A 114,632-nucleotide genomic window follows, 5' to 3' on the forward strand; every position below is an offset into this window, starting at 1 on the left:
ATGACATGGCCGACCGACGGCGACAGGATGCGGATCACGGCGTCCGCATCCTTGTTCGCGAGCATGCCGAGGATCAGCGTCACCGGCCGTCCCTTGACGAGCGTCCTCAGCGCGCGCGCGACCGGTTGCGCGGCGTTGGGGTTATGTGCGCCGTCGAGCCACAGCTCGCTGCCCTCGGGCAATCGCGCGAGCAGCGGGCCATCCGACAATCGCTGCATCCGCGCGGGCCAGTGCGCCCAGTCGGCCGCGGCGCGCATCGCCGCTTCGGGAATGTGCAGTGCGCCTTGGTGACGGAGCATCGCGATCGCGAGCGCTAGGTTGCGAGACTGGTGTGCGCCAACGAGACGGGGGCGGTTGGTTACAACCGAAAAGCCGTTGTCTTCGTAGCGGACGGTCGAGCGTGCGGTCTCGCTCGTCCAGGCTGTGCCGCGGGCGAACACCGGCGCGCCGGCGGCATCGGCGACCGCGGCGATCTTTGCACGGAGGGCCTTGGGATAGTCCATCGTGACGAGCGGCACGCCGGGCTTGGCGATGCCTGCCTTTTCGCCGGCGATCTCCAGCAGCGTGTCGCCGAGGAACGACTGGTGATCGATGCCGAGCGCGGCGATGCCGGTGACGACCGGGTTCGGGATGACGTTGGTCGCATCCAGCCTGCCACCGAGTCCGACCTCTACGATCGTCGCTGCGGCCGGCGTGCGCGCGAAGGCAAGGAAGGCGGCTGCGGTGGTGACTTCGAAGAAGCTGGCTTGGAGATCGGAGGCTTGGTCGAGCACTTCCGACAGCAAGGCGGCAAGCAGGTCGTCTTCGATCAGCTTGCCCGCGAGGCGGATGCGTTCGTTGAAGCGAACGAGGTGCGGCGAGGAATAGACATGGACGCTGTGCCCGGCAGCCTCGATCGCGGCGCGGAGGAACGCGCAGGTCGAACCCTTGCCGTTGGTGCCAGCGACGTGGAGCACCGGGGGGAGGTTGAGGTGGGGGTCGCCGAGGCGGCTCAGGAGCGCGGTGATACGCTCCAGCCCGAGAATATCCGCGCCGGGCGACAATGCGGTCAATCGGTCGAGCTGCGCCTGAACTACGGGCGAGGAAGAAACGGCGTGGTCGGGCATTCTTCTAGACTCCCTCTCCCCTCCGGGGAGAGGGCTGGGGTGAGGGGCAGTTCCGGGCGCAGCGTTGCTTGCCGCCCCTCACCCCGACCCTCTCCCCGAAGGGGAGAGGGAGTAGGTTCGTTACGCGGCCGCGCGCGCGCTGAGATACCCGATCACCGTGCCGAGCTGCTCGCGCAGGTCCTTGCGGTGGACCACCATGTCGATCAGCCCATGTTCGAGATAATATTCGCTTGTCTGGAAATCCTCGGGCAGCTTCTCGCGGATCGTGCTCTCGATCACCCGCCGTCCAGTGAACGCCAGCGTCGCCTTGGGCTCCGCGATCTGCACGTCGCCGAGCATCGCATAGGCCGCCATAACGCCACCCGAGGTCGGGTCGGTCAGCACGACGATGTACGGCAGCCCGGCATCATGCAGCATCTGGATCGCGACCGTGCTGCGCGGCATCTGCATGAGGCTGAGGATGCCCTCCTGCATGCGCGCGCCACCACTCGCGGTGAAGATCACGTAGGGCACCCGGTCCTCGATCGCCGCCTCGACGCCGCGCACGAACGCCTCGCCGACCGCCAGGCCCATCGAGCCGCCCATGAAGCCGAAATCCTGCACGCCGACGATGACGCGGTGGCCGTCGATCGCGCCGCGTGCGTTGATCAGCGCGTCCTGCTCACTGTTGTCGGTCCGCGCGGCCTTGAGGCGATCGGTGTAGCGCTTCTGGTCGCGGAATTTCAGCGGGTCTTCGGGCACTTTGGGTGCGGGGAGTTCGCTGCAGCTGCCCTCGTCGAACAGCTGGGCGAAGCGGATTTTCGGCCCGATGCGATCGTGATGATCGCATTTCGGGCAGACGTACAGATTGTCCTCGAGCTCCTTGGTGAAGACCATCTGCCCGCAGCCCTTGCACTTGTGCCAGAGATTCTCGGGCGTCTCGCGCTTCGCAACGAAGGGCAGGACGTTGCGGACGCTGTTGAGCCAGCTCATGCGGGGACCTTTCGGGCCGAGGCGACGGCATCGGCGAGAGACTTGATATAGGCGCGGACCGGCTCCGCCGCAGCGGCACCGTGCTGCGCGACCAGCTCGACGATCGCCGAGCCGACGACGACGCCGTCTGCGACGCGCGCGACATTGGCCGCCTGTTCCGGGGTGCGGATGCCGAAGCCGACCGCGATCGGGATGTCGGTCTGTGCCTTCAGGCGAGCGACGGCATCCTCGATCGAGGATTGCTGCGCCTGCTGGAGCCCAGTGATGCCGGCGACCGAGACGTAATACAGGAACCCGCTCGCACCATCGAGCACGGTCGGCAGGCGGGCGGCGTCGGTGGTCGGCGTGGCGAGGCGGATCAGGTCAATCCCGGCGGCACGCAACTGAGGGCCGAGCGCGTCGTCTTCCTCGGGCGGGACGTCGACGCAGATCACGCCGTCGACGCCGGCGTTGGCGGCGGCCTGCGCGAACCAGTCCGCACCGCGCCGGAGCATCGGGTTGCCATAGCCCATCAGGACCAGCGGCACGTCCGGGTGGCGCGCGCGGAACGCGGTGGCGGTGGCGAGGATGTCCGCGGTGCGCGTACCCTGCGCGAGGCTGCGGATGTTGGCGGCCTGGATCGCGGGGCCGTCGGCCATTGGATCGGTAAACGGCATGCCGAGCTCGATCGCGTCCGCGCCGCCGGCGACGAGCGCGTCGAGAATTGGGCCGGTAGCCTCAGTGGTCGGATCACCCGCAGTGACGAAGGCAACGAGCGCAGCGCGACCGGCGGCGGCGGTGCGCGCGAAGGTGGCGGCGAGGCGGCTCACTGCTCCCCTCCCGCTTGCGGGAGGGGTCGGGGGAGGGGCTGACATAGCCCCGAGTTCAAGGTCCGAGGAGCGAACAGGCCCTCCCCCGACCCCTCCCGCAAGCGGGAGGGGAGCAGAAGTGCGATCATATCGCCACCCCGAGTGCTTCGGCCACCGTAAAGATGTCCTTGTCGCCACGGCCGCAAAGGTTGGCCAGGACGATCTGGTCCTGCCGCATCTCGCGTGCCTTCTTCGTCACCGTGGCGATCGCGTGGCTTGGCTCCAAGGCGGGGATGATGCCTTCGGTCCGGCACAGCAGCTGGAACGCGTCGAGCGCCTCGGTATCGGTCGCGCTGTCATACTGGACGCGGCCAATGTCGCGCAGCCAGGCGTGCTCGGGGCCGATTCCGGGATAGTCGAGCCCGGCCGAGATCGAGTGTGCCTCGGTGATCTGGCCGTCCTCGTCCTGCAACAGGTACGTCTTGTTGCCGTGGAGCACGCCGGGGAACCCGCCCGCGAGGCTCGCCGCATGCTGCTTGTCGAGACCATGGCCCGCTGCCTCGACGCCGAGCATCTGCACGTCGGCATCGTCGAGGAACGGATGGAACAGCCCGATCGCGTTCGAGCCGCCACCGATCGCCGCGACCAGCAGGTCGGGCAGGCGACCGACCCGCTCCAGCATCTGGGCGCGTGCCTCGGTGCCGATCACGCTCTGGAAATCACGGACCATCTCCGGATACGGATGCGGGCCGGCGGCGGTGCCGATGATGTAGAAGGTGTCGTGGACGTTCGCGACCCAGTCGCGCATGCCCTCGTTCATCGCGTCCTTCAGCGTGTGTGCGCCGCTGGTCACGGGGCGGACTTCGGCGCCGAGCAGTTTCATGCGGAACACGTTGGGCGCCTGACGCTCGACGTCCTTCGCGCCCATGTAGATCACGCAGGGCAGGCCGAAGCGCGCGCAGACGGTGGCAGTGGCGACGCCGTGCTGGCCAGCACCAGTCTCGGCGATGATCCGCGTCTTGCCCATCCGCATCGCGAGCAGGATCTGGCCGATGCAGTTGTTGATCTTGTGCGCGCCGGTGTGGTTCAGCTCGTCGCGTTTGAACCAGACCTGCGCACCCATGCCCTCGGGGGCGGACTCGCGGAGCGCTTCGGTAAGGCGCTCGGCGTAGTAGAGCGGGCTCGGGCGGCCGACATAATGTTCGAGCAGATCGTCGAACTGCGCCTTGAAGGCGGGGTCGGCCTTGGCGGCGCGGTACGCCTCGTCGAGTTCGAGGACGAGCGGCATCAGCGTTTCGGCGACATAGCGACCGCCGAAGTCGCCGAAATGGCCGCGCTCGTCGGGCTGGGCGCGGTAGGAGTTGGGGGCGAGGGTGGGAGCGTTCATGCGGAGCGCTTTAGCACCTCGGTACGGTGCGCCAAGCCCTTGTATCCCCGTGAAGACGGGGATCCAGTCTGGGCACCCGCCTTCGCGGGTGAACAACTCAGGCGGCGACCGCCCTGAGGAACGCCGCAATCTTTGCTTCGTCCTTGGTGCCCGGTTCGTTTTCCACGCCTGAGGACACGTCGACCAGTTCCGCCCCTGTCCGACGAATGGCCTCTGCCACGTTTGCAGGATCGAGCCCGCCCGATAGCGCCCAGGGCAGCGGATGCCGGAACCCGTCGAGCAAGTCCCAGTCAAACCGCAAGCCCATCCCGCCGGGCAGCGCCGCCGAGTCCGGCGTCTTCGCATCGTACAGGATGCGGTTGGCGATTCCGACGAACCCGTGTGCCGCATCGAGATCGCCACGCGTACGAACCGCGACCGCGACCCAGGTCTCGATCCCGAACTTCGCGCGGATCGCGGCGACGCGTGGCGGAGACACCTTGTGAAGTTGCAGCACGTCGAGCGCCGCCGAGATGACCGCCTGTTCGAGCATGTCGTCCTCGGGATCGACGAACACGCCGACCTTCGCCACATGCCGCGGTACGTGGGCGGCGAGTTCGGCGGCCTTGGCGAACGTCACGTGGCGCGGCGAGGCGGGGAAGAACACGAACCCGACATGGCTCGCCCCGTGCTTGATCGCGGCGTCGAGCGTGGCGGGGGTGGAGAGGCCGCAGATCTTGGCGGTGGTCATTCGGGTTCCTTGGGGGAGCAACACGCCCCGTCATCCTGACGAAAATCAGGGTGACGGAGCAGGCTTATAGCGTCGCGCCGATCGCGCGGGCTGCGATGTCTGGGTCTTCGGCCTGTGTGATCGGGCGACCGACCACCAGGATCGAGGCGCCGGCGTCCATCGCCTGGCGCGGGGTGACGACGCGCTTCTGGTCGCCGACCTGGCCATCGGGCAGGCGCACGCCGGGCACCACAAAGAACCCCTTGGGCCAGATCGCCTTGGCCGCCGCAACCTCCGCGCCGGAACACACGATCCCGTCGACCCCCGCCCCGCAGGCGAGTTCGGTGAGCCGCGAAACCTGGTCGTGCGCGTTGCCGATGACGCCGGTCGCGGCGAGATCGGTCGCGTCGAGGCTGGTCAGCATCGTCACCGCGATTACCTTGGTGCCGAGCGGGGCGGCGGCCTTGGCGTCTTCCAGCATCGCCCGCCCGCCGCTCGCATGCACGGTCAGGATCGCGGGCTTCAGTGCGCCCAATGCCTGCACCGCCTTGGCCACCGTGTTCGGAATGTCGTGCAGCTTCAGGTCGAGGAAGATCGGCAGGCCGAGCTCCGCCATCGCATGCACGCCGGACTGGCCGTGCGCGCAGAAGAATTCGAGCCCCAGCTTGATCCCGCCGACATGGTGGCGGACGCGCGTCGCCATGGCCTTCGCGCGGGCGAGGTCGGGCGTATCGAGTGCGACGTAGATACGGTTGCTCACAGGAGCGACCCCGGCGGCGTAGCGGTCGGCACAACAGTCGGTGCGATCGTTGCGGGAGTCTCGGCAGGCACGAACGCCACCGGTTCCGGCCGCGGCGTGCGCAGGTCCAGCAACTCGCGCTCGCAGGTCGACAGCCGCTGTCGCAGCCGCCACCGGATCGCATGATTGTAGAGCATCGTCGGCACGAACCCGATCAGGAACGTCACGAACAGCAGCAGCGGCAGGTTCACGTCCGCGATCAGCCCGCCCCAGAGCTGGATCTGGACGGCGTTCCAGTTGCTGATGGTGAAGACCGCGGCGATGAACGCCAGCAGGCACCAGAACAGGATTTTCAGGAACTGCATGCGGCGACCCTTTATCATACCCCCATCGCGTCGGAACGCGGTTGGAAACGCAGAGCTACCGCCACATCCGCCTTTTGGCCAGTCTTCTACCTAGCGAGAGGGGCTTTAGCCGATCTCAGTCCGTAGCTGCGCGATCAGCGGCAGGATCGCGGTGAGCCGTGGTTCCTCCTCGTCGAGGATCGCAAGGAACGCGGCGCGCTTGATTGCCGCCACCCGGCCGGGCTTCATCCGGACCGTCGACGGCAGTGTCGAAACGGTGATGTCGATCATCCGCTCCGACCCGTGCAGCCGCCCCCAGAGATAGTCGTTCTCGCGGTAGGCGCGGCTGAAGAACGCGCCGAACGTGCCGAACTGGATCCCCTTCAAGGTAGCCTCAGCGCCGCCGGAGCGGATCGAGGTCGCATCGTCGGGCGCGATCCGGTCGACCTTGATCGGATCAAACTCGTCGAGCCCTTCGCCCTGCAACAGCGGCAAGGTCGCGGTGTCGAAATACGGGAAGCCGAGATACGCCAGCAACAGCGTCCGCCGTGTCGGCTTGGCGAGCGCAGCAAACGCCTCCGCCAGTCGCTGGTCGGTCTCCGCATCGAGGCGCTCGAGGTCGAACGTCCGGCCGAGCGTTTCCAGCACCGCGCCCGCATCGCCGCGCATCGCCCGCACCGCATCGTGCAGGCCGGCGTGCATTTCGGCGCGCAACCGGTCGAGATACGGCGACAGCGATTCGTAGATGGCGTCGCGCATCGGTCCCAGTTCCGGCTCGTCGGCGGCGGTCTCAACTTCCGACAGGCGCCGTGCCATCAGCCGCAGCCGGCGGATGCGGAAGCCGATGTCGAAGGTCCGCAGGAACGCGATCGATGCGGCGCTGGCCCCACCCGCATGGCCCGATCCGAGCAGGTCCGCGCCCGACGCGGCGACATGCGCAACGATCGCCGCCCGGATCTGTGCCAGTCGTCGAGGGCGGTGGTGCTCCCCGGCATCGAACAACAGCAACGCCAGCGTCTCGATCACCGCGCTGCGTTTCAGATGGCCGTACGCGACGAAGCCATAGCCCGAGCTCGCCGCCGCCGCCTTCTGCGCGCGCCGCCGCCACGCGATCAGCCGCGGTGCGGTCGGCCGGTCGAGGAACAATGTGTGGCCGAACAGCGATTCGACGTCGGCCTCCACCTCCGGACGGATCGCGGTGAGAATGCCGCGCATCCGGTCGATCCGCGCGGAGCGTTCGGCGATCGCCTCCAGATTGTCGCGGATCGGTTGCTGGCGGGGAATGTCGCTGATCGCGCCGATGATCGTCTGGAAGAAACCGGGCGTGCCACCACCGCGGTTGAGCCGCAGCTTGATGTCGGGGGAGGGGTCTATGTAAATGAAGCGCCGGTCGATCTGGCGCCGCGCCGGCCGTTCCTTGAGCGCATCGAGCGCGGGCCGGAACGGCGCGTTGGCGAGCACCGACCCGTCGATCAGCACGGCGCTTTCGGCGGCGTTGGCGGCGGTATGGCGGGGGAGGACGCGCGCAAGGAACGCCGGACGTTCCGGCCAGACGATCGCGCGATCCTTAAGAACACCGTCCAGTTCTGCGACCGTGAACGGCGGAAAGGCCCCTGGAAAGCTCGACGTCGCGCGGGCCGCGAACGCCAGTTCCGCGGGCGGCGCGAGCGTGTCGCACGCACCGCCATTGTCGGTGAAATCGACCACTAGGCGATGCTCGGTCTCGACCACTTCCGCCGGTGAATTGAGCTGCAACCGTTCCGGGTGCCCGGAGAAGTCGGTGACCGTCACGAACAGGTCGAGCGGCTGGCCCGGCGGCAACAGGCGCGGCCCGCGCTCGCTCGCCGCCATCGCGTCGAACGCATCGAGCAGCAGGTTGGTGAAGGTCTTCCCCCCGAACGGCGGCTCGAACCAGCGCGAGCGGATGAAATGCGACAGCTTGGTGCGCACCTCCTCACGCGTGGGATCGTCTAGCGCGTCGACCTTGTCGGTGCTGCGACCCGCGGCCATCCAGGCGAGCGGCATGGCCCAGGCCTTAGAGAACCGCGATTTCGGTGCCGCCTCGGTATCGATCAGCGCTTCGACGTCGGCCGACGTCATCCAGAGGTCGGTCAGCGGGGCGAGGCTTTGCCCGGTCGCGATCGCCTGCGCGAGGAAGATGCCGTTGATCCCGCCCGCGCTGGCGCCCGCGATGATGTCGGCGAGGACGCGGACGCGGATCGCGCCATGCGCCTCGATCTCCTGGAGCAGCGCGTGATAGACGCCTTCGCTGCCGCCCTTCGGCGTGTCGCCGTCGTGGAAGGCGCGGCTGGCGCAGACTAGGCGCCAGATCTCCTTGGTGATGCCGTGCATGTAGACCGCAAGGCTGATCCCGCCATAGCAGACGAGCGCCAGTCGCAGTTCCTTCTCGCGCATTCTACATCCTCATGCCGACGGTATCGCTCGGGGTTTTATCCGGTGGCGCCGGTTCGGTTCGTCGGTTTCGTTGGCTCCAGGATAGCCCAGATCGGCAGGTGATCCGAGGCTTTCCGCGCCGCCGGGCTGGCATGGACGCCACACTCGACCACGTTCAAGTCCGACGACACCATGATCCGGTCGAGCCGAGCGACCGCGCGCCGCGAATGGAAACTTGCCCCGGTCTCCGCGAATGCATAGTCGCGGCCGAAATCGCGCAGGCAGCCGGCGCCAGCGCTCCATTCGTTGAGATCGCCCATCATCACCGTCGGATGCGCCTGCGCGCAGGTATCGACATGGTTCATGATCGCGGCGGCCTGCTTGCGCCGCCACAGCCCCGACAGGTCGAGATGCATCCCCAGCACACGCAACATGCCGCCCGCGAACTGGACGTCGGCCATCACCGCCCCGCGCGGCTCGAGCGAGGGGAGGTGGAGCGGCTCGCTGTCGACCACCCGCGCCGACTTGCGCACCAGGATGACATTGCCGTGCCAGCCCATGCTGAGCGCGCGCAGGCCGAAATCGACCGGCTTCCAGTCGCTATGCTCCTCCAGCAGGTGATGCGGCAGCACGCAGGCCTTGGCCCCGAAACGCCGGTCCGCTTCCTGGAGCGCGATCACGTCGGCATCGATCTCGCGCAGCACCTCGACCACGCGTTCGGGATTGCGCCGACGGTCGAGCCCGATGCCCTTGTGGATATTGTAGCTGGCGACCTTGATCATGCGTGGGCCCTATAACGCGACGGGCGCGATCCGGGTTGCAGAATGACGGTGCGTGACATGCAAAAGGCACGGGCTGCCGTTCTGGTGGAAGAATTACGTCGCCGCTCCTCCGTCGTGGAGCGGAGATCTACACCCGCGCGTTGTAGGTCCAGATTGTGGGGGAATTGCTGATGCGTCTAGGTTTGATCGGTGCATCGCTGCTGGCGATGACGTGTGCACTCTCGGCGTGCGAGGTGAAGACGACGACCGCCTCGAACACGCAGCAGCCCGCGGCGGCGGCGGCTCCCGCGGCTGCGCCGACCGGGTGGACCACCACCACCGCCGGGCAGTTGCGTAGGGCGATCGCGGCGCGGGGCGCTCATGGCCTCGACCGGATGAGCTTCGATGCGAGCGCGCAGCCCGGTGCCGGCGACGACGCGTTGACCAAGGCTGCGTTGGCATACGGCAAGGCGCTGTCGCAGGGCGCGACCGATCCGACCAAGTTGTTCGACGCCTACACCGTGCCGCGCCCGCAGGTCGATCTCGGCCGTGGCCTCGCCGCGGCGCTTCAGGCCGGCGACGTCGGCAAGTGGCTCGCCGGGCTGGCGCCGCAGGACGAGAATTACGCGCGCCTATCGAAGGCCTATCTCGCGACGCCGAAATGGGAGCAGACGCCAACGTCCGCGATCCCCGACACGGGCAAGCCGATCAAGCCGGGCGAAGCCGATCCGCGCGTCCCTGCGATCGCGCACCAGCTCGTCGCGTTCGATTATCTCGACAAGGCAGCCGCGCAGGGCGATCGCCTGACCCCTGCGATGATCCTCGCGATCAAGAAGATGCAGGCGGATTACGGCATCAAGCCGGACGGCATGATCGGCAGCGCGGCGCTCGGCATCCTCAATTTGTCCGATGCGGACCGGGCACGCGCGATCGCGGTCAACATGGAGCGGCTCCGCTGGCTCGATCGCAACGCGCCGACGACGCGGATCGACGTCAATCTCGCGGCGGCACGGCTGAGCTACTGGCGCGATGGCAAGCTGGTCGACAGCCGCAAGGTCGTGGTCGGCGAACCCGACAAGGAAACGCCGCAGCTCGGGTCGCCGATCTTCCGCCTCGTCGCCAATCCGACCTGGACGGTGCCGCGCTCGGTCGAGAAGAAGGAGATGGCGGGCAAGGGCGCCGGGTATCTGCGCGCGAACAACCTCGCGTGGAAGAATGGCTGGCTGGTCCAGCAATCGGGGCCGAAGAATTCGCTCGGCTTGGTCAAGTTCGACATGTCCAACGAGCACGCGATCTACCTGCACGACACGCCAGCGAAACAGCTGTTCGCGGAGATCCAGCGCCAGCGCAGCCATGGCTGTGTCCGCGTCGAGGATGCGCTCGGGTTCGCCGAGCTGCTCGCAAAGGACGAGGGCGTGACCGATCAGTGGCATGCCGCTCGCGCGACCGGCAAGGAGACGTTCGTCAAACTGCCCAACGAGATACCGGTGCGTTTGTTGTACCAGACCGTGCTGTTCGACGATGCCAGCGAGCCCGTCATCCGCGCCGATCCCTATGGCTGGAACGACCGCGTTGCCGTCGCGCTGGGGCTGGGAACGAGTGCGAGCTACAAGCCGGCGGCGCGTGACGCGGATGTCGGGCCGTAACGACTATTCTAAGTCGCTATGTATCGTCATCCCCGCGCAGGCGGGGACCCATATTGGCTGACATTCGAGATCATTTGGAAGGCTAGCCAGTATGGTTTCCCGCTTACGCGGGAATGACTGTTGTGTGGCCGGTTATCCCTGAAGCGTCGTCGTCGACGGATAGTGCCTGTCGAGATGACGCTTGATGATCCGCAGGTTGCGGGTGTTCGAGCGGAAGAAGAAATCGGGGATCGCGCCGACGAACGGGATCATACCGAACGCCCAGTCGAGCCCGACATTGCCGAACATCCGCGCCATCTGGATCTTCGACATGCCGATGTTGCGCGCTTCCCATGCCATCCACGCGCCGACCGCCGCTGCGATCGTGCTGCCGGCGAACGGGATGAGGTCGAGCACGACGTCCATGCCGACCTTGCGGTTGGTGCCGGGGATGACGAACAACCCCTCCATCACGCGCTCCATCGCCTCGACGCGGCGGCGCACCGACAGCGCGTCCTTCCCGAGCGGCAGCGTCTGGAAGATCTCGCCGGGGGCGATGCGGGTGGTGCGCGGGTTCATGGACCCTAGTTGGTATCGGCGCGCAACCGGTTCAACGGGTGCCACGCGCGGGTGTTCGCCTGCCACTGGCTGAGGCGTGGGGAGACCAGCGACCAGCGCAACGGCCGCGCCAGCGGGATGAACGCCACGTCTTCGTTCATCGCGGCATCGGCGGCGGCGATCCTCGCGCCGCGTTCGGCGAGCGTCGGCGCCTCGCGTGCCGCTTCCAGTGCCGTCCGTGCCGCATCGCCGCACGCGACGCAGGCCGCCGCCAGATACCAGCGCGCGCTGTCATAGGGCGCGACCGCATCGACCAGCTTCAGCTCGGCCGCGTCGTCGATCCCGACTCGCCGGGGGACGATCCCGATCGCCATCAGCGATGCCGCGACCTGCGCATACAGCAACGTTGCCCCCGGCCCGGTAGGCAGCGCGACCCGCAGTTCGATCGGACCCGGAATCTGCTGTTTCCAGCCTGCAACCCGCTGGCGCGCGGCGGCGCGACGTTCGTCCTGCGTCAACAGCGTCCATGCCGGCACCTGCGGCAGCGAAGCGGAGTCGAGGATATTGGGCAGGATACGGTCCGCCGGGTCCCAGTTCGGCGCGACCGCCCCCGTCACCGCCGACCGGTCGATCGCCTGCGACACGGCGGCGCGGTTGGCGGCATCGGCCAGGAACCCGTCGCGCCGGACGATCGCCAGGCCGAACAGTCCGACAGCCGGATCGACGCGGATGTTCGCCGGCGCGATACTGGTTACCGCCAGCAACGGCCAGTCGACGAAGCTGCCCCCACTGACCAGATCGGAGTCGCGATTGGCGAACCGCGCGATCGCGCGCGCCGCACGCTCGCCGATCAGCCGGACATCCTCCTGTGGCTTTGCCTCGCGCTGGTCGTCGGGATCGGCCTGACCCGGATCGAACGCAGGCCGTAGCAGCGGCGCACGACCGCGATGTGCCACGCGGAACGGTCCGGTTCCACCGGTCGGACGCAGCCGCAGCAACGCGAGTTCGGGTTGCGCGAACAGCTTCAGCAGGTCGGGGCGCGGCCGCGACAGCCGCACCTCGATCACCTGCGGCGTCATCACGACGATCTCGTCGATCGCGGTCAGGAACGGTGCAAGCGGATTGCGTACGCCCGCCGCTGCCCGTGCGGTATCGGGGCCGCCAATCTGTCGCCTTAGCATCGTCACCACCTGTTCGGCGGTCACCGGCGTACCATCCCCCCAGTCGCCCTCGCGCAGGCGGAAGATGTAGCTCATCCCGCCGTCGATCACGATCCAGCGCTCGGCGATCCCTGGCTCGATCTGTCCCGCGGCATCGAACCGCACCAGCCCCTGCGCGGTCGAGTCCATCAGCAGGCGGGCAGGGGTGTCGAGCGCGACGCGGCTCGCATCGGCGACATGCGGGACCCCGCCGATCGCACTGACGACCACCGCGCCGGTATCCGGCCGCCGATCGCACGCGGCCAGCCCCGCGCACGCGGCGATCAGGCCAACGGTCAACGGCATCCGAGAGCGGAAAGCACGCATCAGCAAGACGAGAGAGTTGGTGCGGACGGCGGGACTCGAACCCGCACTCCTAGGGAGGGAGATTTTAAGTCTCCTGCGTCTACCGGTTTCGCCACGTCCGCACACGGTCCCAACAAGACGAGGTCGCGCGCAGGGTCAACCCATCTTGCTTGGTCGCCGGCATATTCCTGCGGTTTGACACGCAGGCCAGCGTCGACTGGTAGCGTTCACACGTTGAGACGTGCGCGCATTTCCTTGCCCGGCTTGAAATAGGGCACGCGCTTGGCCTCGACCTCGACGACTTCGCCGGTACGCGGGTTGCGGCCGGTCCGCGCATCGCGCGCACGCGTAGAGAATGCACCGAAACCGCGCAGTTCGACTCGACCATCGGCGGCCAGTCGCTTGGATATCTCATCGAAGAAGGTGCTGACGATCAGCTCCACTTCGTTAGGCTGTAGGTCCGGATGCGCCTCGGCGATCTTAAGGACCAGTTCAGATCGGATCATTCGAGCCCCCGCCCATCTAAAAAAACGCGTACAGATTGATACAGGTCAACCTGCGAGGCATTAGCACTTATTACCGAACAGTCAAAAACCAAAGTGGATCTGACAATAAAAAGCCCGACATGTTCGAGACATGCCGGGCGTTTTCATCGATAAGCCGTTAGGCTTTTCTTAACACTTACTTCTTCTCAGCGTCCGTGCGGGCCTTGAGGGCCTCGCCCAGGATGTTGCCGAGGGTCGCGCCGGAGTCCGACGAACCGTACTGAGCGACAGCCTGCTTCTCTTCCGAGATCTGCATAGCCTTGATCGAGAAGGTCGGCTTCTTCGAACGATCGAAGCCGGTGACCATCGCGTCGAACTTCTGGCCGACCTGGAAACGCTCCGGACGCTGCTCGTCGCGATCGCGACCCAGATCCGTGCGCTTGATGAAGCCGGTCGCGCCATCGTCGCCCTGCTGCACTTCGAGGCCCGCGTCGCGGACTTCGAGAACGGTCACGGTGACGATCGCGTTCTTGTTCAGCTTGTCGCCTGCCGCTGCGATGCCGCCGGCCGATGGCCCGCCACGCTCGAGCTGCTTCATGCCGAGCGAGATACGCTCCTTCTCGGCGTCGATGTCGAGCACGACGGCCTCGACGGTCTCACCCTTGCGATGCAGGTTGAGCGCGTCCTCGCCCGAAACACCCCATGCGATGTCGGACATGTGGACCATGCCGTCGACGTCGTTGTCGAGGCCGATGAACAGACCGAACTCGGTCGCGTTCTTGACTTCGCCTTCGACGGTCGAACCGATCGGATGAGCGGCAGCGAACGCCTCCCAAGGATTGGCCTGAGCCTGCTTGAGGCCAAGCGAGATGCGACGCTTCTCGGAATCGACTTCGAGGACCATGACGTCGACTTCCTGCGAGGTCGACACGATCTTGCCCGGATGGACGTTCTTCTTGGTCCAGGACATTTCCGACACGTGGACGAGGCCTTCGATGCCCGCTTCCAGCTCGACGAACGCACCATATTCGGTGATGTTCGTGACGCGGCCGGTGAGCTTCGCACCGACCGGATACTTGACCATCGCGCCATCCCAGGGATCGCTCTCCAGCTGCTTCATGCCGAGGCTGATGCGCTGGGTGTCCTTGTTGATGCGGATGATCTGCACCTTGACGGTGTCGCCGATGTTCAGGACCTCGCTCGGGTGACCGACGCGCTTGTAGCTGAGATCGGTGACGTGCAGCAGGCCATCGATGCCGCCGAGATCAACGAACGCACCGTAATCGGTGATGTTCTTGACGACGCCGTCGATGATCTGGCCCTCGGCCAGGCTGAGGATCAGGCCCGAACGCTGCTCTGCGCGCGTCTCTTCGAGAACGGCGCGACGCGATACGACGATGTTGCCGCGCTTGCGGTCCATCTTCAGGATCTGGAACGGCTGGGGGATATCCATCAGCGGGGTGACATCGCGCACGGGGCGGATATCGACCTGCGAACCGGGCAGGAACGCGACGGCGCCGTTCAGGTCGACGGTGAAGCCACCCTTCACGCGGCCGAAGATGACGCCTTCGACGCGGGTCGTCTTGGAGAATTCGGTTTCCAGCTTGTCCCATGCGGCTTCGCGACGGGCGCGATCGCGGCTGAGCATCGCTTCGCCGTGGACGTTCTCGACGCGGTCGACATAGACTTCGACTTCGTCGCCGACCTTGAGGTCAGCCTTCTGGCCCGGCGCTGCGAATTCGCGAAGCGGCACGCGGCCTTCCGACTTCAGACCGACGTCGATGACGGCCATGTCGTTCTCGATGCCGGTCACGGTGCCATGCACCACGCGGCCCTCGAAGCTGTCGGCGTCGCCGAGCGTTTCGTTCAGCATCGCCGCGAAATCGTCGCGGGTCGGCATTACCTGGGTTGCCATAGAATTCAGTAATCCTAGTCTGTTTCCGGCCAAGCGGTTGGGTCCGCTGGTCTTGGCCTTCGTTGCCGCGACGACCGAACGCCGGCGCAGCATCCGGACGGCACGAGGCTGCGGAGGACGTAGACGCTGAATGCGAAAACGGCGCGTGAGACTCGTGGGTCTCCGCGCCTTCCTCCACGAGCATCGCTCGCCGGACGGTGCCGTATAGCCGAAACCGGGTCTCGGAGCAAGTTCGTCGACGGTTCGTTAGGGCCGCTTCACCACAGGAGCGAAGATTTGAACGAACGCGGCATTCTCGTGCTGGGCTGGGTCGCCACCGTGACGGCGATCGTGATGTACCTCTCGTACATCGACCAGATCATGCTGAACCTTTCAGGTCAGAAAGGATCGGTGGTCCAGCCGTTCGCGACGATGGTGAATTGCGCGCTGTGGGTCGGGTACGGGTTTCTGAAGGACAAGCGGGACTGGCCGATCGTCGTGGCGAACTTTCCGGGGGTGGTGTTCGGGGCGGTGGCGCTGGTTACTGCGCTGTAAGGCGCGCGCGCCGGCAGCAGCGCTTTAGGCTGCAAGCGGGTAACTGGCGGAAGCTCCTACCTCCTTGTTCTCCCGCGAAGGCGGGAGCCCAGTCTGGGTCCCCGCCTTCGCGGGGAAACAATATTGGGTTGCGGTAGCTCCCCCCAACAGAGCAACCACCCCGGCGGAGGCCGGGGCCCAATTGGGGGACGGCACTAACTGAGGATCACGCTTCGTTACCGCGGACGTTCCAATTGGGCCCCGGCCTTCGCCGGGGTGGTAGAGAGAGAGGGGCTTAAACCGAAGCCGCCTTCTTCGCCCGCTGCGCCTCCACCAACGCAACAGCCCTCTGCACCGAAGCCTCGATCGACAGAAAACTAGTATCCAGCAAAGCAGCATCCGCCGCCATCACCAGCGGCGCAGTAGAACGCCCGCTATCCCGAGCATCCCGAGCCCGGATATCCGCCAACACCCGATCCTTGCTCGCAGTCCCCCCCCGAGCCTGCAACTCGGCATGCCGACGCTGCGCCCGAATATTCGGCGTCGCCTTCACGAACAGCTTCGCATCCGCATCCGGCGCGATCACCGTGCCGATATCGCGCCCATCCAAAATCGCGCCGCCCTCCTGCGCCGCGAACCGCTTCTGCCGATGCAGCAACGCCGCGCGGACCAGCGGATGCGCCGACACGACCGACGCCAGCGCGCCGATATCGTCATCACGCAACGCCGGATCGCTCAGCAGCGCATCGCTGAAATCGCACGCCGCGACCGCGTCGGCTTCGGTCTCCGGATCGAGCCCCATCCGCGCCACGCTCAGCGCCACGGCCCGGTACAACAGCCCGGTATCGAGATACGGCAGCTTGTAATGCTTGGCCAAGGCACGCGCGATCGTGCCCTTGCCCGATGCCGCCGGACCGTCGACTGCGATGATCATCTTAATTCCCCCGGCCGGTCAGCGCGTCGAGCGACCGGAAGAACACGGGATAGCTCGTCGCCACCGGCGATACATCGTCAATCGTGACGGGCTCGCGGCTCCCAAGTCCAGCCACGACCATGCTCATTGCGATGCGGTGGTCGAGTTTCGAGGCCACCCGAGCGCCACCACGAATCGCCGCGCCGCCCGACCCGGTGATCGCCATGCCGTCTTCATACTCTTCGCAAACCACGCCGCAGGCTTCGAGCGCGATCCGCATCGTCGTGATCCGGTCCGATTCCTTCACCCGCAACTCGTGTGCGCCGCGCGCGATCGTCGTGCCGCTCGCGAACGCCGCGGCCACGAACAGCACCGGATACTCATCGATCATGCTCGGCGCGAGATCGGCCGGCACCTCGATCGCGGTCAACGGCGCGTGGCGAACGCGCAGGTCCGCGACGGGCTCGCCACCGACGATGCGCGGGTCGAGTTCGGTGATATCCGCGCCCATCATCCGCAAAGCCATGACGATCCCGATCCGCGTCGGGTTCAGTCCGACGTTACGCACGACGATATCCGACCCCGGCACGATCGACGCCGCGACCAACCAGAACGCCGACGACGAAGGATCGCCCGGCACGACGATGTCCTGGGGCTTCAGGTCCGCTTCGCCGGTAATCGAGATGATGCGGCCCTGGTTCGTCTCCTCGACGGTCAGCTTCGCGCCGAACCCCGTCAGCATCCGCTCGCTATGATCGCGCGTCGCGACCGGCTCGATGACCCGCGTGATCCCCGGCGTGTTGAGCCCCGCCAGCAAAATCGCCGACTTCACCTGCGCCGAAGCGACCGGCAGCGTATATTCGATCGGCACCGCCGGGCACATCCCGCGAACCATCAACGGCAGCCGCCCGCCAGGCGAAGAGGTAATGTCCGCCCCCATCTGCGACAGCGGCTCGATCACGCGCCCCATCGGCCGCCCCGACAGCGACGCGTCGCCGGTAAAGGTACAGGTGATCGGATGGCTCGACACCAGGCCCATCAGCAACCGCGTCGACGTCCCCGAATTGCCCATCTCCAGCGCAGTCTCGGGCTGGAGCAACCCGCCCACGCCAACACCGTCGACCGTCCAGATGCCGTCCTCGCCACGCTCGATCGTCGCGCCCATCGCGCGCATCGCCGCCGCGGTCGCGAGCACGTCCTCGCCCTCCAGCAGCCCCTCGATCCGGCTGGTGCCGACCGCCAGGCTCGCGAACATCAATGCGCGGTGGCTGATCGACTTGTCGCCGGGGACCGCGATCGAACCGGTCAAGGGACCGCGCGCGACGACGTCCATCGAAGTGGGGAGGGGGTGTGCCATGGGGCCGGGCTTTTGACAGTGGCCTTGCGCTATGGCAAGGCGCGCCCACTTTGCGAGGGTATCCCCCCGCAATCCATTCATCCGAAAGGTTCTATCGGCATGATCAAGCCGGAATGGGGCACGAAGCGTTCGTGCCCGAAATGCGCGACGCGTTTCTACGACCTCGAAAAAGCCGACCCCGTGACCTGCATCGAATGCGGGTATGCGTGGGAGCCCGAGCCCATCCTGAAGTCGAAGCAGCCGCTGCCGTTCGAGGTCGCCAAGCCCGACACCAAGAAGCCCGACGCGGATCTCGAGGGTGACGAGGAAGAGGATATCGCCTCGATCACCGGCGAGGACGAAGAGCCGTCGGCGGACGACGAAGTCGATCTCGGCGGCGACGACGACCTCGGCGTCGAGACGCCGCAGGACGAGCACGAGCGTTAAGTAGAATAAATTTGGCAGGCGGCATTTACGCCGCTTGCCAATCCGGGCGGGTCCGGTTAGTGACCCGCCTCCCAACGGGAATGGGGCCGTAGCTCAGCTGGGAGAGCGTTCGCATGGCATGCGAAAGGTCAGGGGTTCGATCCCCCTCGGCTCCACCATTTCCGTTGATGACCGGTCCGCCGGGACAGCTTTTTACATAGCGTCAGTCGAGATCGTCGGCACCGGCTCTCACCGCGTGCAGATCCCTGAACGTCTCCTCGATCGCCGCGACCATGACGCTTCCCTCGATGCGCGAGGCGGAATCGCTCGCCACCAGCACACCTAAGCGCCGCGTCGGATCGAAGCCCGTCAACCGAATCATCGCGATCCCCTCGCTGGCAAAGCTCGACGGCATGACCGTCATCCCGAGCCCCGCACGGACATAGGTCAGCGCGCGGTCGTCGCTGACGGTGCGGGCGGCCATGAACGGTCGCACGCCGCGCGCGGTGAAGAAGCGGCTCGTCTCGGCCAGCGCTTCGCAGTGGCGGCGGACGATCATCGTTTCCTCCGCGACGTCGGCAACCGCGAGCGTGGCGCGTCCGGCCAGCCGGTGGTCGTTCGCGACCGCGACCGCAAATCCTTCCTCGAACAGCACGCGGCCGCGCGGATCGTCGCCGATCGCGCCGAGCATCGCGTCGATCCGCCCGCGATCGAGCAGCGCAACGAGTTCGCTGCTCCGTCCTTCGACGACTTCTAGGCGTTCGGTGGTGGACGCGCGTCGCGCCCGGCCTAGCGCCGCAGCGATCCAGGATGGCGGCAACGTCGTCGCGATCCCGAGGCGGACGAGCTTGGTCGGAGCCGTGTCCTGCAAATCCCGCTCGGCAGCCGCGAACTCGGCTTCGATCCGGCGCGCATGCACCGCGAACCGCGTACCCGAGGGCGTGAGTTCGATCCGCCGGTTGGTCCGCAGGAACAATGTCTGTCCGAGCGACGCCTCCAGCTTGGCGATCCCGACCGAAAGCGTCGGTTGCGAGATCCGGCACTGCGCGGCGGCGCGCGTGAAATTGCCCTGGTCCACGACCGCCAGGAAATAGCGCACCACATAGCGTTCGATCATAGCGGTACGACCATAGACACGATCTATCGCATGTGTTCGGTCGTATCAATTTCTCTCGAGGGGCGCGACCGAGTATCATGCCGGCAACACAAGGTCTGGAGAGGCTGCATGATACCCGATTTCGATTTCGCGCTCGGCGAATCCGCGGACATGATCCGCGAGAGCACGCACCGCTTCGCCACCGACAAGATCGCGCCGCTCGCTGCAAAGATCGACGCCGACGACTGGTTCCCGCGCGAGCTGTGGCCGGCGATGGGCGAACTCGGATTGCACGGCATCACCGTCGAGGAAGAGTTTGGCGGCCTCGGCCTCGGCTATCTCGAACACGTCGTCGCGGTCGAGGAAGTCTCTCGCGCCTCCGCCTCGATCGGGCTCAGCTACGGCGCGCATTCGAACCTGTGCGTCAACCAGATCCGCCGCTGGGGCAATCCCGAGCAGAAGGCGAAGTATCTGCCGAAGCTCGTGTCCGGCGAGCATGTCGGCAGCCTCGCCATGTCCGAGGCGGGCGCCGGCTCCGACGTCGTCTCGATGAAGCTCAAGGCGGTAAAGACAGACACCGGCTACGTCCTCAACGGCACGAAGTTCTGGATCACCAACGCTGCCTATGCCGACACGCTGGTCGTCTACGCGAAGACCGGCGAGGGTTCGCGCGGGATCACCGCGTTCCTGATCGAGAAGGACATGCCGGGTTTCGCGATCGGCCAGAAGATCGACAAGATGGGTATGCGCGGTTCGCCCACGGCGGAACTCGTCTTCACCGATTGCGAAGTGCCGTTCGAAAACGTCATGGGCCCGGAGAATGGCGGCGTCGGCGTGCTGATGTCGGGTCTCGACTACGAGCGCGCCGTGCTGGCCGGGATCCAGCTCGGCATCATGCAGGCGTGCCTCGACGTCGTGATCCCCTACGTGCGCGAGCGGAAGCAGTTCGGCACGCCGATCGGTCATTTCCAGCTGATCCAGGCGAAGGTCGCCGACATGTACGTCGCACTGAGTTCGGCGCGCGCGTACGTCTATGCGGTGGCGAAGTCGTGCGATGCGGGCAAGACCACGCGGTTCGACGCGGCGGGCGCGATCCTGCTGGCGAGCGAGAGCGCGGTGAAGGTGTCGCTCGAATCGATCCAGGCGCTGGGTGGGGCAGGGTATACCAAGGACTGGCCGGTGGAGCGGTTCATGCGGGACGCGAAGTTGCTCGACATCGGCGCTGGGACGAACGAGATTCGGCGGATGCTGATCGGCCGCGAGTTGATAGGTGCCGCCCCCAAGGTGGCACAGTGAGGGGCCTACTGCTCCCCTCCCGCTTGCGGGAGGGGTCGGAGGGGCTGCCACGAGTGTCCTCCTTCGCCGCATTCCCTCCCCTAGCCCCTCCCGCAAGCGGGAGGGGAATCAAGTGACCGCTCCCGTCCTGACCTCCACGCTGTCCCCCGACAGCGAAACCTTCCGCGCCAACGCCGTCCACAACCGCGCCCTCACCGAAACCCTTCGCGAGGACGTCGCCCGCACCGCACTTGGCGGCAACGTCAAGTCCCGCGAGCGCCACACCGCGCGCGGCAAGCTCCTCCCACGCGACCGCGTCGAACGTCTGCTCGACCCCGGCTCGCCCTTCCTCGAAATCGGCCAGCTCGTCGCCAACGGTCTCTACGACGACGAAGTCCCCAGCGCCGGCCTGATCATCGGGATCGGTCGCGTCTCCGGTCGCCAGTGCATGATCGTCTGCAACGACGCGACCGTGAAGGGCGGCACCTACTACCCGCTCACCGTCAAGAAGCACCTCCGCGCGCAGGAGATCGCGCAGGAAAACCGGCTCCCCTGCATCTACCTCGTCGACAGCGGCGGCGCCAACCTGCCGCACCAGGCGGAAGTCTTCCCCGACCGCGATCATTTCGGCCGGATCTTCTTCAACCAGGCCAACATGTCCGCGCTCGGCATCCCGCAGATCGCCTGCGTCATGGGAAGCTGCACCGCGGGTGGCGCGTACGTCCCCGCAATGTCCGACGAGACGATCATCGTTCGCGGGCAGGGGACGATCTTCCTCGCCGGCCCGCCTCTGGTGAAGGCGGCGACCGGCGAAGTCATCTCGGCCGAGGAACTGGGCGGCGCCGACACGCATGGCCGCCGCTCGGGCGTGGTCGATCACGTCGCCGAGAACGACGAGCACGCGCTGACGATCGTCCGCGACATCGTCTCGACGCTGCAACCGCAGGCTCAGACCGCGGTGAACCTCCAGCAGCCCAAGCCGCCGAAGTTCGACTCCGAAGAGCTGTACGGCATCGTCCCGAGCGACGTCCGCGCGCCCTACGACGTCCACGAGGTCATCGCGCGCCTCGTCGACGGCAGCGAGTTCCACGAGTTCAAGGCGCTCTACGGCACCTCGCTCGTCTGCGGGTTCGCGCACATTTGGGGCATCCCGGTCGCGATCCTCGCCAACAACGGCGTGCTGTTCAGCGAGAGCGCACAGAAGGGCGCCCACTTCATCGAACTCGCCTGCCAGCGTAGAATCCCGCTGCTGTTCCTCCAGAACATCTCCGGCTTCATGGTCGGCGGCAAGTACGAGGCGGAAGGCATTGCTAAACATGGCGCAAAGCTAGTCACGGCCGTCGCCACCGCGACCGTCCCGAAGATCACGGTATTGATCGGCGGCAGCTTCGGCGCGGGGAATTACGGCATGTGCGGCCGCGCCTATTCCCCCCGCTTCCTGTTTACCTGGCCCAACAGCCGGATCAGCGTGATGGGCGGCGAGCAGGCCGCCTCCGTCCTCGCCACCGTCCACCGCGACGCGGACAGCTGGACGCCCGAACAGGCCGAAGCCTTCAAGGCACCCGTCCGCCAGAAATACGAGGATGAGGGCAACCCCTGGTACGCCACCGCGCGCCTCTGGGACGACGGCATCATCGATCCCGCCCAAACGCGCGACGTGCTGGGCCTGGCCTTCGCCACGACGCTCAACGCCCCCATCCCCGAACGCCCCGCGTTCGGCGTGTTCAGGATGTAACCCGATGATCCTGCTGTCACTTCTTCTCGCCGCTGGTCAGGTCACTCCGGTCCAGCCGATCGTCAAGGGCACCGGCCTGCCACCCGCGGCCATGACCGAAGAGGCCGGCGTCATGGTCCCGATCGACGCGCTCTTCGCCGCGCTCGCCGCGCGCGACGGCAAGGCGATCCTCGCGCAGGTCCGCGCCGACGGCGGCGCTACCGTCGCCGAGGAAAAGCCAGACGGCACGCGCTCGGTCCGCCGCACCAGCTGGCCCGACTTCGCAGCCGCGCTGAAGCCCGGCCCCGAACGCTACGTCGAACGCCTCACCGATCCCGCGGTCGACATCGACGGCGACATCGCGATGGTCTGGTCGCCCTACGTCTTCACGATCGACGGCAAGGTCGCGCACTGCGGCACCGACCATTTCGACATGGTCCGCGAAGCCGGTCGCTGGAAGATCGCCAACCTCACCTGGTCGAAGCGTACCACCGGATGTGCGAACTGAGATGCTCTGTCCTACACCGCCCGCATCGGCCTATGCCGGGATCGCCATGCTGAAACAGCCGATCCCGTCCGTCGATATCCAAGCCCGCGACACCCTTTCCAACACGAAGTATACATCGCGTGGGCGTCTACACTTCCTATACTTCACTCGGCCGAACTAATGATCGAATCGCTCCTGATCGCCAACCGCGGCGAGATCGCCTGCCGCATCATCCGCACCGCAAGGGCGCTCGGCATCCGCACGATCGCGGTCTATTCGGACGCCGACGCGAACGCGCTCCACGTTCGCCAGGCCGACGAAGCCGTCCACATCGGCGCCTCCCCAGCGCGCGAAAGCTACCTGTTCGGCGACCGCATCATCGCCGCCGCGAAGCAGACCGGCGCCGAGGCGATCCACCCCGGTTACGGCTTCCTGTCCGAGAATGCCGACTTCGCGCAAAGCGTGCTCGACGCCGGGCTGATCTGGGTCGGCCCAAACCCCGACAGCATCCGCGCGATGGGCCTGAAAGACGCCGCGAAACAGCGCATGATCGCCGCCGGCGTGCCCGTCACCCCCGGCTATCTCGGCGCGGACCAGTCCCCCGACCGTCTGAAGACGGAGGCAGACGCGATCGGCTACCCCGTCCTCATCAAGGCGGTCGCCGGCGGCGGCGGCAAGGGCATGCGCCGTGTCGATACGGCCACCGAGTTCGCCGACGCACTCGTCTCGTGCCAGCGCGAGGCTGCATCGTCGTTCGGCAACACCGACGTGCTGATCGAGAAATACATTCTCTCGCCGCGCCATATCGAGGTGCAGGTGTTCGGCGACAGCCACGGCAACGTCGTCCATCTGTTCGAACGCGACTGCTCGCTCCAGCGCCGCCACCAGAAGGTGATCGAGGAAGCCCCCGCACCCGGCATGGACGCCGCCACTCGCGAAGCGATTTGCGCCGCCGCGGTCAAGGCTGCCAAGGCGGTCCACTATGTCGGCGCCGGCACGATCGAGTTCATCGCCGACGCCAGCGAAGGCCTCCGCGCCGACCGCATCTGGTTCATGGAAATGAACACGCGGCTGCAGGTCGAGCACCCGGTGACCGAAGAGATCACCGGCCAGGACCTCGTCGAATGGCAACTCCGCGTCGCGTCGGGCGAGCCTTTGCCCAAGCGTCAGGACGAACTGGCGATCGACGGCTGGGCAATGGAGGCGCGGTTATATGCCGAGGACCCCGCTACCGGGTTTTTGCCGAGTGTCGGGCCGCTCCATCATCTCCGCTTACCCGATGACATCCGCATCGAGACTGGAGTCGAGCAGGGTGGAGAAGTAAGTCCGTTTTATGATCCGATGATGGCAAAACTAGTCGTTCACGAGCGAACGCGTGAAGCGGCCATCGAGGAACTTTGGGAGGCGACGACAGACGTTGAGGTCTGGCCTGTGAGGACCAATTCAGGATTCCTCGCGCGTCTGTGCCTGGAGGACGACTTCCGCAGCGGCCAGGTCGATACGGGACTTATTGCTCGCCGCATCGACGATATCGCACAGGCGCGGAGTCTTGAAGATTACCAACTGCGCGAAGTCGCGTCGGCGTTAACGGTCCTCGATCCGATGCAACCGTGGGGAGCAGGAACGGGGTTCCGCGTTAACGGATCCTCAGTGAGATCGGCACGGTTACTCGATGATCGGGGTAATGTGCACGTCGTAGACGACTTTGAAGTGACCGAAAGAGCCGCGCAGGAGGAGGCGACGTATTTCTACCTCGGCGACGCTTATGGTTTCTCGTTGGATCGACCCCGTGGGGCTGGCGCGGGGCTGGCAGCCGACGGTGCGATCCTGTCGCCGATGCCGGGCCGCATCATCGCGGTCGACGTGGCGGCGGGTGATACCGTGGCCAAGGGCCAGAAGCTCGTCACGCTCGAGGCGATGAAGATGGAGCATTCGCTGACCGCGCCGTTCGACGGCATCGTCGCGGACCTGAACGCAATCGAGGGCGGGCAGGTGACCGAGGGCACCATGCTCGTCCGCATCGAGAAGGATAGCTAATGGCCGGCCGCTATTTCGACGACTGGAGCATCGGCGACCGGATCGAGCACGAGATCCGCCGCACGGTGACCGAGACGGACAACCTGTTGTTTTCGACGATGACTCACAACCCGCAACCGCTTCACCTCGACATCGAGGCGGCAAAGGCTAGCGAGTTTGGACGGATCCTCGTCAACGGCACCTTCACCTTCGCGCTCATGGTCGGGCTGTCGGTCGGCGAGACGACCCTCGGCACGCTCGTTGCCAATCTTGGCTACGACAAGCTGGTACACCCGAAGCCGGTCTTCATCGGCGACACGATGCGCTGCGAAACCGAAGTTACCGAGCTGAAGCCCAGCAAGTCGCGCCCGAACGCGGGCATCGTCACCTTCACGCATCGGCTGATCAACCAGCGCGACGAGATCGTCTGCCAATGCCTGCGCACCGCCCTGATCGAGCGGCGCGCAAGTCCTCCTCAGTGATTGTCGCGCGGTAGGCCCATCGTCTGCGCGATCCGCTGGTACTTCTCGGCGCCTTCGAGGATCGCACCGGTCTCCATCTGGCCGACGGTGGCGCGCTGGATTTCCTGCCACGGGGTCTGCGAACGCGGGAAGGCATAGCCACCCGCTTCGGTCAGCGCACGACGACGTTCGGCAAGCTCCTCGTCGGAGATCAGCACGTTGGCGCTGCCCTTGGCGAGATCGATGCGGACACGGTCGCCGGTCCGGATCAGCGCAAGCCCACCCATCGCCGCCGCCTCAGGCGAGGCGTTGAGGATTGAGGGTGAGCCCGACGTCCCCGACTGCCGCCCGTCACCAATGCAAGGGAGGGCGTGAACGCCCTCACGAATCAGATACGCCGGCGGCCGCATGTTCACGACCTCGGCCGCACCCGGATAACCGATCGGCCCCGCGCCACGCATGAACAGCAACGTGTCGGTGGTGATCCCGAGCGACGGATCGTCGATCCGGTGGTGATAATCCTCGGGACCGTCGAACACGACCGCGGGGCCTTCGAACGCCTCGAGATCGTCCGGGTTGCTCAAATACCGCTCGCGGAACTCGGGCGAGATCACGCTGGTCTTCATGATCGCCGAGTCGAACAAATTGCCGCGCAGCACGATGAAGCCGGCATCCTCGAGCAGCGGCGTCGCGAACGGGCGGATGACGCGCTCGTCCTCGATCGTCGCGGTCCGGCAATTGTCGCCGATCGACTTGCCGTTCGCGGTCATCGCGTCTTCGTGGATCAGCCCCTGCTTCATCAGCTCGGCGACCACCGCGGGGACGCCGCCGGCATGGTAATAGTCCTCGCCGAGATACTCGCCGGCGGGCTGGAGATTGACCATCAGCGGCACCTTGTGGCCGTGCGTCTGCCAGTCGTCGATCGGCAGGTCGACACCGATATGGCGCGCGATTGCTGCCAAGTGGATCGGTGCGTTGGTCGAGCCGCCGATCGCCGAATTGACGACGATCGCGTTGTGGAAGGCCTCCTTGGTCAGGATGTCGGAGGGCTTCAGGTCCTCGGCGACCATGTCGACGATGCGCTTGCCGGTGCGATAGGCGACCTCCTGACGGTCACGGTACGGCGCAGGGATCGCGGCCGAGCCGGGCAGCTGCATGCCGAGCGCCTCGGCGAGCGAATTCATCGTCGTCGCGGTGCCCATCGTGTTGCAATAGCCGGTCGACGGTGCCGACGACGCGACGAGCTTGATGAAGCCCTCGTCGTCGATCGCGCCGGTCGCGAGCAGTTCGCGCGCCTTCCACACGATCGTCCCCGAGCCGGTCCGCTCGCCCTTGTGCCAGCCGTTGAGCATCGGCCCGACTGACAACGCGATCGCCGGGATGTTGACAGTCGCCGCGGCCATCAGGCACGCGGGCGTCGTCTTATCGCAACCGATCGTCAGCACGACGCCATCGAGCGGATAGCCGTAGAGCACCTCGACCAGCGCGAGATAGGCGAGGTTGCGATCGAGCCCCGCAGTCGGGCGCTTGCCGGTTTCCTGGATCGGATGGACCGGGAATTCGAGCGCGATGCCGCCGGCTTCACGAATGCCTTCGCGGAGGCGCTCAGCCAGCACGAGGTGGTGGCGGTTGCAGGGCGAGAGGTCGCTACCGGTCTGCGCGATGCCGATGATCGGCTTGCCCGAGCGCAGTTCCTCGAGGGACAGCCCGAAGTTCAGATAGCGCTCCAGATAGAGCGCGGTCATGTCGATGTTCTCGGGGTTATCGAACCACGCGCGCGAGCGGAGCTTAGGGATGTCGGTCATGAGGAGCTTTCTGGAGATCGAATATCAGCGGGCGACGGAAAGGCGGTAGATCATCGCGTGGTGATACGGCTTGCCCGGATCGACGCGTGCGGAGACGAAGTTCGGCTTGTTCGGCGCATCGGGAAATTTCTGCGGCTCCAGCGCGATGCCGTCGCCCATCCGGTACAGATGGCCCTTCTTGCCGATGAACGTGCCGTCGAGGAAATTGCCGGTATAGAACTGCACGCCGGGCTCGGTCGTCAGGACTTCGAGCACGCGGCCCGAGACAGGATCCTCCAGCCGCGCGGCCAGTTCGGGCTTGGCGGTCAGCCCCTTGTCGAGTGCGAAATTATGGTCGTAGCCATGGCCGTAGCGAATCTGCTGGTCGCGACCATCGCGGATGCCCTCGCCGACGATGCGGCCGTTGCGGAAATCGAACACCGTGCCGGCGACGGGCTGCAGCGTACCGGTCGGGATCAGCTTGTCGTCGACCGGCGTGATCGCCTTCGCGGGGATCGTCAGCCGGTGGCCGTACGCGCCCATCGCCGAGCCTTCACCGCCGAGATCGAAGATGCCGTGATTGGTCATGTTCACGATCGTCGGCTTGTCGGTCTTCGCGTCATACGCGATGCCGAGATTGCCGGCTTCGTCGAGCGTATAGGTGACGGTGACGTCCAGGTTGCCGGGATAGCCGGAATCGCCGTCCGGGCTGCGGTAGGCCAGCACGAGCGTCGCGGTCGGGCCGTTCGTCGCCGAGACGATCTTCCAGGCGACCTTGTCGAAGCCCTTGCCGCCGCCGTGCAGCGAATTGACCTTGTCGTTGAGCGGCAACTGATACGCCTTGCCGTCCAGCGTGAAGCGGCCACCGGCGATCCGATTGGCGAAACGGCCAACCGTCACGCCGAAGAAATTGGGATGATCGACATAGGAGGCGAGATCGTCATAGCCGAGCATGACGTCGGCGATCTTTCCGTTGCGGTCCGGGCCCATCAGCGATTGCAGCGTGGCGCCGTACGACAGGATGCGCGCGGAGATGCCGTGTGCGTTGCTGAGCGTCACGGCCTCGATCGCGGTACCGTCCTTGAGCGTACCGGCGGGCGTGCGCTTCGCCTCTGCCGCGTCGGCTGCGTGCGCGGAAAGCGCTGCCAGCAAGGTTGCCACGATGATCCCCGACTTTGTGATTGCGCGCATTCCGGTTCCCGTCCTTATTCGTCCGACGCCGTTGACGCGCCTTGTGTGGCTATATAGTCGGACAATATATTTCTGGGCAAGCCTTGCGGGAAAAGACTGTTGCAGTCACCGACCGGGCACGGAGGATGAAACGACTATGGCGATGCCGATACAGACGCAAAAGCCCGTTGACGCTGGAGTGGTGCATGCCGCGGGAGGCGCGCCGAGCTATCGATCCGCGCTCACGTTGCTCGCCAGCCTGTTCTTCATGTGGGGCTTCATCACGGTCATCAACAACACCCTGCTGCCGCACCTGCGCAGCGTGTTCGACCTGAGCTATACGCAGACGACGCTGATCGAGAGCGTCTGGTTCATCGCCTATTTCTTCGCCTCCATCCCGTCGGCCAAGCTGATCGAGCGGGTGGGGTATCAGCGTGCGATGGTGGTCGGGCTTGGCCTGATGGCGGTCGGGGCATTGATGATGGTGCCCGCCGCCCGGCTGCCTTCCTACGGCGTGACGCTGGTGGCGCTGTTCGTGATCGCCAGCGGGATCACGCTGCTGCAGGTCGCGGCGAATCCCTACGTCGCCGTCGTCGGTCCGCCCGAGACCGCGTCGTCGCGGCTGAACCTTGTGCAGGCGTTCAACTCGGCCGGTGCGACGCTCGCGCCACTGTTCGGCGGCTATCTGATCCTCGGGCGTTCGACCTCGGGCACCGCCGCCGCCGGTTCGACCGCCGTGCTGACGCAGGCCGAGCGTATCGCCGACGCGCAGTCGGTGGTGCTGCCTTATCTGATCGTCGCCGCCGTGCTGGTCGTGCTGGCGGTCGTGATCGCGCGTTTCCCGCTGCCGGCGATGGGATCGGCGACGCAGCGTTCGGCGAAGGCGGACCGGAAGGGGCAATCGCTTTGGTCGCATCGCAACCTCGTATTCGGCATTCCCGCGATCTTCATTTATCTGATAGCCGAGATCGGCGTCGCCAACCTGTTCATCAACTTCGTCAGCCAACCGAACATCGGCAACCTGACGCACGAGCAGGCGTCGCATTACCTGTTCATCCTGTGGGGTGGCATGATGATCGGTCGACTGATCGGCAGCGTCGTGATGCGGACGATCCCCGCCGAGCGCGTGCTGGCGTTCGCGAGCGTCGGCGCCTGCGTCGTCATGCTGATCGCGACCTTCACCACAGGGCACGTCGCGATGTGGGCGCTAATCTCGGTCGGGCTGTTCCACTCGATCATGTTCCCGACGATCTTCACGCTCGGCATCAAGGGGCTTGGGCCGCTCACCGAGGAAGGGTCGGGCCTGCTCATCATGGCGATCGCAGGCGGCGCACTGGTCATTGTCCAGGGATGGCTCGCAGATACCTACGGTCTCCAGAACTCGTTCCTGCTGACCGCGGCGTGCGAACTCTACGTGTTGTTTTACGCGGTGTGGGGATCGCGGACTACCAAAGCGTTGCCGGAACAGACAGCGGTTTGATCGTTATAATCGAGAAGTCGCCGTGGTCTGACAATTGGTTGCGATCAGTTGATGGCAATCGTTCCACAATTAGTGCAAATATGCCTGTCTGCGTCGTTCTAAAGTCGGAGTAATACGGTTTCTGTCTCGCAGGTTGCTAAGCGACGGCGGTCCTGACGTGCGGTACCGGCGCGGCGGCCGACATCGCACCGAACTTGCTGCTCGGCGACGCACGCGGCGAACCGAAGCTGGTAACATCCGGTAGCAGTCCGAATGACTACAAGGGTGACGGTTCGGGTCTGGTGGCCCCGGCGGCGCACTCACAAGCCCGGCGTTCGCGCCGGGCGGTGGCGAAACATCCCCGTCCACTTCTTCGGCTCAGCGACCGTGCCGTTCAGCAAAGGCGTGATGATGCAGAACGCTGATGTGTTCGAGATCGAGGCGGTCCCGTTCACGCTGCATGTGCGCAACACGTTGGCGCCGATGTGGGTGCTAATGCTTCAAACCTCGCCGCGGATTGGCAGGGTCAGGTGAGCGAGCAGCCCGCCGAGCGCCGGCGACCGGCCTAGCGCCAATGCGCCGCCGTTCAGTTCGGCAAGTTCGCGCGTGATCGACAGGCCAAACCCATAGCCCTCGTCGCTCTCGTCGAGGCGGCGCCCGGGCAACATTGCCTGTGCGACCGCTGCCTCGGTCAATCCGGGGCCGTCATCGTCGATGACGATCGACGCAAGCCCTCCATCGGCGTCCACCGTGACTGAAATTGCAGATCTTGCGTGCCGCCAGCCATTGTCGAGAAGGTTGCCCATCATCTCGTCGAGGTCCTGCGGATCAACCGCGACCCTGAGGTCGGCGGGCACGCGCATGTCGACGGCCAGTGGCCGGTCGGCATGAATCCGGCGCAGCACCGCGACGAGATCGTTCACCGCTGGCGCAACCGCAGTCTGCGCGCGCGCGCCTGTTCCCGCAGCATCGGCACGGGCGCGGCCGAGATGATGATGGACCCGGCGATCGATCTGGTCGACCATGTCGCGAATTTCGGCGTTGGCACCTGCCTCAGCGAGCTTCAACGAGAGCGTGGCGAGGGGGGTCTTGAGGCCATGCGCGAGGTTGGCGACGTGCTGGCGGGCATGGGCGAGCCCGGCCGCGTTCTGGTCGATCAGCGCGTTGAGTTCGGTGACGAGCGGTTGCAGTTCACCAGGCTGGTCGGCGGGGACATGGCGCTTGGTGCCGGCGCGGACCGCAGCGAGCGCGGTGCGAAGATCGCGGAGGGGACGCAGACCGAAGCGGAGTTGTACGAGGGTCGCGAGGGCGAGTCCGGCGCCAAGCAATGCGAGCGAGCCGAGCAGCGGGATGATTGCCTCGCGCAACGGCTCCTCGACGATCCGGCGAGGGCCGATCGCTGTGATCGTCACCATGCCGCGCGGCGTCGCGACGTCCATGGTTCGCGAATGGAGCCGCTCGCCGCTCCTGTCGCGCGCCTCACCAGGGTGGATTTGACGGTCTTCATGCCCGCCGGGGCCGGAGGGAAGCGGGCGCTCGTCATTGCGAGGTAGAGCGGGCGGCGGCGGTGGAATGGTTGAGGCTGGCTTTGAAATGGTTGGGGGCGGGGTCGTGCCGCTATCGAAGCGACCGGCGGGACCTTCGACGTGCCAGGACCAGTCGGAGCCGGGTTCTCCGAACTCCGGCAGGTCGATCGCGCGCGCGCGGTCTAGCGAGCCGTCGGTGCGGACTGCACGTGCCAGCACCGCGACCTGAGCGTCGAGCCGCTCGTCCAGTCCGCGGGTGACGAAGCGTTCGAGGACGTGGCCGATCGTGACGCCCGCGAACAAGAGCGCGATCCCGGTGGACAGCGCCGCGATCGCGAGCATGCGGCTGAAGAGCGAGCGGGGGATGAGGCGGAGGCGGGTCATTACAGATTTCGCGCTCTGGCGTCGAGCGAACCGCCTTTCATATACCACCCCGGCGAAGGCCGGGGCCCAATTGGGAAGGCTTTGAAAATCAGGGGCCGCGTCTCTTCACCTGTGTCCCCCAATTGGGCCCCGGCCTTCGCCGGGGTGGTGGATGTGGTTTGCATAACCTTCATCACGAACCATCCGCCGTTATCCGGTACCCGCGGCCACGCACCGTCTCGATCATCTGCGCACCGATCTTCCGCCGGAGCCGGCCGATGATGACCTCGATCGAGTTCGAGTCGACATCCGCATCCCCTTCGTAGACGCGTTCGATCAGGTCGGCGCGTTCGATGACGACTTCACGGCGGAGTATCAGGGCGGACAGCACCCGCCATTCGAACGCGGTGAGTTTCAGCGGCAGGCCGTTCAGCTCGAACGTGCCGAGTTGCGCGTCGAACGTCAGTTGTCCGCAGATGACGCGCGAGGCGGCGTGACCGGCCGCGCGACGGACCAGCGCCCGCAGCCGCATGACCACCTCCTCGACGCGGAACGGCTTCACGACATAATCGTCGGCGCCGGCCTTGAAGCCCTCGACCTTTTCCGACCAGCCGTCGCGAGCTGTGAGGATCAGCACGGGCAGGTCGCGTCCCGCCGCGCGCCAGTCGCGCAACACCGACAGTCCGTCACGCTTGGGCAGCCCGAGATCGAGCACCGCCGCGTCGTACAATTCGGTGGCGCCGAGATGGCCGCCATCCTCGCCGTTGCTCGCGACGTCGACCGCGAAATGCTCTGCGCGCAACGCCCGCGCCAGCCCGTCGGCGATCGCCGCATCGTCCTCGACCAATAATACCCGCATGCCTGTGTTCCTATGTCGATGACCACAACGGAAACTGAACGGCTTGGTTCAGCGGGCGTCGGCAGCGTGCGCCTAGACGGTGATTCGTCAACCAATGAGAGGAACGACGCACGTGACCGAACATTCCCATATCGCGCTGAACAAGCGCTTCAATCTCCGCCGCAACCGCCTCGCACTCGCCGCGGCCGGTCTGCTGGTGGTCGGTGGTGCAGCCGGTGCCGTCACCGTCGCCGCGACCCGCCCGAGCGTGACGATGGCGCCCGCCACGCCAACCGCGATCCGTTCGCTCCAGTCCGACGGCATCGTCACGATCCGCGGCACCGTCGCGGAGACATACGGCAACAAGTTCGTGATGGCCGACCGCACCGGTCGCGCGCTGGTCGATCTCGGTCGGGAAGGCGATGGCAGCAACCTGGTCGCGGCTGGTCAGCCCGTGACGATCCAGGGTCGGTTCGAAGATGGCTTCGTCCACGCCTCGTTCCTGGTCGCGCCCGGCGGCAAGGTAACGGCGCTGGGCCCGGTCGGCGGCCCGCCGCGTGGCCCGCATGGTCCCGGTGGCCCGGGACGCGACGGTCCGGGGCGTGATGGCCCTGGTGGTCCGGGTGGTCCGGAAGGTCCTGGGGCTCCCGGCGGTCCGGGTGCTCCTCCGCCGCCGCCGGCGGGTATGGCGCCTCCGCCGCCGCCAATGGCTAACGGTGCAGTTGCGCCCGCACCCGTTGCTCCTCCGGTCGGGGCGCCGACGACCGCACCGACCCGGCAGGCGACCCCGGCGACCTGATGGCGTCCGCCTGACGGTCACAATACTAGCGCGGGGCCGGTATCATGCCGGCTCCGCGTTATTGCCGTATCGGTGCGGTCCGGAGCTGTTGGCGGCGCAGCACTGGTTCGGGCGGGCGCACCCAGTAGCGGCCGGTCACGACCAGCGGCAGCGCGAGCAGCAGGCCCGCACCGACATCCCAGATGCCATCGCCGATCAGACCTGCGCCGAGACCCGCGACGGTCGACACGCCGAGCAGGATCGGCAGTGCGAAGATCTGGCCGTTGGTCTTGTAGGTCATGCGATTTCTCCCGCCATCACGACTTCGCGGACGCGCTGGTCGCTCGGACCGCCGCGACGACGCAGCCAAAGATACAGCCCGCTGCCGAGCACGATGATCGTCAATATGTCGAAGAGCGCCCAGATGATCTTCATCGCGACCCCGCCGTAGTTTCCGAAATGCAGCGGCTGTGCGAGCAGCATCGCCTGCATGTACCACGGCATCGGCACGACCGCGTCGAGCCGTCCGGTCGCGGCATCGACAAAGCCGGGCAGCAACATCTTCGACGTCAGCGGCGTCGCGCCCTTCAGGAAGACGGCGTAATGATGGTGGCTGCTGAAGACGACGCCGGGAAAGGCGATGAACTGCGGCTTCATCTCGGGCGCCTTGCGTTGCACCGCGTCGAGCGCAGCCTGCACCGAGGCGCGCTGGGCGGGCAATGGCGTCCGTGCCTCGCTGGCGATGATTTCGGCGAGGCCGTTCGCCTTCCAGATGCCGGTGATCGGCACGACGAAGGTGTTGATCGTGCCCGTCACGCCGACGACGCTCGCCCAGGCGAGCGTGACGATGCCGAGCAGATTATGGCGATCGAGCCAGCCGAGCCGCTTGCTGCGGCCACGACGTAATGTGCCGAAGTCGAGCTTGGCCATGAACGGCGCGTAGAGCACAACGCCCGAGACGATCGCCGCGAAGAAAAGCAGGCCCATCACGCCCAGGAAGATTTCCGCCCAGAAGCCGAGGAACATGTCGGTGTGGAGCTTCAGGATGAACGCCATCACGCCGGGAACATAGGGCGGCATCTTCGTACCAGTGCGCGCGTCGAACGCGAGGAAATGCATCGCTGCGGGTGCGGCGTCGGGCGTCGGGCCGGTCGTCACGTAGACGATCGGGCGCTCGTCATCGAAGCTGACGTAAAGCGGAATTTCGCCGGGAGCGGCCTTTGCAGCGCGGCCGAGAATGGCGTCGAGCGACAGCGACGGCGTGTTTGCCGGAAGCGTGGCCATCGGAGCGGGCGGGTCCAGCCAGCCGTCGATTTCCTCGTCGAAGATCAGCGGCAAGCCGGTCACGCAGAGCATCAGCAGGAACGCGGTGCAGATCAGGCTCGTCCATTTGTGGACGAGATACCAGGTCTTGATCGTACCGCGGGTCATGCGCAGGGAGTGGTCTTGACGATGGGTATGATCTGCCGGGCGGTCACCGGCACACAGGTACAGATTTGATAACGATGTGCAATAGCGACGTTAGGGGTGGTGCCCCGTCAAACGATTCTCCCCCACCAGGGGGAGGTGGCTGGTGCTTGCCAGACGGAGGGGGGAGGTAAGGGTGACTGCTGTTGCGCGTTCCTCCCCCTCCGTCACCTTCGGTGCCACCTCCCCCTTGCGGGGGAGGATTATGGTCAGGCCACGCCGGCGCCGCCGGTGACGCCGTAGACTTCACCCGTGATGTAGCTGCCCTCCTGCGAGGCTAGCAGCACGTACACGGGGGCGATCTCCACCGGCTGGCCGGGACGCCCGAAATGGCTCTTTGAACCAAACGTCTCGACCATCTCCTGCGGCTGGCCACCACTCGGCTGCAACACCGTCCAGAATGGGCCCGGCGCGACGACGTTTGCGCGGATGCCCTTCTCCATCAGCTGCTTGGCTAGACCCTTGGTGTAGGCGACGATCGCTGCCTTGGTGGTCGCATAGTCGAGCAGATTGTCCGACGGGTCATAGCCCTGCACCGACGCGGTCGTGATCACCGCCGCGCCGACGGGGAGATGCGGAACGGCGGCCTGCACGAACCAGTGCAACGCGTAGACGTTGGTCTTCATGGTCTGGTCGAAATCGTCGGTCGAGATATCGGCGACGGTCGGCCGCGTCTGTTGGCGCCCGGCGTTGACCACCAGCACGTCGAGACCGCCGAATGCATCGACCGTCTGCTGGACTGCGGCGCGACAGAACGACTCGTCCTTCACATCGCCCGGCAGCGCGAGGGCCTTGCGCCCCTCGGCCTCGATCAGCGCGACGACTTCCTTCGCATCGGCCTCTTCGGCGGGGAGGTAGACGATCGCGACGTCGGCGCCTTCGCGGGCATAGGCGATCGCCGCGGCACGGCCGATGCCGCTGTCGCCGCCGGTGATGAGCGCCTTGCGCCCGTTCAACTTGCCCGAGCCCTTGTAGCTCGTTTCGCCGTGATCGGGTTTCGGATCCATCTCCGACGCGATCCCCGGGGCTTCCTGCGGCTGTTGCGGGAAGGGGGGCTGCGGATATTGCGTGCGCGGATCCTGCATCGTGAGCCGGTCGGCCATGGGGTGCTCCTGTGTCGATTGAGCAGGAGCAACCCATGCCGGCGCGGATAGGTTGCGTTCTATTTGAGCAGGATCAACGCCTTCGACAGCGTCATGTAGATCCCCCAGAGGATCGGCAGCCCGACCGCGAGCCACGCAAAGACGACGATCGGCGAGGTGCCGGTTGTCGCAGCAGCCGTACCGCCGGCCACCGTGTCGACCGCGATGGGACCGTCGTCCGCCGCCATGTGGAACTTCGCCGCGACCGGCCGGACGAACAGGTTCGCGACGAACCCGGCGACGAGCATCGCCGCCAGCACGAGGAAGATCGGCGGGTAGATATCGCTGCGAGGCACACCCGCCGCGATCGCTCGGTCACGCATGTTGGCGACGAGCAATGGCCCGACCACGCCCGCGGTCGACCAGGCGGTCAGCAACCGCCCGTGGATCGCGCCGACATACTTGGTCCCGAACAGGTCGGCGAGATACGCCGGCGCAGTCGCGAACCCGCCGCCGTACATCGAGGCGAGGATGCAGAAGACCAGGATGAACAGGCCCAAGGTCGTGCCCGCCAGCGCCGGTGCGGCGAAACCGTAGAGCACCGCGCCCGCCGCAAGAATGGTCGCGAACAGCGGCTTGCGCCCGATCCGGTCGGACAACCACGCCCAGAAGAACCGCCCGCCGATGTTGAACAGGCTGATCGCACCCACGAACCCTGCGCCGACCGCTGCGGCCGCCTTCTTCTGGTCGTCGTCGAATGCCGTGAACAACACGCTCGGTGCATCGATCAGGCGTCCGCCGAACAGTTCCTGCAACATCGGCGAGGCGATGCCGATGATCCCGATCGAGGCGGAGACGTTGAAGAACAGGACCAGCCACACCAGCCAGAATTGCGGCGTGCGATGCGCGTCCGACAGCGCGACGTTGAAGCGGCTGATCGACGCCTTGGCGCTGGTCGGTGCGGTCCAACCGGCGGGCGCCCAACCGTCGGCGGGGACGCGGTAGCCGATCGCGCCGGCCATCATGAATACGAAATAGACGCAGGCGAGAACCAGGAACGTCTGCCAGACGCCAACGCCTGCGGGGCTCGCGAAATGCTTCATCAACAGGTCGGCGAGAGGCCCGCCAATCATCGCGCCGCCGCCGAAGCCCATGATCGCCATCCCGGTAGCCATCCCACGCCGATCGGGAAACCATTTGATCAGTGTCGAGACGGGCGAGATGTAGCCAAGGCCAAGCCCGATCCCGCCGATCACGCCCGACCCGAGCCAGATCAGCCAGAGCTGATGCGTCGATATGCCGATCGCGGCGATACCCATGCCGCCGCACCAGCAGAATGCTGCCACGACGCCGGCTTTCCGCGGGCCTGCGCGCTCGAGCCAGCCGCCCCAGATCGCGGCGGCGGCACCGAGTACCACGAAGAACAGAGTGTACGTCCAGACGAGATCGCTGACCCGCCAGTCGCAGGTCGTGGTGGTCAGCGCGCCGAGCAGCGTAAGGTTGGAGCAGGCGACCGGATCGGTGATCCCGATCGCACGCGACAGCGGCAACCAGAACACGCTGAACCCGTACGCCATGCCGATGCACAGGTGGATCGCGAGCGCGCAGGGCGGCACGAGCCAGCGGTTGAAGCCCGGTGCGGCGACGGTGCGGGCCCTGCTGAGAAAACCCTCCGCGCCCAGGTCTCTCGTGTCCGGCATGCAACCCCCTGTTTAGCTTTGTTTATGCGCCGGACGATGGGCGATCATGCGGCGAATGTCACCTCCAGTGTTTCGAACCCGTCGATCGTCGCGCGCACGGTCTGCCCGCGCCGGATCGGCCCGACGCCGGCGGGGGTGCCGGTGAAGATCAGGTCGCCGGAGGCCAGCTCGACGAAGGTCGACAGCGTCGCGATGATCTCGGGCACGGTCCAGATCATCATCGACAGGTCGCCCGATTGCCGCGTCTCGCCGTCGATCGCGAGCGCGATGCTGCCCCTGGTGGCGGGCACGCCCGGCGTGAGCGCGCCGACGGGGGCGGAGCGATCGAAGCCCTTCGCCATATCCCATGGCCGCCCGGCCTTCTTTGCCGTCGCCTGAAGATCGCGGCGGGTCAGGTCGATGCCGACGCCTGCGCCGAAGATCGTCGCAGTGGCATCCTCGACCGCGATATCCTTGCCGCCCGTGCCGAGCGCGATCACCAGTTCGACCTCGTGGTGCAGGTCTTCAGTCTTGGGCGGGAAGGGCAGCGTGCTCCCGTTCGTGACGACCGCGTCGGCGGGCTTGGAGAAGAAGAACGGCTCCTGCCGATCGGGATCGGAGCCCATCTCGCGCGCGTGATCGGCATAATTCTGGCCGACGCAGAAGATCCGGCGGACGGGGAAGTGGTCGGACGTGCCGGCGATGGCGACGGTCGGCGCGGTGATCGTGGGTATCTGCATGATGGCTCCTTCGCGCGCTCTCATTGTCCGCAGACGCATGCTTTGCAACGGCCGCTCGCGGCAACGAACCGGAACGTCTGCCGACTCAACGGGTTACGGCTAGGCACTAACCGGAGATACCCTAATGCCCAGCAACCAGCCCGTCCGTTTCGATCCGTCCGTCGAAACGATCGCTCCCGACGAGCAGGAGACTTTGCAGGGCATGAAGGATTCGTTCCAGGAGATCCTGGAGACGACGTCGCAGGACTATGGCCACGCGGTCCGTTCGGTCCACGCCAAGGCGCACGGCATCGCGCGCGGCACCTTTACGATTGCCGACAACCTGCCGCCCGAACTCGCACAGGGCATCTTCGCGACGCCCGGCCGCCACGAGGCGATCATCCGCATATCGACCAACGCCGGCGATATCCTCGACGACAGCATCAGCCTGCCACGCGGTCTCGCGCTGAAGATCCTCGATGTCGACGGCGCGCGCCTGCCAGGGTCTGAGGGCGACACGACGCAGGACTTCATCATGGTCAACGGTCCCGCCTTCTCGGCCTCCGACCCGAAGGCCTTCGCCAAGAACCTGAAGCTGCTCGCGAAGACGACCGACCGCTTCGAAGGCGTGAAGAAGGCGATGTCCGCCACGTTCCGCGTCGTCGAATCCGCGCTCGAGGCAGTCGGCGGCCAGTCGGCGACACTGACCACGCTTGGCGGTGCCAAGCCCGTCCATCCGCTCGGCGAAACCTATTATTCGCAGACGCCGTTCCGCTTCGGTGACTACATCGCGAAGGTCGCGCTGTTCCCGGTGTCGCCCGAGCTGACGCGTCTGACCGGCGATCTGGTCGACATCACCGCACGCCCGGATGCGCTGCGCGAGGTCGTTCGCGAGGAACTCGTCGAGCATGGCGGCAAGTGGGAGTTTCGCGTGCAGCTGAACACCGATCTCGAAAAGATGCCGATCGAAGATGCCTCGGTGGTCTGGGACGAGGAGCAGAGCCCGTTCGTGACGGTCGCGACGCTCGAAGTGCCGGCGCAGCTGTCGTGGGAACAGGGCGTTACCGACCATACCGACGACGCGTTGTCGTACAGCATCTGGCACGGCATCACCGCACATCAGCCGCTCGGCGGGGTGAATCGCACGCGCAAGGACACGTACAAGCAGTCGGCGGACTTCCGTGGGCAATTCAACGGCTGCCCGATGCACGAGCCCGCCAAGCTGTCCGAACTCGCCTGACATGATGATTGGGGGCGCCGGATTGAAGCTGTTCCACGTCAGCGACGTGCATTTCGGCGCGGAGGACCCGGCGGCGATCGCCTGGTTCTCCGAACGCGTCGCCGAGGAGAAGCCGGACGCTGTCATCATGACCGGCGACCTGACGATGCGCGCGACGAAGGAGGAGTTCCAGCAGGGCGGCGACTGGCTGCGTTCGCTCGGGGTGCCGGTGACGCTGGAGGTCGGCAATCATGATATCCCCTATTACTGGGATCCGTTCCGGCGGCTGTTCGCGCCGTACCAGCGCTACGCCGCGGTCGAGCAGATGATCGAGAAGCCGCTGGAGCTTCCCGGCGTCACAGTGGTCCCGCTCAAGACGACGGCGCGGGCGCAGTGGCGGTGGAACTGGTCGAAGGGGCGCGTCAGCCCCGGATCGCTCAAGCGCGCACTTGCGATGATCGCGAACGTGCCGAAGGGCAATTTGATCCTCATCGGTGCGCATCACCCGCTAATCGAGGGGGGGACCACCGGGACCGCCAAGACACGCAATGGCGACGAGGCGCTGACGGCATTGGCTGAAGCAGGGGCCCACGCGGTGCTGTCGGGCCACGTCCACGATCCGTTCGATGTCCCCGTCGAGCGTGCAGGGCGGATCATCCGCATGATTGGTGCGGGCACGCTGTCGAAGCGCACGCGTGGCAGCCCGCCTGCGTTCAACGAAATCCGTGTCGAGGGTGGGCAGTTCGAGACGTTGGCGCGGACATTGTCCGACGAGGCGAAGCACTCGATCACGAGCGAAGTCTGACTGAGGTTTCGATCCTCCCCCGCAAGGGGGAGGTGGCGCGAAGCGACCGAGGGGGAGGAACACGCAACCAACGTTGTACCTTATCTCCCCCTCCGTCTGGCAAGGGCCAGCCACCTCCCCCTAGCGGGGGAGGATCAGAAGCCTACCTAGTCCGGTGCTTTCCCGGAGTTGAACTCTATATCGATCTCCACCCATCCGCCGAGGATCTGCTTCCCGCCGACGCGCGGGGGGCGGACGCGGAACTGCCACGCAGCCTGGCGCATCGCGCGCGCTAGACCCGATCCTACCGGCGACTCGCTGAGGGCTCGGCAATTCTCGACCTGGTAATTCGCGATCATCCGGCAGGCGATCTTCGCCCAGCTGTTCGGCGGCGGCGGGCTTTTCAGATAGCCGTTGAGTTCGGCATCGGTCGGTCGGCGATACCATTCGACCTTGTACAGCCGCTCGCCACCCGGACCTTCGCCGGGGCCATAGGCTGCACCGCTGTCCTTGCCCTTGCCCGACCCGCTGCCACCGTCACCGCCGGCAAGCTGGTCGTCGGGGTGCGACGGCATCTTCGAGATATCCGCCGCATCGAACATCTCCATCCCACCGAGCATCTTGATCGGCAACGGTGGTGGCGACTTCGGCGGGGCAGGAGGCGCCTGTGCGGACGGGACCCTTGGTGCCGCGCGCTGCGGCGAACCCCCGCTCGCACGCTTTGCCTTGGTCGGTGACGGCGTGCGCTTCTCGGGCGTGGGGGCAGTCTGATCGGGGGCGATCTGGAACGTGACCGGCTCGCGGCGCTCTTCAGGTTTCGAGGTCACCGAGGGCGCCAGTCGCAACAGCAGTAGCAGGATCAGGACATGCGCGATGACGGTCAGCACGAACGCGCCGCTGCGCCGTCGGGTCGAACCGCGCGTCTCGATCGACGAAGGATGGTACGCCGACCGCATCGGCAGTCCGCCTAGCCCCGCCAAGGCGCGACGGCAACGCCCGTCGTCGATGATCTTTTTGTCACCATGATCCCTGAAAACTGTCGACGAAGTCAGCCACGCTCAACGACGAGCGCCGCGATCGCGTCCGCGGCGGCCCCCGCGCCGTTCTCCCGCGCAACCTGCGCGCCGATCTGCGCGGCCGTCGCGCGCATTCGGTCGGTCAGGATGGCGGTGATGGCAGCACCAGCGCGCGCGATCGTGAAGTGCTTCGACGACAGCGTCTTGCCGACGCCGATCGATTGGATGCGGTGCCCGTTATCGTATTGATCGCCCATATGCGGGACGACGAGTTGCGGCTTGCCTGCCCGTAGCGCCTGGCCGGTGGAGCCCGCGCCGCCATGATGGATGATCGCGCAGGCTAGCAGGAACAGCAGCGAGTGCGGCGCATAGCGGCAGACATGAATGTGTTCGCTGGCCGCTGCCTGATCGTCGCTACCGGTCAGCAATACTGTGCGCAGCCCGAGCGTTCACGCGGTCGAGACTGCGGTGGCGTAGAAGTCGCCCGGCGCAAACGTCGCGAAGGATCCCAGCGTGAAGACCAGCGGCGATGGACCGGCAGCGAGGAACGCCTCGAGTGCGGGATCGAGCGTTTCGGGGGCGCCGGTATCGCTGTCGAATATCGCAAAACCGGTGACGCGCGCGATGTCCGGCAGATCGGGCTGGCGCGGCGCGATGGCCGGCGAATAGCAGCACAAGGTCAGGTCTGCGCTCGCGGGCGTCTCGAGTAGCAACGCCTGGCGTGACGGCGGCAGGCCGCGCGTCTTGCGAACCGTATCGACGTGCCGTCCAAACCGATGTCGCAGGACGCCGCGCATGACCCGGTACACCGACCGGTTCCAGGCGCGACCGATCGGCCCGGTCGGTGTGTGGGCCATCATCGCGAAGTCGGGCGTGCGGGGTGGCGCATAGGCGGAGAAGGTCGCCATTGGCTGGAGCAGGACGTTGACCAGCGGCACGCCGCGCGTCTCCGCGACGATCGGCGCGGCGAACACGAAAAGCGAGGCGACCAGCGCGACTGCCCCCTCCATCGCGTCTTCGAGCGCCATCGTGCTGTTGGCCAGCCACGGCATCAGGATGCGGTTCATCAGATAAGTCTGATCCGACACGATCCGCTTTGCGACCTGGTCGGGCGGGATGCCCAACGTCTCCGTCAGCGCGTCGAACCCGCCGACGATCGCGATGCCGGTGAGGCCTGCGGCTTCCACCTTGGCAACGTGGTCGGCAGGGACCGCCAGCACGACCGCGAACCCTCTCGCCTCCAGCGCAAGGGCGATCGCGATGAAGGGATGCCGATCGCCAAGCGAGCCGATCGTGGCGAGGACGATCTTCCGCTTCGACCCCATGTGGTCCTCCCCGGCCGCTAGTTTCCACGGCACCCGCTGCAGCCGTACTGCGGGAATGCGACTCATCTTATTGCGGAGAAATTGCCGACGCCTTGCTACATAGCATGAAGCCGTATGCGCTTGGGGGGAGGGCCGATCTACGGTTAGTTCGGACCGCCAGATCAAAATTCCACCGTGAATGCCGGACAAGTTCCGGCATTCACGGTGGCGCAAAATCGAAAACCATTGTCTTGCAGAACGGGGGACGCCGGACCGCGTCGGTATCCCTCTTGAGTAGGAGCCGACCCGCAGTTCGACGGCGGCACCTTCTTGTTCTCCCGCGAAGGCGGGAGCCCAGTCTGGATCCCCGCCTTCGCGGGGAAACAGCTTGCCTGACAACTGTACCCTACGAACCCATCAAACCGAACGGGAAATTTTGGACTGAAGCTCTTCAAAAGTCCTGAAGGTCGATCGGTCCTTCTCTGCATCTGCGCCCCAAAACGAAAAAGGCCGCCGCCCGGTATCCCGGACGGCGGCCTTTTTCTTAGTCAGCGCGGAAGGCGTCTGACGAAACCGATTACTCGGTCTCGTTCAGATACTCGCCGGCATCCGCGTCGGTGCCGGTGCCCGAGGTGACGACCGCGGCGAGCGGATCCTCACCCGTGCCGCCTGCATCACGCGGCGAACGTGCGAGTTCGGCGGCGTGCTCGTCGGCAGCCGACATCGGTGCCACGATCGACACCTCCGCCATCTTGCGCTGCTGGACGCGCATCGCGGCGTCGCGGCTGTTGGCCACGACACGCAGGCGGTTGAGGCCTGCACCGGTGCCTGCCGGAATGAGCCGGCCGACGATCACGTTCTCCTTCAGGCCCATCAGCATGTCCTGCTTACCCTGGACCGCAGCCTCGGTGAGGACGCGGGTGGTCTCCTGGAACGATGCCGCCGAGATGAAGCTGCGGGTCTGCAGCGACGCCTTGGTGATGCCGAGCAAGATAGGCTTGCCCTGTGCGCGGGTCTGCTTCTTCTCGAGCTTCTCGTTGGTCGCGTCCATTTCCTCGCGATCGACCTGCTCGCCCTTCAGCAGCGTGGTGTCGCCGCCGTCGGTGATCTCGACCTTCTGCAGCATCTGACGAACGATCGTCTCGATGTGCTTGTCGTTGATCTTCACGCCCTGGAGACGATAGACCTCCTGGATTTCCGACACGAGATACTCGGCGAGGGGTTCGATGCCCATCGTCTCGAGAATGTCGTGCGGATCGGGCGAACCGCCGATCAGGTTGTCGCCGCGCTTGACGTAATCGCCTTCCTGGACGTCGATCACCTTCGACTTCGGCACCAGATACTCGACGACGTCGCCGCCATCCTCGGGCTGGATGCCGATCTTGCGCTTCGCCTTATAGTCCTTGCCGAACACGACGCGGCCCGAGATCTTGGCGATGATCGCCGAGTCCTTGGGGATACGTGCCTCGAACAGCTCGGCAACACGCGGCAGACCACCGGTGATGTCGCGCGTCTTGGCGCTCTCGCGGCTGACGCGGGCCACGACGTCGCCGCCGAACACCTGTGCGCCATCCTCGACCGACAGCGTGGCGCCGATCGCCAGCATATAACGACCGGTCTCGCCCGACGTCTCGTCGAGCAGGGTCATGCGCGGACGCAGATCCTCCTTCGACTTGGTCGCCGCACGATATTCGATCACGACGCGCTGGGCGATGCCCGTAGCTTCGTCGGTCTGCTCGGTGAGCGTCTTGCCCTCGATCAGGTCGACATACTTGATCGTGCCCGGGTTCTCCGTGATCACCGGCATGGTGAACGGATCCCACTCGGCCATCCGATCGCCACGCGACACGATGTGACCATCGTCGAACAGCACATACGCACCGTAAGGGATGCGATCGACCGAGAGCTCGCGGCCGTCCATGTCGACGATCGCGATTTCGCCCGAGCGGCTGAGCACCACGCGACGGCCACGCTGGTCGACGATGATACGCAGATCGCGGAACTGCACCGTACCGTCGGCATGCGCCTCGAGGTTCGACGTTTCGTTGAGCTGCGCCGCGCCACCGATGTGGAACGTACGCATCGTCAGCTGGGTGCCCGGCTCACCGATCGACTGCGCGGCGATGACGCCGACAGCTTCACCGATGTTGACCGGCGTACCGCGGGCGAGATCGCGCCCGTAGCACTTGCCGCAGACGCCGATCTTCGACTCGCAGACCAGTGGGCTGCGAATCTTGCACGACTGCGTGCCGAGGCCTTCGATCGTCGTGATCATCGGCTCGTCGAGCAGCGTGCCCGACGGGATGACGACCTTGCCGGTCTTTGGATCGACGATGTCCTCCGCGGTCGTACGACCGAGGATGCGCTCGCCGAGGCTTGCGATCGTCGAACCACCCTGAAGAATGGCCTTCATCTCCAGAGCGCGGGTCGTGCCGCAATCCGGTTCGATGATGACGCAGTCCTGCGACACGTCGACCAGACGACGCGTCAGGTAGCCCGAGTTCGCCGTCTTCAACGCCGTATCCGCGAGGCCCTTGCGAGCGCCGTGGGTCGAGTTGAAGTACTCGAGGACGGTCAGGCCTTCCTTGAAGTTCGAGATGATCGGCGTTTCGATGATCTCGCCCGACGGCTTCGCCATCAGGCCACGCATACCGGCAAGCTGCTTGATCTGCGCCTGCGAACCACGAGCACCCGAATGGGCCATCATGTAGATCGAGTTGATCGGCTTTTCACGGCCGGTCTCCTCGTCGACCTTCACCGCACGGATCTCGTCCATCATGGCGTTCGCGACCTGGTCGCCGCAACGGCTCCAGGCGTCGATCACCTTGTTGTACTTCTCCTGCTGCGTGATCAGGCCGTCCTGATACTGCTGCTCGAAGTCCTTCACGAGCGCCTTGGTGTCGTCGACCAGACCAACCTTGGCGTCCGGAATGATCATGTCATCCTTGCCGAACGAGATGCCGGCGCGGAATGCGTGGCGGAAGCCGAGCGACATGATCGCGTCGGCGAACAGCACGGTCTCCTTCTGGCCGGTGTGACGATAGACCTCGTCGATCACGTCGCCCACGTCCTTCTTGGTGAGCAGGCGGTTGACGGTGTCGAACGGCACCTTGTGGCTATGCGGCAGGCACTCGCCCAGCAGCATGCGGCCCGGGGTCGTCTCGTACCGCTTGAGGTACTGCTTGCCCTTCTCGTCGGTCTGCGGAACGCGGCTGATGACCTTGGTGTGCAGCGTGACCGCCTGGGCGTTCAGCGCCTGGTGCACTTCGGCCATGTCACCGAGCAGCATCCCCTGGCCCGGCTCGTTCTCCTTCATCATCGACAGATAATAGAGACCGAGGACCATGTCCTGCGACGGCACGATGATCGGCTTGCCGTTGGCAGGCGACAGGATGTTGTTCGTCGACATCATCAGGACGCGTGCTTCGAGCTGGGCCTCGAGGCTCAACGGGACGTGCACGGCCATCTGATCGCCGTCGAAATCGGCGTTGAACGCGGAGCAGACCAGCGGGTGAAGCTGGATCGCCTTGCCCTCGATCAATACCGGCTCGAACGCCTGGATGCCGAGACGGTGAAGCGTCGGCGCACGGTTCAGCATGACCGGATGCTCGCGGATCACCTCGTCCAGGATATCCCAGACTTCCTTTCGCTCCTTCTCGACCCACTTCTTCGCCTGCTTCAGGGTCATCGACAGACCCTTCGCATCGAGGCGTGCGTAGATGAACGGCTTGAACAGCTCGAGCGCCATCTTCTTCGGCAGGCCGCACTGGTGCAGCTTCAGCTCAGGCCCGGTCACGATGACCGAACGACCCGAATAGTCGACGCGCTTGCCGAGCAGATTCTGGCGGAAGCGGCCCTGCTTGCCCTTGAGCATGTCGGACAGCGACTTCAGCGGACGCTTGTTGGCGCCCGTGATCGTGCGACCGCGGCGGCCATTGTCGAACAATGCGTCGACGGCCTCCTGGAGCATGCGCTTCTCGTTGCGGACGATGATGTCCGGTGCACGAAGCTCCATCAGGCGCTTCAGGCGGTTGTTGCGGTTGATCACGCGGCGATACAGATCGTTCAGATCCGACGTCGCGAAACGACCACCGTCCAGCGGCACCAGCGGGCGCAGCTCGGGCGGGATGACCGGAACGACCTCGAGGATCATCCACTCGGGGCGGTTGCCCGAATCGATGAAGCTCTCGACGACCTTCAGCCGCTTGATGATCTTCTTGGGCTTCAGCTCGGACTTGGTGACCGCGAGCTCTTCGAGCAGCGCGGTACGCTCACCGACGAGATCGAGCGATTCGAGCATGATGCGGACCGCTTCGGCACCGATACCGGCCGAGAACGCGTCCTCGCCATACTGGTCCTGCGCGTCGAGGAGCTCGTCCTCGGTCATCAACTGGTACTTTTCGAGCGGGGTCAGGCCCGGCTCGATCACGATGTACGCCTCGAAATACAGCACGCGCTCGAGCTGCTTCAGCTGCATGTCGAGCAGCAGGCCGATGCGCGATGGCAGCGACTTCAGGAACCAGATGTGCGCGACCGGGGCGGCGAGCTCGATATGGCCCATCCGCTCGCGGCGAACCTTCGAGACGGTAACCTCGACGCCGCACTTCTCGCAAACAATGCCCTTGTACTTCATGCGCTTGTACTTGCCGCACAGGCACTCGTAATCCTTGATCGGACCAAAGATGCGCGCGCAGAACAGGCCGTCACGCTCGGGCTTGAACGTGCGGTAGTTGATGGTCTCGGGCTTCTTGATCTCGCCGAACGACCACGAACGAATCTTGTCCGGGGACGCGATGCCGATCTGGATCTGGTCGAACGTCTCGGTCTTGGCGACCGGATTGGCGAAGGGGGTCATCTCGTTCATATATTGATCCTTCCAACTCCCCTCCCGCAAGCGGGAGGGGAAGGGGCCCAAGCTCTCGCTTGGGAAGGGGTGGGCACCCGGTTCGATCTTGGCGCTCCATCACCGGCCGGGAGCCCACCCCCGACCCCTCCCGCGAGCGGGAGGGGAGCTAAATCAACCGCGTTACTCCGCCGCGATCTGGATGCCGTCGCTGTCGAAGCCGGGCTCCGACTGCTTCAGGTCCACATTCAGGCCGAGCGAGCGCATTTCCTTGACGAGCACGTTGAAGCTCTCCGGGATGCCGGCCTCGAACGTGTCGTCGCCCTTGACGATCGCCTCGTAGACCTTGGTGCGGCCGACAACGTCATCGGACTTCACCGTCAGCATTTCCTGCAAGGTGTACGCCGCGCCGTAGGCCTGGAGCGCCCAGACCTCCATCTCGCCGAAGCGCTGCCCACCGAACTGCGCCTTACCACCCAGCGGCTGCTGCGTGACCAACGAGTACGGCCCGATCGACCGTGCGTGGATCTTGTCGTCGACCAGATGGTGGAGCTTCAGCATGTAGATGTAGCCCACCGTCACCTTGCGATCGAACTGATCGCCGGTGCGGCCGTCGAACAGGTCCGACTGACCCGACGTGTCGAGGCCCGCCAGCGCCAGCATCGCCGAGACATCGGCTTCGCGGGCACCATCGAACACCGGCGTCGCCATCGGCACGCCACCCTTCAGGTTCTTGGCAAGCTCGACGATCTCGTCACCCGTGCGGGCGTCGATCTCGGCATGATACTGCTCGCCGTACACCGTCTTGAGACGATCGCGGACCGCCTCGGGCATCGCACCCGGCTTGGCGTCCGGATTCTCTTCGCGCCACGTCTCGAGAGCCGCGGTGATCGACTGACCCAGGCCACGTGCGGCCCAGCCCAGATGCGTCTCGAAGATCTGCCCGACGTTCATGCGCGACGGCACGCCCAGCGGGTTGAGCACGATATCGACCGGCGTACCGTCGGCGAGGAACGGCATGTCCTCCGCCGGCAGGATGCGGCTGATGACGCCCTTGTTGCCGTGACGGCCGGCCATCTTGTCGCCCGGCTGCAGCTTGCGCTTCACCGCGACGAACACCTTGACCATCTTCAGCACGCCCGGCGACAGCTCGTCACCACGCTCCAGCTTCTCGCGACGATCGTGGAACTTGTCCGTGATCAGCTTGGCTGCATCGTCATACTGGATCTTGACCGCTTCCAGATCGCTCTGGACCTTGTCGTCGGCGACCGCGAACTTCCACCACTCGTGGCGGTCGACGCTGTCGAGCAGATCCATGTCGATCACGACGCCCTTCTTGACGCCCTTCGGCGCCGAGGTGGCGGTCTGGTCGAGCAGCATCTCGCGAAGACGCGACCAGGTCGCACGGTTCAGGATCGAACGCTCGTCGTCCGAATCCTTCTTCAGGCGCTCGATCTCCTCGCGCTCGATCGCCATCGCGCGCTCGTCCTTGTCGATGCCGTGGCGGTTGAAGACGCGAACGTCGACGACCGTGCCCGACACGCCCGGCGGCAGGCGAAGCGACGTATCGCGCACGTCGCTGGCCTTCTCGCCGAAGATCGCACGGAGAAGCTTCTCCTCCGGCGTCATCGGCGATTCACCCTTCGGCGTGATCTTGCCGGCGAGGATATCGCCCGGCTCGACCTCTGCACCGATGTAGACGATGCCCGCCTCGTCGAGGTTGCGAAGCGCTTCCTCGCCGACGTTCGGGATATCGCGCGTGATGTCCTCAGGCCCGAGCTTCGTGTCGCGAGCCATCACCTCGAACTCGTCGATATGGATCGACGTGAACACGTCGTCCTTCACGATCCGCTCGGAGATCAGGATCGAATCCTCGTAGTTGTACCCGTTCCAAGGCATGAACGCGACGAGGCTGTTGCGACCCAGCGCCAGCTCGCCGAACTCGGTCGACGGGCCGTCGGCGAGCACGTCGCCGGCACGAACCGCATCGCCCACCTTCACCAGCGGACGCTGGTTGATGCAGGTCGACTGGTTCGAACGCTGGAACTTCATCAACGTGTAGATGTCGACGCCCGACTTGCCGGCATCGATCTCGCCGGTTGCGCGGATCACGATACGCGCCGCGTCGACCTGGTCGACGATGCCCGCACGCTTGGCCGAAATCGCTGCACCTGAGTCGCGTGCCACGGTCTCTTCCATGCCGGTGCCGACGAACGGCGCCTCAGCCTGAACTAGCGGCACGGCCTGACGCTGCATGTTCGAGCCCATCAGCGCGCGGTTTGCGTCATCGTTTTCCAGGAACGGAATGAGCGATGCGGCGACCGAGACGAGCTGCTTGGGGCTGACGTCCATCAAGGTGATGTTGTCCGGCAGCGCCATCAGGAATTCGCCAGCCTGACGCGACGACACCAGCTCCTCGACGAAGCCGTTCGACGAATCGAGCTCGGCGTTGGCCTGCGCGATCGTGTGCTTGGCCTCTTCCATCGCCGACAGATAGACGACGTCGTCGGTGACCTTGTGGTCGACGACCTTGCGGTACGGAGTCTCGATGAAGCCGTATTTGTTGACGCGCGAGAACGACGCGAGGCTGTTGATCAGGCCGATGTTCGGGCCTTCCGGCGTCTCGATCGGGCAGATGCGGCCATAGTGCGTCGGATGAACGTCGCGCACTTCGAAGCCGGCGCGCTCACGCGTCAGACCACCTGGTCCAAGTGCCGACACGCGACGCTTATGGGTGACTTCCGACAGCGGGTTGGTCTGATCCATGAACTGCGACAGCTGCGACGAGCCGAAGAATTCGCGGACCGCTGCAACCGCAGGCTTCGCGTTGATCAGGTCGTTCGGCATGACGGTCGAAACGTCGACCGACGACATGCGCTCCTTCACGGCGCGCTCCATGCGAAGCAGGCCGACGCGGTACTGGTTCTCGAGCAGCTCGCCGACCGAACGAACACGACGGTTACCGAGGTTGTCGATATCGTCGATTTCGCCCTTGCCGTCCTTGAGGTTCACGAGCGTCTTGATGACCTCGAGAATGTCCTCGGTACGCAGGGTCGTCACGGTGTCCTCGACGTCGAGGTCGAGACGCATGTTGAGCTTCACGCGGCCGACGGCCGACAGGTCGTAGCGATCCGGATCGAAGAACAGGCCCGAGAACAATGCCTCGGCCGTCTCCAGCGTCGGCGGCTCGCCGGGACGCATCACGCGGTAGATGTCGCTGAGGGCCTGCTCGCGCTCTTCAGCCTTGTCGACCTTGAGCGTGTTGCGGATCCACGGACCCGTCGCGACGTGATCGATGTCGAGCAGGTCGAGACGCTCGATGCCTGCCTGGTCGAGCAGTTCGAGGTTCTCGGCGGTCACTTCGTCACCGGCTTCGATGTAGATGCGGCCGGTCGACTCGTCGATCAGGTCATAGGCGCTGTAGCGACCGAAGATCTCCTCGGTCGGGATCAGCAGATCGGTCAGGCCGTCCTTGAACGCCTTGTTCGCAGCGCGTGGGCTGATCTTCTGGCCGTTCGGGAACACGACTTCGCCGGTCTTCGCATCGACGATGTCGAACATCGGCTTCTGGCCACGCCAGTTCTCGACCTGGAACGGAACGATCCAGCCACCCTGGCCGCGGACGAACGTCACGCGGTTGTAGAAATAGTTGAGGATCTCCTCCGACGTCATGCCGAGCGCGTAGAGCAGCGCCGTGACGGGCAGCTTGCGCTTGCGATCGATGCGGACGTTGACGATGTCCTTCGCGTCGAACTCGAAATCGAGCCACGAACCGCGATACGGAATCACGCGCGCCGCGAACAGATACTTGCCCGATGCGTGCGTCTTGCCGCGATCGTGATCGAACAGGACGCCCGGCGAGCGGTGCATCTGGCTGACGATGACGCGCTCGGTGCCGTTGATGAAGAACGTGCCGTTCTCGGTCATGAGCGGCATGTCGCCCATGTACACGTCCTGCTCCTTGATATCGATGACCGACTTGGCCTCGGTATCGGGATCGACCTCGAACGCGGTCAGACGCAGCGTGACGCGCATCGGCGCGGCGTAGGTGATCCCGCGCTGGCGGCATTCCTCGACATCGAACTTCGGCGGCTCAAGGACGTAATCGTCGAAATCGAGATAGGCGGTGCCGGCGAAATCCTGGATCGGGAACACGCTGCGCAGCGTCTTCTCGAGACCCGAGACGTGGCCGATCGACTTGTCGGAGCGCAGGAACTGCTCGTAGCTCTCGCGCTGGACTTCGATCAGGTTCGGCATCTGCACGACTTCGTGGATGTTGCCGAAAACCTTGCGGATACGGCGCTTTGCAGTGCCGTGTTCGATCGCCTTGGATGCCATAGGTTTATTTTGCCTCGTCAGCCGAAAATTCGTGCTCGGGAACCCCCGAGCGGGACGCACGTTCACGCAAAAAGGCCGCGCGCATCAGGTGCGGCGGCTCTCAGCGTATGAAACCTCGGTATCCAATACGATCGACACGCTGCGCGACGGCATGTCATTTCCCGGATGCTGTGGAGAAGGGCGGATATAGGCGCGGCACGGCGTGATGTCAAAGGGGCCCGCGTCAAACGGTCGTTTCGACACGGTCGCACTGCCGGAAATACTATAGATACCAGGTGCTGGCCGACGCTATCTGCATCCCTGACACGATGTAACGCGTATTTCCAGTATTACCGGGTGGCCCTCGCAAGGAGTAGGCGGCGTCATGAACGACAGGATCGCAGTGCGGACAGTATCCGACCAGGACCGCGCGAACTGGACCAGGCTGATCGACGATCACGAGAAGATCGCCGGACAGTGCGCCGACCTCGTCCTGCTCGCGCGGCAGCCGAGCACCCAGAGCGCGCTCGCCTCGCGCAAGCTGATCGAACTTGCCGTTACAGTTGCCGACCACCTCGGCGTCGAGGACGAGGTCATCGATCGCACCGTCGTGGCGATGGAGGCACATTGCTCGGCCGATACCATCGCGATGATGGAAGAGGACCTCGACATCCTCCGCTCGGACTGGAAGGCGTTCATCGGCCGCTGGCTGCCGACGATTTCGCCGAAGGACTGGGCTGCGTTCGGCGTGCAGGCGGAGTCGATGCTCGATCGGTTGTCGCATCAGGTGAAGCTGGAGACGGAACTGCTGTACGACCATGCGCTGCGCGATGGCGTCGTGCGCCCGGGCGGGCTGGTGCTGCACTGATTGATCGTGGGACCGGCACTGCTTCGCAGGACAAGTCCACCAGATAGCACCACCCCGGCGAAGGCCGGGGCCCAATTGGTGAGGTGGTGGTAATAAAGCGCCGCGCTACATCACCGGTGTCCCCCAATTGGGCCCCGGCCTTCGCCGGGGTGGTGCCGACGCTGGGGGAAGCAAATCGCTTAGGAAGCGTTGGTGCTAGCTACCGCCGCTTCTTCTTCGAAGGCACAACCACAACCGGCGCCACCGGCACCGGCGGCTGAACCGTAACCTTCACCACCAACGGCAAAACCCCCGGATCCGCCGGATACTCCCGCCGAGCCCGCGCAAATACGAACCGGGCCTTTGCCGCCCCAGGCGCACTCTCGCTCGCGCCGACCCAGCGCCAGTGCCACGGCTCCCACTTCACATGCTGCTTGTTCCCACCGGGAAAGCTCTGCTCGAACCCGAACCGCGGTGCGTTCAGCCGCAGCCAGCGCGCGGCAGGCGTCGCGGCCATGCACGCCTCAGCGTCAGGACACCCGTTCGCCGGACGCACCGCGAAGTCCAGCGCATAGCCGGTCGAATGCTCGCTATACCCGGGCGGCGCGACCGAGATCGCGCGGTCGGCTGGACTGCTCGTCTCGCCGCGACAGAAGACGCTGCGCTGGCGCGCGATCGACCGCTGGCACGACAGCGCACGAAGCTGCCCCATCACCGAAGGATCGCCCTGCGCCGCCGCGAACAGCCGCAACAGGTCGGGCAATATGTCGGCGCGTACCACGCACGGATTGCCGACCGAATACTCGGACGGCAGCGTCACCAGCTCGGTCTCCGGCGCGTCGCCGTACGGCAAATGCCCGAACGCGCGGCCGTCCGGAGCGATCGCTGCGCTCTGTCCCTCGCACAATTGTGCTTCCGCGATCGTGGGGGCGAACAGGAGCGCGAGGGCCAGCGTGCGGTGCAACATCGACGCGGGCTCTGGCACGCAGGCGCTAATGATGGCAAGGGCGGCGCCATGCATGGTGAACGCGTACTCTTCCTCGACGGCGAGGCCCTGGTGATCGACAAGCCCGCAGGGCTGCCGGTCGATCCGCCCCGCGATGGCTCGCTGAGCCTCGAAAATCATCTCGAAAGCCTGAAGTTCGGCTTCCAGCGCTGGCCGAAGGCGGTGCACCGGCTCGACCGCGACACGAGCGGCTGCCTTCTTCTGTCGCGCAACCCAAAGGCGCATGCCCGGTTGCAGCAGGCGTTCGAGCAGGGTCTCGTCTCGAAACGCTACGTCGCGCTGCTCGATGGCGTGGTCGAGGGTACGTCCGGCTTGATCGAGATGGCGCTCGGCAAGGTCAGCACGGCGGAGACCGGCTGGCGTATGGTCGAGGACCCCGACGGCAAGAAGTCGCGGACCAAGTGGCGCGTGCTCGAGATCAGGGACGGCCGCTCGCTGGTCGAGTTTCTGCCCGAGACCGGCCGCACGCATCAGATCCGCGTCCACGCCGCGAGCGGCCTGGGTGCGCCGGTGGTCGGTGACGGCGTGTATGGCAAGGCGGACGGGCTCGGCATGATGCTCCACGCACAGCGCCTGATCGTGCCGCGTCCGGGCAAGCCCGACGTGCTCGCCGAAGCGCCGTTGCCCGAGCGGTTCGCCAAGGCCGGTTTTGCCGACGAGGCTGCTCCGGTTGCCAACGTCGCTCCGGCTGCCGATGCGGTAACGACGCCCGACTCTACCGACGACTGAGCGGGTTGAGGGCAGGGGCTGATGGTCGCGATCCCGATCACCCGATCGATCTCGATCGACGACAGCGAACTGATCGAGAGCACGACGCGCTCGGGCGGTCCCGGCGGCCAGCACGTCAACACAACCGATAGCGCGGTGATCCTGCGCTTCGACGTCGGCCTCTCGCCCGGCCTGCCGCTGGCGGTGAAGAACCGCATCGCGGTGCTCGCCGGGTCTCGCCTCACGCGTGACGGCGTGCTGGTGCTGCGGAGCGAAGGCTCACGGTCGCAACTGCTCAACCGCCAGGAAGTCCGCGAACGCCTCGTCGCGCTGATCAAGGAAGCGACGATCGTCCCCAAGGCACGCCGTGCGACCAAGCCGTCCAAGGCGGCGAAGGCGCGGCGGGTCGATACGAAGAAGGTACGCAGCGGGGTGAAGGCGGGGCGGGGCAAGGTCCGCGACGATTGAGCGTTGCATGATCAGGTGCCATCCCCCCGCCCCGTCACCCCAGCGAAAGCTGGGGTATCCTTGAGGAACGGACCGCTGGCGCCAACATGGAGATCCCAGCTTTCGCGGGGATGACGGATTTTGGAGCGTGCTAGTTCCATCAAGGCGCCGACCAAGGAAGACACCATGTACCAGTTCGATATCACCGCCGGCACCAAGGCCGATCTCTACCGCGACCTGCTCGCCGCACTCGATGCGCTGACGACGGATGAAACCGATCCGATCGCCAACATGGCGAACGCGGCGGCGCTCGTTTGGGAATATCTCCCCGACCTCAACTGGGCGGGGTTCTACCGGCTGGTGGAAGGCGAACTCGTGCTCGGCCCCTTCCAGGGCAAGGTCGCCTGCATCCGCATCCCGGTCGGCAAGGGCGTCTGCGGTGCCGCCGCCGCGACGCTGAAGACGCAACTGGTCGAGGACGTCCATGCTTTCCCGGGGCACATAGCCTGCGACGCGGCAAGCCGGTCGGAACTGGTGGTACCGGTGACCCGCAACGGCACACTGATCGCAGTGCTTGATCTCGATAGTCCGGAGCCCGCGCGGTTCGATGCCGAGGACGCGGCAGGGTGCGAGGCGCTGGCGGCATTGCTCGCCGATCGGTTAGGCTAGCACGCGCCCGACGCGCCCCGTTTCGGGACACCACGTCGTCTGGCGACTCCCCCGCACACTTGGTAAGCAACGCGTTAAGATATCCGGCGTTTGCGCTGGATCGGGTGGCAAACCAGGGAGACGAACATGCGGAGGCTTTTGATCGCGAGCGCGGGGCTGGTGTTGGCAGGCGGTGTCGCGGACGCGCAACGTCCCGGCGCAAGCTATCCCGCGCCCGGTACCGCCCCTGGCATTGCGATGCAGGCGCCGATGGCCCGTCCCAGCCGTCCCGGTCCGATCGCCGCGCAGATGCCCGTCGTGCACGCGCCGACGCGATCGGTCGCTTCACCGCGATCCTCGCGCTGGGGCAGCAAGATCGGCGGGCGCTGGTGGGCGGGTGCCAACGCCCCCGGCGGCTGGGCCGGTTATCGCCGCCCGCATCGCGGCTGGGCCGTGCCGGCCTATTGGAATGCACCGCGTTTCTACGTCGGCGACTGGTCGAACTACGGCCTCGCACAGCCGCCGCAGGGCTATAACTGGGCGCGCTACTACGACGACGCGGTGCTGATCGACGCGCGCGGGTCGGTCTACGATACGACAAGCGACATCGACTGGGATCGTGCCGGCGGTGGCGGCTACGTCGCAGCAGACCCGCGCGCCTATGCGCGCAACGACAACGTCTATGCGAGCCCGAGCGACCGCGGCTACGTCCAGCCCTACGCAAATCGTCCGACGCCGCGCCGTGATACCGGTGTAGGTGGCGCCGCGATTGGCGCGGTCGCGGGCGGCGTCGCCGGCAACGTCATCGGTGGTCGTGGCAATCGACTCGGCGGGACGTTGATCGGGGCGGGCGTCGGAGCGGCGGCCGGTTATGCGATCGACAAGGCCGAGGATCGCGGTCGTCGGGCGCCGCCGCCGCCGGTTCGGGGTTATGGCGCCGGCTATGCACCGCCGCCGGCCTATGCAGCGGGTGCGGACGATTATGCCCCCGATTATGCCCCGGACTATGCAGCGCCGTCCTATGCGGCCGACTACCCGCCACCACAGCCGTCCTATGATGCCGGATACCCGCAATCCGGTCGTTATACCGTGGCACCGGGCGGCACTTGGACATCGCCCGACGGCGTTACGACGGTGACGACGACCAGTGGCCAGGCGTATCCTGCCGGATCGACGACCGTGATCGTGCAATCCGTGCCGGTGACCACGACGACCACCACGACCGAATATTACGACACCGTGTCCCGTCCGCGCAGGACGGTGCGTCGGCGGCGCTGACCTGCGGCTTGAGAGGCCTCAGCCGAGCATGCCTGCATAGGTCTGCGGCGGCTGGGGCAGCATGACGCGTGCGGCAGTGCCGCTGACGACGACGAGAACGAGTGCGCTGGCGCCGACCGCAAGTATCCTTCGCGGCGGCGCGCGATCGGCGAGCAGCACGACCGCCACCGCGGTCGCGATCATCGGCCACAGGTGATAGCGCAGGTCCGACGCGATGCTCAGGACCGCGAAGCTCGCCTCGAGCGCCAGCGCGGATACAAGCAGCGCGGTGGCAAGGTCGCGGACCGGATCGCGCGGACGCGACAGGCTCACGGCAAGCGCGGCGATCGCGACGACGATCCAGTCGATCGGCCAGCCCAGCGGTGTCTCGACGACGACAGCGGTCAGCGCCTCCCACAAGCGCGCGCCGGCGCCGGGATTGACGAGCCCCAGCGTGTTCGGCTCGGAGGCGGCAGGCGGTGCTGCGCTCGGCCAGTGGAACGGGACCAACCAGCGGTCGGTCGAGTTCAGGTGCGCGAGACGGTGTCCGGCATAGGCGAACGGATGATGTAGCGCCGCCGACGCCAGCGTGACGTACAGCGCCCCGGTCGGCAGTGCGCGCAGCCGCGCCATCATCGTCCCGCAATGCGCCTCGTCGCCGAGCGGATCCCAGAAGAACGGTTTCGCGCAACCCCGGGCGATCACGGCCGCCGCCTCTGACTGCGTGAGGCCGGTGGTGTCGCTGGTCGGGACGCGCGCGGCAATGCCGGCGAGGTCGTAGAGCGCCTGGGTCGCCTCGACGCCGCTCGGTTGTGCGCGGAGCAGGCGGTGGTTCACGACAGGCGCGACGCCGAGCACGAGCACCACCGCGAAAAGGCCGGTCGCAAGCTTTGCTACAGGGTGGGTCGGGTGCGGGGCGAGAGTGACGAGCAGGGGTACGACGATGAAGACGGCATTCGCGCGGATCAGCACGGCGTAGGCCAGCAGCAGCGCGACCGGAACCAACATCGTACCGGGCAGCGGACGGCGCGAAAGCCGCCACCAGCCGATAATCCCGACTGCCGCGAGCAGCGCACCGGCGAGCTGCGCGTCCTTCAGAACGACGCCCTGCCACCCGAGGAAGGGCGGCAGCAAGCCGATCGCCAGGATGGCGATGGCGCTACGCGAACGCCCGACTCGGCCTAACGCGGCCGCGATCATGCCAAGGCCCAGCCAGTAGGTGCCGAGTTGCAGGACCAGCATCGGCGTTGCACCGGGGCCGAACGCCGCGAGCAGCGCCCAGACGCGCGCCATCGCCGGCGGATGCCAGTCGTCGTACACGCCCGACAGGACCTGTCGGTATTGCGCGACGGTATCGTACATCGCCGTGCCCGGCCAGAACAGCGCTAGCGAGGCGATGCACAGTGCGGCTGCGGCTATGGCGATGTAGCGCTGTCGGGGGCGAGCGGCAGGTTCGATCGGCATTCGCGGGTCCTGCACCGGGGGCTTCTATCCGCGAAATCTTAAGCGCTGGACCTCGCGACCGACCCGCCTTTCGATGGGACATCGGCTGGCGTCAAGCAAGATAGGACCGAAACGAGACGGTTTGCCCGGCATAACCGGTCAGCCGGGTCTCACGCAAACGTCATCCTGACGAAAGTCAGGATCCAGAGTTACAACGGGCTGCGGGCGGTATCCTGGATCCTGACTTTCGTCAGGATGACGGAAAAGCGCGGCGTACCAACTTCAAATCCTCCCCCGCCAGCGGGAGGTGGCTGGCGCTTGCCAGACGAAGGGGGAGGTAAGCGACACAACTGTTCCGTAACCTCCCCCTCCGACGCCTTCGGCGCCACCTCCCCCTGTCGGGGGAGGATCAGAAGATCAGTAGTGGATCGCCCGGCCGTAGGCAGCGAGGACGCTCTCGTGCATCATCTCGGACAGTGTCGGATGCGCGAACACCGTTTCCATCAGCTCGGCCTCGGTCGTCTCGAGCTGGCGCGCGACGACATAGCCCTGGATCAGCTCGGTCACTTCCGCGCCGACCATGTGCGCGCCGAGCAGCTCGCCGGTCTTCGCGTCGAACACCGTCTTCACGAAGCCCTCGGCCTCGCCCAGCGCGATCGCCTTGCCGTTGCCGATGAAGGGGAATTTGCCGACCTTCAGCTCGTAGCCGGCTTCCTTCGCCTTCGCCTCGGTCATGCCGACCGATGCGACCTGCGGGCGCGAATAGGTGCAGCCGGGAATGTTGGCCTTGTCCATCTGGTGCGGCGAGCCGCCGGCGATCTTCTCGACCGCGATGATGCCCTCGTGGCTGGCCTTGTGCGCGAGCCACGGCGCGCCGGTGACGTCGCCGATCGCCCAGATGCCGTCGACGTTAGTGCGGCCATAGCCGTCGGTCTTGATATGGCCGCGGTCGGTCTCGACGCCCAAGGCCTCCAGCCCGATATTCTCGGTGTTGGGGACGATGCCGATCGCGATGATCGCGTGGCTGAAGGTCTCCTCCGAAACCTTGCCGTCCTTCGCCTTGATCTTGGCGGTCACACCGTTTGCCGAGGGGACGAGACCTTCGAGCCCGGTCTGGGTCAGCAGCTTGATGCCCTGCTTCGACAGCGCCTTGTCCATGAACGCCGACACTTCCTCGTCCTCGACGGGGAGGATGCGGGGGAGCATCTCGACAATCGTCACGTCGGCGCCCATGTCGTTGTAGAAGCTGGCGAACTCGACGCCGATCGCGCCCGAGCCGATGACCAGCAGCTTGGTCGGCATCTCGGTCGGCACCATCGCATGGCGATAGGTCCAGATCCGCTCGCCGTCGGCCTTGGCGAACGGCAGGTCGCGTGCGCGCGCGCCGGTCGCGACGATGATGTTCTTGGCTTCGAGCTCGACGGTCTTGTCGCCCTGCTTGACGCTCAACTTGCCCTTGGCCGTCACGGTGCCGACGCCCTCGACGACGGTCACCTTGTTCTTCTTCATCAGGCCCTTCACGCCCGCGTTCAGCTGGCCGGCGACCTTCCGCGAACGGTCGACGATCTTGGCAAGGTCGAAGCCGACATTGTCCGCCTTGAGCCCGTAGCTCTCGGCGTTCTGCATGTAATGATAGATTTCCGACGTGCGCAGCAGTGCCTTGGTCGGAATGCACCCCCAGTTGAGGCAGATGCCGCCAAGCCGCTCACGCTCGACGATCACGACCTTTAGGCCGAGTTGCGACGCGCGGATCGCGGCGACGTACCCGCCGGGGCCCGAGCCGAGGATGACGAGATCATAGGTATCAGCCACGGTAGAGTCCTTTGAAAATCAGTTGGTTTCGGGCGGCACGGGCCGCGGTTTGCGATCGTCGCCGACCGCTACGAAGATGAAGCGCGCTTGGGTCACCTTGCAGCTGTCGTTGCTGTGGCGAGCGCGGCGCCACGCCTCGACCTCGATCGTCATCGAGGTGCGGCCGACCGCGATAAGCTCTGCGTAGACCGACACCTCGTCACCGACGACGACCGGCATGTGGAACTTCATCGCGTCCGCCGCGATCGTAACGGCGCGACCGCCGCTACGCCTGGACGCGACCGAGCCGGCGGCAAGATCCATCTGACCCATCAGCCAGCCGCCGAAGATGTCGCCGTACGGGTTCGCGTCGGCGGGCATCGCGGTGACGCGGATCGTCGGAGCCTTTTCAGGCGGCAATTCGGTCACGCTTCACTCCTGCGGGTAGTTCCGTCGAGACGACGCGCGCGGCGCAATGGCCCCACGCCCATCAGCACGGTCGCGACCATCGCCGCGGCCCCGCAAGACCAGATCACGTCCTGCCCGAGCGGGTAGGACCATGCCGCCGCCCAGGTGATTGCCACCGCGACGATGAGTCCTGCGAGAATGTGCAGGATCTCGATGGTCGTCTGCTTCATCTCGCCCCCCTAAACCGTTCGTGCCGAGCGCAGTCGAGGTACATGAGTCTCATGCCCTTCGACTTCGCTCAGGGCGAACGGGGTAGGGGAGGCGCTCGTCACGATCTTACGCCAGCATGCCCAGCGGGTTCTCGACGAGGTGCTTGAACGCCTTCATGAACTGCGCGCCGTCGGCACCGTCGATCGCACGGTGATCGAAGCTGCCGGTGGCCGACATGACGGTCGCGACTGCCAGCTCGTCGCCGATCACGACCGGACGCTTCTCGCCAGCACCGACCGCGAGGATCATCGCCTGCGGAGGATTGATCACAGCGTCGAACTGCGTGATGCCGAACATGCCCATGTTGCTGATCGAGGCGGTGCCGCCCTGATATTCCTCTGGCTTCAGCTTGCCGTCGCGGGCGCGGCCCGCAAGGTCCTTCATCTGCGTCGAGATCGACGACAGCGATGCGGTGTCCGCACCGACGATGATCGGCGTGATCAGCCCCGACGGCGTGCTCACCGCGACCGAGATGTCGGCGCGCTGGAAGGTGATGAGCTGGTCGGGCGTGAACATCACGTTGCAGGTCGGCACCTGCATGAGCGCGACGGCCTGCGCCTTGATCAGCAGGTCGTTGACCGACAGCTTCACGCCGCGCGATTCGAGGCTCTTGTTCAGATCGCCGCGCAGCTTGAGCAGCGCGTCGAGGCGGACGTTCACGGTCAGGTAGATGTGGGGAACGGTCTGCTTCGACTCGGTCAGGCGACGCGCGATCGTCTTGCGCACGTTGCTGAGCTTGGTCGCCTCGTGCGGGATGTCCGGCACGGTCGCAGGCTTCGCAGCAGGGGCCGGAGGAGCAGACGCGGTCGGCGCGGCAGCTTCGGTCTTCGCAGCAGCGGGAGCCGCACCCGGCTTGGCGCTCTCGACGTCCGCCTTGACGATACGACCCTTGGGGCCGGAGCCGGATACGGCGCCGAGATCGATACCCTTGTCGGCGGCGAGGCGACGCGCGAGCGGGCTCGCCTTCACGCGGTCACCACTGGCGGTGGGCTTGGCCGCGCTGGCGTCGTCAGGACGGCCATGATCCTCGGCCGAAGCTTCGGTCCGCTCGACCGGCTTGGCCTCGGTCCCGGTCTTGTTCGGGTCCGTTGGATCGGGCTTGGCTTCCGATTCCTTCGCGGCCGGCTCGGGCGTCTCGCTCTTGGTGGGCGCAGACGAGACCGAAGACGCATCCTCGCCCTCTTCGGCGATGATCGCGATGACCGTGCCGACCTTCACGTTGTCGGTACCCTCGGCGACGAGGATCTTGACCACGGTACCTTCGTCGACGGCTTCGAACTCCATCGTCGCCTTGTCGGTCTCGATCTCGGCCATCAGGTCGCCGGATTTCACGACGTCGCCCTCCTTGATCAACCATTTGGCGAGGGTACCCTCCTCCATGGTCGGGGACAGCGCAGGCATCTTGATCTCGATCGACATGGATTTCCCCAGGGCGTGACGTAACGGCATGCCTACTCGCGCCCTCGTCCGCTCGGGTCAACCCCGTCGCACTTGCGTATCGACCCGCCGCGGCCCAACTACCGACGATAACGGGGGCGAAAATGCGCATTTATCTGGTGGTTATCGACGACAGTCCGGAAGCAGGCATAGCCCTGCGTTTCGCGGCACGTCGTGCAGTCAAGACCGGCGGCGGCGTCGAAATCCTGACGGTGATCCCGCCACAGGAGTTCATCGCGTTCGGCGGCGTCCAGGCAACGATCGAGGAAGAAGCGCGGCTGCACGCCGAGGGATTGGTCGCTGGTGCCGCCGGCACGTTGCTGGAGGAATCCGGCCTGCGTCCGTCGATTACGGTGCGCGAGGGCGAAAGCGCGAAGATCATTCGCGAGATGATTGCCGCAAATCCCGATATTGCCGCGCTGGTGCTGGGCGCCGCCGCAACCGGTGCTCCGGGCAAACTGATTGCGCATTTCGCGGGCACGGACGCAGGGGCGCTGCCTGTGCCAGTAATGATCATCCCCGGATCGCTGACTCGAGAGGCGATCGACCGGCTCAGTTGAGGGCGGCAAGCGTCAGTTGATGGCCATCGCCGGCTGCGTAGCGAGCAAACGCTCGACGCTCTGGATGCCTGTCTGGGTCAGCTGCAGTGCGTCACGATCGGTATCCGGCGGTTCGATCAGGGATTTGGCCTGCAACACGCGAATCCACCGACCTAGCGTCGATCGCGACAGGCGTAACTGGTCGGCAACCATGTCGACGCTGGCGATCCGGCTTTCGGCTTCGGCGACGTACACGATCAGCAACGCGGTCCAGGCATGATCGGCGAACAGGTCCGAGCCGAGCACGGTGTCGCGAGCACGGATGACACTCAGCAAGTCCTTGGCTCGGCGCCAGAGATGATGCGGCATGCCGTCGCCACCGATATGCTCGGCCAGGGTAGGTGCCGTGCACAACGTGCCGATCAATCTACCCGACTGGCCGTTCCCAAGCCGCGAAACCTGGACTTCGAGCGTGATGACGTCGCCCTCGCCGCCGATGTAACGCTTCCGGATGCGGGCTGAATTGCCGTTGGGTTGCAATGCGGCAACGTGAGTGAGGTTACGCGCAACGTCGTCGGGGTGGGTGATCGATAGATAGGACAGGCCCACAAGCTGTTTCTGCGTGCGTTGCAGCACCGTAGCGACCGGTTCGTCTATCGCCAGGATTACGCCGTCGCCGTCCGAAACAGAATGGCCAATGATCATCTTGGGTCCTCGCACTCTCGATCATGTAATAGCTGTTGGCTTAAAAAGTCTCAAACATTTGATCGGTTCATTTTGGATAACATCTTGTCGGCACACAAAATTGCCCGCTGGGAACGATTGTGACACTCCCCTCTTGAGCGCGGCGCGAGATCAGGCCACGATCCGCTCATGCCTATTTTTGCCGTCCCGCTGCTTCTTGCCGCCGCCGCCCCTTATCCTGCTCCGTCTGCGGTTCGCCTGAAGGCGGACGTGACCACGATGGTCGGTTTCGGCACGCGTCATACCGCATCAACCACGATCGACCCGAAACGCGGCATCGGTGCCGCCCGGAACTGGGCCGCCAGCCGTTTCCAGGAGATCGCCGCGACGTGTGGCGGGTGCATCACCGTCGATCGCATCTCGCGCCGCTTTACCGGACCACGCGCACCGACCGGCGTGGTGGTCGAGGATGTGCTCGGCATCCAGAAGGGGCGCGATCCGAATCGCGTCGTGATCGTCGGTGCGCATATCGACAGCCGCGTGACCGACGTGATGAACGTCACCTCCGATGCGCCCGGCGCCAACGACAATGCCTCGGGCGTCGCGCTGGTGCTGGAGGCGGCGCGACTGCTGTCTCAACGCCAGTTCGACGCGACGATCGTCTACGCGGTGTTCTCCGGCGAGGAACAGGGCTTGTGGGGCGCCGAACTGCTCGCCGATACCGCCAAGGCGCGCGGCTGGCAGGTGTCGGCGATGCTCAACAACGATATCGTCGGCAACACGGTCGGGCAGGGCGGCGTACGTGTCGCCGACAAGGTCCGGGTGTTCTCCGAAGGGATCCGCGCGTCGGAGGATCTGGTCGCCCAGCAGGGACGTCGTGCCGAGGGCGGCGAGGATGACGGTCCCAGCCGCGCGCTGGCCAAGGCGATCGACGGTATCGCGCGGGACATCCCCAATGGCCTCGACGTGATGATCGATCGCCGGCCGGACCGGTTCGGCCGTGGCGGCGATCACGAGCCGTTCCTGAAGCTCGGCTACCCCGCGGTGCGGTTCTCGGTCGCGGCCGAGAATTGGGATCGCCAGCATCAGGACCTGCGCACCGAAAAGGGCGTGGTCTTCGGCGACACGATCGAGGGCATGGACTTTCCGTATCTGGCGAAGGTGACCGCGATCAACGTCGCCACGCTGTCGCGGATCGCCGGCGCCCCCGCGGCCCCCGAAGACGTGTCGATCGCCGGGGCACTGTCCCGCGACACGACGGTGAAGTGGACTGCGGTACCGGGCGCCGCCGGCTACCGCGTGCGGTGGCGGCGTAACGATGCGCAGAGCTGGGCGGAGACCCGCGACGTTACCGGGACCGGGACGGTCCTGACGCAGGTGCCGGTGGACGACAATTTCGTCGGCGTCTCCGCTTTGTCGGCGACGGGCGTAGAAAGCCTCGTCAGCTTCGCTGGACGCGACCGCCGACCGACCCGGTAACTGCCGATCGATGCGCGAATCGGCGGCCTAGGCGGCGGCCGATGCTTTCCAGCGACCATGTGCCAGCGCGCGCGCCTGTTCGACGGGCATCGGGCGGCCGAAATAAAAGCCCTGGACGTTGGCGCACCCGAACGCCTGCGCCATCCGGTACTCGGCTTCGGTTTCGACGCCCTCCGCGGTCGTGCTGATGTCTAGGCTTCTGGCTAGCGCGATCACCGCGTGGACGATCGCAACCGCTTCGCGCGTCCCGGCGGCCGCATCCCGCACGAAGCTCCGGTCGATCTTGATCGACGAGAAACGCGTACGGCTGAGATAGCCCAGCGACGAATGGCCGACGCCGAAATCGTCGAGACTGAGCCGGACGCCGAGATCGAGCAGCCGCTCCAGGACCTTGGTCGCGCCGAGCGCCTCGGTCAGGAACACGCTTTCGGTAACCTCGAGTTCGAGGCGATCCGCGGACAAGCCGGTGTTCGCCAGCGCGGAGGTGACCGTCGTCACGAAATTGGGGTTCTGGAGCTGGTCGGCGGACACGTTGACCGCAACGCGGATGTCGGACGGCCATTTCGCAGCCTCCTCGCACGCCGTCCTCAGCGCCCACGCCCCGATCGGCGCGATCAGGCGGGCGTCCTCAGCGAGCGGAATGAACTTTTCGGGGGCGATGACGCCGAACCGTGGACTGGTCCAGCGCAACAGCGCCTCGAACGCGACCAGCCTTTCGCCGCGCGCATCGACGACCGGCTGATACTCGAGGTGCATCTCGCCATTCTCAAGCGCCGTGCGAAGCGCCATTTCGAGGACACGCCGCTCCTCCGCCTTCACGTGGAGTTCCGGCTCGTAGGTGCGGTACACCCCGCGGCCGGCATCCTTGGCGCGGTAGAGGGCAAGGTCGGCGGAGCGGACGAGCATCTCCGCGGTACGTCCGTCGCGCGGGCCGATCGCGATGCCGACGCTGGCACCGATGTACAGCGTGTGCGCGTCGATCTCATAGGGTCGCGACAGCGTCTCGATGATCCGTGCCGCAAGGTCGTCGATCGCACCCGCATCGCTCGCGCCCCGCACGATGACCGCGAATTCGTCGCCGCCGAGCCGCCCGCACAGGCTGCCGTCCCCCATCAAGCCCTCGAGCCGTTCGGACACGCACCCGAGCAGGCGATCGCCGATCGGATGGCCGAGCGTATCGTTGACCGCCTTGAACCGATCGAGATCGAGCATCATGAACGCGTAGCGACCACCCCAGCTGTCGGCCTCGGCCATCGTCCTGACGAGCGTCTCGTTGATCATCAGCCGGTTGGGCAGCCCGGTCAGGACATCGAACCGCGCCATCCGGTTGATCCGGTCTTCCGAAGCGCGCAGTTCGGTGATGTCGGACGTGACGCCGCGAAATCCGTAGAATTCGCCATCGTCGCCAAACCGGGGGGAGGCGGCGATTTCCCACCATCGCAGATCACCGTTGATCGTCACCGGCAGGCGGACGTCGCGAAAGCTGTCGCGACGGCGCAATTTCTCGGCAAGTGTCCGGAGTTCGGGCGCGAACTCCCCACTGTCCCAGCTCGGGCCGGCCAGCAGTTGCAGCAACGGCATCCCGTCGATCTGACCGGGATCGAGCCCGCACGCGACCGCGAACCGCGACGACGCGCGAACGATCCGGCGCATCGCGTCGGTCTCCCACAGCCAGTCCGCGCCGGTATCCTCGAACTCGCGGAGGAGGAGGCTCACGGTCTCGTCGCGTTCGTTCAGCGCGATCTCGTTGGCGCGGATCAGGACGAGTGCGCGGGCACGGCTGACGCATCCCGCCATCAGCACCAGCGTGAAGCCCAGGATCCCGATCGCGGCCGATGTCGTACCGGCGACCAGCAGCTGGATGACCATCGATGCGCCGAGATATCCGAGGAAAATCAGCGTCGCGAGTGTCAGCGGCGCCATCGCGAACGCCGCGGCCGTCATCAACAGGGTCAGCGTGATGCCAAGCCCGGCGGTCGTGCCCGAGGGAGCATGCGTACAGAACAGGATCGGTACGCACGACCAGCCAAGGCCAAGCGCCAGGCCCTCCCACCCGGTCTTGCGCAGGTCGTGGACGCTCGCCTGGCTTTCACCAGTGTGCGGGACGGCGAGACGCCGGAACGCGACCGCGACGGCGATTGCGACGAGCAACGCGGACCATGTCGTGACCTGCCACGCAGGGACGGTCGCGCTGACCAGGAACCCGGTGGCCAGTACCGCCGCCAGATTGGTCGAGAGCAGGACCAGTGCCATCTTGCGGCCGGCGAACAACTGCGCGGCACGGATGCGGCTCCATTCGACATGGTCCGCCCCGCCACCGCGGAGTCCCATCAATCTGAAGAGATCGACGGCCACGCGGCGTGACGGAGAAGGCGGTGCAGGGCTCACGGCGTCGGTCATAGGTCCGCTTGGTTATCAGATCGTTCTTATCGACCAGCGTGACTGTAATTTAGTTCGATCTGGGGCAATCCACGCCGTCGTGGACGTCCTTGCATAGTTTCATTCGCGTGTCAGCGATGACCGCGCGACACGCACCCCGTCTCAGGCAGGGCGGTCTCAGGCTGCGATGTCGTACGGCTTGATATCGCCACTCAGGTACAGGTTGCGCGCCTTGGCCCGGCTGAGCTTGCCCGACGAGGTGCGCGGCAGGGTACGCGGCGGGATCAGTTCGATCAGGCAGTTCATGCCCGTCACCGACCGCACGCGCTCGCGGATCTCGTCGCGCAGGCGCAGGCGTTCGGCTTCGTCGGAACTGCGGCACTGGACCAGCACGGCGGGGGTTTCCTCGCCGCCGGGCGTGGTGATCGCGAACGCGGCGATGTCGCCGGCCTTGAAGCCGGGGAGCTGTTCCACCGCCCATTCGATGTCCTGCGGCCAGTGGTTCTTGCCGTTGACGATGATCATGTCCTTGGCGCGACCGACGATGTAGATGTAGCCGTCCGACATATAACCCATGTCGCCGGTATCGAGCCAACCGTCGGCCATGCAGGCCTCGGTCGCGGCATCGTCGCGGAAATAGCCGACCATGACCGACTTGCCGCTGCACCAGACCTTGCCGATAGCGCGCTCGGGGAGCGGCGTGCCGTCCTCTTCGCGGATCTCGATTCGCATGTCGCGGACCGGCTTGCCGCAGTTGACGATCGCACGGTAGCGCTGCGGTCGGTCACCGCCGCGCGAGCCGCCCGACAACTGCGTTTCCTCGACGAGTTCGACGCGGATGCCTTCGCCCGGCGGCATCAGCGAAACCGCCAACGTCGCCTCGGCAAGGCCATAGCTCGGCAGGAACGCGCTGGCCTTGAAGCCCGCATCGGCAAACGCGTCGACGAACGACTGCATTACGTCGGGACGGATCATGTCGGCGCCGTTGCCCGCGACCCGCCAGCGCGACAGGTCGAAGCGATCGCTCGCCTTGGTCTGCGAGGACATGCGGCGCGCGCAGATATCGTAGCCGAAGGTCGGCGAATAGCTGAGCGTGGTGCCCTCGTTCCGGCTGATCAGATCGAGCCACGCGAGCGGTCGGCGCGCGAAATCCTCGGTCTTCAGGTAATCGGTCGAGACTTGGTTGGCGATCGGCGACAGGAAGCAGCCGACCAGACCCATGTCGTGATACCAGGGCAGCCAGGAAACGCAGCGATCGGTGTCGCAGACTTCCATGCCGTGGCTGTGCGCGGCGAGGTTGTTCAAAAGCGCGGCGTGCGTGATGACGACGCCGTGAGGGAAGCGCGTCGATCCGCTCGAATATTGCAGGTACGCGATGTCGTCGGGCTTCGCCTCGGGCAGCGTCGCGACCGCGGCCTCGCGCACGGCGAACTCGGACCAGTCGATCCCCACGGTACTCGACAGCCGCGCGGCTTCGCCCGCCATCTGCGCGAGTTCGGGCGGAAAGATCAGCATCTTCGGATCGCAGCTCGCAAGCTGGACGCGGAGCTGTTCGATGTACGAGTCGCGACCGCCGAACGAGGTTGGCAGCGGCAACGGCACGGGCCATGCGCCGGCATAGACGACGCCGAAGAACAGCGCGGCAAACTCGGGGCCGGTCTCGGCGACGAGCGCGATGCGGTCGGCAGGGGCGACACCGGCGGCGATCAGGCGATCGGCCATCGCGCGGGCGTCGGTACGGAGTTGCGAATAGGGGTAGGGATGCGACAAAGTGCCGCGAGCGTCGTGGAAATTAAGCCCGCGGTTACCGCTGGCCGCGTAATCGAGTGCTTCGCCCAGCGTGCCGAAATCGGCGAAACGGCGCGGCAGGGCGTCTTGGGTCGGCGTCGCAACGAGTGCCGCTACGGTCATGCCGTCCTTGTTAGCCGTGTCGGTCGTCATCGCAGTTCCTGCCTTGGTTCGTCGCGGCGCTCGAACACACCACGCCTATCTTTAGTCTAGCCGTTCAACTTCGGGTGCCAGTGTGGCACAATGATGGCGTGACCGATGATAGCCACAGCGAAAGCAACGCGTTTCCTCCGCCGCTGGATGCCGGCGACCGGGAAAACGGCGCATTCGACGATAGCGGTGGCACAAATCGGCGCGGCGGCAAGAGCTGGGGCAAAGGCGGCGGCAAGGGCGGCGGCAAGGAGCGCGGCAAGGACCGGGCGCGCGAGCGTCCTGCGCCGAAACCGCTCGATGCCGCGGCGCTGGAACAGATGGCGCTGCGCTATGTCGAGCGGTTCGCGACCACGCGGGGCCGCCTGACCGATTACCTGATGCGGAAGATCCGCGAACGGGGCTGGGACGGGGGCACCGGCGCGGCACTGGCGGAGCCCGGCGAACTGGCGCAGCGGATGGCCGATCTCGGCTATGTCGACGACCGCGCCTTTGCCGAGCAACGCGCTGCTGCGATGCAGCGACGCGGGCTGGGTGCTCGCCGAGTCGCGGGCGCGTTCCGCGAGGCCGGCATAGACGAAGGCGACGCGGAGTCGGTCGCGCCCGCCATCGCCGATCGCGCAGTCGAATCGGCCCTCGCCTTCGCACGACGCAAGCGAATCGGCCCCTACGGAACGGGCGACGGCGACCGGAAACTTCATGAGAAACAGCTCGCGGCGATGCTCCGGGCGGGTCACCGGTTCGATCTTGCACGCAAAATTGTTGCTGCACCGCCGTCCGACAGCCCCGAATCGATGGATTTCGACTGAGCGTCGCAACGGATTCATTGCGACTGCGACGAACCGTGCTAGCAAGGCGTCCAGGGGTGTAACAATGCGTAACGACACGCAGCAGGTGCTGACATGCCGGTAGAGGTGGGGCCAGTGGAAGCGGGAACGACGACGCTCGAGGGTGTCAGCGAGGGCGTCGCCGCGGCCGAAACGCGCGCGATCGGCGGCGTCATCAAATGGTTCGACGTCACGCGCGGGTTCGGCTTCGCAGTGGCGGACGACGAGACCGTCGGCGATATCCTCGTGCACTTTTCCGTCCTGCAGGCGCACGGCCGCCGCAGCCTCCCCGAAGGCGCGCGCGTCGAGACGCTGTCGGTCCAGCGCGGCCGCGGGTTCCAGGCGCGCGAGATCCTCTCGATCGATCTGACCAACGCGGTCGAGGAGCAGGTTCGGGCACCGATTTCTCCTGACCGGATTGATCCGATCGCGATGATCGACGCGGCGGGACCGTTCGAGGCAGCGTCGGTGAAATGGTTCAACCGGTTGAAGGGCTATGGCTTTCTGGTACGGGGTGCCGATGGCAGCGACATCTTCGTCCACATGGAAACGCTGCGCCGCGCCGGGATCGAGACGGTCGAACCCGACCAGCCGCTCCGCGCGCGCGTGGTCGAAGGGCGTAAGGGGCCGCTTGCCGTCGCGGTCGAAGAGGATCTCGGATGACATTCGTTGCGAAGGCCGTGTTAGCCGCGGTGCTGGCGCTGGGCGTCGGCGCCGGGGGTGTCGCGTACATGAATAGCCGCGCGGACTCGGACGTGGCCGCGGTCGCTACGCTGCCGCTGACGATCAAGAGCGCGAACGGGACGCACGCGTTCAAGGTCGAGAGCGCGAAGACGGAGGCCGAGCAGGCGCGCGGGCTGATGTTTCGCACCGACCTGAAGCCCGATGGCGGCATGCTGTTCTGGCCGTATCCAGCCAAGGGTGGCGAACCCGTGGTGGCGAATTTCTGGATGAAGAACACGCCGAGCCCGCTCGACATCCTCTATATCCGCGCCGACGGCACGATAGCCCGCATCGCCGAGAATACCGTGCCGTTTTCGGAGCAGCCGATCCCGTCGGGCGAGCCGGTCGGCGCGGTGCTGGAACTGATGGGCGGCCGCGCTTCGGAACTGGGGATTGCCGAGGGCGATCTGGTGACGTGGGACAAGGGCGCGAAATAGGCGCGCGAACCGTTTGACCAGTGGCACCACCCCGGCGAAGGCCGGGGCCCAATTGGGGAAGGTCGCTGTAACGGCGAACAGCGCTTCGTTAGCGACGTTACCCAATTGGGCCCTGGCCTTCGCCGGGGTGGGATATGTGACTAGCCGACGTCTCCAGCCAAGTGTTTCCCCGCGAAGGCGGGGACCCAGTCTGGGCTCCCGCCTTCGCGGGAGAACAAGGAAGCGGAACCGTTGCACGCAGGAGCGTTAAACGGCGAACTCCACGATCGTCCCCCCGCCAGGGGAAGGATCGTTTAGAGGGGCGTGCGACGCCTTCCCCCATCATCGAGGTTGAAGCCCGCCTCCACTCGGGTTAAGCGCCGGTCATGGGTTTTCTCGCATCGACTTTCACGTGGTGGAACGGCGCCACCCTCGGCACCAAATTCGGCTTGCGCAGCATGGCGAAGAAGGGCGAGGACGCGCTCGGCAACGTCTATTACGAAGGTGGCAAGGACACCGCCGGCAACCCGCGCCGCTGGGTGATCTACCAGGGCGCGACGGACGCGAGCCGCGTGCCCCCGGCGTGGTTCAGCTGGCTGCATCATCAAGTCGACGACGTGCCCGATCGCGCATTGCCGCCGATCCGTGCGTGGCAGAAGCCCGCCGTGCCGAACATGACCGGTACCGCGCTCGCCTATCGTCCTGCGGGTGCGCTCGAAAAGGGCGGCCACCGTGCCGCCGCGACGGGCGATTACGAAGCCTGGACGCCCGAAGGGTGATCATGCGCTGGCTCGCCGCGGCCACGTTGGTCGTGGCGTTGGCGGTGGGCGGCTGGTTCGGATACCGCGCGCTCACCACGCCCGCGACGAAGGTAGCCGCGGTCCAGCAGGACCTGCCGGGCGCCGACGAGCAGGGCAATTCCTCGATAGAGACGATCGATACCGGCGCCGCCGCGGTTGCGAATGGGGGCACCCCAATGGCACAGCGCGTCGCGGTGCTAGGCCTGCTCAACAAGCGTAATGGCGAAACCCGCGAAGTGCGCCTCAAACCCGGCCAGGCAACCCGCATGGGCGACGTCGTGCTGCGGTTGCGGGCGTGCGAACAGACCGCGCCGTGGGAGCAGGAGCAGCTGACCGGCGCGTTCGTACAGGTGCTAGTGCGCGGCGTAGACACGCATTGGCGGCGGACGTTCTCAGGCTGGCTGTACAAGGAACGCCCGGCGCTGAACGCGGTCCAGCATCCGGTCTACGACGTCTGGACCAAGAGCTGTGCGATGATCTTCCCGGAGACCGGCCCCGATACCGCGCCGCCTGCGGACGCCTTGCCTGCCAAGCGATCGAGCGCACGGAAGTCGCCGGCGGCCGAGGATGCTCCGGCGGCGGACGAGGGCTTGAGTGCGCCTTCGAGTGCCGCGCCCAGCAACGCGACGTAATCCGCGCGCTCGATCTCGATCGCTCCGAGCGAGGCGAGATGCGAGGTCTGGAACTGGCAGTCGAGCAGCGTGAACCCGCCGGTCCGCAGCCGCGCGACAAGGTGCGCGAGCGCGACCTTGGAGGCGTCGGTAGCGCGGCTGACCATGCTTTCGCCGAAGAACGCGCGGCCAAGTGACAGGCCGTAGAGCCCGCCGACCAGCTTGCCGCCGTCCCAGCATTCGACCGAATGCGCGAACCCCATCGCGTGCAGCGTCTGGAAAACGCGCTCTATGCCGTCGTTTATCCACGTCTCGGGGCGTCCCTCGACGCTCTCGGCGCAGAGCTGCACGACGCGTTCGAACGCGGTGTCGACGGTGACCTGGAACCGGTTCGCGGCGATCGTCTTCCTCAGCGAGCGCGACAGCTGGAATCCATCGAGCGGCAGGACCGCGCGGCGGCGCGGCTCGACCCAGTACACACTGGCGGCATCGCGGCTGTCGGCCATCGGGAACACGCCGACCGAATAGGCGCCGAGCACGAGTTGCGGGTCCAAAACGTCGCTCATGCGGTGAGCCGGTGTTCGATCCGGCGCCAGAGGTCCGCAAACGCCTGCGAGGCAGAGGACTTCGGAGCGAATACCCCGACCGGCGCGCGCTTGACCGCCATCGACTCGATGTTGCTCGCCATCGGGATGACCGGCCAGTCGGGGTGACGGGACAGCGCCTCGGCATGCAGCGCACGACGCTTGTCGACCATCACATGGACCGGCAGCAGCGGCGTGCGGCCGCCCAGATGCTGGACCACCGCGTCGTATGCGCGGGTCGACAGCGGGGAGGGAATGACGGGGATGACGATCAGGTCGGCGGCGCGCATCACCTGATCCGCGGTCTCGGTCAGTCCCGGCGGGCAATCGAGGATCACGCGGTCGTAGGCCGCAAGTTCGGACAGGAGCTTGGCGAGCCGCTTCTTCTTGTCCATCTCGTGGAACAGCTGGTCGAGGCCGCGTAGCGACGCGTCGGCGGCGATCAGGTCGAGATGCGTGTAGGCGGTCGGCCGCGCCTGCTTGGCGACCGCAACGTCCTTCGAGAACATCGCCTGCGCCTGGTCGGCCTTGCCGGGTCCCCTCAACACCCACGTGGACGCCGCCTGCGGGTCGAGATCCCACAGCAGCGTCCGGCGCGCGGACAATGTCGCGGCGCACCACGCCAGGTTCACCGAAAGCGTCGTCTTCCCGACGCCGCCCTTGAGGCTGTAGATCGCAACGGTTGCCATCAGACTAGCGTGCCGGTCCGCGGCAGTGAGGGCAAGAGTGTGCAGCGCAAAGAAAAACGGCCAGCGGATGATCCGACGGCCGTTTCGTAATTCCTAAACGTAGAAACTTACGCGTGGCAGATCTGCGCCGACTTGCCTGGCGCGGTCAGCGTGACGCTCGATTCGTCGCCGGTCATCGACCAGCCGCCCTCGGCGGTCTTCGGCGAACCGGCAACATCCGACTTCAACGTCGTCGCGAGGCCGTCCTTCTTGGTCTTGACCACCGCCTGCTTGTCGCCCTGGAAGAACGTCACGTAGAGCAAGCTGTTGTCCTTGCAGCGCAGCGTCTTCTCGGACTTGATCGCAGGCGGCAGCTCGACTGGCGCGGCGTTGGCGAGCGTGTTCGCCATCGGATCGGGATTGCTATCCAGCACTTCGGGCGTAGCGGGCTTGGAGTTGCAGGCTGCCAGCACGAGCAGCGCGGCGACGGCGGTCATGGGGAGGATTTTCATAGCGGGATCTCGCTTCGCGCATGCAGCATGGAGCGTCAAGGCTTATGGTTTGCGGTACCATCGCATCGCTACGAACGGGGCGGCGACGAACGGGGTGGGACGAGTGTTGGATCGGACGGTTCGCGTCATTCGCGTAGCGGACGATCCTGCTTCGCGACGTCGCCTGGAGGGTGGAGACGGTCTTCCACCATCGCCAGCGGCGTCGCGATGTGCGCCGCTATCAGGGTATCCCCGATGGTTTCCATCAGGTCCGACGCTTCCGTCAACAACGCCAAGGCATGCCGATATCTATCCACGTACCCGCTCCAATCGATATTCACTCTATTAACACGGATGTCATCACGTTTAACATAGATCATGTAATCTAGGGAATGAACCTTGAATGAAAAGCGCGTCATCGAGGCGCGGGTTTTGCGTTCAGGCATTTAACGCCCGAAACTTTCGCTCGCTTGCTCCGGGCGTAGCGCCACGCCACATAGCGGCGATGCACACGACACCTGACACGCTCGCCCTGATAGGAAATACCCCGCTCGTTCGCCTGAAAGGGCCCAGCGAGGCGACCGGCTGCGATATCTTCGGCAAGTGCGAATATGCGAACCCTGGTGCATCGGTGAAGGATCGCGCGGCGCTGTTCATCGTCGAGGATGCGGAGCAGCGCGGCTTGCTCCAGCCGGGTGGGACGATCGTCGAGGGCACTGCGGGCAATACCGGGATCGGCCTCGCGCTGGTGGCGAACGCCAAGGGCTACAAGACGATCATCGTCATGCCCGAGACGCAGAGCCGCGAGAAGATGGACACGCTGCGCGCGCTCGGTGCCGAACTGGTGCTGGTGCCGGCCGCGGCATTCTCGTCGCCATGCCATTTCGTCCACACGTCGCGGCGCATCGCCGAGGAGACGCCGGGCGCAATCTGGGCGAACCAGTTCGACAACACCGCCAATCGCCGCGCGCATATCGTCGGGACCGCGGAGGAGATCTGGGCGCAGATGGGCGGGCGGATCGACGGCTTCACCTGCGCGGCGGGAACCGGCGGGACGATCGCCGGGGTCGGGCTGGGGCTTAAGGCGAAGGACGAGAGCGTCTGCATCGCACTCAGTGATCCGCATGGTGCTGCGCTGTATAATTACTACGCTCACGGCGAGTTGAAGGCGGAAGGATCTTCGGTCGCCGAGGGGATCGGGCAGGGGCGTATCACCGCCAATCTGGAGGGTGCGCCGATCGATACGCAGTTCCGGATTTCGGATCAGGAAGGCTATGCCTGGGTCCGGCGACTGCTCGACGAGGAGGGGCTCTGTCTCGGGCTGTCGTCCGGGATCAACGTCGCCGGTGCAGTGGCGCTGGCCAAACATCTAGGCCCCGGCAAGCGGATCGCGACCATCCTGTGCGACACCGGATTCCGCTATCTTTCGACGCTGTACGATCCCGAATGGCGCCAGGCGAAGGGTCTGGCTTGAGCGGTCCGGTTCCCCAGAATCGACAGATGCGCGGCAGTCGGGTATCGAGGTGGGGCAAGATGAAGTCCTCCCAAGAACCCTCCCAGACGATGCAGCGCATCAAGGTCGGCATGATCGGCCTCGCCGCGGTCGTGCTGCTGATCGGGCTCGCGAGCGCGATCATCGGTTCGACGAATCGCGAGCGGCCGGTCGCGACCGCCGGCACCGCGCAGGCGGACGTAGTGGCGAACATGGGCGTTTCGAACGTCACCGAGGCCGCCGGAGCGGGTGAACCGCTCGCAGAGATGGGCGTCGCCCCAAGCGCCAACGCACAGGCCCCCGCGCAGTAATCTGCGACATTGTGCGCTGGGCAGGCGCTGGCTTCCGTCAATACACACCACCCCGGCGAAGGCCGGGGCCCAGTTGGGAAGGTCGCAGTAACGGCGCGCCGCCTCAAATTATCAATGCCCCCCAACTGGGCCCCGGCCTTCGCCGGGGTGGTAACGATCGTTGGCTTGGCTTTTTAGCGCATTACCTCCTCCAAAATGATCTCCAGTGGGGCCCTGGTTCAGACCGTCTGCCTTGAATTGTAAGGTCGTGACGCTCCATAAGATCCCCGGATTTCCCCAGCCCTGACCACTACCCGTTCCCGGTCACATCCATTCCGCACGCAAATTCACCCGGACTGAGCGTCGAAACCGGCGTTGAATTCGTCCAATCCCCAAAAATCCCGTTGCGTCCCCGAAGCGCTATGGTAGATGGAGGTTAATACAGGGGCATTTTCATCGTTCGCTGAAAACGCGGTCGAAACGTAGCGATGGCTGCTTTTCGAAGCGGTGAAGCGTGCGCGCCAGTTCGAAGGGTTTTGGCGTGTCGGTACGGGGTCGCTATCAAGGAGACGGTATCGGCCTTGTCGACGACAAGGGCCGGGTAGCCATCCCCTCGGCACTCCGCACGATGCTCTCGGCAAATGCGCCCAAGGCAAACGGCAAGGACGGCGGGACCATCATCATCGGCGCGCATCAGAAGAATCGCTGCCTGGTCGCGTACGATCCCGGTTACGTCGACATCCTCGCCGAGCGCCTCGATCGCCGCGAATCCGAGAACACGTCCGAGAACGGCGAGTACGACTACAACATCAAGCGCGCCGCCGCGTCGGGCGAAGCGGTGCCGTTCGACGGCTCCGGTCGCTTCATCATGCCCGCGTTCCCGCGCTTCTATGCGGGCATCAAGGGCCATGCGTTCTTCTACGGCGTGCTCGACTACATCGAGATCTGGGACCCCGCGACGCTGATCGCCACCGACGGCATGCCCCCCGTCGTCAAGGAGATGGCGCGCTTCTACATGGCCGAGAAGGGGGTACAGCTGTGAGCACGCCCCCCGTCATTGACGCGTCCGCGCCGCATATCCCCGTCCTGCTCGACGAAGTCCTGGCCGCGCTTTCCCCTGAGCCCGGCGAGACGATGGTCGACGGCACGTTCGGTGCGGGCGGCTACACGCTGGCGTTGCTCAAGTCTGGCGCGCGGATCGTCGCGTTCGATCGCGATCCAGACGCGATCGCCAATGGTCGCGCGATGGAAGACGCCGAAGAAGGCCTGACGCTGATCACCGCGGACTTCTCGGCGATGGCGTCCGAACTCGAATCGCGGGGCCTTGCCCCGGTGGACGGCGTGACGCTCGATATCGGCGTGTCGTCGATGCAGCTCGACCAGGCCGAGCGTGGCTTCTCGTTCCAGTCGGATGGCCCGCTCGACATGCGGATGGCGCAGGCCGGCATGTCGGCGGCGGACTTCGTCAACGAGGCGGACGAGAACGAGATCGCCGACGTGCTGTATCAATATGGCGACGAACCAAAGTCGCGGCGCGTGGCGCGCGCGATCGTCGCGGCGCGCCCGCTGACGCGGACCGGCGAGTTGGCGCACATCGTCCGCCGCGCGCTCGGCTACAAGGCGCACGACAAGAAGGACCCCGCGACGCGCGCGTTCCAGGCGATCCGGATCCACGTGAACCGCGAGCTTGGCGAACTCGCCGACGGGCTGCTGGCGGCCGAACGCGTGCTGAAGCCCGGCGGTCGGCTCGCGATCGTAACCTTCCACAGCCTCGAGGACCGGATGGTGAAGCGCTTCCTGCGCACGCGTTCCGGGGGCTCTCCTTCAGGTTCGCGTCATCTTCCGCAGGTGAAAGCCGTTGCGGAACCTAGTTTTTCTCATGTCGGCCGCGGTGTTCGCGCCGGCGAGGCCGAGATCGCACGCAACCCGCGTGCGCGCTCGGCGACATTACGGACGGCGCGGCGGACCTCCGCGCAACCCTGGACGGAAGAGGTGACGACATGACGGCGGCGTATCGGATGAAGGGTGTGGGCTGGTTCGGGGGCTGCGTGGCCGTCGTGCTCGGTTTCTACCTCGTGTCGCTGCAGGTCGCCGCCGAGCGCAAGAAGCTGGAGGCGGTCAATGGTCAGATCCGCTCGGCGCAGCGCGACATCCGTGCGCTTGAAACCGAGTTCGACACGCGGGGTAATCTGGCCCAGCTCGAGCGCTGGAACGGCGATACGCTGGCGCTGTCGGCGCCGACCGCGGGCCAGTTCGTCGTGAGCGAGGCCGCGCTCGCGGCGCTCGACGTCAACAGCCTGCGCGCGGACGGGGTCCAGACCGCCGCGCTGCTCGTGCCGTCGGGTGCGGGGTCCGTCGTCTCCACGTCGATCGTTCCGGTTACCGCTGCTCCTGCCGTGGTGAAGCTTGCTCCGGTGCAGATGGCGCAGGTTACCGCGCCACGTGCGATGAACGTCGCGATCCAGGCTGCGTCGAAGACCGCGCTCAAGCCGGTCGTGATCCGCGCGTCGGTGTCGACGCCGCGCTCGGCCGAGGCCGCACTGGTCCGCGCCGCCAAGACCGAACGCCTCGCCGCCGTCGCGAAGGTCCGTCCGCAGGCGGTCGCGATGCTCGACCGGAAGCTGCTGTCCGACACGACGCTGGGTGACATCATGAGCGGCGCCCGCTCCGAGAGCCGTAAGCGGCGGTGACCGCCTTGGTCGCCCGGCCCGTCTCACAGCAACGTAGCGCCAACCAGCGTCATGCACTGGTGGCGACGGCGCACACGCGCCTGATGATGCTGATGTTCCTGTTCGGAGCAGCGGTGCTGGTGGTGGTCGGTCGGCTCGGAATGCTGGCGGTGCAGGCGTCGCTCGCCGATCCGCAGGCGCGCTCGGCGGCGATTGCGGCGCGCGGGGATATCGTCGATCGCAACGGCGCGCCGCTCGCGCGGACGATCGATGCGTGGACGATCGCGGTGCACCCGAAGAAGCTGATCGGCGATCCGACTGAGATCGCCAGCAAGCTCGCCGCGCTGATGCCCGAGGCGGGCGACCAGGCGCATTATTATGCGCTGCTGACGTCGGGCAAGAGCTTCATCTATCTCCAGCGGCGCGCGTCGCCGGCGCTGGTCGAGCAGGTCAACGCGATCGGCGAGCCCGCGATCGTGTTCGACCGCGATACGCAGCGGCTGTATCCGCAATCGACGATGGCGGCGCATGCGCTCGGCTTCCTGTCGACCGCGGGCCACGGCATGAGCGGGATGGAGCGCGTGCTCGACGACCGGCTGACCAATCCTGCGCTCAACGGCACGCCGGTCGCGCTGTCGCTCGACAACCGCGTCCAGGCGGCGATGGAGAGCGAACTCGGCCGCGCGATGACGACGTTTTCCGCGCGTGGCGCTGGCGGTATCGTCCTCGACGTGTCGACCGGCGAGGTGATCGCGATGGTCTCATTGCCGACGTTCAACCCCAATCGCGTCGGCATGTCCGGCAGCGAACAGCTGCGCAACATCACGACCCAGAGCGTGTTCGAGCTTGGCTCGACGTTCAAGCCGATCACGATGGCGACCGCGATGGATACCGGCGTGGTGACGTCGTTCGCGCGGCGCTTTGACGCGACGCACCCGCTGCAGGTCGGCCGCTTCACGATCCACGACGAGCGCGGCGATCCGAAGCGCTGGCTCAACATGGCCGAGACGCTGATCTATTCGTCGAACATCGCCACCGCGCGCGTTGCCGACGAGGTCGGGCCCGCGAAGATGGAGGCGATGTTCAAGAAGCTTGGCTTCGATACCAAGCCCGATATCGAACTGCGCGAGAAGGGCCGTCCGTTGTGGCCGAAATACTGGGCGCGGACGACGACGATGACCACCGCCTACGGCCACGGCATCGCGGTGACTCCGCTGCATCTGGCAAGCGCGTATGCGGCGCTGGTCAATGGCGGGATCTGGCGGCCGGCGACGTTGCTCAAGGTCGCGCCGGGTCATGCGGTTGCCGGTCGTCGCGTCATCAGCGAGCAGACGAGTGCGCGGATGCGGCAGATGCTGCGGCTGATCGTTCAGCGCGGTACGGGTCGCAAGGGCGATGCACCGGGTTACCGGGTCGGTGGCAAGACCGGAACGGCCGAGGCTGCTGTGTCGGGCGGGTATGATCATTCGCGCAACGTCGCAACGTTTGCCGCGGCGTTCCCGATGGATGCGCCGCGCTATGTCGTGCTGGCGATGCTCGATTCGCCGCTCGGGACGAAGGAAACCGCCGGGTGGAAGACTGCGGCGTGGAATACCGCGCCGGTGGTCGGCCGGACGATCTCGCGCGTCGGTGCGATCCTGGGCGTCGTGCCCGACGCGCACCGCGACATCGACGTGTCTGACATCCTGCCGACTTTGTGGCAGGACCCGTCGCGTACACAGCCGACCGGGCAATGAGGACTATTGCATGAAACTCGCAGCGCTGACCGACGGGACGGAAGAGGCGCAGGTGACGGGGTTCGCGATCGATCACCGCAAGGTCGCGCCGGGCACGGTGTTCGGCGCGTTCGAAGGCGCGCGCGTCAACGGCGAGGATTATATCGAGGACGCGATCCGGTCTGGTGCGATTGCAGTCGTGGCGCGGCCTGGGCTGACGGTCGAGGGCGCGACCTACATCGCCGATGACAATCCCCGGGAGCGGTTCGCGCAACTGGCGGCGAAGTTCTTTGCGCCGTTTCCCGAGACTTCGGTGGCGATTACCGGGACCAACGGGAAGACGTCGTGCGTCGAGATGACCCGGCAGTTGTGGCGGATGGCGGGGTTTCATGCGGCATCGATCGGGACGCTGGGGGTTACGACTGCCGACGAGCGGGTTACGACCGGGCTGACGACGCCCGATGTCGTAACGTTCCTGTCGAACGTGGCGGGGCTCGCGCGCGAAGGCGTCACGCACCTCGCGTTCGAGGCGTCGAGCCACGGGCTGACGCAGTATCGGACCGAGGGGCTCAAGGTGGCTGCCGCGGCGTTCACGAACCTTAGCCGCGACCATCTCGACTATCACGGCGACATGGCGGCGTATTTCACCGCCAAGATCCGGTTGTTCTCCGAGGTACTGTCGACGGACGGTGCGGCGGTGGTGTGGGCGGATGATCCGCAATCGGCGCGGGTGATTGACCTGGCACGCGAGCGCGGCAATCGGCTGATCACGGTCGGGACGCAGGGCGAGACTTTGCGGCTCGTGGGCCGCGATCCGACTTTGCTCGGGCAGGGGCTGACGATTGAGGCCGAGGGCCAGACTTACAAGGTCACCTTGCCGCTAATCGGCGCATACCAGGCGGCGAATGCGCTGGTATCTGCTGGGCTGGTGATTGCGACCGGTGGCGATGTGGCCGCGACGATCGCCAATCTCGCGCGGTTGCAGCCGGTCCGCGGGCGACTCGAACGCGCGGTGATCGCGAACTCCGGGGCCCCGGTGTACGTGGATTACGCGCATACACCCGACGCGTTGGAAGCGGCAATCGCTGCGCTGAAACCGCACGCAGGCGGCAAACTGATCGTGGTATTCGGGGCAGGCGGCGACCGTGACACCGGCAAGCGCGAGACCATGGGCCAAGTCGCGGTGCAACACGCCGACCGCGTTATCGTGACCGACGACAATCCTCGGACCGAGGACGCGAGGGCTATCCGGTGCGATGTGCTGAAGGGTGCGCGCGGCGCTGAGGAAATCGGCGATCGTCGCGCGGCGATTTCTGCCGCGGTGCGTGAGGCAGGGCCAGAGGATATCGTGCTGATCGCAGGCAAGGGCCACGAACAAGGCCAGATCGTCGGCGACATGGTCCTGCCGTTCGACGACGTGACCGTCGCGCGGGAGTGCGCGGCGTGAGGGGCACGGCATCGTCATTCCCCTCCCGCCTGCGGGAGGGGCTAGGGGAGGGCGCGACGTACGTACTGGCGTCCGCTCTGTTTGGTCAGCCCCTCCCCCGACCCCTCCCGCAAGCGGGAGGGGGGAAGTGAGCTTGTGGACTTCAGTTGAGATCGCAGCGGCTACCGGTGGTGTGGCGTCTGGTGACTTCTCCGTCAGCGGCGTCGCGTTCGACTCGCGGGAGGTTGGCCCCGGCGATTTGTTCGTGGCGATGAGGGGCGACGCCAGTGACGGGCACCTGTTCCTCGACCAGGCCTTCGCACAGGGCGCCTCGGGCGCGATTGTGACCGAGGCTTGCGCGCACCCTCACGTGCTCGTCGTCGACAGCTTCGTTGCGTTGCAGGCGCTTGGACGGGCTAGCCGCGCGCGCTCCTCAGCCACGATCATCGGTGTCACCGGTTCCGTGGGCAAGACCAGCGCGAAGGAAGCCCTGTTCGCCTGCCTCGACCGCGCCGCGCCCGGCGAGGTGCATCGCTCGGTCAAGAGCTACAACAACCACACCGGCGTCCCGCTGAGCCTCGCCCGCATGCCCCGCGACGCGAAGTTCGGCGTGTTCGAGATGGGGATGAACCACGCCGGCGAACTCGCCGAGCTGACCCGGCTTGTTCGCCCGCACATCGCGATGATCACTGCGATCGCGCCTGCGCATACCGCATTCTTTCCCGACGAGAGCGCGATCGCCGATGCCAAGGGGGAGATCTTTGCCGGGCTCGAACCGGACGGGACCGCGATCGTGCCCTATGACAGCCCGCACCGCGACCGGCTGCTCGGACACGCCGCACCCCATGCCGCGCGCATCGTCACGTTCGGCAGCGAGAAGGGCGCCGATGTCCGCGCGATCGAGGCGATGCGGCTGCCGACTGGTGGGACGTTCGTCACCGCGCGGATGGGGCAGGGGGCCGAGCACGAGCTGAGCTTCACGATCGCGCAGCCGGGCGCGCATTGGGTGTCGAATGCGCTCGGCGTGCTGGCGTGCGTGCAGGCGGCCGGAGGCGATCTCGGACTCGCCGGGCTGGCACTTGCCGAACTCGGTGGCTTGCAAGGTCGTGGCGCGCGGTCGCTGGTGACCGTCGGCGAAGGCCAGGCGCTGGTGATCGACGAGAGCTACAACGCCAACCCTGCATCGATGCGCGCGACGTTAAGCGTCCTCAGCCACGAGCCGGGCCGCCACATCGTAGTACTCGGCGAGATGCGCGAACTGGGCGAGGGCTCCGACGACTATCACGCCGCCCTCGCCGAGCCGATACTCGCCGCGCGCGTCGAAATGGCGCTGATCGTCGGTGAAGCGATGGCGCCGTTAGCGCAGGTGCTTGAGGGACAGATCGAAACCGTCCATGTGGGCGACGCTGCGGCCGCGCTCGCGTCGTTACGGACGATCCTGGCGCCGGGCGATGTCGTGCTCGTCAAGGGATCGAACGGGGTAGGCCTCGCTCGCGTCGTAGCGGGTCTCCAGGCTGGCCTCAAAGGCGGGATTATCTGAATGTTGTACTGGCTCGCCGAGCATCTGGGGTTTCCCGGCCTGCTGAACCTCATCCGCTATCAGACGGTGCGGACCGGTGGCGCGGTCGCGACCGCGCTGATCATCGGCCTGATCATCGGGCCGAAGTTCATCGGCTGGTTGCGCGTACGGCAGGGCAAGGGCCAGCCGATCCGCGCCGACGGTCCGCAGTCGCATCTGTCGAAGCGCGGGACGCCGACGATGGGCGGGCTGATGATCCTGACCTCGATGTGCCTCGCCATCTTCCTATGGATGGACCTGAGCAATCCGTATGTCTGGGCGTGCCTGTTCGTGACGCTCGGCTTCGGGACGATCGGGTTCCTCGACGACTATGACAAGGTGCGCAAGGCGAGCACCGCGGGAATCAGCGGGCGCACGCGGTTGCTGCTCGAGTTCATCATCGCCGGTGTCGCCGCGACGATCATCATGTCGCAGAACGGCCCGCATCTGTATCTGCCGTTCACGTCGCGCATGTATCTGGATCTCGGCTGGTTCTTCCCGGTGTTCGCGGCGTTCACGATCGTATCGTTCGGCAACGCGGTGAACCTGACCGACGGGCTCGACGGGCTGGCGACGATGCCGGTGATCATCGCCAGCGTCGCGTTCATGGTGATCGTATACTTGGTCGGGAACGTGAAGTTCGCCGATTACCTCGGTATTCCGCATGTCCCTCGCGCGGGTGAACTGGCGATCTTCTGCGGGGCGATCGTCGGCGCGGGGCTCGCATTCCTGTGGTTCAATGCGCCGCCGGCCGCGGTGTTCATGGGCGATACCGGGTCGCTGGCTTTGGGCGGCGCGCTGGGAACGATCGCCGTCGTCGCGCATCATGAGATCGTGCTGGGGATCATCGGCGGCCTGTTCGTGATCGAGGCGCTGTCGGTGATCATCCAGGTGTTCTTCTACAAACGCACCGGCAAGCGCGTGTTCCGGATGGCGCCGATCCACCATCATTTCGAACAGCTCGGCTGGGCCGAAGCAACGGTGGTAATTCGATTCTGGATCATCGCGCTGGTGCTGGCGCTGGTCGGCCTTTCGACGTTGAAGTTGCGGTGATCGTTGCCGAGGCCTGGCGCGGGAAACGCTATGCGGTGCTGGGGTTGGCGCGGTCTGGGGCTGCGACTGTGCGTGCGTTGGTTGATGGCGGGGCGCAGGTCGTTGCGTGGGATTCCGACGAGGCGAAGCGCGACGTCTTTACTCCCTCTCCCCTCCGGGGAGAGGGCTCGTGGACGTTGCGCCGTTGGATGATCTGTCGGGCTTTGACGCTCTCGTCGTATCGCCGGGGGTACCGTTGAATACGCATCCGCTTGCCGCAACCGCGCGAGAGGCCGGCGTTCCAGTCATCGGCGACATCGAACTCTTCGCCCAAGCCCGCGCAGACCTCCCCCCGCACAAGGTCGTCGGCATTACCGGCACCAACGGCAAGTCCACCACCACCGCACTCGTCCACCACATCCTCAAGACCGCCGGCATCCCCACGCTGATGGGCGGCAACATCGGCCTGCCGATCCTCGAACAGGGGGCGCTCCCCGAGGGCGGCGTCTACGTGCTCGAACTGTCGAGCTACCAGATCGACCTGACGCAGACGCTCGATTGCGACGTCGCGGTGCTGCTCAACATCACGCCGGATCATCTCGACCGCTATGACGGGTTCGAAGGCTATGCGGCCTCCAAGGCGCGGCTGTTCGCGATGCAGTCGGCCGAGCATGACGCGGTCATCGGCATCGGCGATGCGCCGTCCGCCGAGATCGCGCGCGGGCTGTCGGCGAAGGGCGAGCACCTCACCAAGATCGCGCCCGGCGTGTGCATGGATCAGACCAGCTGGCCGACGCTCCAGGGCCCGCACAACGCCCAGAACGCACTCGCCGCGATCGCCGTGGTCAAGGCGCTGGGTGTGAGTGAGGTCGATATCGACCGCGGCCTCACAAGTTTCACGGGCCTGCCGCACCGCATGGAGCAGATCGCCGCGTATGGCGGCGTTGCCTATGTCGACGACAGCAAGGCGACCAATCCCGAGAGCACTGCGCCGGCTTTGGCTGCGTTCGACCGGGTCCACTGGATCGTCGGCGGCCGCGCGAAGGGCGACGACCTCGACGCCTGCAAGCCCGCCTTCGGTCACGTCGTCCACGCCTACACGATCGGCGAGGCTGGCCCGAAGTTCGCCGAGATTTTGAAAGACTCTATGCCCGTCGATAACGTCGGCACGCTCGACGCAGCGGTCCGCATTGCCGCCGCAAACGCCAGACCCGGCGACACTGTTTTGTTATCCCCAGCCTGTGCTAGCTTCGATCAGTTTCGCGATTACGAAGCGCGCGGGGCGGCGTTCCGCGCTGCGGTGGAGTCGCTGGCATGACCGATATCCGCGCTGGAACCATTGACATGGGCACACCGAAGACCAGCATCGTCGCCAAGATGAAGCGGCGCGGCGGGCGCGGCGATCAGTCGCCGCTCGGCACGTGGTTCTGGGATATCGACCGGATGCTGCTGCTCCTGACGTTGTTCCTGATCGCGATCGGGCTGATCGCGGTGGCGGCGGCGTCGCCGGCCAGCGCGGTTCGCTATTCGGGCGAGCACCACAAGATCGCGCCGCTCTATTACTTTTGGCGACAGTTGATGTGGGTCGGCGTGTCGCTCCCCGTGCTGTTCGGCGTGTCGATGATGCCCGTCTCGATGGCGCGGCGGATGGCGATCGGCGGGTGTGCGCTGTTCGTGCTGATGCTGATGGTGACGCCGTTTATCGGGGTCGAGGCGAACGGCGCACGCCGCTGGCTCGGTGTCGGGTTCGCGCAGTTCCAGCCCTCGGAGTTCCTGAAACCGCTGTTCATCGTCACGGTCGCGTGGCTGTTGTCGTTACGCGCGAAGGATGCCGAGCTGCCGACCGTGCTGATCACCGGCGCGATGACCGCGGGCGTCGCGGTGCTGCTGATGCTGCAACCCGATTTCGGCCAGACGATCATCTTCTGCTCGGTCTGGATGGCGCTGCTGATGATCGCGGGGACGCCGGCCAAGGTGATGCTCGGCCTCGTCGCGATGGCGCCGGCGGGGCTGATCGCTGCGTATGTCTTCTACGGCGTGGCGCGGTCGCGGATCGATGCGTTCCTGTTTCCGGGTGTCGAGGGTGAGGGCGCGGGCGATCACTTCCAGACGAATGCGGCGCATAATACGCTGACCGCGGGGGGCTGGACCGGGACGGGGCCAGGCGCGGGTGCGGCGAAGTTCGGGCTGCCCGAGGCGCATACCGACTATATCTTCTCTGTGATTGGCGAGGAATTCGGGTTGATCGCGTGCTCGGTGATCGCGGTGATTTTCCTCGCGATCGTCGTCCGCGTGTTCGTCAAGCTGCTGGACGAGCAGGACGAATTCAAATTGCTCGCGTCCGCCGGCCTTGCGACGCAGTTCGGTGCGCAGGCGCTGGTGAGCATGGCGGTGAACACGGGGCTCGCGCCATCGAAGGGTATGACGCTGCCGTTCATCAGCTATGGCGGGTCGTCGATGATCGCGTTGTCGGTCGGCATGGGGTTGCTGCTGGCGTTTACCCGGCGCAATCCGTTTCTCACGCGGAGCCCCTATGTCGTCCGCTGGAGTGGTGAATGAGTAAGCATTACGTCCTCGCAGCCGGTGGCACGGGTGGACACATGGTCCCGGCAGCGGCGCTCGCGGCCGAACTGACCAAGCGTGGCCACCGCGTCGCGCTGGTCAGCGACGCGCGCGGCGTGCGCTTTCCGGGGTTGTTCGAGGATATCCAGACGCATGTCTTGCCGGCGGGACGCTTTACCGGTGGACCGCTTGGGTGGGCTCGGGCCACGCGGGAGATGTGGCGCGGGCGGGCGATGGCGCGCGAACTGTACCGGACCTTCAAGCCGGCGGCCGTGATCGGCTTCGGTGGCTATCCTGCGTTGCCGGCATTGCTGGCGGCGTTCGCGGACAAGATTCCGACTGCGGTGCATGAGCAGAACGCGGTGCTGGGGCGCGTGAACCGCTTCGTCGCGGGGCGCGTGGACGCGATCGCGACCTCGTCCGAGCCGACCGAACGCCTCGCGCCGAAGCTGCTGGGCAAGGCGCATCTGGTCGGCAACCCGGTGCGCGAGGCGGTGCTGGCGCTGCGCTCGCGGCCCTATCCGTTGCTGGAGGAGGACGGGATCTTCCGCGTGCTCGTGACCGGCGGCAGCCAGGGGGCGAGCATCCTGTCGCAGGTCGTGCCTGACGGACTGGCGATGCTGCCGGTGACGTTCCGGCGGCGGTTGCAGGTGACTCATCAGGCGCGGATCGAGGATATCGACGCGGTGCGTGCGAAGTACGCCGAGCATCATATCCCGGCCGAACTGGCGACGTATCTGCCTGATATGCCCGAGCAGCTGGTCTGGGCGCATCTGGTGATTGCGCGTGCGGGGGCGTCGACGATTTCGGAACTGACCGCAGCGGGTCGGCCAGCGATCCTGGTGCCGCTGCCGGGGGCGACCGACGACCACCAGACCGTGAACGCGCGCGAGATCACGCGGGCGGGCGGCGCGCGGACGATCGCGCAGGGAGACTTTACCGCAGTGGAACTGGCCAAGCAGATGCAGAAACTCGGGCTCGATCCGGCGGCGTTGCAGAACGCGGCGGGGCGTGCGCGCAGTTGCGGGCGGCCGAACGCGGCGAGCGATCTGGCCGATCTGGTCGAGAGCCTCGATGCGCCATTGTCGCGCATTCCGGTCGGCGCGCCCTCCAAGCCCAAGGCGCAGTTCGCATGAAGGGTGTCGCAACGGATATCGGCACGATCCATTTCGTCGGCATCGGCGGGATCGGCATGTCGGGCATCGCCGAGGTGATGAAGAACCTCGGCTACCGCGTGCAGGGCTCGGACGTCGCCGAGGGCTATGTCGTGCAGGGACTGCGCGACAAGGGCATTCCGGTCGCGATCGGCCACGCCGCGTCGAACATCGGCGACGCCGCCGTCGTGGTCGTGTCGACCGCGATCGTGCGCTCGAACCCCGAGGTTGAGGCGGCGCTGAATGCGCGCGTGCCGGTGGTACGGCGGGCGGAAATGCTCGCCGAGCTGATGCGCCTGAAGTCCACGGTCGCGGTCGCGGGCACGCATGGCAAGACGACGACGACGTCGATGGTCGCGGCGCTGCTCGATGCGGGCGGGGTCGATCCGACGGTCATCAATGGCGGGATCATCAACTCGTACGGCTCGAATGCGCGACTGGGCGCGAGCGACTGGATGGTCGTGGAAGCGGACGAGAGCGACGGCAGCTTCCTGCGGCTCGACGGCACGATCGCGGTCGTCACCAACATCGATCCCGAGCATCTCGATCATTACGGCTCGTTCGACGCGGTGAAGGATGCGTTCGTCGAGTTCGTCGAGAACGTGCCATTCTATGGCGCGGCGCTGCTGTGCCTCGATCATCCGGAGGTGCAGGGGATCCTGCCGCGGGTGCGCGATCGTCGGGTCGTAACGTACGGTTTCTCGGCGCAGGCGGATGTGCGCGGGGTCGAGGTCACGCCGATCCCGGGCGGCAACCGCTTCGATTGCGTGGTGCGCGAGCGTGATGGTGCGACGCGGACAATCTCGGGAATCGAGATGCCGATGCCGGGGCGGCACAATGTGCAGAATGCGCTGGCGGCGATCGGCGTGGCGCTGGAACTGGGGATTGCGGATGCGACGATCCAGCAGGGGTTTGCCAAGTTCGGTGGCGTGAAGCGGCGGTTCACCAAGGTCGGCGAAGTGGCCGGTGTCACGATCATCGACGATTACGGGCATCATCCGGTCGAGATTCGGGCTGTTCTTGCAGCGGCGCGTGAAGGCGTGAAGGGTCGCGTGATCGCGGTGGTGCAGCCGCATCGCTATTCGCGACTTGGCAATCTGATGGAGGACTTCCAGACGGCCTTCAACGATGCGGACCGGGTGCTGGTGACGCCGGTCTACGCCGCCGGCGAGGCGCCTGTGGAGGGCGTCGATGCGGCGGCTCTGGTCGAGGGGTTGAAGCGGCGCGGGCACCGGTTCGCGGGTGTGGTTGCTGACGCGGATGCGCTGGCGGTGGAACTGGCGGCGACGATCGAGGCTGATGACATGGTCGTCTGTCTCGGCGCGGGCGACATTACGAAATGGGCTGCCGGTCTGGCCGACGCGATCGCCGCCGAGCGCGCGAAGGTGCTGGCGTGAGTGGCGCGTCGCAAATCCTCCCCGGCACGGGGAGGGGGACCATGCAAGGCATGGTGGAGGGGGACGTCCGCGAGCGTAACGCTTCTGGCAGCGCCCCCTCCACCGCCTTTGGCGGTCCCCCTCCCCGTGCCGGGGAGGATCTGCGTGGTACTCTGACGGCTAATGGCAGTCTGGCGGACTTTATCTGGTTTCGTACAGGTGGCCCGGCGGAGTGGCTGGTGCGGCCTGCGGATGTCGAGGATTTGGCGGAGTTGCTGAAGGCTCTCGATCCTTCGACGCCGGTGCTGCCGGTTGGTGTAGGCTCGAACCTGATCGTGCGCGATGGCGGCGTGCCGGGGGTCGTTGTGCGATTGCCTAAGGCGATGGCCAAGGTTTCGGTGCAGGACGGCCGCGTTCGTGCGGGTGCGGGTGCGATGGGGATTACCGTTGCCAGTGCCGCGCGGGATGCTGGGATTGCCGGGCTTGAGTTTCTGCGTGGGATACCGGGTACTGTCGGCGGAGCGGTTCGGATGAACGCGGGGGCTTATGGTCGCGATGTCAGCGATATTCTGGTCGAGGCTACCGTTGTCACGCGGTACGGTACGGTCGAGACCTGGTCCGCTGAGAAGCTTGGTTTCACCTATCGGCATTCTGACCTTCCCGCTGGTGCGGTTGTAGTCGAGGCAGTGTTCTCCGGCACGCCTGGCGAGCCTGCCGTGATCAGTGCGGAGATGGATCGGATTGCCGCCGAGCGCGAGGCTTCGCAGCCGCTCCGTTCACGCACCGGGGGCTCGACGTTCAAGAACCCCGATGGCCACAAGGCGTGGGCGTTGATCGACGCGGCCGGGTGTCGGGGGCTGACTCGCGGCGATGCGCAGGTCAGCGAGAAGCATTGTAATTTCCTGCTGAACCTCGGGTCCGCGTCGAGTGCGGAGATCGAGGCGCTGGGTGAAGAGGTACGCGACAAGGTGAAGGCGCATTCGGGGGTGACGTTGGAATGGGAAATCCAGCGGGTTGGCATCGCTGCTCCCTCTCCACTGCGGGGAGAGGGTCGGGGTGAGGGGCAGCCAAGCAGTGCTGCGCCCGCGCTCTCCACCAGCGACGCGGCCGGTGATGGCGGGCGCCCACCCCTCTGTCCCCTCCCGCATGTGGGAGGGGAGGCATGACGGTGGCTCTTCACATCGCGGTCCTGATGGGCGGCTGGTCGGCGGAGCGTGAGGTTTCGCTGATGTCGGGTAATGGCTGTGCGGATGCGCTGGAGTCGCTCGGCCACCGGGTTACGCGGATCGATATGGGGCGGGACGTCGCTGCCAAGCTCGCCGAGGCTCAGCCCGACCTCGTATTCAACGCGCTGCATGGGACGCCGGGGGAAGACGGCTCGGTGCAGGGGCTGCTCGACCTGATGGGTTTGCGCTACACGCATTCCGGCCTCGCAACGTCGGTGATCGCGATCGACAAGGTGCTGACCAAGCTGTTGCTCGTCCCGGCGGGCGTGCCGATGCCGGGCGGGCGGATCGTCAAGTCGGCGGATCTGTTCGAGGGCGATCCGATGGCGCGGCCGTATGTGCTGAAGCCGGTCAACGAGGGATCCTCGGTCGGCGTGGCGATCGTCACCGACAGCGGCAATTACGGCAATCCGATCGCGCGCGACAGCGTTGGCCCGTGGGGCGAGTTCGACGAACTGCTCGCCGAGCCGTATATCCGTGGGCGCGAACTCACGACCGCGGTGCTCGGCGGCAAGGCGCTCGGCGTGACCGAGTTGAAGCCCAAGAGCGGCTGGTATGATTACGACGCGAAATACACCGATGGGATGACGGTGCACGTCTGCCCGGCGGAGATTCCCGACGAGATTACCGACGCCTGCAAAAGCCTCGCGCTCGAAGCGCACCGGTTGCTCGGCTGCAAGGGCGCGTCGCGGTCCGATTTCCGCTGGGATGACGAGCGCGGCGTCGACGGGCTGTTCCTGCTCGAGGTGAATACGCAGCCGGGGATGACGCCGCTGAGCCTCGTGCCCGAGCAGGCACGGCATATCGGCATGAGCTATGCCGAGCTGGTGCAGGCGATCGTCGACGAGGCGATCGCGGATCACCCCTCTCCATGAGCCGCACGATCAAGCGCGGTCCGCCGCCCAAGCGGCCCGCCCCGCGGCGGAAGGTCGCGGTCAAGAAGGTGTCGGTGATGGACCGGCTGGTCGGGATGCTCCCGGTCAGCGAGGACACGCTCCGGAAAATCGCGACGTGGTCGATCCTGGGCGCGGGCGGGGCTGTGGCGATCGCGGCGGCGACGTGGGTCGGCATCCCGGGGATGATCGGCGCGGCGGTGGCCGAGGGCGCCGGACGGGCGGGCTTCAAGGTCGAGCAGATCGAGGTGACCGGCCTCAAGCGGATGGACCGGATGTCGGTCTATGCGGTCGCGCTGGAGGACAAGCAGAACCAGACGTCGATGCTGTCGGTCGACCTGGAAGCGGTGCGGCAGAAACTGCTGCGCTATGGCTGGATCGCGGACGCGCATGTGTCGCGGCGGCTGCCGAATACGATGCTGGTCGATATCGTCGAGCGCACGCCCGCGGCGGTATGGCAGGACAATGGCCAACTCACGCTGATCGATTCGTCCGGCGTGCTGCTGGAGCCGGTCCAGCCCGACGCGATCCCGAACTTGCCGCTGGTGATCGGGCCGGGCGCGGATCGGCAGGAGGCGTCGTACCAGACGCTGCTCGCCGCCGCGCCAGCACTGAAGCCGCGCGTGAAGGCGGCGACCTGGGTCGGCAATCGGCGCTGGGATCTCACGTTCGAGAGCGGCGAGACGTTGGCGCTGCCCGAAGACGGTGCGCCGCGCGCGCTGGTGAAGTTCGCCGAACTGGATGGGGCGCGGCCGTTGCTGGGGCGCGGCTGGATCCGGTTCGACATGCGCGATCCGACCAAGCTGGTCGCGCGCAAGCCGGGTGCGAGCCTGGCGCACAGCGTCGACGTGCCAGCGCCGGCCAGCGTGGGGGCTGGCGCGCCGGCAACGGGCGAGACTACGAATACTCCGTCGCAAACGGCGGGCGCGAACGTAACGGGCGGGGAGGGATGACATGGCAAAGGTGGCACCGGAAGGGCTGATCACGGCGCTCGATATCGGGTCGTCGAAGGTTTCGGCGATGATCGCGCAGAAGGGGGACGGGGGCGAACTGATCGTGCTCGGCACCGGCCAGCGCGAGAGCCGCGGCGTCAAGCGCGGCTATATCGCCGACATGGCGACGACCGAGGCGGCGGTACGCGAGGCGGTCGAGCAGGCCGAGCGGATCGCGGGCATCAACATCGAGAACGTCTGGGTCGGGTTCTCGGCCGGGGGGCTCGTGTCCGATGTCGCCGAGGTCGAGTTCGAACTGGGCGGCCACCGCGTCGAGCAGCAGGATATCGATGCGTTGCTCGCCGCCGGGCGCAACTCGATCGATCCGCAGGGCCGCATGGTGCTCCACGCGCAGCCCGCGCTTTATACGCTCGACGGGCTGACGGGGGTGAAGACGCCGCTCGGGCTGCATGCAGACCGGCTCGGGGTGCACATCCATGTCGTCGCGGCGGACGGTTCGCCGGTACGCAACCTCGATCTCTGCGTGCGGTCGGCGCACCTCGAAGTGAAGTCGATCATTGCCTCGCCGGTCGCGACGGGCTTGGCCTGCCTCAGCGACGAGGAGCGCGAGCTTGGCGTCGCGCTGGTCGAGATGGGCGCGGGGATCACCAACGTGTCGCTGTTCGCAGGGGGCATGCTGGTCGGGCTGACCTCGATCCCGATCGGTGCGCAGGACATTACGGATGATATCGCCAGCGCGTTCGGGACGCGGCGCCAGAATGCCGAGCGGATGAAGTGCTTCCACGGATCGGCCAATGCGAGCCCTCGCGACAATCACGACATGATCCCGGTCATGCCGATCTCCGCGGAGGACGGCGCGGGCGAGGGGGCTCAGATCACCAAAGCGCAGCTGATCGGCGTGATCCGGCAGCGGCTCGAGCATCAGATGGGCGAAGTGCGCAACGCGCTCACCAAGCTGAAGTTCGAGGGGCCGGTCGGGCGTCAGGTCGTGCTGACCGGCGGTGGTGCCGAGCTGAAGGGCATCGCCGACTATGCGCAACAGGCGCTCGGGCGGTCGGTGCGGATCGGTCGACCGCGTGGCCTGACCGCGCTGCCGGAAGCGCATGGCGGACCGGCGTTCGCGACGCTAGCGGGGTTGGCCTTCTACGCGGCGACCAACCCGATCGACCTTCGCGGGCTCGCGCCGCAGCGGACGACGGTGCATCGGCCAAAGGGTATGGGCATGATGCGCAAGTTGATTCAGGCGGCACGCGCGAATTATTAAGAGTTTCGAGGGCGCTGGCGTTATTTCGGCTGGAACAGGCCGTGACGTTGGTGCACACAGATTAATCAGGGGCCCGGCCGTAGCGTATCTACCGGGTTGTGCGGAGAACGGCGATGAGCATCGAATTCCTTAGTCCCGAAGTGGACGATCTAGCCCCCCGCATCGCGGTGATCGGCGTCGGCGGCGCGGGCGGCAACGCGATCGCCAACATGATGCGGGCCGACGTCCAGGGCGTCGACTTCCTCGTGGCGAACACCGACGCGCAGGCGTTGAAGCAGTCGACCGCACCGCAGCGGATCCAGCTGGGCACCAAGATCACGCAAGGTCTTGGCGCCGGTTCGCGTCCCGAGATCGGTCGCGCGGCCGCCGAAGAGACGATCGACCAGCTCGCCAAGATGCTCGAAGGCGCGCACATGTGCTTCATCACCGCCGGCATGGGCGGCGGTACGGGTACGGGCGCAGCGCCGGTCATCGCCAAGGCGGCGCGCGACATGGGCATCCTGACCGTCGGCGTCGTGACCAAGCCGTTCGCGTTCGAGGGCAATCGTCGCGCCAAGTCGGCCGAGGGCGGCATCGACGAGCTGCAGAAGTACGTCGACACGCTGATCGTCATCCCGAACCAGAATCTGTTCCTCATCGCTAACGCGAACACGACCTTCAAGGAAGCGTTCACGATGGCGGACGAGGTGCTCCAGCAGGGCGTCCGCAGCATCACCGACCTGATGGTGATGCCGGGTCTCATCAACCTCGATTTCGCCGACGTCCGCTCGGTGATGCAGGAGATGGGCAAGGCGATGATGGGGACCGGCGAGGCGAGCGGCGACAACCGCGCGCTCGAGGCGGCGCAGAAGGCGATCTCGAACCCGCTGCTCGAAGGCGTCAGCATGCGCGGCGCGAAGGGCGTCATCATCTCGATCACCGGCGGTGACGATATGCGCCTGCTCGAAGTCGACGAAGCCGCGAATCATATCCGCGACCTGGTCGATCCCGATGCGAACATCATCTGGGGCTCGGCGTTCAATCAGGAGCTGGAGGGCAAGATCCGCGTCTCGGTCGTCGCGACCGGGATCGATGCCGATGCGCGTCCGCCGGAAGTTGCACCCGAGCCGACCCGCTCGTTCAGCTTCGGATCGCGTAAGACGGACGAGAATACGTCGTTCCGTCCGAGCGAGCCTGCCGCGTCGTCGGCCGCGCCTGCTGCGTCGTCCGCTGACGAAGAGCCGCTCGACCTGAACGCGTCGTCGGAAGTCGAGCCATCGGCGTCGAAGTCGGATGACGAGCTGGTGCTCGGTGCCGAGACGATGGTGCCGCAGGCCGCGCCTGCGTCGGTTGCTCCTGCTCCTCAGCCTGCGCCCGCACCGCGCACCTATGGCGACGAGCCTTACGGTCGTGGTCCGATCGCGCGTCCGGCTTCGGCATCGTCGGTGCCGCCCGCTCGCGCGCCGATTGCGCCGGCTGTTCCGGTGCCGACGCCCGCTGCCGACGAAGGTGGCGCACGTCGTCGCTGGCTCGCTCCGGGTGCCGAGGCTGCCCCCGAGGCGGTGCCGGCCGCACCGCGCGTGAAGCTCGGCGGTACGCTGTTCGAGCGCATGTCGAATGCGGCACGCGGTGCTGCGAAGGAAGACGGCGAAGCGGCTCCGCAGGACCCGCTCGATATCCCCCGCTTCCTGCATCGCCAGAACAACCAGTAAGCCGGGAATAGCCGAAGTTTCTCAATATCTTGCTGGAAGCTCGTCCTCACGGCCACACGGTCGCGGCTCAAATCCCTCTCCCATCGGGAGAGGGAGAGACGCCAAAGGCGGCGAAGGGTAAGGGCACGCCAAGCAGGGCTACCGCGCTTGCGTACGCAAAACCCTGCATTCGTCGCCGCCCCAGCCCAGTTCGCCGCGCGCATGCGTGCGAGACATTGCCGGTTCGGTCGGGCTGGCGTCTAGACAGATGATCCTCATGACCCGGTCCTCCCATCATCTCCTGACCGCCGCGCTGGCTCTCGTGCTCGCGGCCGTGCCAGCCGCCGCGTCCGCGCAAGCCGTCGTTCAGGCGATCCCCGGCACCACCGACGCGGACAAGCTCGGCGACGTGATGCGGCAGCTCGCGAGTAACCCGCGCAACATCGACGCGCTGATCAAGGCCGGCGACCTGTCGATGGGCCTCGGAGATCTCAGCGGTGCCGCAGCATTGTTCGCGCGCGCCGAGAAGGTGAACCCGCGCGACGGCCGCGCTAAGGCCGGTATGGCCTCGATCCTCGTCCGGTCCGAGCGTCCGGGCGAAGCGCTGCGCTATTATGCGCAGGCGGAGGGCCTCGGCCTCGACCCGCGCAACTTCGCCGCCGATCGCGGGCTCGCCTACGACCTGATCGGCCAGCAGGACCGGGCGCAGCGAGACTACCGCGTGGCACTCCGCGATGCGCCCGACGACGAGACGACGCGGCGCTATGCGCTGTCGCTCGGTATCTCGGGAAAGCCCGAGCTCGCGATCCAGCAGCTCAATCCGCTTCTGCTCAAGAGCGATCGTGGCGCATGGCGATCCCGCGCGTTCATCCTCGCGATGAACGGCGATGTCGCCGGTGCCGAGAAGATCGCCACCACGATGATGCCCGCAGGCACCGCGCAAGGCCTGCAACCCTTCTTTCAACGCCTGCCCAACCTGCCGGCGAGCGACCGCGCCTTCGCGGTGCATTTCGGCGAAGTCCACGCGACCCCTGCACGGCTCGCCGATGCACGCATGGCGCCGCCGCTCGGCATGCTCGCGGCGGACCCGACCGCGCCGGTGCTGATGGCCGCAGTGCCGCCGCAGCCCGCAGTCGCCGCGACCACCGGCAAGAAGGACAAGCGTGATCGGCGCGCCAAGCCCGGCCGAGTAGAGATGGCAGCGGCGACGCGACCATCGTCGACCGCGGTGCCCCCAACGACGTCGGCCTCGATCCCGATGGCGACCACCGCGGTGCGTACGACGCCTATTGCCCCCGCTCCGACGACCTACCCAGCGCCCACCCAGCTTGCCGCTGCGCCGATGCAGATGGTGCAGCCGCTTCCGGCGCGCACGGTTCAGCCGGTTCCGCAGCCGGGTTATTCGACGCCAGGCGTCGCGGTTCAGGGTGCCCGTACCACCCCCGCCGCGGAGACGAACTCCGTGGTGGCGGCCAACATCCAGCCCCGCACGTCGCCCGTGGCTTCGGCAACGACCGCACCGGTAGCGCGCGTGGTACCGGTGCCATCGACGGCCGGCACGCTTCCATCGCGCGTGGCGACGCAGATGGCAGCGATCCCGGTGGGACAAGCACGACCCGATCCGACCAGTGCGGCGAATGCGCTCGCCGCGTCCGCAGCGGCGGCGCCATCGGTTTCGACCCTGCCGACGCCCATCCAGCAGGCTCCCCTGCCGCAGTCCTTGCCCGTACAGAGCGCCAGCACGCCAACCCCCGGCTTCTCCAGTTCGTCAACGCCAGCCCCCGCGGCATCGACGACGGTCGCCGCGGTGTCGCCGCGGACCCACGCGGTGGCGGCGAGCGAGGACTCGATCCTCGCGCGGATCGTCGCGGGCCTGTCGATCCCGGCCTCCGAACTCGACGTCGCGCCGATGCGTCCGGCACCGGTCGTGACGCCAGCCGCCATACCGGTTTCGGATGATGCCGATCGCGTGCTGGCCGAGGCGAAAGCCAAGACCGAGCGCGACGCAGCGGCCAAGGCGGTCGCTGCTAAGACGCTGGCTGCGGACAAGCTTGCAGCCGACAAGAAGGCTGTCCTCGACAAGAAGGCTGCGGCGAAAAAGGCGATCGCCGACAAGAAGGCGCTTGCCGAGAAGAAGGCCGCCGCCGCCGAGAAGCTTGCCGCCGACAAGGCTGCAGCTGAAGAGAAGCGGATTGCGCGCGCCAATCCCGCGCGGACCTGGGTGCAGGTGTCGACCGGGGCGACCGAGGGCGATCTGCCCAAGGCGTGGAAGAAGGCGAAGGCCAAGGCCCCGACCGTGTTCGGCGCTCGCGGCGGTTGGACCGCACCGTGGAAGGCGACCAACCGCGTACTCGCCGGCCCGTTCAAGACCGATGCCGAGGCACGCACCTTCGTCAATCAGCTGGCCAAGGAAGGCGTCTCGACGTTCACCTTCACCAGCGATCCGGGCGAGATCATCACGAAGCTCCCCGCGAAGTGAGCTACCGCGCGCCCTGGGCATCGGACCCGGCGCGCAGCAAAGGACGGCTTCATGAGGAACAGAACGGGTCCGTCCGTGGGCCCCGCGATGCCTTCCAGCGCGACCGCGACCGGATCATCCACTCGATCAGCTTCCGTCGTCTGCGTCACAAGACGCAGGTGTTCATGGCGCCCGATGGCGATCATTTCCGCGTTCGCCTGACGCACAGCCTCGAGGTCGCGCAGATCGGCCGGACGATCGCGCGGACTCTGGCGCTGAACGAGGATCTGACCGAGGCGCTGTGTCTTGCACACGACATCGGCCATCCGCCGTTCGGTCATGCCGGCGAGGATGCGTTGAAGGCGGCGCTAACCGGGCAGGGCGGGTTCGATCACAACGGCCATACGCTGCGCACGCTCGTCACGATCGAGCAGCCGTATCCGTTGTGGAACGGACTGAACCTGACATGGGAAACGCTCGAAGGGCTTGCCAAGCATAATGGACCTGTGCGGCATCCGGGCTGGGCGCTCGCCGCGGCGGATGCCGAGTTCGGTCTCGCGCTGACGAGCTTCTCGTCGCTGGAGGCACAGGTCGCGGCGATTGCCGACGACATCGCCTACGACAACCACGATATCGACGATGGCTTGCGCGCCGGGCTGCTGACGCTCGACCAGATGCTCGCGGTGCCGCTGGTGGCGCGCGGCTGGGACGATGTGCGGCGGCGCTTTCCCGACATCGAGCCGAAGCGGCTGGTCGGCGAACTCGTCCGCACGCAGATCGGGACGATGGTCAACGACCTGATCGCCGAGACGCGCCAGCGGATCGCGGCGAGCGGCGTCACCAGCGTCGACGACGTCCGCGATGCGGGGCAGTGCCTAGTCGGCTTCTCGCCCGAAATGCGCGAGGCTGAGCGCGACCTGAAGCGCTTCATGTACGCCAATCTCTATCATCACCCACGCCAGCTGGCGGCGGCGGATGCGGCGCATGGCATCGTGTCGGGGCTGTTCGCGGTGTACCGCGACGATCCGGCGACGATCCCCGAGGAATGGCGCGAACGGCTGCCGACCGAGGATCCCGACCGCAGCCGGCATATCGCGGATTTCATCGCAGGGATGACGGATCGGTACGCGGTATCGCGCTACCGCGACTTGGTCGGCCCGATCGACCTGCCCGAAGGATTCTGAGCGACTGATCCTCCCCCGCCAGGGGGAGGTGGCTGGCACTTGCCAGACGGAGGGGGAGGACGCGAAACCGCCGTTGTGCTTCCTCCCCCTCCGTCACCTTAGGCGCCACCTCCCCCTTGCGGGGGAGGATTACCTGACAACGCAAAACGGCGGCCGGACCGAGGTCCGACCGCCGCTGCAATTTTCAAAAGCTAACTAGTTCAACGCGTAACCGAAGCGATCCCGCCGGCCGCGCCATTGGCTTCGTTCGTCTTGAACGCGACCGGGACGCCGGCCGAGACACCCGATACGCGGTCGCCGCGAACGATCAGGTGGAACTTCTGGCCCGACGGATAGCGACGGCCGTCGATGACCTGCCGGCCATGGTCCTGCGTCGAGGTATAGACGTACGTGCTGCCCTCATGGACAAAGCTCTGCTTTGCTTCGGCGGCCATGCCGATCGTCGAGGTGAGGGCGGCCGCTGCTGCTGCGATGATCTTGAAAGTATTGCGCATGATCGTGTCTCCCGCGGTGGTGCGTCGAGCCGGATCAGGTCTTCACCCAACTCTCGAGCCAGAGAAATATTGCGGTGCAGCATGAGTTGCAATTGCAAACCCATCCGTCGCGATTGCATCAACTGCAACGATGAACGGCCCCCTGCATGCGACCGGCGCGGCGGGTGACATACTTCCACGACATTTGCCGCGTACACTCGCACGCGAAGGAGAAGTGTCGTGTCTGCTTCCAGTATCGCGCTCAATCGGTTCGGCCTCGGCGCACGGCCAGGTGAAGCTATCGTCGGCGATCCGGCGAAGTGGGTGATGGCGCAGTGCGACCGGTTCGAGCCGCGGCCACCGGTCATCGCGAGCGCGCCGGCCACGGCGGGCATTTCGACAGGTCTCGTCGCCTATTACGCGCAGGAAAAAGCGATCAGGGCGCAATTCGGTCCGCGCACGCCGAAAGCCGCGCTCGGCATGGACGGGAGACCCGCGGTTGCCGTGCCAACGATGTCCGGCGCGATGAGCCCCGCACCCGGGTCGCCGGGCGTTGCACCCTCCGGCATGGCTCAAGCCCCCATGGCGCCGGTGCCGATCGATCCAGGCGCCGCCGCACGACAGGAAGCGCGGCAAGTCATCGGCAAGCAGAGTCGCAACGATTACGGTGCGGCGGTCGCGGCACGGACGATGGCCGCGCTCACCGGCGACGCGCCGTTCGTCGAGCGCCTCGTGCATTTCTGGGCGAATCATTTCGCGGTCTCGACCGAGAAGTTCGAGGTGATGGCGCTCGCCGGACCAATGGAGTTCGAGGCGATCCGTCCGCATGTGCTCGGCACGTTCGCCGACATGCTGAACGCTGTCGAGCGGCATCCGGCGATGCTGCTGTATCTCGACCAGGCGGTGTCGATCGGCCCGGACAGTCCGTTCGCCGTACGGAAAACCCGCCGCCGCACCGGGCTGAACGAAAATCTCGCGCGCGAGATCATGGAGTTGCACACGCTCGGCGTCCGCAGCGGCTACAGCCAAGCCGACGTCACCGAGTTCGCGCGGGCGATGACCGGCTGGACGGTCGCAGGGATCGGTCGTGGTCCCGGCGCTCGCATGCAGGACGATTCGCGCGCGGGCGCGTTCCTGTTCCTCGACGACGTTCATCAGCCCGGCGATCGCACCGTGATGGGCAAGCTCTATCCCGCGGCGGGGGAGGCGCAGGCGCAGGCGGTGCTCTCCGACCTGGCCGTCCACCCGGCCACCGCGACGCACATCGCGACCAAGCTCGCGCAGCATTTTGCCGGCGACACGCCACCGCCGGCGATGGTCGCGCGGTTGAAGACGGCGTTCCTGAAATCGGGCGGCGACCTGCCGACGGTCTATCGCGCGCTGGTTGCGTCGCCCGAGGCTTGGGTGACCCGGCCGGTGAAGTTCAAGTCGCCCTGGGAATGGTATGTCTCGACCCAGCGCGCGCTCGGCACGACGACGGTCCAGCCCGGCGTGACGGTGGGGATGATGAACCAGCTTGGCCAGCCGATCTGGCAGCCGGGGCAGCCGATCGGGTATGACGACGTCGCCGCAGCCTGGGCCGGGCCCGATGCGATCATGCGGCGTGTCGAGGCGGCGGAGCGGTTCGCGGCGCGCGCCGGGCCGGTCGATGCGCGGGCGTTGGCGCCGACTCTGTTCCCCGCCTCGCTCAGTCCTACCACCGCGCAGGGCCTGTCGCGTGCGGAAAGCCCAGCGCAGGCGCTCGCGCTGTTGCTCGTCGCTCCAGAATCGCTGCGGAGATAGTCATGCTCGACCGTCGTTCCTTTCTCTCGACCGGTACGCTCGGCGTGCTTGCCTCCGCGTTCGCACCGCGCATCGCGTTTGCGCGTGCCGCCACCAACAAGCGCTTCGTGTTCATTATCCAGCGCGGCGCGGCCGATGGTCTCGGGACGATCGGCGCGGTCGGCGATCCGGCCTTTGCAGGCGTGCGTGGCGAGCTTGCGGCAGATTTTGCGACGGGCGCCAAGCTCGACGGCATGTTTACGCTGCATCCGGCGATGACCGCGAGTGCCGGGCTCTACACGCAAGGCCAGGCATTGTTCGCGCACGCGATCGCGTCGCCCTACCGGGATCGCTCGCATTTCGACGGCCAGAACGTGCTCGAGACGGGGGGCGCGAGCGCGTACCAGGTCCGCGACGGCTGGCTGAACCGGCTGCTTGGCGTGCTGCCTGCGGACGAGGCACGGGCGATCGCGGTCGCGGCGACCGTGCCGATGGCGCTGCGGGGGCGGCGCGAGGTGGCATCCTATGCACCGTCGAGCCTGCCCGACGCGTCCGACGACCTGCTGCAACGCGTGGCGATGCTCTACGACGGCGACCAGCAGCTTCACGGCCTGTGGAGCGAGGCGATGGCGACGCGGCAACTCACCAGCGATCTCGCGCAGGACGGCGGGCGCAATGCGGCTGCGACCGGTGCGCTCGCCGCGCGGTTGCTCAAGCCCGACACCGGAGCACGGATCGCGATGATCGAGACGGGCGGCTGGGATACGCATACCGGCCAGCGCGGCCGGCTGACCGCGCAGTTGAAGGGGCTCGACGCGATGGTCGCGTCGCTGCAGGCGGGGCTGGGGCCGTTATGGGCGGACACGATGGTGCTGGTCGCGACCGAGTTCGGACGGACCGTTGCGGTCAATGGCACCGGGGGGACGGATCATGGCACGGGCACGTCTGCGATGCTGTTTGGCGGCGCCGTGAAGGGGGGCAGGGTGGTGTCCGACTGGCCCGGCCTCGCCCCTGCTGCGCTGTACGAGGCACGCGATCTGAAGCCGACGATGCAGCTCGATGCGTTTATCGGCGGTGCGGTCTCGTCGCATTTTGGCGTCGAGCCGGAACGGGCGATGGCCGCGCTGTTTCCTGCGAGCGCGAAGACTGCGGCGATCAAGGGGCTGGTTCGGGTCTGAGATCCTTTCTCACTGCCTGACGCCACTTCTGTTCCCTCGCGAACGCGGGGGCCCAGGATCTCGGGCGGTGATCGTGGTTTAGCTGGGCCCCCGCGTCCGCGGGGGAACAGTTATAGCTCGGGCATGCAATGAACGCTGCCCGGCGGAAGCAACCCAATCCAGCGACGGGATTAAAATTGAGCGCCGCGCCGCGATGGTCTAGAGCGCGCGTTTCCTTGACGTACCGGGACTGCCATGACGCTCTACACCCGTTTCGCCGCGCATATCGATGCGGCGCTCGACACGCTGACCGCGGCGGGCATGCTGCCGGACGGTCTCGATCGCAAGAACGTCACGGTCGAGCCGCCGCGCGACACCAGCCACGGCGATCTAGCGACCAACGCTGCGATGGTCCTCGCCAAGCCCGCCAAGACCAACCCGCGCGTGCTGGCCGACGCACTGGTCGCCGAACTGTCGAAGCTCGAGGACGTCGCCTCTGCGAGCGTAGCAGGCCCCGGCTTCATCAACATGAAGCTGACCGACGACGCCTGGCGCGCCGAATTGGCCGCGATTCCCGAGGCTGGTGCCGACTATGGCCGGTCGAAGCAGGGCGACGGGATCACCGTCAACATCGAGTATGTGTCGGCCAACCCGACGGGCCCGATGCACATGGGCCATTGCCGCGGTGCGGTGGTCGGCGATGCGCTTGCCAGCCTGCTGGAGTTCGCCGGTCACAAGGTGATCCGCGAATATTACGTCAACGATGCCGGCGGCCAGGTCGACGTGCTCGCGCGCTCGGTCCACCTGCGGTACCGCGAGGCGCTAGGCGAGACCGTCGAGATCCCCGAGGGCCTGTATCCGGGCGACTATCTCGTTCCCGTCGGCCAGTCGCTCGCGAAGGAGTTCGGCGACCGCTACGTCGGCGCGCCCGAGAGCGAATGGCTGGTTATCTTCCGCACGCAGGCGGTCGTGGCAATGATGGTGATGATCCGTGCCGATCTGGCCTTGCTCGGGATCGAGCACGAGGTGTTCGCGTCGGAGGCCGAACTCCAGGCTGCCAGGAAGCCCGAGGCGGCCGAGGCGGAATTGCGATCGCGCGATCTCGTCTATGACGGCGTGCTCGAGGCGCCGAAGGGCGAGACGCCCGACGATTGGGAGCCGGTCGAGCTGCCGCTGTTCCGCTCGTCGCAGTTCGGCGATGACCAGGATCGCCCGATCAAGAAGTCGAACGGGTCGTGGACCTATTTCGGCGCCGATCTCGCCTATCATTTCCAGAAGAGCCAGAGCGCCGATCAGCTGATCGACATCTGGGGCGCGGATCATGGTGGCACGGTCAAGCGGATCGTCGCGGCGGTCGCGGCGCTGACCGGTGGCAAGACGCGGTTCGACGTCAAGATCGTCCAGATGGTCAGGCTGTTGCGCAACGGGGAGCCGGTCAAGATGTCGAAGCGGTCGGGCAATTTCGTCACGCTGGCCGATGTCGTGCGCGAGGTCGGCAAGGACGTCGTGCGCTTCACGATGCTCACGCGCCGGTCGGATGCGCAGATGGATTTCGACTTTGCGAAGGTCGTAGAGGCATCGAAGGACAATCCGGTGTTTTACGTCCAGTACGCGCATGCGCGGATCGCATCGCTGCATCGGCGCGCGGCGGAGGCGGGGATTACGCCGATGTCGGCCGACCTGTCCCGGCTTGATACGGACGAGCTGGCGCTGGTTCAGCTCGCGGCGCAGTTCCCACGGCTTGTCGAGACCGCCTCGACGGCGCGTGAGCCGCACAGAATTGCGTTCTATCTGTATGACTTGGCAGCTGCGTTCCATGCGCTATGGAATGTCGGTAACGACCGTCCGGATCGACGTTTCCTGGTACTCGAGGATCCGCAGGCAACCGCGGCAAGGCTTTTCCTAGCGTCCGCGATAGGGCAGATTATCCGCAACGGGCTCGCGATCATGGGCGTCGAGGCGGTTTCGGAGATGAAGTGATGGCCGAACACATGGATCTGCGCGAGGAAGACCGGCTTCCCTGGCTCGAAACCGTCGAGCCGGACGAGCAGGAAACCGTCGGCGTCGGTCGCGTCATCGCGTTGGTGGTCCTCGGCCTGGCGGTGCTCGCGGCAATCATCTTCGGAATCTACAAACTGCAACAGCGCGTGCCCACAGGTGACGGCCAGCTGATCGCCGCGCAGGAGGGCGACTACAAGGTCAAGCCCGACGACGCCGGTGGCCTGAAGGTCAAGGGCGAGGGCGACTCGGCGATCGCGACCAGCGCGGGCAAGTCGGGCAACGGCGCGATCGATTTGCGCGGCGTGCCGGAGGCACCGGTCGCGGGCAAGCGTGCGGTTGCGGCCAAGCCCGATGACGCGGCGGGTCGCAATGCGGTCGCACAGGTTCCTGCATCTGGTGGTCGGCTGGTCGCAACGGCACCGCTGTCAGCATCGAAGCCGAATGGTGCTGGCGTGGCTACCGGCGGTTCGCTGGTCCAGCTTGGTGCGTATCCTAGCGAAGCAGTCGCCAACGCGGCCTGGACGAACTTCTCGAAGCGGTTTGCGTATGTCGGAGCGCTTGGCAAGTCGGTGCAGCCGGTCGCGACGGGCGGTCGGACTCTGTATCGTCTGCGCGTGAACGCGGGCAGCGCGAACCAGGCGGCGGATATCTGTGGCCGGTTGCGGGTCGCTGGCGAGACTTGCTTCGTCGCCAGCTAAGGACCGTGGCAATCGGCGGGTGCTGACTGTTTGCCGCTGACCTCGGATTAACGCCGGTTGTCATAGAAGTTTTTGTTGCGCACCGTTCAGTGGCGAGATCACTCCGCCAAGGTGCGACCGGCCTCGCGTAGGACGCTCTGTTTAAGGTTGTGCGCGTTGCGCTGCAGTCGCGCAACGCTATCGCACAATCGATCGTCTTTGCTGGGCTTGACGACTAGTCCGGGCATCACACCACGCGACGATGCTTCCCGCCATATTTACGTCCGATATAGTCGCCGATCTGCGCGACTTCGGTTGCTGCGGCGCGCGCACCATCCATTTGGCAGGGTAGCGGATCGCTGTCGTGATTGGCGACGCGTGCCTGGACCTTGTCGCATAACTCTTCGATGTCCGCGCGCGACAGGACGTTCTTCTCGCGCAGCAGGCAAATGAGGCTTTGGAGGATTACGAGGTTCTTGTCCTCTGGATCCGCCTCGAGCTTCAGGGACGTCGCCATCATGCCTCTCCTTCAATGTTTTCAGTAGACTATGCCGATCTGGACCGGTTGCAAGCCCTAAAGTCGAAAATAGCGTACCGATTGCTCAAAAATGGAGGACTGTCCTTACGGTCTAAGGGAGTTTGGAGCGCCGATTCCGTACCGGATAAATCATCTGCCATTCCTTTCGGATGCTGTCGGTCCGAGTGAAGCCGGGGTGACGGAACGAGTTGGCATGCTTATCTGTGTGCGATGTACAAACCAAAAGCCGGTCTTCCGACGCGCGAGCAGATCCTCGACTTCATCGCCACTTCCGACGTGCCCGCGGGCAAGCGCGAGATCGCCAAGGGCTTCGGGCTCAGCGCCCAGGACAAGATCGGGCTCAAAGCGTTGCTCAAGGATATGGCCGATGAGGGGTTGATCGACAGCGCGCCCGGTCGCGCGTTCCACAAGATGGGCGGCATCCCGAAGGTGACGGTGCTGCGGATCGCCGATGTCGATGACGGCGGCAACGTCTGGGCGGTCCCGGAGCGCTGGGAGGCGGAGGGCGTGCCGCCGCCGCGTCTGCGCGTGCGCGAGCGGAAGCGCGGTGCGCTTGGTGTCGGCGAGCGAATCCTCGCGCGGACCGAGGAGGCCGGAAACGGCTGGATCGCGCATCCGATGAAGGTGCTCGCGCCGGCGTCCGAGCAGGTCCTGGGCGTTTTGCGCGAAGAGGCCGGGCGGCTCTGGCTAACGGGTGTCGACAAGCGAGAGCGACGTGAGTTTGCGGTGGCGGATGCCGGTGGTGCGGCACCGGGCGATCTCGTGCTGGCAGAACTGGGGGGGAAACCACCGAAGATCGCCGCCCGTGTCGTGCAGAAGCTGGGTGATCCGTTCGCAGCCCGCAGCTTCTCACTCATCGCGATCCACAAGCTCGGCATCCCGGACGTGTTCTCGCAGGAGGCGCTCGAAGAAGCGGAGCGGGTCTCGAAGCTGCCGTTGGGGGAGGGGCGTGAAGATCTGCGCGACCTGCCGATCGTCGCGATCGACCCAGAAGATGCGCGCGATCACGACGACGCCGTCTGGGCGGAGGCGGACGACGATCCAACAAATGCCGGCGGCTGGAAGGCGATCGTCGCGATCGCCGATGTCAGCTTCTACGTGCGGCCGAAGTCCGAGGTCGACCGCGAGGCGCGGCGGCGCGGGAACTCGGTGTATTTTCCCGACCGCGTAGTGCCGATGCTGCCTGAGATCCTGTCGGCAGAGGTGTGTTCGCTGAAGGAGGGTGCGGATCGCGCAGCGCTCGCGTGCCATCTGCGGATCGGCAAGGACGGCTCGCTTAAGTCGTGGCGCTTCACACGCGCGGTCGTGCGGATCGCAGCGAACCTTGCGTATGAGGAGGCGCAGGCGATCATCGACGCCTCCTCCCCTCCCGTCTTGCGGGAGGGGGCGGGGGAGGGCGGTGCCGCGCTCGACCCGGTTATAAGTCAGCCAGCCCCTCCCCCGACCCCTCCCGTAGACGGGAGGGGAGATATGTTGGGCGTGCTACAGCCGCTCTGGGCTTGCTGGCACGCGCTGGCCAAGGCGCGTGATGCTCGTGCGCCGCTCGATCTCGACCTGCCGGAGCGCCGCGTGGTGCTCGACGAGCAGGGACGGATCATGTCGGTGTCGCCGCGCGAACGGCTCGATGCACACCGGCTGATCGAGGATTACATGATCGCTGCCAATGTCGCCGCCGCCAAGGCGCTGGAGGCGAAGAAGGCGCCGGTGATGTACCGCATCCACGAGCCGCCGAGCCGCGAGAAACTGGCGGCGCTCAAGGAGTATCTCGAGACCTTCGACGTGCCGTTCGCGCTCGGGCAGGTCGTTCGTCCCGCGACGTTCAACCACATTATCGAGCGGATCGGCGAAGCGGACTTCCGCCCGCAGGTGATGGAGCAGATCCTTCGCACCCAGACCCAGGCCTATTACGCGCCCGGCAACCACGGGCATTTCGGCCTCAGTCTCGGCAGTTACGCGCATTTCACGTCGCCAATCCGGCGCTATGCCGATTTGCTCGTCCATCGCTCGCTGGTGTCCGCCTACGGTCTTGGCGAGGGTGGGTTGCCGGCGGACGATGCGGCCAACATGGAGTCGGTCGGCGAGATCATCAGCCGGCTGGAGCGCCGCGCGATGGAGGCCGAGCGCGACACCACCGATCGCTATGTCGCGGCGTTCCTGTCGGAGCGCGTCGGCCAGGTGATGGACGTGCGGATCACCGGCGTGACCAATTTCGGGTTCTTCGCGACGGTCGAGGGGATCGGTGGCGATGGCCTGATGCCGGTGCGCGATCTGGGTGGCGAATATTTCCGCTTCGACGAGGGCGCGCGGACGCTGACCGGCGAGCATAGCGGCGATGTCTTCGCGCAGGGGCAGACACTGGAGTTGCGGCTGGCAGAGGCGAACCCGGTGTCGGGTGCCCTCCGCTTCGAGATGCCCGAGGGAAAGGGGGCCGCACAGCCTTCACGGGGCGGCCGCAAGCCGGTGCGCGAGATCAAGCGACGTGGTCGCCCGGCGAACATCCGCCATCAAGGCAAGCGACGTTAGGATTTGCGCAAACCCCCCGCGCTATGCGAGATCGGCGCGGGGGGGAGAGTATGCGGGGACTTATTCTAGGCCGATCGCGTCGACGGATCGTCAAGGATTTCGTTGCGGCACGGGCCACGTCGGCTGATCGTGCAATCGCCTATGTCGCGAAGGACGCGCGGATATTTCGCCAACTTCGGGTCTTTGGCGCGATCGTCGACGACGGGGCCGGGCGCTATCATCTAGATGCGCGAAAGCTCGGCGCATTTCGCGCTTCGGTGCGACTACGTGCAGCAGCGATCGTCGGGGTATCGGGCGTTGCGGCAAGCGTTGCGGCGGCGGCGACTGTCTTCGCGCTTGCCGAATAAGCTATCGCCGGTAAATCCGAGCCCATCCGGCGTGCCAATGGCGTTGCGTCCGCATCGGATCCGCGGAGTCATCCCGGCACTGTTTCTGGCACGACATGCGATCGGACCCGACGATGCGATCGCCTTCCTACCGCGTGGTGCTCGGGAGCAGGCGACGTTCGATCGGCTGCGCGCAAACGGCACCGTCCGCGAAACCGCACAAGGCCGCTTCTATTTCGATCTCGACGCGCATTATGCGGCCGTCGAGCGACGCCGACGTCTCGCTGTGCCGATCGCGATCATCGTGTCGGTGCTGATCGCCTGGATCGCCACGCGGTTCTTCCGCGGTTGATCACCCGACCGTGAAGGTAAGCCCCGCCTTCGCCACCAGCCGATCGCGCAACTTCGCCCCCATCAGTGCACCCGGTGTCCAGATCCCGCCATCGCCCTCCACGTCCTGGACGAGGCACAACGCCGCCTCGGCGATCATCTTGCTGGTCGAGCCATAGCCGGGATCGCGGTCGCCGGTGACGACCGCGTCGATCCGCTCGCCATCGGGCATGATGCCCGCGAACAGCAGGTCGTAATGGCCGGCATCGCGCTCCTCCTTCGACGGGCCTTCGCCGGGTTTCGGCCCCTTGTCGCCCGAGAACGGATTGAACTTGGCGATCGCCTCGGCCGCGACCTTGCCGAGATCGCCCAGCCCTGCGACCATCATCTCGTCATAGACGAAGTCCGCACCATAGGCCTCGCCGAGCAGGAAATTGGTGCGGTGGACGTTCTTGGTGTTGATCGGCGCCATCACGAACGGCGCGACCCAGGCCGAGATGGTCGTGTCGTATTCGGGGAGCAGCCCAGTCGGCTGATGTGGTCCCTGGAAGCCGGGGGTGAGCGCGAACGGACTGGTCAGCAGCTTGACGATGCCGGGATCGCGCGCGGCGGCAGCGAGCGTCGCCTTGAGGCTGGCCGCGGTACCGCCCGAGAACGTCCCCTGCATTTTGCGCACGCGGCCTTTCACGCGGGGCGCGGGGATGCCGTATTTGGCCTTCGCCGCCTCCTGCAACGTCAGTACGCCGAGATCGAACGGGATCGAGTCGAAGCCGCAGGAGAACACGATCCGCGCTCCGGTCCGCGTCGCTTCGCCTTCGTGCGCGTCGATCATGTGGCGCATCCACGCGGGCTCGCCGCACAGGTCGACATACCCGGTGCCGGTCGCGGCGCAGACGGCAACGAGGTTGGAGCCGTACAGTTGGTACGGTCCGACCGTCGAGATGACGACGGTGGCACGCTCGGCCATCGCGCGGAGGCTGGCGGGATCGTCGGAGTCGGCAGCGATCAGCGCCGTTTCGGCAGGCGCGTCGATCAGGTCGCGGACCTCCTGCAACTTCGATAGCGAGCGCCCGGCCATCGCCCACCGAACACCGGTGAGATAGGTCTGGACGAGATACTCCGCCACGAGCCGCCCGGTGAACCCGGTCGCGCCGTAGATGACGATGTCGAAGTCGCGCATACCCATCTCCTCTTTCGAGGAGTTTGCGCTCGCTGTCATGGCATCGCAAGCGAAACGCCGTCGCGGCATGCGCCTCGCTATCGTCGTGCCGATCTGCGAGGATCACAATATGGCATCCGATCCAAAAACCGTCGCATTCATCGTCGACCAGCTCGCCGCGGCGGGGGAGGTCTCCGCAAAGCCGATGTTCGGCGAATACGGCGTCTATTGCGACGGCAGGATGGTCGCGCTGATCTGTGACGAGCAGCTCTTCGTTAAACCGACACCGGGCGGCCGCGCGTTCGCAGGGGCGATCGACGAGGCGCCGCCGTATCCGGGCGCGAAACCGTGCCTGTTGGTCGATGCGGATCGCTGGGACGATGCGGAGTGGCTCGCCGAACTCGTCCGCATCTCGACCGCCGAATTGCCGATGCCGAAACCGAAGAAACCCAAGCCCAAGAAGGTCTAGGCGGCCTCGTTGAACTGCAGGCTGGCGAGCCGCGCGTAGAGCCCGCTGTTGGTCATCAGCGACGCGTGCGAGCCCTCTTCGACGATCTGTCCGTCGCTCATCACGATGATCCGCTCGGCCGCACGCACGGTGGCGAGGCGGTGCGCGATGACCAGCGTGGTGCGGTTCGCCATGAGCCGTTCGAGCGCTTCCTGCACGAGCCGTTCGCTTTCCGCATCGAGCGCACTAGTCGCCTCGTCGAGCAGCAGGATCGGTGCATCGCGAAGCAGCGCGCGGGCGATCGTCACGCGCTGGCGCTGGCCGCCCGACAGCCGAGCGCCGCCTTCGCCGAGGAACGTGTCGAGTCCCTCGGGAAGCTTGCGCAGGAACTCAGCGGCGTTGGCGGCTTCGGCGGCGGCCCAGAGCTGGTCGTCGGTCGCGGACCAGTCGCCGTAGCGGAGATTGTCGCGGGCCGAGGCGCCGAAGATGATCGTCTCCTGCGGGACCATCGCGATGCGGGCGCGGACTTCCGCCGGGTCGGCGTCGCGCAGGTCGATGCCGTCGAGCGTCACGCGGCCGGCGTCGGGATCGTAGAAGCGCTGGACCAACTGGAAGAGGGTAGTCTTGCCTGCGCCCGAGGGGCCGACGACGGCGACCGTCTCGCCCGGCTTCACGTCGAGCGAGAAGCCGTTGAGGGCCGCGACGTCGCGCCGCGTCGGGTAGTGGAACTGCACGCCCTCGAACGCGAGCGCGCCGCGTGGCGGCTGGGGCAGGGCAACCGGGTTGGCGGGCGCGGCGATCTCGGGCTTTTCGCGGAGCAACTCGGACAGGCGTCCGGCCGCACCGGCGCCGCGCAACAGGTCGCCATAGACTTCTGTCAGCGCGCCGAACGCGCCCGCGACAATCCCTCCGGTCAGGACGAACGCGGCGATCGCGCCACCGCTGATGCGGCCGGCGGCGACGTCGATCGCACCTTCCCACAGGACCAATGTGATCGACCCGAACACGAGCCCTATGACGATCGCAGTCATCACCGCCCGCAACATAATCCGCGCGCGAGCAGCGGCGAAGGTCGCGGCCACGGCGTCTCCAAATCGGATCGCCTCACGGTCTTCCTGCCCGAATGCCTGCACGACCTTCATCGCGCCGAGCGTCTCGGTGGCGATCGAGCCGACATCGGCGACGCGGTCCTGCGAGGTGCGCGAGTAATTGCGGACGCGCTTGCCGAGCAGCGCGATCGGCAGGATGATCAGCGGGATGCCGATCATCAGCATGCCCGCAAGCTTCGGCGAGATCGCGAACAGGTAGATCAGCCCACCGATGCCGGTGAACGTGTTGCGCAGCGCGATCGACACCGTGCTGCCGACGACCTGTTCGATCAGCGCAGTATCCGACGTGAGGCGCGAGGCAATCTCGGACGGGCGGTTCTCTTCGAAGAAGCGCGGCGTCAGGCGGAGCAGGTGGCGCTGCACGTTGATGCGGATGTCCGCGACGACGCGCTCGCCTAGCCACGACACGTAATAGAAGCGCACCGCGGTCGCGAGCGCGAGCACCACGACGATCATCAGCAAATAGTGGAACGAGTTGGCGACCGACCCGCCTGCACCGGGGCCGAAGCCGCGGTCGATCACGCGCTTGAATCCGTATGGGATGCCGATCGTCGCGGCCGAGGTCATCATCAGCGCGAGCCCCGCGAACGCGATCTGGCGAGGATATTGGGAGGCGTGACGCCATACCATCGCAAGATCGCCGATCCGGCGGGACGTCTTCTCTTCGGGTATCGGCTTGGCCATGCGCGGTGCCTAGCAGCGGCGGGGGTGGCGCTCAACGAGAACCGGGCGTCGCCGAGAGCGGTGATCCGGTCGCGCGGGACGGAGCGGCGATCGATCGCGCGTTGCACTGCGGCAAAATTGCGTTACCACCGTGCAAAGCCCGATGAGGCGAGAGGATACCGCATGCTCTACGATGCCTATGAATTCCAACGTTCGATGATGGCCGGCGCCAGCAAGATGGCGAGCTTCGGCGCGGATATGCTCAACAATCCGGCAAACCCGTTCGCCTATTTGGGCGGCGGCACGGTGGTCGCATCGGCGCTCGAAGTGTTCGCACACGCGAATGCTACTCGCGGCAAGCCGGCGTTCGGGCTCGACACGACGACGATCGACGGCCGCGAGGTCGCGGTCCGCGAGGAGATCGTGCTGCGGAAGGACTTCGGGCAGCTGAAGCGGTTCGTGCGCGAGGGCGTCGAGGGTGGTCCGAAGTTGCTGATCGTCGCGCCGATGTCGGGCCATTATGCGACGTTGCTGCGTGGGACCGTAGAGCGGATGTTGCCGTTCGCGGACGTCTACATCACCGACTGGCGCGATGCGCGCAGCGTGCCGCTGTCGGCCGGGCGGTTCGATCTCGACGATTACATCGACTATCTGATCGAATATCTGGAGACGATCGGCGCGAATGAGGGGCAGGGGGGCACGCACATGCTGGCCGTCTGCCAACCCTCGGTTCCCTGCTACGCTGCTATCGCGTTGATGAGCGCGGACAAGAACCCGTGCCGCCCGAAGACGTTGACGATGATGGGTGGTCCCGTCGACACGCGCGAAGCCCCGACCGCGGTCAACACGCTGGCGACCGAGCGGCCGCATGCGTGGTTCGAGCAGAACGTCATCGCGACCGTCCCGGGCAATTATCCGGGTGCGGGTCGGAAAGTGTATCCCGGCTTCCTGCAGCTTGCCGGATTCATGTCGATGAATCTGGGCAACCACATGGTCTCGCATTGGGAGATGTATAAGCATCTTGTCCAGGGCGATGGCGAGAGCGCGTCGCAGAGCCAGGATTTCTACGAGGAATACCGCTCGGTCTGCGACATGACTGCGGAATTCTATCTCCAGACGATCGACGTCGTGTTCCAGAACCATGCGCTGCCGCGGGGGATCATGACGCATCGTGGACGGCTGGTCGATCCGGCGGCGATCACCGATATCGGTCTGCTCGCGGTCGAGGGTGAGCGCGACGACATTTCGGGCTTGGGCCAGACCAAGGCGGCGCTGACACTGGCGACTGCGCTACCCAACGAGAAGAAGCGCTACCTCATGGCGGAGGGTGCTGGCCATTACGGCATCTTCAACGGCACGCGCTGGCGGGAGAAGATCGCACCGGTAGTGGAAGAGTTCATTACCGCGCACGGGTAAAGAGAATGGGCAGCCCTCCACGGGCTGCCCACAATTAGATCAGGCGATCGAGTTCACCACCGCGTGGCTGCTCGATTCGTCCGAGCGGATCGTGCCGCCGAACAGCATCTTGAGGCGGCCGCCGATCGAGATGTCGGTTTCCCACAACTCGGCGCTGTCGATGTCGAAGCGCAGCAGCGTCAGGTTGGGGTCTTCCTTGCCGCCCGGAAACCATGCCTCGACCTGGTTGTTCCAGAGCTTGTCGATCTGCGTGCGGTCGTTCGACGTCGAGACGTCGCCGGCCATGCACGCGAAGAAATCATGGCCCTTGCCGACGAACTGCGCCATCGCCGCGCCGCCCTTGGCGATGCGGTTGTCGCGGCCAGCGAAGAAGAACAGCGTGTTGGGCTGATCGTCGTCGATCTGCGCGGTCATCGGCTCGGAATGCTGGCCGTCGTTAAGGCCGATCATCACGAACGGGCTGGCCTTCAGCTTCTCGATGAACTTCGCTGCGACTTCCTGCGGGGTATCCTTGTCGGCCATCGTCATTCTCCTATTGGCATGGATTGCCACTGAGAACGGGTGGGGCGGGGGTTGGTTGCGCGGGGACGGCCGATCGGCGCACGCGATGCCGCTTGGTGAAAGCGCATGCGACGCGCCATGGTGAGGACGGCAGCAGTTCTGCTGTCGACCAGAAAGGATCGAGAATGTCTCTCACCGATCTGTGTCTGATACTAGGCGTGCTCTTCGCCTTTGCGACCTTGGTCGTGAAGATAATCGAAGTGGCACGTCGAGGATAAGCACACGGGCGGGGTTCGGGCTGACACTCGAGCCCCAAACGTATTAGAGCCCCGGCCGCTGACACGGCCGAGGCTC

At 66.1% G+C, this 114,632-nt stretch carries 99 protein-coding genes, 2 tRNA genes and 2 pseudogenes (1 of these 103 running past the window's edge); 54 read left to right on the forward strand and 49 right to left on the reverse strand.

The window, feature by feature from the left end; all coding sequences use genetic code 11:
* From O6X71_RS13980 to O6X71_RS14020, 9 genes are all read right to left on the reverse strand, one after another.
* Positions 1 to 1,106: the 5' portion of a bifunctional folylpolyglutamate synthase/dihydrofolate synthase gene (locus O6X71_RS13980; protein WP_353466366.1), read on the reverse strand. Its footprint begins 214 nt before the window's first position; only the first 1,106 of its 1,320 coding nucleotides appear in the window; it begins with the start codon at positions 1,104 to 1,106; its stop codon lies beyond the left edge, outside the window.
* Positions 1,107 to 1,226: 120 nt separating this feature from the next.
* Positions 1,227 to 2,078: an acetyl-CoA carboxylase, carboxyltransferase subunit beta gene (gene accD, locus O6X71_RS13985; protein ID WP_353466367.1), complete on the reverse strand. Its 852-nt coding sequence runs from the start codon at positions 2,076 to 2,078 to the stop codon at positions 1,227 to 1,229.
* The gene (gene trpA / locus O6X71_RS13990; RefSeq protein ID WP_353466369.1) at positions 2,075 to 2,887 is read right to left on the reverse strand and encodes a tryptophan synthase subunit alpha; all 813 of its coding nucleotides are present in this window, start codon (positions 2,885 to 2,887) and stop codon (positions 2,075 to 2,077) included. Before trpA ends, accD begins: the two co-directional genes overlap by 4 nt.
* A 124-nt stretch (positions 2,888 to 3,011) precedes the next feature.
* Positions 3,012 to 4,253: a tryptophan synthase subunit beta gene (gene trpB, locus O6X71_RS13995; RefSeq protein ID WP_353466370.1), complete on the reverse strand. Its 1,242-nt coding sequence runs from the start codon at positions 4,251 to 4,253 to the stop codon at positions 3,012 to 3,014.
* Positions 4,254 to 4,350: 97 nt separating this feature from the next.
* Positions 4,351 to 4,983: a phosphoribosylanthranilate isomerase gene (locus O6X71_RS14000; RefSeq protein ID WP_353466371.1), complete on the reverse strand. Its 633-nt coding sequence runs from the start codon at positions 4,981 to 4,983 to the stop codon at positions 4,351 to 4,353.
* A 64-nt stretch (positions 4,984 to 5,047) separates the two neighbouring features.
* Positions 5,048 to 5,722, reverse strand: a complete 675-nt coding sequence (gene pyrF / locus O6X71_RS14005) for an orotidine-5'-phosphate decarboxylase (RefSeq protein ID WP_353466372.1) — start codon at positions 5,720 to 5,722, stop codon at positions 5,048 to 5,050.
* Positions 5,719 to 6,066 (reverse strand): lipopolysaccharide assembly protein LapA domain-containing protein, encoded by a 348-nt coding sequence (locus tag O6X71_RS14010; RefSeq protein WP_056060459.1) that lies wholly within the window; start codon positions 6,064 to 6,066, stop codon positions 5,719 to 5,721. Before O6X71_RS14010 ends, pyrF begins: the two co-directional genes overlap by 4 nt.
* Before the next feature lie 105 nt (positions 6,067 to 6,171).
* Positions 6,172 to 8,460 carry a patatin-like protein gene (locus O6X71_RS14015; RefSeq protein ID WP_353466373.1) on the reverse strand — a complete coding sequence of 763 codons (2,289 nt, stop codon included), beginning with the start codon at positions 8,458 to 8,460 and terminating at the stop codon, positions 6,172 to 6,174.
* A gap of 35 nt (positions 8,461 to 8,495) precedes the next feature.
* Positions 8,496 to 9,221, reverse strand: coding sequence for an endonuclease/exonuclease/phosphatase family protein (locus tag O6X71_RS14020; protein ID WP_353466374.1), 726 nt, complete (start codon positions 9,219 to 9,221; stop codon positions 8,496 to 8,498).
* 170 nt (positions 9,222 to 9,391) lie between these two features.
* On the opposite strand from O6X71_RS14020, the gene O6X71_RS14025 reads away from it, so the two are divergent.
* On the forward strand, positions 9,392 to 10,846 hold the full coding sequence (locus O6X71_RS14025; protein ID WP_353466375.1) for a L,D-transpeptidase family protein: 1,455 nt from the start codon (positions 9,392 to 9,394) through the stop codon (positions 10,844 to 10,846).
* Positions 10,847 to 10,978: 132 nt separating this feature from the next.
* On the opposite strand, the gene O6X71_RS14030 is transcribed toward O6X71_RS14025, so the two are convergent.
* The 5 genes from O6X71_RS14030 to rpsA form a co-directional block, all read right to left on the reverse strand.
* Positions 10,979 to 11,404, reverse strand: a complete 426-nt coding sequence (locus O6X71_RS14030) for a DUF4112 domain-containing protein (protein ID WP_353466376.1) — start codon at positions 11,402 to 11,404, stop codon at positions 10,979 to 10,981.
* A gap of 5 nt (positions 11,405 to 11,409) precedes the next feature.
* Positions 11,410 to 12,888 (reverse strand): ABC transporter substrate-binding protein, encoded by a 1,479-nt coding sequence (locus O6X71_RS14035; RefSeq protein ID WP_353466378.1) that lies wholly within the window; start codon positions 12,886 to 12,888, stop codon positions 11,410 to 11,412.
* 38 nt (positions 12,889 to 12,926) lie between these two features.
* A tRNA-Leu gene (locus tag O6X71_RS14040) sits at positions 12,927 to 13,010 on the reverse strand.
* A gap of 105 nt (positions 13,011 to 13,115) precedes the next feature.
* Entirely contained in the window at positions 13,116 to 13,394 is a 279-nt protein-coding gene (locus O6X71_RS14045; protein WP_176501355.1) for an integration host factor subunit beta, read from the reverse strand.
* Positions 13,395 to 13,569: 175 nt separating this feature from the next.
* Positions 13,570 to 15,288 (reverse strand): 30S ribosomal protein S1, encoded by a 1,719-nt coding sequence (gene rpsA, locus O6X71_RS14050; protein ID WP_056060414.1) that lies wholly within the window; start codon positions 15,286 to 15,288, stop codon positions 13,570 to 13,572.
* Between the two features lie 276 nt (positions 15,289 to 15,564).
* On the opposite strand from rpsA, the gene O6X71_RS14055 reads away from it, so the two are divergent.
* Positions 15,565 to 15,822: a SemiSWEET family transporter gene (locus tag O6X71_RS14055; RefSeq protein WP_133018745.1), complete on the forward strand. Its 258-nt coding sequence runs from the start codon at positions 15,565 to 15,567 to the stop codon at positions 15,820 to 15,822.
* 274 nt (positions 15,823 to 16,096) lie between these two features.
* On the opposite strand, the gene cmk is transcribed toward O6X71_RS14055, so the two are convergent.
* Entirely contained in the window at positions 16,097 to 16,735 is a 639-nt protein-coding gene (gene cmk, locus O6X71_RS14060) for a (d)CMP kinase (RefSeq protein WP_056051420.1), read from the reverse strand.
* 1 nt (position 16,736) lies between these two features.
* Positions 16,737 to 18,071, reverse strand: a complete 1,335-nt coding sequence (gene aroA / locus O6X71_RS14065; RefSeq protein ID WP_353466380.1) for a 3-phosphoshikimate 1-carboxyvinyltransferase — start codon at positions 18,069 to 18,071, stop codon at positions 16,737 to 16,739.
* 99 nt (positions 18,072 to 18,170) lie between these two features.
* Here aroA and O6X71_RS14070 point away from each other — a divergent pair, with 99 nt between their 5' ends.
* Both O6X71_RS14070 and O6X71_RS14075 read left to right on the forward strand, forming a co-directional pair.
* Positions 18,171 to 18,497 carry a TIGR02300 family protein gene (locus tag O6X71_RS14070; RefSeq protein ID WP_031395784.1) on the forward strand — a complete coding sequence of 109 codons (327 nt, stop codon included), beginning with the start codon at positions 18,171 to 18,173 and terminating at the stop codon, positions 18,495 to 18,497.
* 82 nt (positions 18,498 to 18,579) lie between these two features.
* Positions 18,580 to 18,655, forward strand: a tRNA-Ala gene (locus tag O6X71_RS14075).
* Positions 18,656 to 18,699: 44 nt separating this feature from the next.
* Here O6X71_RS14075 and O6X71_RS14080 read toward each other — a convergent pair.
* Positions 18,700 to 19,593 (reverse strand): LysR family transcriptional regulator, encoded by an 894-nt coding sequence (locus tag O6X71_RS14080; protein WP_353466381.1) that lies wholly within the window; start codon positions 19,591 to 19,593, stop codon positions 18,700 to 18,702.
* Between the two features lie 108 nt (positions 19,594 to 19,701).
* Here O6X71_RS14080 and O6X71_RS14085 point away from each other — a divergent pair, with 108 nt between their 5' ends.
* The 5 genes from O6X71_RS14085 (at position 19,702) to O6X71_RS14105 (ending at position 25,546) form a co-directional block, all read left to right on the forward strand.
* Complete coding sequence (locus tag O6X71_RS14085) at positions 19,702 to 20,868, forward strand: isovaleryl-CoA dehydrogenase (RefSeq protein ID WP_353466382.1); 1,167 nt, start codon at positions 19,702 to 19,704, stop codon at positions 20,866 to 20,868.
* 112 nt (positions 20,869 to 20,980) lie between these two features.
* On the forward strand, positions 20,981 to 22,582 hold the full coding sequence (locus O6X71_RS14090; protein WP_353466384.1) for a carboxyl transferase domain-containing protein: 1,602 nt from the start codon (positions 20,981 to 20,983) through the stop codon (positions 22,580 to 22,582).
* A gap of 4 nt (positions 22,583 to 22,586) precedes the next feature.
* Entirely contained in the window at positions 22,587 to 23,069 is a 483-nt protein-coding gene (locus O6X71_RS14095; RefSeq protein WP_353466385.1) for a nuclear transport factor 2 family protein, read from the forward strand.
* Between the two features lie 159 nt (positions 23,070 to 23,228).
* On the forward strand, positions 23,229 to 25,085 hold the full coding sequence (locus O6X71_RS14100; RefSeq protein ID WP_353466386.1) for an acetyl/propionyl/methylcrotonyl-CoA carboxylase subunit alpha: 1,857 nt from the start codon (positions 23,229 to 23,231) through the stop codon (positions 25,083 to 25,085).
* On the forward strand, positions 25,085 to 25,546 hold the full coding sequence (locus O6X71_RS14105; RefSeq protein WP_353441292.1) for a MaoC family dehydratase: 462 nt from the start codon (positions 25,085 to 25,087) through the stop codon (positions 25,544 to 25,546). The genes O6X71_RS14100 and O6X71_RS14105 overlap by 1 nt, the downstream gene beginning before the upstream one ends.
* On the opposite strand, the gene O6X71_RS14110 is transcribed toward O6X71_RS14105, so the two are convergent.
* Complete coding sequence (locus O6X71_RS14110) at positions 25,540 to 27,330, reverse strand: IlvD/Edd family dehydratase (protein WP_353466387.1); 1,791 nt, start codon at positions 27,328 to 27,330, stop codon at positions 25,540 to 25,542. The two genes, O6X71_RS14105 and O6X71_RS14110, sit on opposite strands and share 7 nt — an antisense overlap.
* Positions 27,331 to 27,354: 24 nt before the next feature.
* A complete protein-coding gene (locus tag O6X71_RS14115) occupies positions 27,355 to 28,500 on the reverse strand; it encodes an aldose epimerase family protein (protein ID WP_353466388.1) in 1,146 nt (381 codons plus the stop codon).
* A gap of 136 nt (positions 28,501 to 28,636) precedes the next feature.
* Here O6X71_RS14115 and O6X71_RS14120 point away from each other — a divergent pair, with 136 nt between their 5' ends.
* Entirely contained in the window at positions 28,637 to 29,959 is a 1,323-nt protein-coding gene (locus O6X71_RS14120) for a sugar MFS transporter (RefSeq protein ID WP_435368489.1), read from the forward strand.
* Positions 29,960 to 30,438: 479 nt separating this feature from the next.
* Here the strand turns inward: O6X71_RS14120 and O6X71_RS14130 are convergent, their stop codons facing one another.
* A complete protein-coding gene (locus tag O6X71_RS14130; protein WP_353466389.1) occupies positions 30,439 to 31,848 on the reverse strand; it encodes a sensor histidine kinase in 1,410 nt (469 codons plus the stop codon).
* 172 nt (positions 31,849 to 32,020) lie between these two features.
* Positions 32,021 to 32,686 (reverse strand): response regulator transcription factor, encoded by a 666-nt coding sequence (locus O6X71_RS14135; RefSeq protein WP_353466390.1) that lies wholly within the window; start codon positions 32,684 to 32,686, stop codon positions 32,021 to 32,023.
* Positions 32,687 to 32,798: 112 nt separating this feature from the next.
* On the opposite strand from O6X71_RS14135, the gene O6X71_RS14140 reads away from it, so the two are divergent.
* Positions 32,799 to 33,464 (forward strand): hypothetical protein, encoded by a 666-nt coding sequence (locus tag O6X71_RS14140; RefSeq protein WP_353466391.1) that lies wholly within the window; start codon positions 32,799 to 32,801, stop codon positions 33,462 to 33,464.
* A gap of 58 nt (positions 33,465 to 33,522) precedes the next feature.
* Here O6X71_RS14140 and O6X71_RS14145 read toward each other — a convergent pair whose 3' ends face one another.
* From O6X71_RS14145 to O6X71_RS14165, 5 genes are all read right to left on the reverse strand, one after another.
* Entirely contained in the window at positions 33,523 to 33,744 is a 222-nt protein-coding gene (locus O6X71_RS14145; protein ID WP_353466392.1) for a hypothetical protein, read from the reverse strand.
* Positions 33,741 to 34,874, reverse strand: a complete 1,134-nt coding sequence (locus O6X71_RS14150; RefSeq protein ID WP_353466393.1) for a PepSY-associated TM helix domain-containing protein — start codon at positions 34,872 to 34,874, stop codon at positions 33,741 to 33,743. The genes O6X71_RS14145 and O6X71_RS14150 overlap by 4 nt, the downstream gene beginning before the upstream one ends.
* Positions 34,875 to 35,119: 245 nt before the next feature.
* Complete coding sequence (locus tag O6X71_RS14155; protein ID WP_353466395.1) at positions 35,120 to 36,013, reverse strand: SDR family oxidoreductase; 894 nt, start codon at positions 36,011 to 36,013, stop codon at positions 35,120 to 35,122.
* Between the two features lie 59 nt (positions 36,014 to 36,072).
* Complete coding sequence (locus O6X71_RS14160) at positions 36,073 to 37,692, reverse strand: OFA family MFS transporter (protein WP_353466396.1); 1,620 nt, start codon at positions 37,690 to 37,692, stop codon at positions 36,073 to 36,075.
* 44 nt (positions 37,693 to 37,736) lie between these two features.
* Complete coding sequence (locus O6X71_RS14165) at positions 37,737 to 38,411, reverse strand: fumarylacetoacetate hydrolase family protein (RefSeq protein ID WP_353466397.1); 675 nt, start codon at positions 38,409 to 38,411, stop codon at positions 37,737 to 37,739.
* 124 nt (positions 38,412 to 38,535) lie between these two features.
* Between O6X71_RS14165 and O6X71_RS14170 the strand changes: the two genes are divergently transcribed.
* Both O6X71_RS14170 and O6X71_RS14175 read left to right on the forward strand, forming a co-directional pair.
* Positions 38,536 to 39,630, forward strand: coding sequence for a catalase family protein (locus tag O6X71_RS14170; protein ID WP_353466398.1), 1,095 nt, complete (start codon positions 38,536 to 38,538; stop codon positions 39,628 to 39,630).
* Position 39,631: 1 nt separating this feature from the next.
* Positions 39,632 to 40,414: a metallophosphoesterase family protein gene (locus O6X71_RS14175; protein ID WP_353466399.1), complete on the forward strand. Its 783-nt coding sequence runs from the start codon at positions 39,632 to 39,634 to the stop codon at positions 40,412 to 40,414.
* Between the two features lie 146 nt (positions 40,415 to 40,560).
* Here the strand turns inward: O6X71_RS14175 and O6X71_RS14180 are convergent, their stop codons facing one another.
* From O6X71_RS14180 to rpoB, 5 genes are all read right to left on the reverse strand, one after another.
* Positions 40,561 to 41,349, reverse strand: coding sequence for a hypothetical protein (locus O6X71_RS14180; RefSeq protein ID WP_353466400.1), 789 nt, complete (start codon positions 41,347 to 41,349; stop codon positions 40,561 to 40,563).
* A 92-nt stretch (positions 41,350 to 41,441) separates the two neighbouring features.
* On the reverse strand, positions 41,442 to 41,837 hold the full coding sequence (locus tag O6X71_RS14185) for a glycosyltransferase (RefSeq protein WP_353466402.1): 396 nt from the start codon (positions 41,835 to 41,837) through the stop codon (positions 41,442 to 41,444).
* 21 nt (positions 41,838 to 41,858) lie between these two features.
* Complete coding sequence (locus O6X71_RS14190; RefSeq protein ID WP_353466403.1) at positions 41,859 to 42,734, reverse strand: hypothetical protein; 876 nt, start codon at positions 42,732 to 42,734, stop codon at positions 41,859 to 41,861.
* A 556-nt stretch (positions 42,735 to 43,290) separates the two neighbouring features.
* Positions 43,291 to 47,577 carry a DNA-directed RNA polymerase subunit beta' gene (gene rpoC, locus O6X71_RS14195; RefSeq protein WP_056060318.1) on the reverse strand — a complete coding sequence of 1,429 codons (4,287 nt, stop codon included), beginning with the start codon at positions 47,575 to 47,577 and terminating at the stop codon, positions 43,291 to 43,293.
* Positions 47,578 to 47,739: 162 nt separating this feature from the next.
* Positions 47,740 to 51,894 carry a DNA-directed RNA polymerase subunit beta gene (gene rpoB / locus O6X71_RS14200; protein WP_056051380.1) on the reverse strand — a complete coding sequence of 1,385 codons (4,155 nt, stop codon included), beginning with the start codon at positions 51,892 to 51,894 and terminating at the stop codon, positions 47,740 to 47,742.
* Between the two features lie 364 nt (positions 51,895 to 52,258).
* On the opposite strand from rpoB, the gene O6X71_RS14205 reads away from it, so the two are divergent.
* Positions 52,259 to 52,741: a hemerythrin domain-containing protein gene (locus tag O6X71_RS14205; RefSeq protein WP_056486723.1), complete on the forward strand. Its 483-nt coding sequence runs from the start codon at positions 52,259 to 52,261 to the stop codon at positions 52,739 to 52,741.
* Between the two features lie 199 nt (positions 52,742 to 52,940).
* On the opposite strand, the gene O6X71_RS14210 is transcribed toward O6X71_RS14205, so the two are convergent.
* A complete protein-coding gene (locus O6X71_RS14210) occupies positions 52,941 to 53,687 on the reverse strand; it encodes a M15 family metallopeptidase (RefSeq protein WP_353466404.1) in 747 nt (248 codons plus the stop codon).
* A 48-nt stretch (positions 53,688 to 53,735) separates the two neighbouring features.
* Here O6X71_RS14210 and O6X71_RS14215 point away from each other — a divergent pair, with 48 nt between their 5' ends.
* From O6X71_RS14215 to O6X71_RS14230, 4 genes are all read left to right on the forward strand, one after another.
* Entirely contained in the window at positions 53,736 to 54,455 is a 720-nt protein-coding gene (locus O6X71_RS14215; protein WP_353466405.1) for an RluA family pseudouridine synthase, read from the forward strand.
* Between the two features lie 21 nt (positions 54,456 to 54,476).
* On the forward strand, positions 54,477 to 54,902 hold the full coding sequence (gene arfB, locus O6X71_RS14220) for an alternative ribosome rescue aminoacyl-tRNA hydrolase ArfB (RefSeq protein ID WP_093399511.1): 426 nt from the start codon (positions 54,477 to 54,479) through the stop codon (positions 54,900 to 54,902).
* A gap of 165 nt (positions 54,903 to 55,067) precedes the next feature.
* Positions 55,068 to 55,550: a GAF domain-containing protein gene (locus O6X71_RS14225; protein WP_353466406.1), complete on the forward strand. Its 483-nt coding sequence runs from the start codon at positions 55,068 to 55,070 to the stop codon at positions 55,548 to 55,550.
* A 126-nt stretch (positions 55,551 to 55,676) separates the two neighbouring features.
* Complete coding sequence (locus O6X71_RS14230; RefSeq protein ID WP_353466407.1) at positions 55,677 to 56,807, forward strand: RcnB family protein; 1,131 nt, start codon at positions 55,677 to 55,679, stop codon at positions 56,805 to 56,807.
* Between the two features lie 18 nt (positions 56,808 to 56,825).
* Here O6X71_RS14230 and O6X71_RS14235 read toward each other — a convergent pair whose 3' ends face one another.
* The 5 genes from O6X71_RS14235 to O6X71_RS14255 all read right to left on the reverse strand — a co-directional run bounded on the left by O6X71_RS14235 (position 56,826) and on the right by O6X71_RS14255 (position 62,117).
* Entirely contained in the window at positions 56,826 to 58,250 is a 1,425-nt protein-coding gene (locus tag O6X71_RS14235) for a hypothetical protein (RefSeq protein WP_353466408.1), read from the reverse strand.
* 396 nt (positions 58,251 to 58,646) lie between these two features.
* Positions 58,647 to 60,041, reverse strand: a complete 1,395-nt coding sequence (gene lpdA, locus O6X71_RS14240; RefSeq protein ID WP_277982343.1) for a dihydrolipoyl dehydrogenase — start codon at positions 60,039 to 60,041, stop codon at positions 58,647 to 58,649.
* Positions 60,042 to 60,059: 18 nt separating this feature from the next.
* The gene (locus tag O6X71_RS14245; RefSeq protein WP_056487075.1) at positions 60,060 to 60,401 is read right to left on the reverse strand and encodes an acyl-CoA thioesterase; all 342 of its coding nucleotides are present in this window, start codon (positions 60,399 to 60,401) and stop codon (positions 60,060 to 60,062) included.
* A 44-nt stretch (positions 60,402 to 60,445) separates the two neighbouring features.
* A complete protein-coding gene (locus O6X71_RS14250) occupies positions 60,446 to 60,658 on the reverse strand; it encodes a hypothetical protein (protein WP_353466409.1) in 213 nt (70 codons plus the stop codon).
* A gap of 106 nt (positions 60,659 to 60,764) precedes the next feature.
* A complete protein-coding gene (locus O6X71_RS14255) occupies positions 60,765 to 62,117 on the reverse strand; it encodes a pyruvate dehydrogenase complex dihydrolipoamide acetyltransferase (protein WP_353466410.1) in 1,353 nt (450 codons plus the stop codon).
* A gap of 122 nt (positions 62,118 to 62,239) precedes the next feature.
* Here O6X71_RS14255 and O6X71_RS14260 point away from each other — a divergent pair, with 122 nt between their 5' ends.
* A complete protein-coding gene (locus tag O6X71_RS14260) occupies positions 62,240 to 62,695 on the forward strand; it encodes a universal stress protein (protein WP_107952148.1) in 456 nt (151 codons plus the stop codon).
* 12 nt (positions 62,696 to 62,707) lie between these two features.
* On the opposite strand, the gene O6X71_RS14265 is transcribed toward O6X71_RS14260, so the two are convergent.
* A complete protein-coding gene (locus O6X71_RS14265; protein ID WP_353466411.1) occupies positions 62,708 to 63,379 on the reverse strand; it encodes a PAS domain-containing protein in 672 nt (223 codons plus the stop codon).
* A 168-nt stretch (positions 63,380 to 63,547) separates the two neighbouring features.
* Here O6X71_RS14265 and O6X71_RS14270 point away from each other — a divergent pair, with 168 nt between their 5' ends.
* Entirely contained in the window at positions 63,548 to 64,837 is a 1,290-nt protein-coding gene (locus O6X71_RS14270; protein WP_353466412.1) for a M28 family metallopeptidase, read from the forward strand.
* Positions 64,838 to 64,864: 27 nt separating this feature from the next.
* Here the strand turns inward: O6X71_RS14270 and O6X71_RS14275 are convergent, their stop codons facing one another.
* Together O6X71_RS14275 and O6X71_RS14280 are read right to left on the reverse strand one after the other, a co-directional pair.
* Positions 64,865 to 67,168, reverse strand: coding sequence for an EAL domain-containing protein (locus O6X71_RS14275; protein ID WP_353466413.1), 2,304 nt, complete (start codon positions 67,166 to 67,168; stop codon positions 64,865 to 64,867).
* A gap of 225 nt (positions 67,169 to 67,393) precedes the next feature.
* Positions 67,394 to 69,157, reverse strand: coding sequence for a fatty acyl-AMP ligase (locus O6X71_RS14280; RefSeq protein WP_353466414.1), 1,764 nt, complete (start codon positions 69,155 to 69,157; stop codon positions 67,394 to 67,396).
* A 98-nt stretch (positions 69,158 to 69,255) separates the two neighbouring features.
* On the opposite strand from O6X71_RS14280, the gene O6X71_RS14285 reads away from it, so the two are divergent.
* The 5 genes and pseudogenes from O6X71_RS14285 to O6X71_RS14305 form a co-directional block, all read left to right on the forward strand.
* Positions 69,256 to 69,963 carry a regulatory protein RecX gene (locus O6X71_RS14285; protein ID WP_353466415.1) on the forward strand — a complete coding sequence of 236 codons (708 nt, stop codon included), beginning with the start codon at positions 69,256 to 69,258 and terminating at the stop codon, positions 69,961 to 69,963.
* Between the two features lie 93 nt (positions 69,964 to 70,056).
* A complete protein-coding gene (locus O6X71_RS14290; RefSeq protein WP_353466416.1) occupies positions 70,057 to 70,644 on the forward strand; it encodes a cold-shock protein in 588 nt (195 codons plus the stop codon).
* Positions 70,641 to 71,141, forward strand: coding sequence for a DUF192 domain-containing protein (locus tag O6X71_RS14295; protein WP_435368490.1), 501 nt, complete (start codon positions 70,641 to 70,643; stop codon positions 71,139 to 71,141). Before O6X71_RS14290 ends, O6X71_RS14295 begins: the two co-directional genes overlap by 4 nt.
* Positions 71,142 to 71,506: 365 nt before the next feature.
* Complete coding sequence (locus tag O6X71_RS14300; RefSeq protein WP_056060269.1) at positions 71,507 to 71,899, forward strand: NADH:ubiquinone oxidoreductase subunit NDUFA12; 393 nt, start codon at positions 71,507 to 71,509, stop codon at positions 71,897 to 71,899.
* A gap of 197 nt (positions 71,900 to 72,096) precedes the next feature.
* A pseudogene (locus O6X71_RS14305) lies at positions 72,097 to 72,330 on the forward strand (DUF2155 domain-containing protein); the annotation flags it as partial.
* A 35-nt stretch (positions 72,331 to 72,365) separates the two neighbouring features.
* Here O6X71_RS14305 and aat read toward each other — a convergent pair.
* From aat to O6X71_RS14325, 4 genes are all read right to left on the reverse strand, one after another.
* On the reverse strand, positions 72,366 to 73,097 hold the full coding sequence (gene aat, locus O6X71_RS14310) for a leucyl/phenylalanyl-tRNA--protein transferase (protein WP_353466417.1): 732 nt from the start codon (positions 73,095 to 73,097) through the stop codon (positions 72,366 to 72,368).
* Positions 73,094 to 73,804, reverse strand: a complete 711-nt coding sequence (locus tag O6X71_RS14315; RefSeq protein WP_353466418.1) for a ParA family protein — start codon at positions 73,802 to 73,804, stop codon at positions 73,094 to 73,096. Before O6X71_RS14315 ends, aat begins: the two co-directional genes overlap by 4 nt.
* A gap of 107 nt (positions 73,805 to 73,911) precedes the next feature.
* Positions 73,912 to 74,280, reverse strand: a complete 369-nt coding sequence (locus O6X71_RS14320) for a hypothetical protein (protein ID WP_435368491.1) — start codon at positions 74,278 to 74,280, stop codon at positions 73,912 to 73,914.
* 140 nt (positions 74,281 to 74,420) lie between these two features.
* Entirely contained in the window at positions 74,421 to 74,720 is a 300-nt protein-coding gene (locus O6X71_RS14325; protein ID WP_353466420.1) for a hypothetical protein, read from the reverse strand.
* 59 nt (positions 74,721 to 74,779) lie between these two features.
* Here O6X71_RS14325 and O6X71_RS14330 point away from each other — a divergent pair, with 59 nt between their 5' ends.
* From O6X71_RS14330 to O6X71_RS14425, 20 genes and pseudogenes are all read left to right on the forward strand, one after another.
* Positions 74,780 to 75,748, forward strand: coding sequence for a cysteine synthase A (locus tag O6X71_RS14330; RefSeq protein ID WP_353466421.1), 969 nt, complete (start codon positions 74,780 to 74,782; stop codon positions 75,746 to 75,748).
* 59 nt (positions 75,749 to 75,807) lie between these two features.
* Complete coding sequence (locus tag O6X71_RS14335) at positions 75,808 to 76,077, forward strand: hypothetical protein (protein ID WP_353466422.1); 270 nt, start codon at positions 75,808 to 75,810, stop codon at positions 76,075 to 76,077.
* A gap of 520 nt (positions 76,078 to 76,597) precedes the next feature.
* On the forward strand, positions 76,598 to 77,098 hold the full coding sequence (locus O6X71_RS14340; RefSeq protein WP_107952158.1) for a division/cell wall cluster transcriptional repressor MraZ: 501 nt from the start codon (positions 76,598 to 76,600) through the stop codon (positions 77,096 to 77,098).
* Positions 77,095 to 78,060 carry a 16S rRNA (cytosine(1402)-N(4))-methyltransferase RsmH gene (gene rsmH, locus O6X71_RS14345; RefSeq protein ID WP_353466423.1) on the forward strand — a complete coding sequence of 322 codons (966 nt, stop codon included), beginning with the start codon at positions 77,095 to 77,097 and terminating at the stop codon, positions 78,058 to 78,060. The genes O6X71_RS14340 and rsmH overlap by 4 nt, the downstream gene beginning before the upstream one ends.
* Positions 78,057 to 78,746 carry a hypothetical protein gene (locus tag O6X71_RS14350; RefSeq protein ID WP_060526689.1) on the forward strand — a complete coding sequence of 230 codons (690 nt, stop codon included), beginning with the start codon at positions 78,057 to 78,059 and terminating at the stop codon, positions 78,744 to 78,746. Before rsmH ends, O6X71_RS14350 begins: the two co-directional genes overlap by 4 nt.
* Positions 78,743 to 80,461, forward strand: a complete 1,719-nt coding sequence (locus O6X71_RS14355; protein WP_353466424.1) for a peptidoglycan D,D-transpeptidase FtsI family protein — start codon at positions 78,743 to 78,745, stop codon at positions 80,459 to 80,461. Before O6X71_RS14350 ends, O6X71_RS14355 begins: the two co-directional genes overlap by 4 nt.
* A 10-nt stretch (positions 80,462 to 80,471) precedes the next feature.
* Positions 80,472 to 81,887: a UDP-N-acetylmuramoyl-L-alanyl-D-glutamate--2,6-diaminopimelate ligase gene (locus O6X71_RS14360; protein ID WP_353466425.1), complete on the forward strand. Its 1,416-nt coding sequence runs from the start codon at positions 80,472 to 80,474 to the stop codon at positions 81,885 to 81,887.
* Positions 81,888 to 82,014: 127 nt separating this feature from the next.
* The gene (locus tag O6X71_RS14365) at positions 82,015 to 83,406 is read left to right on the forward strand and encodes a UDP-N-acetylmuramoyl-tripeptide--D-alanyl-D-alanine ligase (RefSeq protein ID WP_353466426.1); all 1,392 of its coding nucleotides are present in this window, start codon (positions 82,015 to 82,017) and stop codon (positions 83,404 to 83,406) included.
* A complete protein-coding gene (gene mraY / locus O6X71_RS14370) occupies positions 83,407 to 84,477 on the forward strand; it encodes a phospho-N-acetylmuramoyl-pentapeptide-transferase (RefSeq protein ID WP_056051331.1) in 1,071 nt (356 codons plus the stop codon). It abuts the gene before it with no gap.
* Positions 84,474 to 85,774, forward strand: a pseudogene (gene murD / locus O6X71_RS14375) (UDP-N-acetylmuramoyl-L-alanine--D-glutamate ligase). The gene mraY and the pseudogene murD overlap by 4 nt, the downstream one beginning before the upstream one ends.
* 59 nt (positions 85,775 to 85,833) lie before the next feature.
* Positions 85,834 to 87,015 carry an FtsW/RodA/SpoVE family cell cycle protein gene (locus O6X71_RS14380; RefSeq protein WP_060526809.1) on the forward strand — a complete coding sequence of 394 codons (1,182 nt, stop codon included), beginning with the start codon at positions 85,834 to 85,836 and terminating at the stop codon, positions 87,013 to 87,015.
* A complete protein-coding gene (murG, locus tag O6X71_RS14385; RefSeq protein WP_353466427.1) occupies positions 87,012 to 88,154 on the forward strand; it encodes an undecaprenyldiphospho-muramoylpentapeptide beta-N-acetylglucosaminyltransferase in 1,143 nt (380 codons plus the stop codon). The genes O6X71_RS14380 and murG overlap by 4 nt, the downstream gene beginning before the upstream one ends.
* Positions 88,151 to 89,569 (forward strand): UDP-N-acetylmuramate--L-alanine ligase, encoded by a 1,419-nt coding sequence (murC, locus tag O6X71_RS14390; protein WP_192974380.1) that lies wholly within the window; start codon positions 88,151 to 88,153, stop codon positions 89,567 to 89,569. Before murG ends, murC begins: the two co-directional genes overlap by 4 nt.
* Before the next feature lie 41 nt (positions 89,570 to 89,610).
* Complete coding sequence (gene murB / locus O6X71_RS14395; RefSeq protein WP_353466428.1) at positions 89,611 to 90,714, forward strand: UDP-N-acetylmuramate dehydrogenase; 1,104 nt, start codon at positions 89,611 to 89,613, stop codon at positions 90,712 to 90,714.
* On the forward strand, positions 90,711 to 91,649 hold the full coding sequence (locus O6X71_RS14400; RefSeq protein WP_353466429.1) for a D-alanine--D-alanine ligase: 939 nt from the start codon (positions 90,711 to 90,713) through the stop codon (positions 91,647 to 91,649). The genes murB and O6X71_RS14400 overlap by 4 nt, the downstream gene beginning before the upstream one ends.
* On the forward strand, positions 91,646 to 92,620 hold the full coding sequence (locus O6X71_RS14405; RefSeq protein WP_353466430.1) for a cell division protein FtsQ/DivIB: 975 nt from the start codon (positions 91,646 to 91,648) through the stop codon (positions 92,618 to 92,620). Before O6X71_RS14400 ends, O6X71_RS14405 begins: the two co-directional genes overlap by 4 nt.
* A gap of 1 nt (position 92,621) precedes the next feature.
* Positions 92,622 to 93,884 (forward strand): cell division protein FtsA, encoded by a 1,263-nt coding sequence (ftsA, locus tag O6X71_RS14410; protein ID WP_056051322.1) that lies wholly within the window; start codon positions 92,622 to 92,624, stop codon positions 93,882 to 93,884.
* A 113-nt stretch (positions 93,885 to 93,997) separates the two neighbouring features.
* Positions 93,998 to 95,575, forward strand: coding sequence for a cell division protein FtsZ (gene ftsZ, locus O6X71_RS14415; protein ID WP_353466431.1), 1,578 nt, complete (start codon positions 93,998 to 94,000; stop codon positions 95,573 to 95,575).
* Between the two features lie 256 nt (positions 95,576 to 95,831).
* The gene (locus O6X71_RS14420; protein ID WP_353466432.1) at positions 95,832 to 98,033 is read left to right on the forward strand and encodes a tetratricopeptide repeat protein; all 2,202 of its coding nucleotides are present in this window, start codon (positions 95,832 to 95,834) and stop codon (positions 98,031 to 98,033) included.
* The gene (locus tag O6X71_RS14425) at positions 98,030 to 99,196 is read left to right on the forward strand and encodes a deoxyguanosinetriphosphate triphosphohydrolase (protein ID WP_353466433.1); all 1,167 of its coding nucleotides are present in this window, start codon (positions 98,030 to 98,032) and stop codon (positions 99,194 to 99,196) included. Before O6X71_RS14420 ends, O6X71_RS14425 begins: the two co-directional genes overlap by 4 nt.
* A 200-nt stretch (positions 99,197 to 99,396) precedes the next feature.
* On the opposite strand, the gene O6X71_RS14430 is transcribed toward O6X71_RS14425, so the two are convergent.
* A complete protein-coding gene (locus O6X71_RS14430; protein WP_353466434.1) occupies positions 99,397 to 99,690 on the reverse strand; it encodes a hypothetical protein in 294 nt (97 codons plus the stop codon).
* Positions 99,691 to 99,909: 219 nt separating this feature from the next.
* On the opposite strand from O6X71_RS14430, the gene O6X71_RS14435 reads away from it, so the two are divergent.
* The 4 genes from O6X71_RS14435 to O6X71_RS14450 all read left to right on the forward strand — a co-directional run bounded on the left by O6X71_RS14435 (position 99,910) and on the right by O6X71_RS14450 (position 105,286).
* A complete protein-coding gene (locus O6X71_RS14435) occupies positions 99,910 to 101,451 on the forward strand; it encodes a DUF1800 domain-containing protein (protein WP_353466435.1) in 1,542 nt (513 codons plus the stop codon).
* Positions 101,452 to 101,453: 2 nt separating this feature from the next.
* On the forward strand, positions 101,454 to 102,608 hold the full coding sequence (locus O6X71_RS14440) for a DUF1501 domain-containing protein (protein ID WP_353466436.1): 1,155 nt from the start codon (positions 101,454 to 101,456) through the stop codon (positions 102,606 to 102,608).
* A gap of 234 nt (positions 102,609 to 102,842) precedes the next feature.
* Positions 102,843 to 104,567: an arginine--tRNA ligase gene (argS, locus tag O6X71_RS14445; protein ID WP_353466437.1), complete on the forward strand. Its 1,725-nt coding sequence runs from the start codon at positions 102,843 to 102,845 to the stop codon at positions 104,565 to 104,567.
* Positions 104,567 to 105,286 carry an SPOR domain-containing protein gene (locus O6X71_RS14450; protein WP_353466438.1) on the forward strand — a complete coding sequence of 240 codons (720 nt, stop codon included), beginning with the start codon at positions 104,567 to 104,569 and terminating at the stop codon, positions 105,284 to 105,286. Before argS ends, O6X71_RS14450 begins: the two co-directional genes overlap by 1 nt.
* Before the next feature lie 226 nt (positions 105,287 to 105,512).
* Here the strand turns inward: O6X71_RS14450 and O6X71_RS14455 are convergent, their stop codons facing one another.
* A complete protein-coding gene (locus tag O6X71_RS14455; protein WP_435368492.1) occupies positions 105,513 to 105,782 on the reverse strand; it encodes a hypothetical protein in 270 nt (89 codons plus the stop codon).
* Between the two features lie 231 nt (positions 105,783 to 106,013).
* On the opposite strand from O6X71_RS14455, the gene O6X71_RS14460 reads away from it, so the two are divergent.
* Genes O6X71_RS14460 through O6X71_RS14470 form a run of 3 tightly spaced genes read left to right on the forward strand, consistent with a single transcriptional unit; the run spans position 106,014 to position 109,004 of the window.
* Entirely contained in the window at positions 106,014 to 108,326 is a 2,313-nt protein-coding gene (locus O6X71_RS14460; RefSeq protein ID WP_353466441.1) for a ribonuclease R family protein, read from the forward strand.
* 50 nt (positions 108,327 to 108,376) lie between these two features.
* Positions 108,377 to 108,673 carry a hypothetical protein gene (locus O6X71_RS14465; protein WP_353466442.1) on the forward strand — a complete coding sequence of 99 codons (297 nt, stop codon included), beginning with the start codon at positions 108,377 to 108,379 and terminating at the stop codon, positions 108,671 to 108,673.
* Between the two features lie 37 nt (positions 108,674 to 108,710).
* A complete protein-coding gene (locus O6X71_RS14470; protein ID WP_353466443.1) occupies positions 108,711 to 109,004 on the forward strand; it encodes a hypothetical protein in 294 nt (97 codons plus the stop codon).
* On the opposite strand, the gene O6X71_RS14475 is transcribed toward O6X71_RS14470, so the two are convergent.
* Positions 109,005 to 110,162: a saccharopine dehydrogenase family protein gene (locus O6X71_RS14475; protein WP_353466444.1), complete on the reverse strand. Its 1,158-nt coding sequence runs from the start codon at positions 110,160 to 110,162 to the stop codon at positions 109,005 to 109,007.
* Between the two features lie 67 nt (positions 110,163 to 110,229).
* On the opposite strand from O6X71_RS14475, the gene O6X71_RS14480 reads away from it, so the two are divergent.
* On the forward strand, positions 110,230 to 110,610 hold the full coding sequence (locus O6X71_RS14480) for a TfoX/Sxy family protein (protein WP_353466445.1): 381 nt from the start codon (positions 110,230 to 110,232) through the stop codon (positions 110,608 to 110,610).
* Here the strand turns inward: O6X71_RS14480 and O6X71_RS14485 are convergent.
* Entirely contained in the window at positions 110,607 to 112,382 is a 1,776-nt protein-coding gene (locus O6X71_RS14485) for an ABC transporter transmembrane domain-containing protein (protein WP_353466446.1), read from the reverse strand. The genes O6X71_RS14480 and O6X71_RS14485 overlap by 4 nt on opposite strands.
* Positions 112,383 to 112,544: 162 nt before the next feature.
* On the opposite strand from O6X71_RS14485, the gene O6X71_RS14490 reads away from it, so the two are divergent.
* Positions 112,545 to 113,777: a polyhydroxyalkanoate depolymerase gene (locus O6X71_RS14490; protein WP_353466447.1), complete on the forward strand. Its 1,233-nt coding sequence runs from the start codon at positions 112,545 to 112,547 to the stop codon at positions 113,775 to 113,777.
* Between the two features lie 39 nt (positions 113,778 to 113,816).
* On the opposite strand, the gene O6X71_RS14495 is transcribed toward O6X71_RS14490, so the two are convergent.
* Positions 113,817 to 114,299 carry a pyridoxamine 5'-phosphate oxidase family protein gene (locus tag O6X71_RS14495; protein ID WP_353466449.1) on the reverse strand — a complete coding sequence of 161 codons (483 nt, stop codon included), beginning with the start codon at positions 114,297 to 114,299 and terminating at the stop codon, positions 113,817 to 113,819.
* Positions 114,300 to 114,632 lie beyond the last annotated feature (333 nt).

It is taken from the genome of Sphingomonas faeni (assembly GCF_040407505.1).
In the GTDB taxonomy this organism is placed as follows: Bacteria; Pseudomonadota; Alphaproteobacteria; order Sphingomonadales; family Sphingomonadaceae; genus Sphingomonas; species Sphingomonas faeni_E.

Bases quoted from the DNA above. Each gene is read 5' to 3' on its own strand.
- accD (WP_353466367.1), bottom strand. From the start codon at position 2,078: ATGAGCTGGCTCAACAGCGTCCGCAACGTCCTGCCCTTCGTTGCGAAG.
- trpB (WP_353466370.1), bottom strand. From the start codon at position 4,253: ATGAACGCTCCCACCCTCGCCCCCAACTCCTACCGCGCCCAGCCCGAC.
- O6X71_RS14000 (WP_353466371.1), bottom strand. From the start codon at position 4,983: ATGACCACCGCCAAGATCTGCGGCCTCTCCACCCCCGCCACGCTCGAC.
- O6X71_RS14010 (WP_056060459.1), bottom strand. From the start codon at position 6,066: ATGCAGTTCCTGAAAATCCTGTTCTGGTGCCTGCTGGCGTTCATCGCC.
- O6X71_RS14015 (WP_353466373.1), bottom strand. From the start codon at position 8,460: ATGCGCGAGAAGGAACTGCGACTGGCGCTCGTCTGCTATGGCGGGATC.
- O6X71_RS14020 (WP_353466374.1), bottom strand. From the start codon at position 9,221: ATGATCAAGGTCGCCAGCTACAATATCCACAAGGGCATCGGGCTCGAC.
- O6X71_RS14025 (WP_353466375.1), top strand. From the start codon at position 9,392: ATGCGTCTAGGTTTGATCGGTGCATCGCTGCTGGCGATGACGTGTGCA.
- O6X71_RS14030 (WP_353466376.1), bottom strand. From the start codon at position 11,404: ATGAACCCGCGCACCACCCGCATCGCCCCCGGCGAGATCTTCCAGACG.
- O6X71_RS14035 (WP_353466378.1), bottom strand. From the start codon at position 12,888: ATGCCGTTGACCGTTGGCCTGATCGCCGCGTGCGCGGGGCTGGCCGCG.
- O6X71_RS14045 (WP_176501355.1), bottom strand. From the start codon at position 13,394: ATGATCCGATCTGAACTGGTCCTTAAGATCGCCGAGGCGCATCCGGAC.
- rpsA (WP_056060414.1), bottom strand. From the start codon at position 15,288: ATGGCAACCCAGGTAATGCCGACCCGCGACGATTTCGCGGCGATGCTG.
- cmk (WP_056051420.1), bottom strand. From the start codon at position 16,735: ATGATCATCGCAGTCGACGGTCCGGCGGCATCGGGCAAGGGCACGATC.
- aroA (WP_353466380.1), bottom strand. From the start codon at position 18,071: ATGGCACACCCCCTCCCCACTTCGATGGACGTCGTCGCGCGCGGTCCC.
- O6X71_RS14070 (WP_031395784.1), top strand. From the start codon at position 18,171: ATGATCAAGCCGGAATGGGGCACGAAGCGTTCGTGCCCGAAATGCGCG.
- O6X71_RS14080 (WP_353466381.1), bottom strand. From the start codon at position 19,593: ATGATCGAACGCTATGTGGTGCGCTATTTCCTGGCGGTCGTGGACCAG.
- O6X71_RS14085 (WP_353466382.1), top strand. From the start codon at position 19,702: ATGATACCCGATTTCGATTTCGCGCTCGGCGAATCCGCGGACATGATC.
- O6X71_RS14095 (WP_353466385.1), top strand. From the start codon at position 22,587: ATGATCCTGCTGTCACTTCTTCTCGCCGCTGGTCAGGTCACTCCGGTC.
- O6X71_RS14100 (WP_353466386.1), top strand. From the start codon at position 23,229: ATGATCGAATCGCTCCTGATCGCCAACCGCGGCGAGATCGCCTGCCGC.
- O6X71_RS14105 (WP_353441292.1), top strand. From the start codon at position 25,085: ATGGCCGGCCGCTATTTCGACGACTGGAGCATCGGCGACCGGATCGAG.
- O6X71_RS14110 (WP_353466387.1), bottom strand. From the start codon at position 27,330: ATGACCGACATCCCTAAGCTCCGCTCGCGCGCGTGGTTCGATAACCCC.
- O6X71_RS14115 (WP_353466388.1), bottom strand. From the start codon at position 28,500: ATGCGCGCAATCACAAAGTCGGGGATCATCGTGGCAACCTTGCTGGCA.
- O6X71_RS14120 (WP_435368489.1), top strand. From the start codon at position 28,637: ATGGCGATGCCGATACAGACGCAAAAGCCCGTTGACGCTGGAGTGGTG.
- O6X71_RS14130 (WP_353466389.1), bottom strand. From the start codon at position 31,848: ATGACCCGCCTCCGCCTCATCCCCCGCTCGCTCTTCAGCCGCATGCTC.
- O6X71_RS14135 (WP_353466390.1), bottom strand. From the start codon at position 32,686: ATGCGGGTATTATTGGTCGAGGACGATGCGGCGATCGCCGACGGGCTG.
- O6X71_RS14145 (WP_353466392.1), bottom strand. From the start codon at position 33,744: ATGACCTACAAGACCAACGGCCAGATCTTCGCACTGCCGATCCTGCTC.
- O6X71_RS14150 (WP_353466393.1), bottom strand. From the start codon at position 34,874: ATGACCCGCGGTACGATCAAGACCTGGTATCTCGTCCACAAATGGACG.
- O6X71_RS14155 (WP_353466395.1), bottom strand. From the start codon at position 36,013: ATGGCCGACCGGCTCACGATGCAGGATCCGCGCACGCAATATCCGCAG.
- O6X71_RS14160 (WP_353466396.1), bottom strand. From the start codon at position 37,692: ATGCCGGACACGAGAGACCTGGGCGCGGAGGGTTTTCTCAGCAGGGCC.
- O6X71_RS14165 (WP_353466397.1), bottom strand. From the start codon at position 38,411: ATGCAGATACCCACGATCACCGCGCCGACCGTCGCCATCGCCGGCACG.
- O6X71_RS14170 (WP_353466398.1), top strand. From the start codon at position 38,536: ATGCCCAGCAACCAGCCCGTCCGTTTCGATCCGTCCGTCGAAACGATC.
- O6X71_RS14175 (WP_353466399.1), top strand. From the start codon at position 39,632: ATGATGATTGGGGGCGCCGGATTGAAGCTGTTCCACGTCAGCGACGTG.
- O6X71_RS14180 (WP_353466400.1), bottom strand. From the start codon at position 41,349: ATGCGGTCGGCGTACCATCCTTCGTCGATCGAGACGCGCGGTTCGACC.
- O6X71_RS14190 (WP_353466403.1), bottom strand. From the start codon at position 42,734: ATGGGGTCGAAGCGGAAGATCGTCCTCGCCACGATCGGCTCGCTTGGC.
- rpoC (WP_056060318.1), bottom strand. From the start codon at position 47,577: ATGAACGAGATGACCCCCTTCGCCAATCCGGTCGCCAAGACCGAGACG.
- rpoB (WP_056051380.1), bottom strand. From the start codon at position 51,894: ATGGCATCCAAGGCGATCGAACACGGCACTGCAAAGCGCCGTATCCGC.
- O6X71_RS14205 (WP_056486723.1), top strand. From the start codon at position 52,259: ATGAACGACAGGATCGCAGTGCGGACAGTATCCGACCAGGACCGCGCG.
- O6X71_RS14210 (WP_353466404.1), bottom strand. From the start codon at position 53,687: ATGTTGCACCGCACGCTGGCCCTCGCGCTCCTGTTCGCCCCCACGATC.
- O6X71_RS14215 (WP_353466405.1), top strand. From the start codon at position 53,736: ATGCATGGTGAACGCGTACTCTTCCTCGACGGCGAGGCCCTGGTGATC.
- arfB (WP_093399511.1), top strand. From the start codon at position 54,477: ATGGTCGCGATCCCGATCACCCGATCGATCTCGATCGACGACAGCGAA.
- O6X71_RS14225 (WP_353466406.1), top strand. From the start codon at position 55,068: ATGTACCAGTTCGATATCACCGCCGGCACCAAGGCCGATCTCTACCGC.
- O6X71_RS14230 (WP_353466407.1), top strand. From the start codon at position 55,677: ATGCGGAGGCTTTTGATCGCGAGCGCGGGGCTGGTGTTGGCAGGCGGT.
- O6X71_RS14235 (WP_353466408.1), bottom strand. From the start codon at position 58,250: ATGCCGATCGAACCTGCCGCTCGCCCCCGACAGCGCTACATCGCCATA.
- O6X71_RS14245 (WP_056487075.1), bottom strand. From the start codon at position 60,401: ATGCCCGCCGACGCGAACCCGTACGGCGACATCTTCGGCGGCTGGCTG.
- O6X71_RS14250 (WP_353466409.1), bottom strand. From the start codon at position 60,658: ATGAAGCAGACGACCATCGAGATCCTGCACATTCTCGCAGGACTCATC.
- O6X71_RS14255 (WP_353466410.1), bottom strand. From the start codon at position 62,117: ATGTCGATCGAGATCAAGATGCCTGCGCTGTCCCCGACCATGGAGGAG.
- O6X71_RS14260 (WP_107952148.1), top strand. From the start codon at position 62,240: ATGCGCATTTATCTGGTGGTTATCGACGACAGTCCGGAAGCAGGCATA.
- O6X71_RS14265 (WP_353466411.1), bottom strand. From the start codon at position 63,379: ATGATCATTGGCCATTCTGTTTCGGACGGCGACGGCGTAATCCTGGCG.
- O6X71_RS14270 (WP_353466412.1), top strand. From the start codon at position 63,548: ATGCCTATTTTTGCCGTCCCGCTGCTTCTTGCCGCCGCCGCCCCTTAT.
- O6X71_RS14275 (WP_353466413.1), bottom strand. From the start codon at position 67,168: ATGGGACTCCGCGGTGGCGGGGCGGACCATGTCGAATGGAGCCGCATC.
- O6X71_RS14280 (WP_353466414.1), bottom strand. From the start codon at position 69,157: ATGACGACCGACACGGCTAACAAGGACGGCATGACCGTAGCGGCACTC.
- O6X71_RS14290 (WP_353466416.1), top strand. From the start codon at position 70,057: ATGCCGGTAGAGGTGGGGCCAGTGGAAGCGGGAACGACGACGCTCGAG.
- O6X71_RS14295 (WP_435368490.1), top strand. From the start codon at position 70,641: ATGACATTCGTTGCGAAGGCCGTGTTAGCCGCGGTGCTGGCGCTGGGC.
- O6X71_RS14300 (WP_056060269.1), top strand. From the start codon at position 71,507: ATGGGTTTTCTCGCATCGACTTTCACGTGGTGGAACGGCGCCACCCTC.
- aat (WP_353466417.1), bottom strand. From the start codon at position 73,097: ATGAGCGACGTTTTGGACCCGCAACTCGTGCTCGGCGCCTATTCGGTC.
- O6X71_RS14315 (WP_353466418.1), bottom strand. From the start codon at position 73,804: ATGGCAACCGTTGCGATCTACAGCCTCAAGGGCGGCGTCGGGAAGACG.
- O6X71_RS14320 (WP_435368491.1), bottom strand. From the start codon at position 74,280: ATGACCGCCGTCGCCGCGCTGCTCGTGCTGGCAGCCTGCAACTCCAAG.
- O6X71_RS14325 (WP_353466420.1), bottom strand. From the start codon at position 74,720: ATGCCTGAACGCAAAACCCGCGCCTCGATGACGCGCTTTTCATTCAAG.
- O6X71_RS14330 (WP_353466421.1), top strand. From the start codon at position 74,780: ATGCACACGACACCTGACACGCTCGCCCTGATAGGAAATACCCCGCTC.
- O6X71_RS14335 (WP_353466422.1), top strand. From the start codon at position 75,808: ATGAAGTCCTCCCAAGAACCCTCCCAGACGATGCAGCGCATCAAGGTC.
- O6X71_RS14350 (WP_060526689.1), top strand. From the start codon at position 78,057: ATGACGGCGGCGTATCGGATGAAGGGTGTGGGCTGGTTCGGGGGCTGC.
- O6X71_RS14360 (WP_353466425.1), top strand. From the start codon at position 80,472: ATGAAACTCGCAGCGCTGACCGACGGGACGGAAGAGGCGCAGGTGACG.
- mraY (WP_056051331.1), top strand. From the start codon at position 83,407: ATGTTGTACTGGCTCGCCGAGCATCTGGGGTTTCCCGGCCTGCTGAAC.
- O6X71_RS14380 (WP_060526809.1), top strand. From the start codon at position 85,834: ATGAAGCGGCGCGGCGGGCGCGGCGATCAGTCGCCGCTCGGCACGTGG.
- murG (WP_353466427.1), top strand. From the start codon at position 87,012: ATGAGTAAGCATTACGTCCTCGCAGCCGGTGGCACGGGTGGACACATG.
- murC (WP_192974380.1), top strand. From the start codon at position 88,151: ATGAAGGGTGTCGCAACGGATATCGGCACGATCCATTTCGTCGGCATC.
- murB (WP_353466428.1), top strand. From the start codon at position 89,611: ATGCAAGGCATGGTGGAGGGGGACGTCCGCGAGCGTAACGCTTCTGGC.
- O6X71_RS14400 (WP_353466429.1), top strand. From the start codon at position 90,711: ATGACGGTGGCTCTTCACATCGCGGTCCTGATGGGCGGCTGGTCGGCG.
- O6X71_RS14405 (WP_353466430.1), top strand. From the start codon at position 91,646: ATGAGCCGCACGATCAAGCGCGGTCCGCCGCCCAAGCGGCCCGCCCCG.
- ftsA (WP_056051322.1), top strand. From the start codon at position 92,622: ATGGCAAAGGTGGCACCGGAAGGGCTGATCACGGCGCTCGATATCGGG.
- ftsZ (WP_353466431.1), top strand. From the start codon at position 93,998: ATGAGCATCGAATTCCTTAGTCCCGAAGTGGACGATCTAGCCCCCCGC.
- O6X71_RS14420 (WP_353466432.1), top strand. From the start codon at position 95,832: ATGACCCGGTCCTCCCATCATCTCCTGACCGCCGCGCTGGCTCTCGTG.
- O6X71_RS14430 (WP_353466434.1), bottom strand. From the start codon at position 99,690: ATGCGCAATACTTTCAAGATCATCGCAGCAGCAGCGGCCGCCCTCACC.
- O6X71_RS14440 (WP_353466436.1), top strand. From the start codon at position 101,454: ATGCTCGACCGTCGTTCCTTTCTCTCGACCGGTACGCTCGGCGTGCTT.
- argS (WP_353466437.1), top strand. From the start codon at position 102,843: ATGACGCTCTACACCCGTTTCGCCGCGCATATCGATGCGGCGCTCGAC.
- O6X71_RS14450 (WP_353466438.1), top strand. From the start codon at position 104,567: ATGGCCGAACACATGGATCTGCGCGAGGAAGACCGGCTTCCCTGGCTC.
- O6X71_RS14455 (WP_435368492.1), bottom strand. From the start codon at position 105,782: ATGGCGACGTCCCTGAAGCTCGAGGCGGATCCAGAGGACAAGAACCTC.
- O6X71_RS14460 (WP_353466441.1), top strand. From the start codon at position 106,014: ATGTACAAACCAAAAGCCGGTCTTCCGACGCGCGAGCAGATCCTCGAC.
- O6X71_RS14465 (WP_353466442.1), top strand. From the start codon at position 108,377: ATGCGGGGACTTATTCTAGGCCGATCGCGTCGACGGATCGTCAAGGAT.
- O6X71_RS14470 (WP_353466443.1), top strand. From the start codon at position 108,711: ATGGCGTTGCGTCCGCATCGGATCCGCGGAGTCATCCCGGCACTGTTT.
- O6X71_RS14475 (WP_353466444.1), bottom strand. From the start codon at position 110,162: ATGCGCGACTTCGACATCGTCATCTACGGCGCGACCGGGTTCACCGGG.
- O6X71_RS14480 (WP_353466445.1), top strand. From the start codon at position 110,230: ATGCGCCTCGCTATCGTCGTGCCGATCTGCGAGGATCACAATATGGCA.
- O6X71_RS14485 (WP_353466446.1), bottom strand. From the start codon at position 112,382: ATGGCCAAGCCGATACCCGAAGAGAAGACGTCCCGCCGGATCGGCGAT.
- O6X71_RS14490 (WP_353466447.1), top strand. From the start codon at position 112,545: ATGCTCTACGATGCCTATGAATTCCAACGTTCGATGATGGCCGGCGCC.
- O6X71_RS14495 (WP_353466449.1), bottom strand. From the start codon at position 114,299: ATGGCCGACAAGGATACCCCGCAGGAAGTCGCAGCGAAGTTCATCGAG.